Origin of the sequence: Bowmanella yangjiangensis, assembly GCF_017255015.1 — a bacterium.
In the GTDB taxonomy this organism is placed as follows: domain Bacteria; phylum Pseudomonadota; class Gammaproteobacteria; order Enterobacterales; family Alteromonadaceae; genus Bowmanella; species Bowmanella yangjiangensis.
Genome location: NZ_JAFKCS010000012.1, coordinates 1 through 99,645 on the forward strand (window position 1 = coordinate 1; position 99,645 = coordinate 99,645).

107 protein-coding genes and 1 pseudogene are annotated in these 99,645 nt (G+C 49.7%); 55 read left to right on the forward strand and 53 right to left on the reverse strand.

The features are described 5' to 3' along the window. Positions 1 to 152: 152 nt before the first annotated feature. The 5 genes from J0A65_RS12740 (at position 153) to ilvN (ending at position 5,065) form a co-directional block, all read left to right on the forward strand. Positions 153 to 647: a DUF4442 domain-containing protein gene (locus tag J0A65_RS12740; RefSeq protein WP_206594573.1), complete on the forward strand. Its 495-nt coding sequence runs from the start codon at positions 153 to 155 to the stop codon at positions 645 to 647. A 105-nt stretch (positions 648 to 752) separates the two neighbouring features. Continuing rightward, the gene (nhaD, locus tag J0A65_RS12745; protein WP_206594574.1) at positions 753 to 2,009 is read left to right on the forward strand and encodes a sodium:proton antiporter NhaD; all 1,257 of its coding nucleotides are present in this window, start codon (positions 753 to 755) and stop codon (positions 2,007 to 2,009) included. A 157-nt stretch (positions 2,010 to 2,166) separates the two neighbouring features. Next, positions 2,167 to 2,535 (forward strand): MaoP family protein, encoded by a 369-nt coding sequence (locus tag J0A65_RS12750; RefSeq protein ID WP_206594575.1) that lies wholly within the window; start codon positions 2,167 to 2,169, stop codon positions 2,533 to 2,535. A 314-nt stretch (positions 2,536 to 2,849) separates the two neighbouring features. Further along, the gene (locus tag J0A65_RS12755; protein ID WP_206594576.1) at positions 2,850 to 4,568 is read left to right on the forward strand and encodes an acetolactate synthase 3 large subunit; all 1,719 of its coding nucleotides are present in this window, start codon (positions 2,850 to 2,852) and stop codon (positions 4,566 to 4,568) included. Next, positions 4,568 to 5,065, forward strand: a complete 498-nt coding sequence (gene ilvN / locus J0A65_RS12760; RefSeq protein WP_206594577.1) for an acetolactate synthase small subunit — start codon at positions 4,568 to 4,570, stop codon at positions 5,063 to 5,065. Before J0A65_RS12755 ends, ilvN begins: the two co-directional genes overlap by 1 nt. A 53-nt stretch (positions 5,066 to 5,118) precedes the next feature. On the opposite strand, the gene J0A65_RS12765 is transcribed toward ilvN, so the two are convergent. Beyond that, complete coding sequence (locus tag J0A65_RS12765; protein WP_206594578.1) at positions 5,119 to 7,293, reverse strand: methyl-accepting chemotaxis protein; 2,175 nt, start codon at positions 7,291 to 7,293, stop codon at positions 5,119 to 5,121. 366 nt (positions 7,294 to 7,659) lie between these two features. On the opposite strand from J0A65_RS12765, the gene J0A65_RS12770 reads away from it, so the two are divergent. Continuing rightward, a complete protein-coding gene (locus tag J0A65_RS12770; protein ID WP_232849939.1) occupies positions 7,660 to 9,558 on the forward strand; it encodes an alkaline phosphatase D family protein in 1,899 nt (632 codons plus the stop codon). A gap of 123 nt (positions 9,559 to 9,681) precedes the next feature. On the opposite strand, the pseudogene J0A65_RS12775 reads toward J0A65_RS12770, so the two are convergent. Continuing rightward, positions 9,682 to 10,666, reverse strand: a pseudogene (locus J0A65_RS12775) (methionine synthase). Between the two features lie 31 nt (positions 10,667 to 10,697). Further along, positions 10,698 to 11,672, reverse strand: a complete 975-nt coding sequence (locus tag J0A65_RS12780; RefSeq protein ID WP_206594579.1) for a DUF1852 domain-containing protein — start codon at positions 11,670 to 11,672, stop codon at positions 10,698 to 10,700. A 273-nt stretch (positions 11,673 to 11,945) separates the two neighbouring features. On the opposite strand from J0A65_RS12780, the gene J0A65_RS12785 reads away from it, so the two are divergent. After that, positions 11,946 to 12,836: a LysR family transcriptional regulator gene (locus tag J0A65_RS12785; protein ID WP_206594580.1), complete on the forward strand. Its 891-nt coding sequence runs from the start codon at positions 11,946 to 11,948 to the stop codon at positions 12,834 to 12,836. A gap of 85 nt (positions 12,837 to 12,921) precedes the next feature. On the opposite strand, the gene J0A65_RS12790 is transcribed toward J0A65_RS12785, so the two are convergent. The 8 genes from J0A65_RS12790 to J0A65_RS12825 form a co-directional block, all read right to left on the reverse strand. Beyond that, on the reverse strand, positions 12,922 to 13,704 hold the full coding sequence (locus tag J0A65_RS12790) for a motility protein A (protein WP_206594581.1): 783 nt from the start codon (positions 13,702 to 13,704) through the stop codon (positions 12,922 to 12,924). Between the two features lie 10 nt (positions 13,705 to 13,714). Next, a complete protein-coding gene (locus J0A65_RS12795) occupies positions 13,715 to 14,560 on the reverse strand; it encodes a MotB family protein (RefSeq protein ID WP_206594582.1) in 846 nt (281 codons plus the stop codon). Continuing rightward, positions 14,553 to 15,263, reverse strand: a complete 711-nt coding sequence (locus tag J0A65_RS12800) for a hypothetical protein (protein WP_206594583.1) — start codon at positions 15,261 to 15,263, stop codon at positions 14,553 to 14,555. Before J0A65_RS12800 ends, J0A65_RS12795 begins: the two co-directional genes overlap by 8 nt. Further along, complete coding sequence (locus J0A65_RS12805; protein WP_206594584.1) at positions 15,256 to 15,603, reverse strand: PadR family transcriptional regulator; 348 nt, start codon at positions 15,601 to 15,603, stop codon at positions 15,256 to 15,258. Before J0A65_RS12805 ends, J0A65_RS12800 begins: the two co-directional genes overlap by 8 nt. Positions 15,604 to 15,711: 108 nt before the next feature. Further along, positions 15,712 to 16,290: a GNAT family N-acetyltransferase gene (locus J0A65_RS12810; protein WP_206594585.1), complete on the reverse strand. Its 579-nt coding sequence runs from the start codon at positions 16,288 to 16,290 to the stop codon at positions 15,712 to 15,714. Between the two features lie 45 nt (positions 16,291 to 16,335). Then, on the reverse strand, positions 16,336 to 16,515 hold the full coding sequence (locus J0A65_RS12815) for a PEP-CTERM sorting domain-containing protein (RefSeq protein WP_206594586.1): 180 nt from the start codon (positions 16,513 to 16,515) through the stop codon (positions 16,336 to 16,338). Between the two features lie 88 nt (positions 16,516 to 16,603). Continuing rightward, positions 16,604 to 17,314, reverse strand: coding sequence for an SIMPL domain-containing protein (locus J0A65_RS12820; protein WP_206594587.1), 711 nt, complete (start codon positions 17,312 to 17,314; stop codon positions 16,604 to 16,606). A 95-nt stretch (positions 17,315 to 17,409) separates the two neighbouring features. After that, complete coding sequence (locus J0A65_RS12825; protein WP_206594588.1) at positions 17,410 to 18,096, reverse strand: MOSC domain-containing protein; 687 nt, start codon at positions 18,094 to 18,096, stop codon at positions 17,410 to 17,412. 332 nt (positions 18,097 to 18,428) lie between these two features. Between J0A65_RS12825 and J0A65_RS12830 the strand changes: the two genes are divergently transcribed. The 3 genes from J0A65_RS12830 to J0A65_RS12840 are packed head-to-tail and all read left to right on the forward strand — an operon-like array spanning position 18,429 to position 20,087. Further along, positions 18,429 to 19,061 (forward strand): CsgG/HfaB family protein, encoded by a 633-nt coding sequence (locus tag J0A65_RS12830; protein ID WP_416135310.1) that lies wholly within the window; start codon positions 18,429 to 18,431, stop codon positions 19,059 to 19,061. 4 nt (positions 19,062 to 19,065) lie between these two features. After that, entirely contained in the window at positions 19,066 to 19,416 is a 351-nt protein-coding gene (locus tag J0A65_RS12835) for a DUF4810 domain-containing protein (protein ID WP_206594590.1), read from the forward strand. After that, entirely contained in the window at positions 19,413 to 20,087 is a 675-nt protein-coding gene (locus J0A65_RS12840) for a DUF799 domain-containing protein (RefSeq protein ID WP_206594591.1), read from the forward strand. The genes J0A65_RS12835 and J0A65_RS12840 overlap by 4 nt, the downstream gene beginning before the upstream one ends. Before the next feature lie 61 nt (positions 20,088 to 20,148). Here the strand turns inward: J0A65_RS12840 and gorA are convergent, their stop codons facing one another. Then, entirely contained in the window at positions 20,149 to 21,498 is a 1,350-nt protein-coding gene (gene gorA, locus J0A65_RS12845; RefSeq protein WP_206594592.1) for a glutathione-disulfide reductase, read from the reverse strand. A 220-nt stretch (positions 21,499 to 21,718) separates the two neighbouring features. Between gorA and J0A65_RS12850 the strand changes: the two genes are divergently transcribed. From J0A65_RS12850 to ubiB, 6 genes are all read left to right on the forward strand, one after another. Next, positions 21,719 to 22,177, forward strand: coding sequence for an Hsp20/alpha crystallin family protein (locus J0A65_RS12850; RefSeq protein ID WP_206594593.1), 459 nt, complete (start codon positions 21,719 to 21,721; stop codon positions 22,175 to 22,177). Between the two features lie 111 nt (positions 22,178 to 22,288). Continuing rightward, the gene (gene prlC, locus J0A65_RS12855; RefSeq protein ID WP_206594594.1) at positions 22,289 to 24,313 is read left to right on the forward strand and encodes an oligopeptidase A; all 2,025 of its coding nucleotides are present in this window, start codon (positions 22,289 to 22,291) and stop codon (positions 24,311 to 24,313) included. A 99-nt stretch (positions 24,314 to 24,412) separates the two neighbouring features. After that, a complete protein-coding gene (locus J0A65_RS12860; RefSeq protein WP_206594595.1) occupies positions 24,413 to 25,108 on the forward strand; it encodes a DNA-3-methyladenine glycosylase I in 696 nt (231 codons plus the stop codon). Positions 25,109 to 25,283: 175 nt separating this feature from the next. Continuing rightward, positions 25,284 to 26,042, forward strand: coding sequence for a bifunctional demethylmenaquinone methyltransferase/2-methoxy-6-polyprenyl-1,4-benzoquinol methylase UbiE (gene ubiE / locus J0A65_RS12865; protein ID WP_206594596.1), 759 nt, complete (start codon positions 25,284 to 25,286; stop codon positions 26,040 to 26,042). Further along, positions 26,042 to 26,653, forward strand: coding sequence for a ubiquinone biosynthesis accessory factor UbiJ (locus tag J0A65_RS12870; protein WP_206594597.1), 612 nt, complete (start codon positions 26,042 to 26,044; stop codon positions 26,651 to 26,653). Before ubiE ends, J0A65_RS12870 begins: the two co-directional genes overlap by 1 nt. Further along, a complete protein-coding gene (gene ubiB / locus J0A65_RS12875) occupies positions 26,653 to 28,278 on the forward strand; it encodes a ubiquinone biosynthesis regulatory protein kinase UbiB (RefSeq protein ID WP_206594598.1) in 1,626 nt (541 codons plus the stop codon). Before J0A65_RS12870 ends, ubiB begins: the two co-directional genes overlap by 1 nt. Positions 28,279 to 28,329: 51 nt before the next feature. On the opposite strand, the gene J0A65_RS12880 is transcribed toward ubiB, so the two are convergent. Continuing rightward, positions 28,330 to 28,974, reverse strand: a complete 645-nt coding sequence (locus J0A65_RS12880) for a hypothetical protein (protein WP_232849940.1) — start codon at positions 28,972 to 28,974, stop codon at positions 28,330 to 28,332. A gap of 33 nt (positions 28,975 to 29,007) precedes the next feature. Continuing rightward, positions 29,008 to 29,265: a hypothetical protein gene (locus J0A65_RS27365; RefSeq protein WP_232849941.1), complete on the reverse strand. Its 258-nt coding sequence runs from the start codon at positions 29,263 to 29,265 to the stop codon at positions 29,008 to 29,010. A gap of 122 nt (positions 29,266 to 29,387) precedes the next feature. On the opposite strand from J0A65_RS27365, the gene tatA reads away from it, so the two are divergent. The 6 genes from tatA to hemB all read left to right on the forward strand — a co-directional run bounded on the left by tatA (position 29,388) and on the right by hemB (position 34,465). Beyond that, positions 29,388 to 29,636: a Sec-independent protein translocase subunit TatA gene (gene tatA, locus J0A65_RS12885; RefSeq protein ID WP_206594599.1), complete on the forward strand. Its 249-nt coding sequence runs from the start codon at positions 29,388 to 29,390 to the stop codon at positions 29,634 to 29,636. A gap of 2 nt (positions 29,637 to 29,638) precedes the next feature. Beyond that, entirely contained in the window at positions 29,639 to 29,938 is a 300-nt protein-coding gene (tatB, locus tag J0A65_RS12890) for a Sec-independent protein translocase protein TatB (RefSeq protein ID WP_206594600.1), read from the forward strand. Continuing rightward, a complete protein-coding gene (gene tatC, locus J0A65_RS12895; RefSeq protein WP_206594601.1) occupies positions 29,939 to 30,682 on the forward strand; it encodes a twin-arginine translocase subunit TatC in 744 nt (247 codons plus the stop codon). It abuts the gene before it with no gap. A gap of 136 nt (positions 30,683 to 30,818) precedes the next feature. Further along, on the forward strand, positions 30,819 to 31,613 hold the full coding sequence (locus tag J0A65_RS12900; protein WP_206594602.1) for a TatD family hydrolase: 795 nt from the start codon (positions 30,819 to 30,821) through the stop codon (positions 31,611 to 31,613). Then, a complete protein-coding gene (locus tag J0A65_RS12905; RefSeq protein ID WP_206594603.1) occupies positions 31,600 to 33,480 on the forward strand; it encodes a sensor domain-containing diguanylate cyclase in 1,881 nt (626 codons plus the stop codon). Before J0A65_RS12900 ends, J0A65_RS12905 begins: the two co-directional genes overlap by 14 nt. Further along, positions 33,473 to 34,465 (forward strand): porphobilinogen synthase, encoded by a 993-nt coding sequence (gene hemB / locus J0A65_RS12910; protein WP_206594604.1) that lies wholly within the window; start codon positions 33,473 to 33,475, stop codon positions 34,463 to 34,465. Before J0A65_RS12905 ends, hemB begins: the two co-directional genes overlap by 8 nt. Positions 34,466 to 34,652: 187 nt before the next feature. Here hemB and J0A65_RS12915 read toward each other — a convergent pair whose 3' ends face one another. After that, positions 34,653 to 34,982, reverse strand: coding sequence for a hypothetical protein (locus tag J0A65_RS12915; RefSeq protein ID WP_206594696.1), 330 nt, complete (start codon positions 34,980 to 34,982; stop codon positions 34,653 to 34,655). Position 34,983: 1 nt separating this feature from the next. Beyond that, positions 34,984 to 35,754, reverse strand: a complete 771-nt coding sequence (locus J0A65_RS12920; RefSeq protein WP_206594605.1) for an alpha/beta hydrolase — start codon at positions 35,752 to 35,754, stop codon at positions 34,984 to 34,986. Between the two features lie 61 nt (positions 35,755 to 35,815). Here J0A65_RS12920 and J0A65_RS12925 point away from each other — a divergent pair, with 61 nt between their 5' ends. After that, a complete protein-coding gene (locus tag J0A65_RS12925; protein WP_206594606.1) occupies positions 35,816 to 37,996 on the forward strand; it encodes a winged helix-turn-helix domain-containing protein in 2,181 nt (726 codons plus the stop codon). Positions 37,997 to 38,076: 80 nt separating this feature from the next. On the opposite strand, the gene J0A65_RS12930 is transcribed toward J0A65_RS12925, so the two are convergent. The 3 genes from J0A65_RS12930 to rpmE all read right to left on the reverse strand — a co-directional run bounded on the left by J0A65_RS12930 (position 38,077) and on the right by rpmE (position 40,823). Beyond that, positions 38,077 to 38,595, reverse strand: coding sequence for a hypothetical protein (locus J0A65_RS12930; RefSeq protein WP_206594607.1), 519 nt, complete (start codon positions 38,593 to 38,595; stop codon positions 38,077 to 38,079). A gap of 238 nt (positions 38,596 to 38,833) precedes the next feature. Next, positions 38,834 to 40,078, reverse strand: a complete 1,245-nt coding sequence (locus J0A65_RS12935) for a malic enzyme-like NAD(P)-binding protein (RefSeq protein WP_206594608.1) — start codon at positions 40,076 to 40,078, stop codon at positions 38,834 to 38,836. A gap of 532 nt (positions 40,079 to 40,610) precedes the next feature. Next, positions 40,611 to 40,823, reverse strand: coding sequence for a 50S ribosomal protein L31 (rpmE, locus tag J0A65_RS12940; protein WP_206594609.1), 213 nt, complete (start codon positions 40,821 to 40,823; stop codon positions 40,611 to 40,613). Positions 40,824 to 41,010: 187 nt separating this feature from the next. On the opposite strand from rpmE, the gene priA reads away from it, so the two are divergent. From priA to J0A65_RS12965, 5 genes are all read left to right on the forward strand, one after another. Continuing rightward, on the forward strand, positions 41,011 to 43,197 hold the full coding sequence (gene priA / locus J0A65_RS12945; protein WP_206594610.1) for a primosomal protein N': 2,187 nt from the start codon (positions 41,011 to 41,013) through the stop codon (positions 43,195 to 43,197). A gap of 115 nt (positions 43,198 to 43,312) precedes the next feature. After that, complete coding sequence (locus J0A65_RS12950) at positions 43,313 to 43,846, forward strand: SPOR domain-containing protein (RefSeq protein WP_206594611.1); 534 nt, start codon at positions 43,313 to 43,315, stop codon at positions 43,844 to 43,846. Positions 43,847 to 43,871: 25 nt separating this feature from the next. Then, on the forward strand, positions 43,872 to 44,846 hold the full coding sequence (locus J0A65_RS12955) for a quinone oxidoreductase family protein (RefSeq protein ID WP_206594612.1): 975 nt from the start codon (positions 43,872 to 43,874) through the stop codon (positions 44,844 to 44,846). A 199-nt stretch (positions 44,847 to 45,045) separates the two neighbouring features. Then, positions 45,046 to 45,546 carry a hypothetical protein gene (locus J0A65_RS12960; RefSeq protein ID WP_206594613.1) on the forward strand — a complete coding sequence of 167 codons (501 nt, stop codon included), beginning with the start codon at positions 45,046 to 45,048 and terminating at the stop codon, positions 45,544 to 45,546. A gap of 68 nt (positions 45,547 to 45,614) precedes the next feature. Continuing rightward, the gene (locus tag J0A65_RS12965) at positions 45,615 to 46,631 is read left to right on the forward strand and encodes a hypothetical protein (protein WP_206594614.1); all 1,017 of its coding nucleotides are present in this window, start codon (positions 45,615 to 45,617) and stop codon (positions 46,629 to 46,631) included. A gap of 306 nt (positions 46,632 to 46,937) precedes the next feature. Here J0A65_RS12965 and J0A65_RS12970 read toward each other — a convergent pair whose 3' ends face one another. The 6 genes from J0A65_RS12970 to chrA all read right to left on the reverse strand — a co-directional run bounded on the left by J0A65_RS12970 (position 46,938) and on the right by chrA (position 53,428). After that, a complete protein-coding gene (locus J0A65_RS12970) occupies positions 46,938 to 48,566 on the reverse strand; it encodes a methyl-accepting chemotaxis protein (protein ID WP_206594615.1) in 1,629 nt (542 codons plus the stop codon). 123 nt (positions 48,567 to 48,689) lie between these two features. Beyond that, a complete protein-coding gene (locus tag J0A65_RS12975; protein ID WP_206594616.1) occupies positions 48,690 to 49,565 on the reverse strand; it encodes a glycerophosphodiester phosphodiesterase in 876 nt (291 codons plus the stop codon). Positions 49,566 to 49,646: 81 nt separating this feature from the next. Next, positions 49,647 to 50,393 (reverse strand): sulfite exporter TauE/SafE family protein, encoded by a 747-nt coding sequence (locus J0A65_RS12980; protein WP_206594617.1) that lies wholly within the window; start codon positions 50,391 to 50,393, stop codon positions 49,647 to 49,649. A gap of 2 nt (positions 50,394 to 50,395) precedes the next feature. Further along, the gene (locus tag J0A65_RS12985) at positions 50,396 to 51,094 is read right to left on the reverse strand and encodes a pirin family protein (protein WP_206594618.1); all 699 of its coding nucleotides are present in this window, start codon (positions 51,092 to 51,094) and stop codon (positions 50,396 to 50,398) included. A gap of 89 nt (positions 51,095 to 51,183) precedes the next feature. Beyond that, entirely contained in the window at positions 51,184 to 52,098 is a 915-nt protein-coding gene (locus J0A65_RS12990; RefSeq protein ID WP_206594619.1) for a LysR family transcriptional regulator, read from the reverse strand. Between the two features lie 112 nt (positions 52,099 to 52,210). Continuing rightward, the gene (gene chrA, locus J0A65_RS12995) at positions 52,211 to 53,428 is read right to left on the reverse strand and encodes a chromate efflux transporter (RefSeq protein ID WP_332874341.1); all 1,218 of its coding nucleotides are present in this window, start codon (positions 53,426 to 53,428) and stop codon (positions 52,211 to 52,213) included. A gap of 132 nt (positions 53,429 to 53,560) precedes the next feature. Here chrA and J0A65_RS13000 point away from each other — a divergent pair, with 132 nt between their 5' ends. After that, positions 53,561 to 54,586, forward strand: a complete 1,026-nt coding sequence (locus tag J0A65_RS13000) for a zinc-binding dehydrogenase (protein ID WP_206594620.1) — start codon at positions 53,561 to 53,563, stop codon at positions 54,584 to 54,586. Between the two features lie 33 nt (positions 54,587 to 54,619). On the opposite strand, the gene J0A65_RS13005 is transcribed toward J0A65_RS13000, so the two are convergent. From J0A65_RS13005 to J0A65_RS13070, 14 genes are all read right to left on the reverse strand, one after another. Next, positions 54,620 to 55,012, reverse strand: a complete 393-nt coding sequence (locus tag J0A65_RS13005; protein WP_206594621.1) for a hypothetical protein — start codon at positions 55,010 to 55,012, stop codon at positions 54,620 to 54,622. A 1-nt stretch (position 55,013) separates the two neighbouring features. Continuing rightward, positions 55,014 to 55,466 carry a RidA family protein gene (locus tag J0A65_RS13010; protein WP_206594622.1) on the reverse strand — a complete coding sequence of 151 codons (453 nt, stop codon included), beginning with the start codon at positions 55,464 to 55,466 and terminating at the stop codon, positions 55,014 to 55,016. A gap of 73 nt (positions 55,467 to 55,539) precedes the next feature. Next, entirely contained in the window at positions 55,540 to 56,421 is an 882-nt protein-coding gene (locus tag J0A65_RS13015) for an AraC family transcriptional regulator (RefSeq protein WP_206594623.1), read from the reverse strand. Between the two features lie 72 nt (positions 56,422 to 56,493). Next, positions 56,494 to 57,324 carry a 3-mercaptopyruvate sulfurtransferase gene (sseA, locus tag J0A65_RS13020; RefSeq protein ID WP_206594624.1) on the reverse strand — a complete coding sequence of 277 codons (831 nt, stop codon included), beginning with the start codon at positions 57,322 to 57,324 and terminating at the stop codon, positions 56,494 to 56,496. A 15-nt stretch (positions 57,325 to 57,339) separates the two neighbouring features. After that, complete coding sequence (locus J0A65_RS13025; protein ID WP_206594625.1) at positions 57,340 to 58,080, reverse strand: MliC family protein; 741 nt, start codon at positions 58,078 to 58,080, stop codon at positions 57,340 to 57,342. 35 nt (positions 58,081 to 58,115) lie between these two features. Continuing rightward, positions 58,116 to 58,514 (reverse strand): fosfomycin resistance glutathione transferase, encoded by a 399-nt coding sequence (gene fos / locus J0A65_RS13030; protein ID WP_206594626.1) that lies wholly within the window; start codon positions 58,512 to 58,514, stop codon positions 58,116 to 58,118. A gap of 62 nt (positions 58,515 to 58,576) precedes the next feature. Next, a complete protein-coding gene (locus J0A65_RS13035) occupies positions 58,577 to 59,155 on the reverse strand; it encodes an NAD(P)H-dependent oxidoreductase (RefSeq protein WP_206594627.1) in 579 nt (192 codons plus the stop codon). A gap of 44 nt (positions 59,156 to 59,199) precedes the next feature. After that, positions 59,200 to 59,556, reverse strand: a complete 357-nt coding sequence (locus J0A65_RS13040; RefSeq protein ID WP_206594628.1) for a MerR family transcriptional regulator — start codon at positions 59,554 to 59,556, stop codon at positions 59,200 to 59,202. A gap of 96 nt (positions 59,557 to 59,652) precedes the next feature. Further along, positions 59,653 to 60,393 carry a class I SAM-dependent methyltransferase gene (locus tag J0A65_RS13045; protein ID WP_206594629.1) on the reverse strand — a complete coding sequence of 247 codons (741 nt, stop codon included), beginning with the start codon at positions 60,391 to 60,393 and terminating at the stop codon, positions 59,653 to 59,655. Between the two features lie 71 nt (positions 60,394 to 60,464). After that, complete coding sequence (locus J0A65_RS13050; protein WP_206594630.1) at positions 60,465 to 60,881, reverse strand: VOC family protein; 417 nt, start codon at positions 60,879 to 60,881, stop codon at positions 60,465 to 60,467. A gap of 7 nt (positions 60,882 to 60,888) precedes the next feature. After that, positions 60,889 to 62,784 carry a propionyl-CoA synthetase gene (locus J0A65_RS13055; protein WP_206594631.1) on the reverse strand — a complete coding sequence of 632 codons (1,896 nt, stop codon included), beginning with the start codon at positions 62,782 to 62,784 and terminating at the stop codon, positions 60,889 to 60,891. Between the two features lie 172 nt (positions 62,785 to 62,956). Next, a complete protein-coding gene (locus tag J0A65_RS13060) occupies positions 62,957 to 63,151 on the reverse strand; it encodes an SRPBCC domain-containing protein (protein WP_332874346.1) in 195 nt (64 codons plus the stop codon). Positions 63,152 to 63,385: 234 nt separating this feature from the next. Next, positions 63,386 to 64,492 (reverse strand): serine hydrolase domain-containing protein, encoded by a 1,107-nt coding sequence (locus tag J0A65_RS13065; protein WP_206594633.1) that lies wholly within the window; start codon positions 64,490 to 64,492, stop codon positions 63,386 to 63,388. A gap of 144 nt (positions 64,493 to 64,636) precedes the next feature. Continuing rightward, positions 64,637 to 65,110 carry a thioesterase family protein gene (locus J0A65_RS13070; protein WP_332874192.1) on the reverse strand — a complete coding sequence of 158 codons (474 nt, stop codon included), beginning with the start codon at positions 65,108 to 65,110 and terminating at the stop codon, positions 64,637 to 64,639. A gap of 130 nt (positions 65,111 to 65,240) precedes the next feature. On the opposite strand from J0A65_RS13070, the gene recQ reads away from it, so the two are divergent. Further along, entirely contained in the window at positions 65,241 to 67,055 is a 1,815-nt protein-coding gene (gene recQ / locus J0A65_RS13075) for a DNA helicase RecQ (protein ID WP_206594634.1), read from the forward strand. Here recQ and J0A65_RS13080 read toward each other — a convergent pair. Beyond that, a complete protein-coding gene (locus tag J0A65_RS13080; RefSeq protein WP_206594635.1) occupies positions 67,052 to 67,366 on the reverse strand; it encodes a hypothetical protein in 315 nt (104 codons plus the stop codon). The genes recQ and J0A65_RS13080 overlap by 4 nt on opposite strands. Next, the gene (locus J0A65_RS13085; protein WP_206594636.1) at positions 67,366 to 67,671 is read right to left on the reverse strand and encodes a c-type cytochrome; all 306 of its coding nucleotides are present in this window, start codon (positions 67,669 to 67,671) and stop codon (positions 67,366 to 67,368) included. Before J0A65_RS13085 ends, J0A65_RS13080 begins: the two co-directional genes overlap by 1 nt. A gap of 77 nt (positions 67,672 to 67,748) precedes the next feature. Here J0A65_RS13085 and J0A65_RS13090 point away from each other — a divergent pair, with 77 nt between their 5' ends. The 5 genes from J0A65_RS13090 to J0A65_RS13110 all read left to right on the forward strand — a co-directional run bounded on the left by J0A65_RS13090 (position 67,749) and on the right by J0A65_RS13110 (position 73,982). Further along, positions 67,749 to 69,188: a protein adenylyltransferase SelO gene (locus J0A65_RS13090; RefSeq protein WP_206594637.1), complete on the forward strand. Its 1,440-nt coding sequence runs from the start codon at positions 67,749 to 67,751 to the stop codon at positions 69,186 to 69,188. After that, complete coding sequence (locus J0A65_RS13095) at positions 69,176 to 69,502, forward strand: DUF3630 family protein (protein WP_206594638.1); 327 nt, start codon at positions 69,176 to 69,178, stop codon at positions 69,500 to 69,502. The genes J0A65_RS13090 and J0A65_RS13095 overlap by 13 nt, the downstream gene beginning before the upstream one ends. A gap of 98 nt (positions 69,503 to 69,600) precedes the next feature. Beyond that, entirely contained in the window at positions 69,601 to 72,456 is a 2,856-nt protein-coding gene (locus tag J0A65_RS13100; protein ID WP_232849942.1) for an EAL domain-containing protein, read from the forward strand. Between the two features lie 286 nt (positions 72,457 to 72,742). Then, a complete protein-coding gene (gene ribA, locus J0A65_RS13105) occupies positions 72,743 to 73,360 on the forward strand; it encodes a GTP cyclohydrolase II (RefSeq protein ID WP_206594639.1) in 618 nt (205 codons plus the stop codon). A 97-nt stretch (positions 73,361 to 73,457) separates the two neighbouring features. Further along, complete coding sequence (locus J0A65_RS13110; RefSeq protein WP_206594640.1) at positions 73,458 to 73,982, forward strand: GAF domain-containing protein; 525 nt, start codon at positions 73,458 to 73,460, stop codon at positions 73,980 to 73,982. Here the strand turns inward: J0A65_RS13110 and J0A65_RS13115 are convergent. Continuing rightward, entirely contained in the window at positions 73,979 to 74,155 is a 177-nt protein-coding gene (locus tag J0A65_RS13115; RefSeq protein ID WP_206594641.1) for a hypothetical protein, read from the reverse strand. The genes J0A65_RS13110 and J0A65_RS13115 overlap by 4 nt on opposite strands. Continuing rightward, on the reverse strand, positions 74,136 to 74,417 hold the full coding sequence (locus J0A65_RS13120) for an ATP-grasp domain-containing protein (protein ID WP_206594642.1): 282 nt from the start codon (positions 74,415 to 74,417) through the stop codon (positions 74,136 to 74,138). Before J0A65_RS13120 ends, J0A65_RS13115 begins: the two co-directional genes overlap by 20 nt. A gap of 133 nt (positions 74,418 to 74,550) precedes the next feature. On the opposite strand from J0A65_RS13120, the gene J0A65_RS13125 reads away from it, so the two are divergent. From J0A65_RS13125 to J0A65_RS13135, 3 genes are all read left to right on the forward strand, one after another. Continuing rightward, a complete protein-coding gene (locus J0A65_RS13125; RefSeq protein WP_206594643.1) occupies positions 74,551 to 76,062 on the forward strand; it encodes a thymidine phosphorylase family protein in 1,512 nt (503 codons plus the stop codon). Next, a complete protein-coding gene (locus J0A65_RS13130) occupies positions 76,059 to 76,967 on the forward strand; it encodes a ribose-phosphate diphosphokinase (RefSeq protein ID WP_206594644.1) in 909 nt (302 codons plus the stop codon). The genes J0A65_RS13125 and J0A65_RS13130 overlap by 4 nt, the downstream gene beginning before the upstream one ends. Positions 76,968 to 77,045: 78 nt before the next feature. Further along, positions 77,046 to 77,810, forward strand: a complete 765-nt coding sequence (locus J0A65_RS13135) for a substrate-binding periplasmic protein (RefSeq protein WP_206594645.1) — start codon at positions 77,046 to 77,048, stop codon at positions 77,808 to 77,810. A gap of 3 nt (positions 77,811 to 77,813) precedes the next feature. Here the strand turns inward: J0A65_RS13135 and J0A65_RS13140 are convergent, their stop codons facing one another. From J0A65_RS13140 to J0A65_RS13150, 3 genes are all read right to left on the reverse strand, one after another. Beyond that, positions 77,814 to 78,095 (reverse strand): Rho-binding antiterminator, encoded by a 282-nt coding sequence (locus J0A65_RS13140; RefSeq protein ID WP_206594646.1) that lies wholly within the window; start codon positions 78,093 to 78,095, stop codon positions 77,814 to 77,816. A gap of 149 nt (positions 78,096 to 78,244) precedes the next feature. Beyond that, positions 78,245 to 78,511 carry a DUF2024 family protein gene (locus tag J0A65_RS13145; RefSeq protein ID WP_206594647.1) on the reverse strand — a complete coding sequence of 89 codons (267 nt, stop codon included), beginning with the start codon at positions 78,509 to 78,511 and terminating at the stop codon, positions 78,245 to 78,247. Positions 78,512 to 78,562: 51 nt separating this feature from the next. Then, positions 78,563 to 78,799: a thioredoxin family protein gene (locus tag J0A65_RS13150; RefSeq protein ID WP_188691014.1), complete on the reverse strand. Its 237-nt coding sequence runs from the start codon at positions 78,797 to 78,799 to the stop codon at positions 78,563 to 78,565. Positions 78,800 to 78,949: 150 nt separating this feature from the next. Between J0A65_RS13150 and J0A65_RS13155 the strand changes: the two genes are divergently transcribed. After that, a complete protein-coding gene (locus J0A65_RS13155) occupies positions 78,950 to 79,231 on the forward strand; it encodes a winged helix-turn-helix transcriptional regulator (RefSeq protein ID WP_206594693.1) in 282 nt (93 codons plus the stop codon). 32 nt (positions 79,232 to 79,263) lie between these two features. On the opposite strand, the gene J0A65_RS13160 is transcribed toward J0A65_RS13155, so the two are convergent. Beyond that, a complete protein-coding gene (locus J0A65_RS13160; protein WP_206594648.1) occupies positions 79,264 to 80,589 on the reverse strand; it encodes an ATP-binding protein in 1,326 nt (441 codons plus the stop codon). Between the two features lie 276 nt (positions 80,590 to 80,865). Between J0A65_RS13160 and J0A65_RS13165 the strand changes: the two genes are divergently transcribed. Both J0A65_RS13165 and J0A65_RS13170 read left to right on the forward strand, forming a co-directional pair. Next, the gene (locus tag J0A65_RS13165; protein ID WP_206594649.1) at positions 80,866 to 81,282 is read left to right on the forward strand and encodes a VOC family protein; all 417 of its coding nucleotides are present in this window, start codon (positions 80,866 to 80,868) and stop codon (positions 81,280 to 81,282) included. An 11-nt stretch (positions 81,283 to 81,293) separates the two neighbouring features. Continuing rightward, positions 81,294 to 81,677 carry a VOC family protein gene (locus J0A65_RS13170; RefSeq protein ID WP_206594650.1) on the forward strand — a complete coding sequence of 128 codons (384 nt, stop codon included), beginning with the start codon at positions 81,294 to 81,296 and terminating at the stop codon, positions 81,675 to 81,677. A gap of 16 nt (positions 81,678 to 81,693) precedes the next feature. Here the strand turns inward: J0A65_RS13170 and J0A65_RS13175 are convergent, their stop codons facing one another. Then, a complete protein-coding gene (locus tag J0A65_RS13175; protein WP_206594651.1) occupies positions 81,694 to 82,353 on the reverse strand; it encodes a peroxiredoxin-like family protein in 660 nt (219 codons plus the stop codon). Positions 82,354 to 82,732: 379 nt separating this feature from the next. Between J0A65_RS13175 and J0A65_RS13180 the strand changes: the two genes are divergently transcribed. Together J0A65_RS13180 and J0A65_RS13185 are read left to right on the forward strand one after the other, a co-directional pair. Further along, a complete protein-coding gene (locus tag J0A65_RS13180) occupies positions 82,733 to 83,332 on the forward strand; it encodes a hypothetical protein (RefSeq protein ID WP_206594652.1) in 600 nt (199 codons plus the stop codon). A gap of 2 nt (positions 83,333 to 83,334) precedes the next feature. After that, positions 83,335 to 83,688, forward strand: a complete 354-nt coding sequence (locus J0A65_RS13185; RefSeq protein ID WP_206594653.1) for a hypothetical protein — start codon at positions 83,335 to 83,337, stop codon at positions 83,686 to 83,688. A gap of 315 nt (positions 83,689 to 84,003) precedes the next feature. Here J0A65_RS13185 and J0A65_RS13190 read toward each other — a convergent pair whose 3' ends face one another. Further along, positions 84,004 to 85,533, reverse strand: a complete 1,530-nt coding sequence (locus tag J0A65_RS13190) for a S24 family peptidase (RefSeq protein ID WP_206594654.1) — start codon at positions 85,531 to 85,533, stop codon at positions 84,004 to 84,006. 4 nt (positions 85,534 to 85,537) lie between these two features. Beyond that, positions 85,538 to 86,119, reverse strand: coding sequence for a class I SAM-dependent methyltransferase (locus J0A65_RS13195; protein WP_206594655.1), 582 nt, complete (start codon positions 86,117 to 86,119; stop codon positions 85,538 to 85,540). A 99-nt stretch (positions 86,120 to 86,218) separates the two neighbouring features. Between J0A65_RS13195 and J0A65_RS13200 the strand changes: the two genes are divergently transcribed. Further along, positions 86,219 to 87,904: a DUF262 domain-containing protein gene (locus tag J0A65_RS13200; protein ID WP_206594656.1), complete on the forward strand. Its 1,686-nt coding sequence runs from the start codon at positions 86,219 to 86,221 to the stop codon at positions 87,902 to 87,904. 16 nt (positions 87,905 to 87,920) lie between these two features. Here J0A65_RS13200 and J0A65_RS13205 read toward each other — a convergent pair whose 3' ends face one another. Continuing rightward, positions 87,921 to 88,775 carry a protein NO VEIN domain-containing protein gene (locus tag J0A65_RS13205; protein ID WP_206594657.1) on the reverse strand — a complete coding sequence of 285 codons (855 nt, stop codon included), beginning with the start codon at positions 88,773 to 88,775 and terminating at the stop codon, positions 87,921 to 87,923. 559 nt (positions 88,776 to 89,334) lie between these two features. Here J0A65_RS13205 and J0A65_RS13210 point away from each other — a divergent pair. The 5 genes from J0A65_RS13210 (at position 89,335) to J0A65_RS13230 (ending at position 91,744) form a co-directional block, all read left to right on the forward strand. Continuing rightward, positions 89,335 to 89,568 (forward strand): hypothetical protein, encoded by a 234-nt coding sequence (locus tag J0A65_RS13210; RefSeq protein ID WP_206594658.1) that lies wholly within the window; start codon positions 89,335 to 89,337, stop codon positions 89,566 to 89,568. Continuing rightward, on the forward strand, positions 89,562 to 89,939 hold the full coding sequence (locus J0A65_RS13215) for a hypothetical protein (protein ID WP_232849943.1): 378 nt from the start codon (positions 89,562 to 89,564) through the stop codon (positions 89,937 to 89,939). The genes J0A65_RS13210 and J0A65_RS13215 overlap by 7 nt, the downstream gene beginning before the upstream one ends. A 381-nt stretch (positions 89,940 to 90,320) precedes the next feature. Then, positions 90,321 to 90,578 (forward strand): type II toxin-antitoxin system Phd/YefM family antitoxin, encoded by a 258-nt coding sequence (locus tag J0A65_RS13220; RefSeq protein WP_206594659.1) that lies wholly within the window; start codon positions 90,321 to 90,323, stop codon positions 90,576 to 90,578. Further along, positions 90,566 to 90,868 (forward strand): type II toxin-antitoxin system RelE/ParE family toxin, encoded by a 303-nt coding sequence (locus J0A65_RS13225; RefSeq protein WP_206594660.1) that lies wholly within the window; start codon positions 90,566 to 90,568, stop codon positions 90,866 to 90,868. The genes J0A65_RS13220 and J0A65_RS13225 overlap by 13 nt, the downstream gene beginning before the upstream one ends. A 177-nt stretch (positions 90,869 to 91,045) precedes the next feature. Next, on the forward strand, positions 91,046 to 91,744 hold the full coding sequence (locus tag J0A65_RS13230) for a tellurite resistance TerB family protein (protein ID WP_206594661.1): 699 nt from the start codon (positions 91,046 to 91,048) through the stop codon (positions 91,742 to 91,744). 48 nt (positions 91,745 to 91,792) lie between these two features. On the opposite strand, the gene J0A65_RS13235 is transcribed toward J0A65_RS13230, so the two are convergent. Beyond that, positions 91,793 to 91,978, reverse strand: a complete 186-nt coding sequence (locus J0A65_RS13235) for a hypothetical protein (RefSeq protein ID WP_206594662.1) — start codon at positions 91,976 to 91,978, stop codon at positions 91,793 to 91,795. Positions 91,979 to 92,212: 234 nt separating this feature from the next. On the opposite strand from J0A65_RS13235, the gene J0A65_RS13240 reads away from it, so the two are divergent. Next, on the forward strand, positions 92,213 to 93,550 hold the full coding sequence (locus tag J0A65_RS13240; RefSeq protein ID WP_206594663.1) for a type II toxin-antitoxin system HipA family toxin: 1,338 nt from the start codon (positions 92,213 to 92,215) through the stop codon (positions 93,548 to 93,550). Beyond that, positions 93,547 to 94,002 (forward strand): helix-turn-helix transcriptional regulator, encoded by a 456-nt coding sequence (locus tag J0A65_RS13245; protein WP_206594664.1) that lies wholly within the window; start codon positions 93,547 to 93,549, stop codon positions 94,000 to 94,002. The genes J0A65_RS13240 and J0A65_RS13245 overlap by 4 nt, the downstream gene beginning before the upstream one ends. Before the next feature lie 68 nt (positions 94,003 to 94,070). On the opposite strand, the gene J0A65_RS13250 is transcribed toward J0A65_RS13245, so the two are convergent. Continuing rightward, on the reverse strand, positions 94,071 to 94,940 hold the full coding sequence (locus J0A65_RS13250; protein ID WP_206594665.1) for a TetR/AcrR family transcriptional regulator: 870 nt from the start codon (positions 94,938 to 94,940) through the stop codon (positions 94,071 to 94,073). 111 nt (positions 94,941 to 95,051) lie between these two features. Between J0A65_RS13250 and J0A65_RS13255 the strand changes: the two genes are divergently transcribed. The 4 genes from J0A65_RS13255 to J0A65_RS13270 all read left to right on the forward strand — a co-directional run. Continuing rightward, a complete protein-coding gene (locus J0A65_RS13255; protein ID WP_206594666.1) occupies positions 95,052 to 96,722 on the forward strand; it encodes an ABC transporter ATP-binding protein in 1,671 nt (556 codons plus the stop codon). A gap of 84 nt (positions 96,723 to 96,806) precedes the next feature. Next, the gene (locus J0A65_RS13260) at positions 96,807 to 97,550 is read left to right on the forward strand and encodes an HNH endonuclease family protein (protein ID WP_206594667.1); all 744 of its coding nucleotides are present in this window, start codon (positions 96,807 to 96,809) and stop codon (positions 97,548 to 97,550) included. A 92-nt stretch (positions 97,551 to 97,642) separates the two neighbouring features. Further along, on the forward strand, positions 97,643 to 98,401 hold the full coding sequence (locus J0A65_RS13265; RefSeq protein WP_206594668.1) for an isocitrate lyase/PEP mutase family protein: 759 nt from the start codon (positions 97,643 to 97,645) through the stop codon (positions 98,399 to 98,401). A gap of 114 nt (positions 98,402 to 98,515) precedes the next feature. Next, positions 98,516 to 99,645, forward strand: a 1,130-nt coding sequence (locus J0A65_RS13270) for a TIGR03862 family flavoprotein (RefSeq protein WP_332874343.1), incomplete at its 3' end; no start/stop codon positions are given.

Consider the following 99,645-nt stretch of genomic DNA (forward strand, 5'->3'; position numbering starts at 1 on the left):
GTTCGAGTCTCGTTTCCCGCTCCAAATTTTTTCCTAATTCTTTTTACACTCTTCAAACTCACTAATTATCTTTGTCGATTCCAGCAATCCGTCATTGTTTCCGTTGTGTAAATCTGGCAACGTAATAACTGGTCTTACCAGGAGATTCGCACATGCCAGCAAGTAATCCTTTGCGCCGCTTAGTAGACAAAGCCAATGGTTATCCGAGGTGGCTGAGTAAACGTATTCTTACCTGGGCGTTTTGCCACAAAGTTAAGCTGGCCGGTACTGCCGGGTTGGAGATCCTGGAGACTGACGGGCGCACCGTAACTATGCGCCAGCGTAATCTAAAAAAAGCCCAGAATCATATTGGCAGTGTGCATGCCGCCGCCATGGCGCTGCTGGCTGAGTCCGCCAGCGGTTTTATTTTCGGCGTCAATCTGCCGGGCGACAAACTACCGCTAATAAAATCCATGCAAATCCGCTACTTGACCCGCGCCCAGGGGGACATGCAGGCGGTGGCCAGCATTACCGATGAACAAATTCAGGCAATGCAAACCCAGGAGCGCGGCGACACGCTAATTGCAGTAGCCGTTACTGACAGTACTGGTGCACAAACCATTGAGTGCGAGATGCGCTGGGCCTGGGTGACAAAGAAGCCACACTAACGTTGCTTTCTTGCCATAAGTTGTCATTACCCAAATGGATAATAGGCATAAATGGTCTGATGGTTTAGAATCCGCCGCCATCGCAAAGATACAAGGCAAATTCACATGAGCGGTGTGGAGATTTTGTTAATTGGGCTGGCAATCCTGGCCTTACTCGGCGTGGTTTTCGAAGAAGTCACGCATATCAGCAAGGCAAAAATCACCCTGTTTACCGGTACCCTGTCCTGGGTAATTCTGTATCTGACAGCCATGACTGACAGCGCCACTGAGCTGGTCAATCATCATCTTGAGGAAAACATCGCCGAAATTGCCAGTTTGTGGCTATTTCTGGTGGCGGCCATGACCTTTGTCGCCTACCTGAATAAAAAGCGCATGATTGAAAGCCTTATCAACAGGATGTTGCCGAGCAAAATAAGCGAGCGCAGACTCTTGTTTATGACCGGCTTGTTTGCCTTCTTCTTCTCTTCACTGGCGGACAACATCACTGCCACACTAGTCTCAGTGGCCATGATACTGCCCTTAGGTTTACCCAAGGAAAAGGTCATTAAGTTTGCCGTGCTGGCCGTTTTCGCCGTGAACTCTGGCGGTGTCGCACTGATTACCGGTGACGTAACCACTCTGATGATTTTCCTGGAAGGTAAAACCGAAATCCAGAATCTGCTGTGGCTAAGTTTGCCGGCCTTGTGCTCGGTCATATTACTGGCAGCCATGCTGAGCTTTGGCATGAAAGGACAAATAACCCTGAGCCGCAACCGTATTCCGGTCAATCGCGTAGATATGCTGATCGCTGCGATCTTCCTGACCACCATATTGCTAACTATTCTGGGTAATATTGCCTTTAAGATCCCGCCGGTACTCAGTTTCCTCTGTGGTCTGTCAGTGATGTTCCTGGTGGCGCATTTCCTGCGTAAAGATAACGACGAAGACCCCATTCTTGACTATATCCGTCGCATCGAATTTGACACCTTGTTGTTCTTCCTCGGTATCCTTTTGTTAGTAGGTATGCTCAAACAAATCCATGTGCTGGATGTACTGATTAAGATTTACGATGTGATGCCCTTGTACGCCGCCAACTATGTGCTGGGTGTCATGTCATCCTTTATCGATAACGTGCCCTTGACTGCTGCCCTGCTTAAAGCTGATATCCATATGGATCCTGGCGCGTGGCTAAGCCTGACCTATGCGGTTGGCGTGGGTGGTTCATTGCTGGTTATAGGTTCAGCGGCAGGTATCGTGGCCATGAGTAAGGTTCCCGGACTGACTTTTGGCCGTTTCGCCAAATTCAGTTTGCCGCTGGTTATTGCGTACAGCTTTGGCTACCTTTTGGTGCATTATCTGGGACAATTTCTGTTCGGTCAGTAAAAAAAATGCCGAGGCTGACACTTTTTTGTTGACAGCCTCGCGTTTTGAAACTATCTAGTCCTTGGCAAAGGCCCATGTCCTATGAGCTGCGCTGCCAATACCAATTCTATTGGTATCATTCCTGATGTTGATGACTTTTTAGTTGGGGATGCCCATCATGGCCAAACAAACGAAAGAACAGCTGTTAAAACGCCAATTTCTTGATCCGAAGAACTATCCGTATGGATTTTCTCGTTCCGGGGATTTTTCCATATCCGAAAGCCAGGCGCTGAGCCGCTATGGTTGCCTGATTGCCGCACTGGTTGATGGTTTTTTAGAACCTGAAAACGATGAGGATGAAGGCTTTCTGGCATCTGCCCGAGGCGATCGTGAGCCACAGACCGTTGCAGAGCGCGCCTGGTGCAAATACCAAAAGCGTATCAACCGCCCCAAGATGGGCAGCATCTATGGTTCCAAGTCTCGCGGTATGTCAGAAAGTGACGATATGGGCGAAGAATCAGACGTAGAGATCGAACTGGACGATTAATCTCGTTACGGATGTGTTAATCAAAAGTTAACACATCCTATTTCTTGCTTATTTTATTATGCCAAGTGAAATTTTTGTCCTATTTTTTCCGTATAACGGGATAGATATCTCACTTTTCCTGCATTTACTGTTTTAACTCTTCTCCTCCTTGAGTATAGTTTTCATTCCCTCCTCTAATCGCTGACCTGATTTAAGGTTTTTCCATTTCTGGAGATCGAATTAGAGAGCACATTGGGGAACCCCTTAATTAGAAAACCATATGCACCCCGGACCCCAAACCCCGTGGAAATGCCAGTAGCAATGGGAGAATAGCAGTGGAGATGATGTCAGGCGCCGCCATGGTGGTCAGAGCGCTTAAAGATGTAGGCGTAAAGCACGTATTCGGTTACCCGGGTGGTGCAGTACTGGACATCTACGACGCCCTATACGCGCAAGAAGATGTTCAACATGTGTTAGTCCGTCATGAGCAGGCCGCCGCCCATATGGCCGATGGTTATGCCAGGGCCACAGGCCAGACTGGTACTGTACTGGTCACCTCAGGCCCAGGCGCAACAAACACCCTTACCGGTATAGCAACCGCCTATATGGATAGCATCCCAATGGTGATTCTGTCCGGCCAGGTGCCTTCTGTGCATATAGGTGAAGACGCCTTTCAGGAAACCGACATGGTCGGATGCTCTCGTCCTATCGTCAAACACAGCTTCCTGGTCAAGCGCGCAATCGACATTCCTGATGCCATTGCCAAGGCCTATTACATTGCCAATACAGGTCGTCCCGGTCCGGTGGTCGTGGATTTACCTAAAGATATTGTCAATATCCAGGAATCTCACCCTTACCAGTTCCCTGATAAAGTGCAAATGCGCTCCTATAACCCCACCATTAAGGGGCATATGGGACAAATTAAAAAGGCACTAAAAGCGCTGTTGGATGCCAAGCGCCCTGTTCTGTATGTCGGCGGCGGTGCCATTGCCTGTGACGCCAGCAGCCTGGTGACTGAATTGGCCGAAAAGCTACATTTACCGGTAACCAATACCCTGATGGGTCTGGGCGCCTTTCCTGGCGACCATCAACAATGTATTGGTATGTTAGGCATGCACGGCACGCTGGAAGCCAACAAAACCATGCACAATGCCGATTGTATTCTGGCTCTGGGTGCACGTTTTGATGACAGGGTGACCAATAACGTCGATAAATTCTGTCCTCATGCCACCATTATTCATGTGGATATTGACCCAGCATCGATTTCCAAAACAGTCAATGCGCATATTCCCGTGGTTGGCTCGGTGAAAAGTGTACTCACACAATTCTTCGAGCAAATGCATGAAATCAACGACACCGAGCGTAAAGAGCAACTGGCCGATTGGTGGGAACAGATTGCATCATGGCGAACCCGTAAATGTCTGAACTATGCAAGCAGCAATGAGCTGATTAAGCCGCAGCAGGTTATCGAGTCTTTGTACCGCCACACCCAGGGCGACGCCTATGTCAGCTCTGATGTTGGCCAGCACCAGATGTTTGCCGCCTTGTATTATCCCTTTGCCAAGCCTCGTCGCTGGATTAACTCCGGTGGTCTGGGCACTATGGGCTTTGGCCTGCCTGCCGCTATGGGCGTGCAGTTTGCTCATCCCGATGCGGTGGTTTGCTGCGTAACGGGTGACGGCAGTATTCAGATGAACATTCAAGAGCTGTCCACCTGTATGCAGTACGGATTGCCAGTGAAGATTATCTCCCTGAACAACCGTGCACTGGGCATGGTGCGTCAATGGCAGGATATGATCTACAAAGGCCGCCATTCTCATTCGTACATGGACTCGCTACCTGACTTTGTCAAACTGGCTGAAGCCTATGGTCACGTGGGGATCAAGGTCGACAAGCCGGAAGAGCTGGAAGACGCCATGGCGCGCTGCTTTGCACTGAAAGACAAACTGGTGTTTATGGATATCGCCGTTGATCAGAACGAGCACGTCTATCCCATGCAGATCAAATATGGCGCGATGGACGACATGAGACTGAGCAAGACGGAGCGCACCTGATGAGACGAATTATATCTGTATTAATGGAAAACGAACCTGGCGCACTGTCTCGTATTATCGGTTTGTTTTCACAGCGTGGTTACAACGTAGATTCACTTTGCGTTGCCCCGATTGAAGATTCCAGCTTATCCAGGCTGACCATCACCACAGCAGGCGATGACAAAGTGATTGAACAGATCACCAAGCAGGTCAACAAGCTGATTGATGTATTGAAGATCTCTGATCTGACCGACGGCAGCCATGTTGAACGCGAGCTGATGTTGATCAAAGTGGCTACCCGCAGCGATGCGGTGCGCGATGAAGTTAAACGTACCGTCGACATATTCAGAGGCCAGGTGGTGGATATTACACCGCGTAACTACACCATTGAAATAACCGGCACCAGCGACAAGCTGGACGCTTTTATCCAAACCATGAGTCAAACGGCAGAAATCGTCGAACTGTCACGCACCGGCGTGTGTGGCTTGGCCCGTGGCGAAAAGGCCATGCGCCAATAACCTCGATGCTCAAGAAAAACCCCGCACAATAGCGGGGTTTTGTTTTTTCACACCTACTCAGTTTTAAGCCTGTCGAGCTGCGCCTGTAAGCGCTGAACGTTATCAGCGATATCGCCAGCGCTTTGCATTGACGAACCGGCCAAATCAGCCACTTGTCTGGTAGCGTCACCAATGGACACCATATTTTTATTGATTTCCTCGCTGACGGCACTTTGCTCTTCAGCAGCCGTGGCCATTTGCATCACGCGGTCGGAAATGTGCGTGATCTCGGCAACGATATTACTCAAATCGGCGAAAGCTTCTTTTGATTTAGCTGCGGCCGAGGTTGCCCTTGTGCTGTTTTCATCAATCACACCAACTGTAGTTTTCACTTCCTGTTGCAAGCCGGCTATCACGTCGCTGATCTCTTTCACCGACTCGGCGGTTTTAGATGCCAGTGCGCGAACTTCATCGGCCACCACGCTAAAACCACGGCCATGGTCGCCGGCTCGCGCCGCTTCGATAGCGGCATTCAATGCCAACAGATTGGTTTGATCGGCGATGGCACCAATCACATCCAGAATTTTACGGATATCATTGCTGCGAGAGGCCACCGCAGAGACAGCCTGAGCAGCTTGGCCCATGTCATCGGCTAGCTTGCTAACCTCGTCTACGGCAAAGGACAAGGTCTTCTCTGTGGTATTTGCAGAGCCTCTGGCAGACTGTGCGCTGTCGGCAGCATCAATAGCATGCTTTGCCACATCACTGGCCGTTGCCGACATCTCTGTGATGGCCGTCACCACACTATCAATTTCCTGGTGTTGACGGTTTATCTGGGTACTGGTGTCTTTCGCATAGCCACTGGTCTGTTTGGCACTGTCTGAAACTTCACGGCTGGACGACTTCACCGATTGCAGCAAACCACGAATTTTCTCCTGGAACTGATTAAAGCCATCTGCCAGCTCAATAAGCTCCTTATGCGTGCTGACATGTAAGCTGTTAGTCAGATCTCCGCCCTGGCCGGCCAGTTCGGTCATACGCCGTGCCACTAAACGCAGGGGGCTGACAATAGTGCGGGTGAACACCCATACAATCACCAGTGCAGAGCCCACCAGAATAATGGCAATTAACAGCAGTTGCCCGAGCAAGGCTGAAACTTCATCCTGAATGGCCCCGGATACCTTACCCACGGCAGCCATGGCCGACTGATAATCCACACCAATAATCAGCTGCCACTGGGTCTGGGCGGTCTGAATATTTACCGGACTGGCAACATACAGGTAGTTGTCGAGCTTGAGCGTATCGCCAGAGGCGGCCAGGGCAACTAAACGTTTGGCCTGTTCAGCGCTCACCACTTCAGAGAAGGGTCTGGCCAGCTTATCGGCATTGCTGCTGGCCGCGACCAGGAAGCCGTCCTGACTGACCAGAAACACTTTGGCCTTTCCGGCAAACAATGACGCCGCAAGTTTAGTAGCACGCTCCTGAATAATAGGCAGGTTCATATCTGCACCTACCACTCCCCGAAAACGCCCTTGCGCAATCACAGGCACGGTCAGGCTGGTCATCAGCTCTTCATAGCCAGGACGAATCTCATAGTTGTAGGGGTTGGTCAGGCAAGGACGCATTTTTTCCTGATTGCATAAGTACCACTCTGCGGCCCGAAGTCCAAACTCATCCAGGGTGGCATCATGTTTTTCTTCAGCATCCGTAATAGGTTCCTGGTCAATCTTGCCGTTGGGTTCACGAACAAAGTAGACCTCTAAGGTCCCAACCCCCGGCACTGAGTGGCTGGCTCCTGCGCTGTAATCAGCGTCATTGTCATAGAATCCTCCCGCTTCAAACTGCGCATACATTGATGAAGAACCACTGATCTCTAAGGTATATTTCACCAGGTTTTGCACTTGTGCCCTGCTAATCGGCTGTTGATTGGCATTTTCAATGGTTTTGCTTATTTGTGTCGCAACCGCTTTAGGGTACTGATAGATATTCTCTATGCTGGCGGCAACCTGGCTGGCGTGCATACCGGCCTGGGCTCTCAGGCTGTCAGCAACACTGCTCTCTAGCTCAGAGGAGACCTGGGTCACTATTACCTCTTCGGTATCAGACAATGACCAGTGGCTGTACATCAGAAAGGCCAGGGTTACCACGACCAGCAGGAAGCCGACAGTAAGAAGCAGCTTGATGGCCAGTGACGCTTGTTTTAAAGAGGAGGGACGAAAATTTGAAGGCTGGTTAGTGTTTTTATTCATAACAGGCCGCAACTCAATTTGGTCAAACCTAAGTGTGGCAGACTTTAACAACTGCGCAACTGCCGCCACACAACTTGATTTCCCTGGGTTTCCCCCGTCCATTCACGAATGACATCGAACATCAACCGGAATAGGTTTGCATCCCTGACTAAGGTTATCGTCCGAATAAACCAAGAGCGCAACAAATTTCCATCAACAAATAATGCCATTGGTCGGATAACTCCCCCGTTTATGGGCAAACCAGGCAAATTATCACGCCCATCATCGCCCCCAAAACCCTGACCTCGGCATACCAACAAAGTGACTTTGCTAGCGCGATACTTTGCATAAATGTGTAAGCAGTTATGCCCAAGTACAGGTGAATTATTGCAACCTGTTGAAATCCCTGATAGAAACCAAGGCGTGAATGAATCCCTACCTTTAATTTTGGCCGGCCCGGTGCTGCGCCACTGTGAACCGACCCAGCTGACCTTCTGGCTGGCAACCACGCGTGCCTGTTCATTTGAACTAACACTGCAGGATGCTAAAGGCCTGCAAGTTGCCTCTGAGCAGCTCAGATATGAACAAATCCGGGTTGGTGAGCATTGTTATATTCAGTTACTGCATTTTGCCCTGGACACACCGCTGACCACTGACACTTATGTACATTACGACCTGTTGGACGAAGCAGGCCAAGGGCTCTGTACGCATATCCCTGAACTTTGCTACGAAGGCGACACCCTGCCGGGCTTTATGCTGAAGTCCAGGGTGGATAATCTTTTACATGGCTCTTGCCGTAAACCTCATCATCCCAGCAGTGATGGCCTGCTTGAAGTAGACAAACTGCTGGCAGACAAACGTCATGATGCACAGCATCGTCCAGCACTGATGCTGTTTTCCGGTGACCAGGTCTATGTAGATGACGTGGCAGGTCCGACGTTGTGGGCGATTCATCAGGTCATCCAAAAACTCGGGCTATACACAGAGGAATTTGCCGGAGCGACCGTCAGCACCAGCGAGGAATTGTATAGTAGCCCTCACTGCTACTATATTCGCGAGCAATTGTTACCCAAAAACAAGGCCAATGAAAAACTGGTGGAACGCTTTTTTGGCGGGGCCAGAAAGCCGATATTTACCTCTGTCGGTGCCCATAATCACCTTATCTGCCTGGCAGAAGTGATTGCCATGTATCTGCTGGTTTGGTCCGACACTTGCTGGAAATGGGTGGATTTAGACGCAGGCCGCGCACGCATTCCTGATAAATTTAAACCCCGTTACGACAAAGAAAACCTGACGGTAAAAGAATTCGTCCTCGGGCTGAGTAAAGTCCGTCGCACCTTGGCCCATATCCCCACTTATATGATCTTTGATGATCATGACATCACCGATGACTGGAACCTGACCCGTGGCTGGGAAGAGTCAGCGTATGGGCATCCGTTTTCACGCCGTATTATCGGTAATGCCCTGATTGGCTATTTGCTTTGTCAGGGCTGGGGCAACAAACCGCAGTGCTTCGATCCCCTGCTGGAAGCGTTACATGCTAGTGTTAAAGCCGGTGAATTGGAGCAACAGGACAATCTCATCAACACTTTGCTGGACTGGCAAGAGTGGCATTATTGTCTGGCTACCTCACCTAAAATTATTGTACTGGATACCCGTACGCACAGATGGCGCTCGGAAAGCAGCCCGGCCAAACCTTCCGGCCTGATGGACTGGGAATCGCTGTCAGATTTGCAGCAAGAACTGATTGGTGAACCCGCCGTGATCCTGGTCTCTCCCGCGCCCATTTTCGGCGTCAAACTGATTGAAGCCGTACAGCGTATTTTTACCTTTTTTGGTAAAGCCTTGATGGTGGACGCCGAAAACTGGATGGCCCATCCCGGTGCCGCCAATGTGATACTGAATATTTTCCGCCATCACAAAACCCCACCGCATTTTGTAATTCTATCCGGCGACGTACACTACAGCTTTGTGTATGACATCACCCTGCGTTTTCGCAAACACAGCCCGAAGATATTGCAGGTGACCGCCAGCGGCATTAAAAATTGCTTCCCTGCAGGTTTGCTACGCTGGTTTGACCGTATCAACCTGTGGCTCTACGGCAGTCGCTCACCCCTCAACTTTCTAACCAAGCGCCGCCGTATGCTGATTAAACGCCGCCAGCCTCAGGGGCAACGTGGCGTACTCTACAACAACAGTGGTATCGGCCAGGTAATACTGTCAGACGAATATGAACATATTCAGGCACGGGTGATCAGTAAAGATAAGACGGTAGAGTTTAAGTAAGGGTTCTGAAGCCCTTAGCGACTAGCAGAGGTTATGTGGCAATCGCTAAACTGAGATGGGATGTTGCACCGGTGCAACATCCACACTGATAACCCATTAAAGGCAAATCCATGTCGCTGTTTGTTAGCCCAGAAGTTCGTTTCGCACTATCTCAGCACCAGCAGTTAATGCATGCAGCTTGCCTCTTGCCACACTGCGCGACAAAGGTGCCATACCGCAGTTAGTACAAGGATAGAGCTTGTCTGCATCCACAAACTGAAGGGCTTTTCGCAGGGTGGCTGCAACTTCCTCGGGCGTCTCAATGCTGTTGGTAGCCACATCAATGGCCCCCACCATCACTTTTTTGCCACGAATAAGCTCAAGCAGGTCTATTGGTACGCGCGAATTGTGACATTCCAGCGAGACAATATCGATTTTAGATTTTTGCAGCTTGGGAAAGGCTTCTTCATATTGGCGCCAATCAGAACCTAAGGTCTTCTTCCAATCCGTTTTGGCTTTGATACCGTAGCATTAGAAAATATGCACGTCCGTTTCACTTTTAAGACCTTCAATAGCGCGTTCCAGCGTGGCAATGCCCCAATCATTTACTTCATCAAAGAACACATTAAATGCCGGTTCATCAAATTGAATAATATCGACACCCGCCGCTTCCAGCTCCCTGGCTTCCTGATTAAGAATTTTGGCAAATTCCCAGGCCAGTTTTACCCGGCTTTTGTAGTGATCATTTAATCGGTTGCTTGGTTTGCTGGCGCAAGAACCTGGCATCCTCAACAAAAACCGGTTGTTGACGGGATACCGCGCCGACCACAGTAGGCACGCTGGCATCATAGCGGTCACGGATTTTTACCGTCTTGCGCTTCTCAAAATCAACGCCGCTTAGATGTTCAATAAAGGTGGTGACGAAATGCTGGCGCGTTTGCTCGCCGTCACTGACGACATCAATACCGGCCTGTTGCTGTTCTTGTAAAGACACCCGCAAAGCATCTTGCTTGCCGTCAATCAGCTCCTGACCTTGCAACTTCCAAGGTGACCAAAGCACCTCAGGCTGAGCAAGCCAGGAGGGCTTGGGTAAACTGCCTGCGGTAGAAGTAGGTAGTAATTTCTTCATAATAAATACTGCTGTCTTTTCAGGTTGGTGATTAAGCGAAATTCGCAGACCATTGCTCAAGAATGTTTTGATATGGCTTGATAAAGTGCTCCTCAGCAAATTTACCCTGTTTGATCGCCAACTTGCTGCGCTCTTCCCGGTCATAAACAATCTGAGTGAGAGAATGATCGGAATTTTTCAGATTCGGCTGGTAACACCTGCCGGCAACCGCATTGGCATTGTAGATTTCAGGGCGGTATATCTTCTGAAAGGTTTCCATCGTACTGATGGTGCTGATTAGCTCGAGATTGCTGTAATCATTGAGTAAGTCACCAAAGAAGTAGAAGGCCAAAGGCGCAACACTATTGGGTGGCATAAAATAGCGCACCTGTAAGCCCATCTTTTGGAAGTACTGTTCCGTCAACGAGGACTCATTTGGCTGGTATTCAAAGCCCAATACGGGATGCTGATTATCGGTGCGGTGATAGGTCTTGTTGTCTGACACACTCAAGCAAATAACCGGCGGCTTTTTAAAATTCTCTTTATAAACATTTGAATTCACAAAGTACTGGAACAGCTTGCCATGCAGATCGCCAAAACCCTTGGGAATGCTGAACTTGGCTTGATCCTTATTATGTTCTAGCAGCAACACACTAAAATCATAGTCACGCACATAGGACGAGAAATTATTGCCGACAATGCCTTCAATCCGTTCATTGGTTTTATGGTCAAGGATATAGGTCTTCAGCACTTCAATAGAGGGGAAGGTCCGGCCGCTACCCTCAATGTCCATATCCACAGAAATGATTTCAAGTTCCACCGAATAGCGGTCGCCCTTTGGGTTATCCCAATGCGCCAACGCATTGAAACTATTGTCAATCATCTTTAACGCATTACGCAGGTTCTGCTGGCGGCTCTCACCTCTGGCCAGGTTGGCAAAGTTGGTAGTAATACGCGTACTGTCTGACGGATGATAATTCTCATCGAGACAAATGCTTTTAATAGTGAATTTAAAGTCTTTATTCATGCTGATCTGACCTCCAATTTTCAGGGATAAAACCCGAATTCATTCCTTGCTCTTGGTGGAAATTTAATTTGCTTCCCTGAGCGAGCCTGTAGCTAACCATCACCGTTTAATCTGATTTCCGCGCAAATGGTGCGACGAAATAATCAACTGCAACTTTGTATAGAGTTAAGCGCTATGGGTACTTTATACTTGGCCATTCACATGAATAAAAATGATCTTATTTCATAAATTCATGAACACCACTCATGAATTTATATTCTGCGGGAGCGCATCATGTTGGAACGCATTCACCTGGCCATCCTGTCAGCCATTGAGGAACAAGGTACGCTAACGCAAGCGGCCGAAGCGCTTAACCTAACGCAGTCAGCCCTAAGCCATAGCATTAAAAAGCTGGAAGGGCAGATTGGCACAACAATCTGGGAGAAGCAGGGCCGCAATTTACGGCTGACCGCAGCAGGGAAGCGCATCCATGCGTTGTCCCGAAGGCTGCTGCCGCAGTTTGAACATACAGAGCTTTTACTTCAGCAAATTGCCAAGGGCGAAATGGGCTCGCTGCGAATTGGCATGGAATGCCATCCTTGCTATCAGTGGTTGCTTAGAGTGGTAGCCCCCTTTCTGGAGCAATGGCCAGCGGTAGATATTGATGTCCGGCAGGAATTCCAGTTTGGCGGCTTGCGGGCCCTGTATGACTATGAAATAGATATGCTGGTCACGCCCGACCCTTTATTCAAACCCGAGTTGGAGTATTTCCCTGTGTTTGGCTATGAGCACCGTTTAGTGGTGGCCAAGTCTCATCCACTCGCCGGCCAGCAATGGGTGACCCCAGAACAATTGAGCAACGAGGTACTGTTCACTTACCCCGTAGAACCGCAGCGCCTGGATATTTTCAGCCAGTTTCTGAACCCCGCCCAATGTACCGTTCGTCAGCATAAAGTCATAGAAACCACCGAAATCATGCTGCAAATGGTGGCCAGCGGTCGCGGCATCTGCGCGTTACCCGGTTGGTTAGTGCAGGAATATGAATCAAGCTTACCTATAACCAGCCTGAGGATTGGTAAACAAGGCATTATGAAAAGCATTTTCCTGGGCATACGCAAAGGTGACGAGCGAATCCCCTATGTGACTGATTTCATTAATCTGGCTGAACGCACATCACAAAAATAACAGGTCGGTGAACTCTGATTCACCAGGCCACAGCCTCTTCACATTCAACTGGATAGTGAGGCACCTTGCGAGCAGGCTGCCGCCACTAGCCCGCCATTAGCTGTTTCATTTCTTCTTGTGACTTACGCTTATGGTTGTCCACATAGGTTTGCAGGAAATCAAATGTCGCCTTGGGATGCTCCCCCTGAACGATCTTGATCGCGGCATCTTTAATCAGGCTTTGATAGAGCAGAATTTCGTTACTGCGGGCGCTGAGTTTTTTGGCCAGCGGCGTAGTAATGCCATTAGCAATAAGCGCACCATACAAGGTCGTCAGCAGCGCCACCGCCATTTTCGGCCCGATGCTGGCAGGATCCTGCATATTTTGCAGCATGGCCACCAGCCCCACTAAAGTTCCTATCATGCCCATGGCCGGAGCAAATTCCGAAAACGCCATCAGTACTTTAACCGACTGCTGGTTACGTTCCCGGGTCAGGTAGATTTCTTTATTTAACAGGGCTTCGACCGTGGCAACGTCATAGCCATCCACCAGCATATCCATGGCTTTTTTGACAAAGGGGTCGGACAGGCTTTCCTGCTCCAGTGCCAGCAAGCCACCGCGTCGCGATTTATCTGCCAGCCGCACACAGGTCTCAATGGCCTGCGCCATATCCAACTTATTACGCCGAAACGCATGCACAATATTGCCGATGGCCTTAAAAAACACCTCAGGTCGTACACTTAGAATCACCGCCCCAAAAGTACCTATAATGACAATCGCAATGGACGGCGCATTAATATAGCTAAGCAACGATTCACCGCCGCTAACAATCCCCAACACAAGCGCGGCAATGACCAGCAGTATGCCGATGACTGACCCTTTATCCATACAACTTTCCTCATTCGAGCTTAGAGAGTGACAAGTCACCGCTTACGGCCTTGCCTTGGGTTAAGATAATTTCGACCCGACGGTTACGGGCTCGGTTGGCTGCGTTACTGTTGGGTAGCAGAGGTTGCGTGTCCGCCAATCCTTCAACCTTCAAGCGCCAACGGATATCTGGATTGCGTAATACCCGGGCGATGGCAATGGCTCTGGCAGCAGATAATTCCAGATTGTCCTCAAACAGCTCATTACGTTGGGGAAGATTATCAGTATGGCCGCTGACAATAATCTCGCCTGGCACGTCACTGATGATCTCAGCAATCTGTTTAACCAGAGGAATAAATTGCGGCTGCAAAAACGCGCTGCCAGTGGCAAAAGCACCTTTTTCCTGAATACGAATAATCAATTGCTGACCGAGATTATCCAGCTCAAAGCTTCCCCGGCGCAGATGTTCCTGCATGTCATTTTGTATGCGGGTCTGAGCCTGTTTAAGCGACTGATTGAGTGCATCCTGAGCAACCTCTTGCGGCCCTGCGGACCTTGGAACAAAAGGCTGCGAATCACTGCTGGTGTGCTGACGCACTTGGTTGATTGGGCTGGGCTCGGGCCGACCGGGACTAAACTCCTGGGCAATAACACTGGTGCCCTTTGGAATATCCTCCGCAGGAATTTGCTGCTGCACACCAAAGGCATGCTTCATTGAACCCGCCAGTTGCTTGAATTTGATCACATCAATTTCAGAGAAAGACAGCAACAATACGAAAAAGCACATCAGCAGCGACATCAGATCTGCGAAGGTGGCTAACCAGCCTTGCTCACCTTCGCTTCGCTCAGTTTCATGCAGTAGTTCACGGCTATCCATGACGATATCTGGCTGAATGCCTCAAGCGTTTAACCGCCATATAGGCCAGAGGCGGAACGCTGTAGCAAATATGTAGCAGCATGAAAGCCAATAACGGCCCAACCTGCTTAGCTGGCGGCGCATGCCAGAAAATATACAGCTTACCTACCACATAAGGCATAAAGACCAACATCAGTGCCATTAAAGCAAATCCCACGGTGCTGCTAGCTTTACGGCGATAGTAAAGGTATGCCGCGGCAACACTTAGCAGGCTCCAGATGAGTGCTGGGGGATGCATTAAGAACCACAAGTCCTCTGTCCGCCGCAGCGCCTCAGGAAACTGTCCCCAAATGGCGGATTCGGTTAGCAGGCCTGCAATCTGCCCGGATACCAGGCGCTGCATGCCCTGCTCCACACCAGCAGGAAAGACATCAAAGTTGGATAACCAGGCGACAAATGCGATCAACACTGGCACCAAAATCAGACAAGCACAGACCACTAAGCATGACAATCTTGCCAGCAGAATTGAGTGCTCTACCGCATAGGGCAAGCTGCGTAGCACCTGCTGCCAGTACCAATAGTGTGCCGCTCTGGGGTCTTTTGCTGCTCGCCACAGAAATTCTTCAGATAAATCCCCGAGCATCTCATCAGACCGTCCTATCAAAAGCGCAAGCAGCCCCTCAGCTAGGCGGGGTGGTTTGCAGTTATGCGAAAGCTCAGCCATAACGATGCTCCTGATGAGTACCTAGCACTATTCCTTGCCACATAGTGTCCAACGCCGTTTTACACTGCTGCAAAGCGAGTTTTCCCTTAGCGCTGACTTCAAAGTAACGCTTGGCACGCCCCCCTCTTTCCGGAGTCGCATCCCCCAACCAGGACCTGACCATGCCTTTCTTTTCAAGCCGCTCCAAAGTGGCGTACAAGGCGCCAATCGCAACATCACGGCCGATCTTGTCATGCAATAATTGACGAATAACCGCGCCATAACCGCAATTATCTAATTGCAATAATGCCAATAGGGTTATCTGTTCAAACTCACCGAGAATTTTGCCGGGTTCAGCCACAGATTCATCTCATTTATCTACTTTGTAGTAGAAATAAACCAAGGTGAAAATAATTTCTACTATTTTGTAGTTTTTATAGGTATAGAATTAAATGCATCCGGCAGCGAATTAATACCCAGCCGTGCGCTGAAAGAGAATCAGGTTATCGCTAGAGCCTTCGAGCTGATAGGGACCTAGTGATAAAAAACCGGCTTTATCCAACTGACGAATAGATGCGCTATTGTCCGCCTGGCAATAGGCCATTAAGGTATTCAATCCTTTAGCAGTGGCATGTTCAAGCACGGCTTGGATGGCTTCACTCGCGTAACCCGCTCCCCGCCCCTTGGGCAGAAATGCATACCCGAGATCGGGATGGTCCAGATAATCTCGCTTTAACAGACCACATAGGCCAATCGCATCATCACTCTCTTTTAAGCCCACTCGCAGCAGACAAAATCCTTTGTCCTGATACATAGCTAACGGCCCTTCCTGAATATGTCGACGGGCGTCGTCCAGACTTCGTACGTTTTTATCACCTATATACTGCAAAAACCCTGGATCATTCAGCAGTTCAAGGATAAAGCCTGCATCTTCGTCGGTCAGCAGGCGTAAAGACAATCTTGGCGTGGTTAACTGCATGGGTGGCGTAAAAAGTGAAATGGCGTTGCCATCATAGCGCGGCAATAGGTCACTGCCAATTGCCGCCATGGGTTATCCGTGAATCAGGTCGAGCACAGGATGGGAAAAGACCCACTAACCACGTTGTTGGCGATATACCAACCCAGCCAGTGCCAGCAGAAACAACACCAGAAGCGAAGGCTCGGGTACCCTAGCGACACTGGGCCCGTAGTCTATGCTGTCAAAACCCGGTCCGAAATCATTACCGCCCAGTGCCAGGGTATAAGAACCTGCGGCCAGGTTTATGCCAAACACTCAAGCCCATAATCCCTCCGCCACTTGCCTAGTCAGCCTTACTATGTAAAAGGATTATGTCGACTGGATGACGAAATTATGAACGGTTTTAGTCGGCCAGATAGTACTCGATAGTCGACACCACCCGGATAGTCTTAATATGCGGGTTGTTTTTATCCCTGTCTTCAATACTGAACTGGCCCTGCGAGGCGCGGCGAATTTTGCCCACCTGACTTTGCGAATCCTTGGCAAACTTTTCTGCCACGGCTCTGGCGTTGGTGGTAGCTTCCTGCACCATTTCCGGTTTCAGTGCATTCAGGCCGGTGAATTGATATTCGGTCATATGCTCATAGTTGTTGGCGCTAAACACCAATCCTTGTTTACCCAGCTCAACAATATCCTGCATGGCATCACGAACCAGGTCTATCTGCGGCGAATAGACAGTCACCACTTGCGTGGCCAGAAAACGAAATTCGGCTTTTTCGCCGCCACCCCATTGCTGAGCGGATTTGTCAGTAACAGACGGCGCATTGATACTCACCGCACTTTCATCAATTCCCTTGAGAGTGAGGTAAGCACGGATCTTCTCGACATTCTTTTCCATATCCAGATACAGCTGTTCCAGATCGTTACCGGCCTCGGTAAAAGCAACAGGCCATATCACTACGTCTGCCTGTACTTCCCGTTCAGACAGGCCTTTAACCGTCACGGTGCGCTCGTATTCTTTAACCTCAATGGCAGCATTACCGAGCAGATAACCTAATAGCACCAGGCCCAAAAAGACGCCCAATGCCAGCAGGTTGTTCTGTTGTTTTTCCATGTTATTTCTCTCTTATGTTTAAGCTTTTAGCCAAGCCTAACGGCAAATCCTGGCAATACTATGGCAGCAAAAAGATGAATAGGGGATGACGCGACTTAAGAACGAGGCAAAAAGCCGAATAAGCGTTTACTCCAATCCTCAACATGACCTTGTTCAAGTCGTTGCCTGGCTTTGCTTTTCCAGCTCTCCGACAGCGCCTCACAAGCCAGAAGTTGTTGTAAGAATAATGGATTAAGGGGATGATTGAAAAACTGCCAGGCCACCATACGTACAGTTAACTCCGGCCAAGCGCGCGTAAGCAGACTAATTTTATCTCCGGGCGACACCCAACCAGGCTCCAACACACGCAGCAAATAGCCAGCCTTACCGGTAAGCTGTAGCTGCAAGGCTAAATCCGGTACCCCAAAGCGCAGATTAAGTTTAAAGCAGGGAGAGCGTGGCTGACTAATCTGAACTTTTGCCTGACCAAGCTGAAAAACATCGCCAATACAGACTTGCTCCTCAGCCATGCCGGTCAGACTGATATTTTCGCCAAAGGCCCCGGGAGCAAAGTCCGGATGCTCGGGATACTGCAGTTGCCAGTAAGCATAATGCTCTACCGGGTAGAGATGTACGGCCCGATCCGGGCCACCGTGGTGCTTAGGATCGGCCTGTTCATCACCGGCAAAACCGCTCTCGCTGAGCAGTAAAGGTTCTTCTTGCTGTTGCTTGCAGATAGCGCTGTGAACATTCTTGCTCAACTTGCCTGATTTACCCACAAACAGCTCTACTGTTCCGTTCATTGTTCCCCCTAGCCTCATACTTCCTTACCCAACTGACAACGCGAGTACCAAGGCTGCAGAGTATTCTACACATTCCCGCTTAACTGATAAAAGCCGTGCACCGAGCCAATCAAAAATACAACTTTTAACTTCTTGCGGGTTTGCAATCTAATACACTATGACCTTATTAGCTTAGTTGCAGAGCCTGTATGTATCGCCTGGGGAGAAGCTAATCTAGAGCGCATCCTAAGCAATCCATTCACTACTAGTGAAAACTCGCTAGAGATTAAATTATTGAGGTCCACATTATGACAGCGAATTTAGCCATTAAACGGGCTGCCTTGCTCCTTTCCATGGGCATTGCCGTCTTATTATCTGGTTGCGCCAGCGAATCATCGCGGGTTGTAGAAGCCCCCAAAGTGAATAGCTACAACACCGCCTACCAAGGTGAAAAAAGTAAGATATCGGTGGGAAAATTTGCCAACAGGTCCAGCTTTCAGAATGGGCTATTTGCCAATGGCATCGACAGATTGGGTTCTCAGGCAAAGACAACCCTTATCACCCATCTTCAGCAAACCAATAGATTCCGGGTCCTTGACCGGGAAAACCTCGACGAACTAGCTCAGGAAGCTGACTTATCGGGCAAGGAAAAATCCTTTTTAGGTGCCAACTTTGTGCTGACTGGCGATGTAACTGAGTTTGGGCGCAAAGAGGTGGGTGACAAACAGCTTTTTGGACTACTGGGGAAAGGCAAGTCACAAATTGCCTATGCCAAGGTCAACTTAAATGTCGTTGATGTACAAACCTCTGAGGTTGTGTATTCCGTGCAAGGGGCAGGAGAATACAGCTTATCCAATCGTGAAGTGGTTGGCTTTGGCAGCACAGCCAGTTATGACGCAACACTGAATGGCAAGGTGCTGGATTTGGCCATCCGCGAAGCGGTCAACAATTTGATCCTTGGTATTGAGAGTGGCACCTGGAAGTAAGGCTATGCGGCTGAAGTTACTGATATTAGCGCCAAGCTTGCTGTTAGGGGCGTGCAAAACCACCGAGCCGCTTTATTACTATGGCAGTTATCCGCAAGCGGTGTATCAGTACATTAGCGGAGAATCTTCCGTTAATGAGCAAATTTTAAGTTTGCAGCAAACCCTGAGCACCGCAAAAAGTGAAGGTCTGCCCGTGGCACCCGGCATACACGCCCATTTGGGTATGCTGTATATGCAGATTGGTGATGAAGCCGCAGGCTATGAAAGCCTGATAACAGAAAAAACGCTCTTCCCAGAGTCAGCTCAGTATATCGATTTGCTGCTGCAAAATAACAAGAATGGGACGGCAAGATGAAAAAACTGATATTCGGCCTCTTAGCCAGTGCAGGTATGTTGGCAGGCTGTGCATCACCGTCTAACAGCGTCGACTATGCGGCATTTGAAAATGCAGCGCCCACCTCCATTTTGGTGCTGCCACCAATTAACAACAGCCCGGAAGTCATGGCACCTTATGGCCTGCTGGCACAGATTGCCACGCCCATTGCCGAATCAGGCTACTACGTGTTCCCTGTGGCTCTGGTGTACAACACATTTAAAGAAAACGGACTTACCGTAGCCCAGGATATTCACGCCGTTGACTATGCAACACTAAAGCGTGTTTTTGGTGCTGATACTGCTCTTTACGTCACCATAGAAGAGTACGGCACCTCTTACGTGGTGCTGTCCAGTGATACCGTTGTCAGCGCTTCGGCAATATTGGTGGACTTATCAACCGGAGAGAGGTTATGGGCCGGCTCGGCCAGGGCCTCCAGTGCCGAGCAGCGTAGCAGCGATGAGCAAAGTTTGGCCGGCATGCTAATTGAGGCGGCGGTAAACCAGATAGTGGAAACCCTAACAGATAAAGGCTTCGAAATTGCCGGTATCGCGGCGAACCGAATGCTGTCATCCGAGAGCTACAATGGCTTGCTATATGGCCCACGTTCTCCCAAATACGGTCAGCCGGTAATAAGTCAGCGCAAGCAATGATAGGGCATCGCTAAACCTGGACGGAGCGCTTCTCCGCCCAGGTTTAATCGGCTTTGTATGCTTAGCGCATGGTAACAAACTCTTCCGCACTAGTAGGGTGAATAGCCACACAGGCGTCAAAATCGGCCTTGGTGGCGCCCATTTTGATCGCCACCGCAAAACCCTGCAGAATTTCATCCATACCCAAGCCAATTCCATGTAGTCCCACAACTTTCTCCTCCGGCCCCGCGCAAATCAGTTTCATGCGGGTGATCTGACGGTGGCGGGTAACGGCAGTATACATAGCACCAAAACCCGAGGTGTAAACCTTGATATTGTCACGGCCAAATTGCGCTTCGGCCTCAGGTTCGGTCAAACCAATGGTACCGATAGTGGGATGGCTGAATACCACGGTAGGCACCAAATCGTAATCCATATGGGCCTGTGTCTGACCATTGAACAATCGCTCAGACAACAAACGTCCGGCCTTAACCGCAACAGGGGTGAGCTCGATACGACCGGTATTATCACCTACCGCATAAATACCCGCGGCACTGGTGTTTTGGAACTTATCCACTTGAATATAGCCCTGTTGGTTAACCTCAACACCGGCCTTTTCCAAGTTCAACTTATCTGTTGCAGGCTCTCTGCCAATGGCCCAAATCAAACAATCGACCTGCAGACTCTGACCATTTTTAAATGTTACGTCCAAAGCGCCATCAGCACGCTTGTCCACCCGTTGTATTTCGCTGTGTGTATGCAAAGTCGGGCCGTGCTCGGCCATGAGCTCAACCAGTGTGTCGCTGAGCATAGGGTCAAAACCACGCAGTGGCTTTTCTTTGCGCACCGCCAAGTGCGTCTGGGTACCCAAGCCATGTAATACGCCAGCTAATTCAACAGCAATATAACCGGCACCGACCACCAAAGCCCGCTTGGGTTGTTGCTGTAAGGCAAAAAAGCCGTTTGAGTCGATACCGTATTGAGCACCTGGTACATCCGGCCAACTTGGCCTGCCGCCTGTGGCAATCAGGATATGCTTGCCGCGGTAGTGCTCACCGTTCACCTCGACGGTATTGGCATCAACAAAACTTCCAAAGCCTTCAATACGGGTGATGCCGTTATTACCCAGCACTCTGTCATAAGAACCATGGATACGTTCAATGTAAGCCTCACGGCTATCTACCAAGGTCTTCCAACTAAACTCATTCAAGGTCAGATCAAAACCATAATCTGGCGCATAAAGCTTAATAGCCTCGGCGACTTGGGCACCAAACCACATGGCTTTTTTCGGCACACAACCTACGTTCACGCAGGTACCACCTATTTTATTGGCTTCAATTAGCGCCACCTTAGCGCCATGACTGGCCGCGCGATTGGCAGAGGCGATACCACCACTGCCACCGCCTATACAGATATAGTCAAATTCTTGCATACGCTTTGCTCTTCTCCCAGATTCAGCAATTCTGCCAAATTGCCATGCAATTGTCAGAAATGAATAGACAGGCTAAACCGCTATTTGCTTGCAAAGCAGGCTAGGATTGAGTGATAAGCGAGCAATTTGATCTTGCGCAAAAATCATGCATTTTTAGCTTGATGACCCCCTCTGGTGACACTATTTTTTATCTGCAATCACAAACAAACTGGAGGTGTATATGAGCTTTTTCCCAAGTCTTTTCGGCCACCAGAAACCTGAGGCAGTAACCTCGCTACGCAGCCGTTTAGATAATGTATTTGACGACTTTTTTAAGGACTGGCCACAAGCCGCTGATGCTAAGTGGCTAAGGCCTGCCGTCGATGTTGCTGAGACCAAAGAAGCACTGGAAGTCAAAGTTGATTTACCTGATATGAATCGGGAAGACATTCAGCTTGAATTACATGGTGACCAACTCCTGATTCAAGGTGAAAAGCAGTTCAAAAAAGAAGATAAGGATGACAAAGGCTATCACCTGATGGAACGCGCTTACGGTTCCTTCCGAAGAGTCATTCCATTGCCGTTTACCCTGAGTGACAGCAGTGAGGTGAAAGCCAGCTATGACAAAGGCGTGCTGACCGTGTTGTTACCAAAACCGGCAGGTGAACAAATTAACAGCAAGCGCATCGACATTAAGTAAATGTGAAAAGCGAAAAGCAGGCGCTCCTCGCGCCTGTTTTTTTATCTGGGGGCTTGAGTTCTGGTCAGCCAACCTTATCTTGTCAATATTCAATGCAAACAGGACCCTTCCATGAGCGACACGCTTCTACCGGTATTTTCAGCCATCAAACCCAGCGACATTCAGCCACGGGTCGAACAAGCCATTGCCCATTGTAAGGCCGAGATCGAACGCTTAGTTACCCAGCCTCATTTTACTTGGGACAACCTGGTCGCGCCGCTGGATGAGGCGGACGATAAGCTGAGCCGTTACTGGTCACCGGTGTCCCATATGAATTCGGTGGTAAGCAATGATGAACTGCGCGAAGCTCATGACGCCTGTTTGCCACTTTTGTCTGATTACGGCACTTGGGTAGGTCAGCATGAAGGCCTATACCGCGCTTATAAGGCCATTCGTGAGGGCGAGGAGTATCCACAGCTAACGGATGCCCAACGCAAAGTGATTGATAACGCGCTGCGCGACTTCGAGTTATCAGGTATCGCGTTGCCCAAGGAAAAACAACAACGTTTTGCCGAAATTCAAAGCCGTTTGTCTGATTTATCCAGCAAATTCAGCAATAACCTGATGGATGCAACCCTAGGTTGGACCAAACATATTCAAAACCAGGACGAGCTCGCTGGCCTACCGGAGTCTGCCTTGGAAGCGGCAGCGCAGGCTGCCAAGCAAAAAGATTTGCAGGGCTGGTTATTTACCCTGGATATTCCCAGCTACCTGCCTGTGATGATGTATGCAGATAACCGCCAACTGCGCGAAGAAATGTATTTGGCCTACAGCACCCGCGCGTCAGATCAAGGCCCCAATGCAGGTAAATGGGACAACAGCGCCATTATGGAAGAAACCCTGACCCTGCGTCAGGAACTCGCACAGTTGCTGGGTTTTGATACCTATGCCCAGCGCTCGCTGGCGACCAAAATGGCTGAGTCCACCGAGCAGGTTATCGGCTTTTTAGACGACCTGGCCATACGCTCCAAGCCCCAGGCGCAGGCCGACTTGGCCGAATTGCGCGAATTCGCTCAAGAGGCTTATGGTATCCATCATCTGGAAGCCTGGGATCTGGCCTATTACAGCGAAAAGCTAAAAGAAGACAGATACGCCATATCCGATGAACAATTGCGCCCTTATTTCCCCGAACACAAAGTGGTCAGCGGCTTATTTGAAGTGGTCAAACGTTTGTACGGTCTGCATATTGCCCAGCGCGATGGGGTGGATGTCTGGCATAAAGACGTGCGCTTCTTTGATATCTTCGACAAGAACAACGAACTGCGCGGCAGTTTTTATCTGGATCTGTATGCGCGGGCGCACAAGCGTGGCGGTGCCTGGATGGATGTCTGTTTAGACAGACGCTTGCTGGACGGCGGCGAAGTGCAAAACCCGGTAGCTTACCTGACTTGCAACTTCAATGGTCCGGTGGGGGATAAACCGGCGCTATTTACCCATGATGAAGTAGTTACCTTATTCCATGAGTTCGGTCATGGTATTCACCATATGCTGACTAAAGTGGCAGCCAGTGGCGTTGCCGGAATCAACGGTGTGCCCTGGGACGCGGTAGAGCTGCCCAGCCAGTTTCTGGAAAACTGGTGTTGGGAAGAAGAAGCGCTGAGCTTTATCTCCGGTCACTATCAAAGCGGTGAGCCGCTGCCCAAGGAATTGCTGGAGAAAATGCTGGCAGCCCGTAACTTCCAGTCTGCCATGCAGATGGTCAGGCAGTTGGAGTTCAGTCTGTTTGACTTCCATTTACATCAGGATTATCAGCCAGGGCAAAGCGGTCAGGTGCAGCAAGTGCTGGACAGAGTACGTCAGCAGGTATCTGTGGTGATCCCGCCCAGCTTTAACCGCTTCCAGCATAGTTTCGGGCATATCTTTGCCGGAGGCTACGCGGCAGGCTATTACAGCTACAAGTGGGCAGAAGTGCTGTCAGCCGATGCCTTCTCGCGTTTTGAAGAAGAAGGGATTTTTAACCCCCGCACCGGCGAAGACTTCCTCACCCATATTCTGGAAATGGGCGGCAGCAAAGAGCCAATGGAGCTGTTTGTGGCATTCCGTGGCCGTGAGCCACAAGTAGATGCCTTGCTGCGCCATAGCGGTATCGGCGGTTAATCAGTCAAATCTGGTTGGCAGCATGCTGGTCATCCGGCTTGGCTGCCAACTGCATGCAACTTATTAGTTCAACGCCTATTCCTAATACTAGAGGCCCTTATGGAATTTCAAGGTGAAACTTTCGAGGCGCTCTATCAGCGCGCCAGCGAGCGTAAAGGTGGAGAGCAAGCCCTTGAGGCTATGTTGGGCAAGCCTAAGTCTGCTGATGAACTTAGAGCAGTCGGCGATGATCGTTTCTTAGCTGAATTCAGCAAAAAGATCTTTCAATCCGGCTTTGTCTGGCGCGTGGTGGAGCAAAAGTGGCCGGCCTTTGAGGATTGCTTCTTCGGTTTTGATATCGACAAAGTACTGCTGATGCCGGATGAAATGCTGGAGCGTAAAGCAGCCAATCCCGAGATCATCCGTAACTTCAACAAAGTGAAAACCATTCGCGACAACGCCCTGATGATAGATGCGGTGCGTAAGCAACATGGCAGTTTTGGCAATTTTGTCGCTGATTGGCCGGGCGAAGATATTACTGGCCTGTGGGAATATCTGAAAAAGCACGGTGCTCGTTTGGGCGGCAATACCGGCCCATACGCCCTGCGTTTTATCGGTAAAGACACCTTCCTATTAAGCCAGGATGTGGAAAGCTACCTGCGAGCACACAAGTTTATCGACGGCGGTCTCACCAGTAAACGCAACCTGGCGATCATTCAGAACTATTTTAACCAGTTGGTAAAGCAAAGCGGCCGTTCGTTGCAGGAGCTTAGCCGGATTATTGCCTTTGGTGTGGGAGATAACCTGATCAGCTAGTATCCCCCTGCTAGCTACTGAGTTAGGAGAGCATCTCTATCATCCGGCGTAGCCCTGGTGAAGAGCAACTTAACTTAGGCAGCGCAAATGCCATGCGCTGCCGCGGCAGAATCTGGTATTCTTGGCCCATTCGAGTACACTGACGCGGCAATTTGCCCAGCCCACAGGACAGCGCATGAACCAGCAATCCGATACCAACCAAACGCACTTTGGCTACAAGACGGTCGACAAGGACAGCAAGGCTTCAATGGTCGCCGGTGTGTTCCACTCTGTCGCCGCCAAGTACGATTTGATGAATGATCTACTGTCCATGGGTATTCATCGCATCTGGAAACGCTTTACCATAGATTGCAGCGGCGTTCGTGCAGGTCACAGGGTGCTGGATTTAGCCGGTGGCACCGGTGATTTAGCGGCCAAGTTTTCCCGTCTGGTGGGTGAAAAAGGCCAGGTGATACTGGCTGATATCAACGATTCGATGCTGAAAGTCGGCCGCGATAAATTGCGGGACAAAGGCATAGTCGGCAATGTCGACTATGTTCAAGCTAATGCCGAATGTCTGCCCTTTCCCGACAATCATTTTGACCTGATAACTATCGCCTTTGGTCTGCGTAATGTGACCGATAAAGACAAAGCCTTGGCGTCTATGTTCAGGGTACTGAAACCCGGCGGTCGTTTACTGGTGCTGGAGTTTTCCAAACCGGAAATCGAGGCACTGAGCAAAGCCTATGATCTGTATTCATTTCACGTACTGCCTAAAGTAGGCCAATTGGTGGTAGGCGATGCCGAAAGCTATCAGTATCTGGCCGAGTCCATTCGTATGCACCCTGATCAGGACACTCTGAAAGGTATGATGGAAGATGTTGGCTTTGAACAAGTCACCTACCACAACCTGACTGGTGGCATTGTCGCCTTGCATCGCGGATTCAAATTCTAATGCCTATGCCGCAACTACTGGCCGGTGCGCTGGAACTGGCGCTAAATAAGGTGCTGGCATTGGATCCCAATAGCCAGAAACGTTTAGCTGAACTTGACGGCAAGCGCATGCGTATCAAATTACAGGAAATGCCCTGGCCGCTGACCTTTGTGTTTTCATCACGTATTGATGTACTGATGGATCAGGAGCAGCCGGTTGACTGTGCCATGGCGTTATCACTTTCGCATTTAAATGAAATGCAGGATCCCGCAAATATCAGCGCCCTGATTCAGGATAAAAAACTCAGTCTGAACGGCGATATGCACACAGCTCAGAGCTTTGCTGCCCTGATGAAAGAACTGGATATCGATTGGGAAGAGCATATTTCCCGCTATACCGGCGATGTGATTGCCCACGAATCGGTTCGTTTGGTGAAGAATATTCATCAACGGGCTAAGAGTCATTTTTTGCAATTGGGGCAGATTATTAAAGATGGGGCCTTGCAGGAGAAGCAACTTGTCCCGCATCCACTAGCCATTGAAGATTTCAGCCAGGAAGTGAACCGACTACGTGCCGACACTGCCCGCTTTGAAGCGCGGCTTAACCAGCTAGAACAAAGGGCAAAGAGATAGTGCGCCTGACTCGTCTGTATACGATTCAAAAAACCTTATTACAACATGGCCTGGACGAACTGATTCCAGCCAAATGGCTGCCCTGGTATGCAAGATTAGCCAGAAGCAGTGCTTTTTGGTTAACCAACCAATACCCAGACAAAAACCGCGGCGAACGTATTCGTCTGGCATTGCAATCCCTCGGTCCGGTGTTTATCAAGTTTGGTCAGATGCTCTCGACCCGGCGCGATTTGCTGCCGCCGGATATCGCCAACGAGCTGACATTATTGCAGGATAAGGTTCCACCTTTCGATAGTGAACGCGCCCAGGATACTATTCGCAAGGCGCTTGGCTTAAGCAGCCTGGAAGAGCTGTTTGAACAGTTTGACCCTAAACCACTGGCCTCAGCTTCTATTGCCCAGGTACATACCGCCCTGTTAAAGCCAGACGGGCAACGCGTGGTTGTCAAAGTCATCCGCCCGGATATCGAAAATACTATTCATGCAGATATCGAGCTGATGCAAACCCTGGCCCTAGCGGTTCAAAAGTGGCTGCCAGATGGCAAGCGTTTGCGACCGGTGGAAGTGGTCAGGGAATACGAACGCACTATTCTCGACGAGCTGGATCTGTTGCTGGAAGCTTCAAACGGTATACAGCTAAGACGTAATTTTGAAGAGTCTGACTCTCTTTATATTCCGCACATCTACAGTGATTACTGCCGCAAAAATGTGATGGTGATGGAGCGCATTCACGGCATACCCGTGGCGGATGTGGATGCCCTGATGGCCCAGGGCACCAACATGCAAAAGCTGGCTGAACGCGGTGTTGAGGTGTTTTTTACCCAAGTGTTTCGCGACAGTTTTTTTCACGCGGATATGCACCCCGGTAACATTTTTGTCAGCACTGAAAATCCGCAGAATCCAAAGTACATTGGCATAGATTTCGGCATAGTCGGTACCCTCAACCGAGAGGATAAACGTTATCTGGCCGAAAACTTTGTGGCCTTCTTTAACCGTGACTATCGCAAGGTAGCGGAATTACATGTGGATTCAGGCTGGGTACCGGCCGATACCAATATCGATGAATTTGAAGTGGCGGTGCGCACGGTGTGTGAGCCAATCTTCCAAAAGCCCTTAGCAGAAATCAGTTTCGGCATTGTATTGCTGCAGCTGTTTAACACCGCGCGGCGCTTTAATATGCAGGTACAACCGCAGCTTGTACTACTGCAAAAGACCCTGCTTTATATCGAAGGATTGGGCCGTCAACTCTATCCGCAATTGGATTTGTGGAAAACCGCCAAGCCGTTTTTGGAGAACTGGATGAAGGAGCAGATAGGGCTGAAGGCCATGCTCAGCAAGGTCAAAGCCAACTTGCCCTACTGGTCGGAAAAAATGCCGGAAGTACCGGATCTGCTGTTCGATACACTCAAGCAGGTTCGTCAGTTGCCTCAGCAACAGCAGCAGTGGCTGGAAGCCCTGCAACAGCAGCAACACAAGCAACATCGCAGCCGTCGTTATCAATTGCTGGGTGCCACCTTGGTAATTGTGGCAGTACTGTTGCCTCTATATCCTATCAGTCATGCCTACGCAGCAGGAGCAGGTATTGCTGGTGCACTCTGCTGGCTGCGCTCCTGGCTGATTCGCTAATATTATTTAATTTGCCAAGCCAGTGGGCATGAACATGCCCACTGGCTTAACTTAACTAGAATGTCCAAAGTAACCTTCAACTCGCAGCGCCAGACCATAAGAGACTTTAAAGTCTTCATCGCGGCGCCAGAGTAAAAAAGGTTCCACTTCGAAGAACAGCCATTTTCTCAGGGCATTTTTGCGCCAGCGGGTACTGACCAGATACTCTTCGATACGATAGTTGGGGCGGGTACCACCTTCCAGATACAACCCATAAATCATGGCGGTTTTTTCATCCCATTGACTGTATTTGTACCAGCCATGCTGCCAGATCCAATCGTTCTCTTCGTCTCGAAAATAAAAGTGGTTGTCAAAGCGAAACAAGTCGTTGCCAGCTAGCTGATGCTCATATTGCGCCATCAAATGACTGCCGAATCTGTCTTGTGTGTAGTAGTAAACCGACGCCTCCAGATTGACGTTATTGATATCTGATAGTCCAAAGGTTTTGCGGATCTGCGATTTCACATAGGGCTGCAACTTACGCCCAACCCCAATGCGATGGGAAATATTCATGTCGCCACTTTTTTTGGCGGTCCAGCGTAGCGCCATAGAAAAACGATTACGGTTATCTATGGCATCATTGCGGGCCGCTTTCACACTAGAGGCATCTTCGTCTTCATCATAATCGGAAAAGATAAGATCGGTTTGATGCTTCATATTCGGTAGCTTGACCCGCACCCGAAAACGGGTTTAGAATTCGTTAACCGCCCGGCTACGTGGTTCCCAACCGAGTCGAATACGAGCTTCGCCGTAGGCTTTTTCATCTAACTGCACTGTTTCATCAGCAAAGAACGCATCAAACCACATGGCGGTGGCATCAATGGAATCAGACACATTAACCTGCAATTCATCCAGCCAGGGGTTATCTACTGGCGGATCTTGCTGCTCTTCAGACACCCCGGGCAACGCCACAAAGGCCAATATCATGAAAATCCATGGACCCTTCAAAGCTGCTCCTTTTTTCAAGCTGATACCACAAGCATGACCACTATCTTACGATGGATCAAATGCAGTGACCTTTTGTTCAACCTACGTATAATAGCGGCAAAAGTGTTAAACGGGAGTAAAGCATGGGTGGCATTAGTATCTGGCAATTGCTGATTGTTTTCGCAATCATTGTCTTGCTGTTCGGCACCAAGAAGTTGCGCACCCTTGGCAGCGATCTGGGTTCAGCAGTCAAAGGGTTTAAGAAAGCAGTCACTGATGAAAAAGCTGACGAGCAATCAGCAGAGCAGGATGCCGATTTTCCTCAGCAAAAGATGGAAAATAAGGCTGAAAGCCAAGCAGCGCAGCAAGCTGATAAACAGCAGCAAAAATAATCATGTTCGATATCGGCTTCTGGGAATTATTGGTCATTGGCGTGGTAGCCCTGCTGGTGTTGGGTCCTGAGCGATTGCCTGGTGCGATTCGCTCGGCCAGTCGTACCATTTCAGGTGTTCGCTCTATGGCCAGCAACTTCAAACAGGAAGTAGAGCAACAGCTCAAAATCCAGGAATTGCATGATAACCTGAAGAAAGCCGAGCAACAGAACCTGAAGGATCTTTCACCCGAATTACAGGAATCGGTAGACACACTGCGAGAAGCGGCCGATTCGGTGCAAAAACCTTATCAAAAAGAATAGATGTCAGACTCGCAAACCCTTTTCAGCCATTTAGTAGAGCTGCGCAGTCGGCTGTTGAAAGCCCTGCTGGCGGTGCTGTTGGTATTTATCAGTCTGGCGTATTTTGCCCAAGACCTATACCACTTGTTAGCCACCCCCTTGTTGGAAGTGATGCCGACCGGCGCACAAATGATCGCTACCGACGTCGCATCACCTTTCTTTGCCCCCTTTAAACTGACGATGGTGCTGTCGTTTTTCGTCGCTATACCTGTCGTACTTTATCAGGCATGGGGATTTATCGCCCCTGGATTGTACCGCAACGAAAAACGCCTGATTGCGCCCTTACTGGTATGCAGTACCTTGCTGTTTTATGGCGGTATTGCCTTCGCTTATTATGTGGTTTTCCCCCTGGCTTTTGCCTTTTTCACCAGCGTGGCGCCCGAAGGAGTCACCATAAGCACGGATATCAACAGCTATCTGGATTTTGTGCTTAAGCTGTTTTTTGCCTTTGGCATGTCATTCCAGATTCCCGTTGCCATCATTTTGATGTGTTGGACTGGAGTGACAACCCCAAAGGCGCTAAGAGAGAAACGTCCTTATGTAATAGTTGGTGTGTTTGTCATTGGCATGCTGTTAACACCACCGGATGTCATCTCGCAAACCTTACTGGCAGTACCTATGTGGTTGTTGTTTGAACTCGGTGTGTTGGCAGGTTCTCTGTACTATCGACCCGAGCAAGAAACGGAACATCAGGATCCGCCATGAAAATAGACACACTAATCATTGCGCTACCACTATGTTTAACTGTCATGATTGCGCCAGCGCAAACCCTGACAGCAGCGATTCAATCCTGTACCGCTAGTGTTAACCGTAAAATCAAGGTTAAACGTATCAAATAAACATGGCCTGGTTTGATATTGGCGTCAATCTAACCAACAGCAGGTTTAGTGCAGATCTGGATCTGGTGATAGAGCGTGCCAGACAAAAGCAAGTCAACCAATTGCTGATAACCGGCACGGATGTCCAAGAAAGCCGTGCGGCTTTGCAATTAGCTGAACAATATCAACTAGTTAGCACAGCAGGAGTACACCCTCACTACGCGGGCGCAGTCGAGCAAGACTACCTTCTTATACTGCGTGAGCTTGCCAGCGCCGACAGGGTACGCGCCGTCGGCGAATGCGGACTGGATTTCAATCGAAATTTTTCCTCAAAGGAAGACCAGTTACGTGTATTTGAACAGCAATTGGAATTGGCTGCAGACTTGCAAAAACCCGTGTTTCTGCATGAAAGAGACGCGTTTCCCGAGCAAATCAGTTTATTGAAGCGATACAGAGACAAACTGTCAGGTGGTGTTGCCCACTGCTTTACCGGTGACAGAATGCAGATGGAAGCCTATCTGGAATTGGACTTACATATCGGCATTACCGGCTGGCTGTGTGACGAGCGCCGAGCCCAGCCTCTGCGCGAAGCGGTAACCGCACTGCCCTTGTCGCGGGTATTACTGGAGACTGACGCTCCCTATCTGGCACCACGACATATTCGCCCAAGAATTGAACGCTGCGAGCCCTGCCACTTGCCTATAGTGGCAGAAGAGTTGGCGTCACTAATGAGCATCCCGGTGGAGGAATTAGCCAAGCATAGTTTTGCCAACAGCCTGGCTCTTTTCGAGCCGGAGAAAAGTCATGACAACCCTTAGCGGTATTCAACTCCGTCGTCGTTGGCTTTTCTTGTATGGGCTTATTGGCCTGCTTGTCACTTTTATCACGGCACTGAAAGTTCTGGAAGTCGTCGCTACAACTCAGCCGAGCCAAAGCATAGGAAGAGGAACAGAGTACCTGCTTGACTCCCAACATAGCCTGAACATTGAAAGTATTCTTCTGGACAACAAGCTAGCCTGGGAAACCGAACAGAGCAATCAACTATCATTTGGCATGCCAGATGCGACACTATGGTTAAGGGCGCAATTACCCAATCTCGACAATAGAGATAAGTGGTTACTGGAAGTTGACTATGCGCTGCTGGATGAGCTGGAAGTGTGGTTTTTTGCAGGGGATAAACTGCTGAGCGATTATGTAACCGGCGATCTCCTGCCGTTCCGCAGTCGTGATGTCAGTACTGAAAAATTTTTGTTTCCAGTCCCTGCAAGTCAGTCTCCTCTGAATGTCGTTATTCGGACCAGAACCAGCGGTTCGTTAAAGCTACCTCTAAACCTGTGGAATGCCGACCAGTATCTTGTTCATGCAGGTGAACATAACCTGTTGATGGGCAGTTTTTTTGGCCTGCTGGCTGCCATGGCGTTGAGTAACTTTTTCTTCTTTGTCACCACCAGGCACTCCAACTTTCTGGTGTATTGTGGCTATGTCCTGTTCCTCAGTCTGACGCTACTGACACTGCACGGTATCGGCTACAAGTATTTCTGGCCAAATAACATATGGCTGCAAGGCCACAGTGTGGTGTTGTTTGCCAACGCCACCATGCTATTTGCGGTATTTTTCACGCGAGAATTACTGCAGGTCAAATCCCACAGCCAGATGATGGACAGAGGGCTACTCATCTGCGGAGCCTTGTACCTAACAGGTTTGCTGCTTAGCCTGATGCTGCCCTACTGGTTGATGATTCAAATCTTTTTAGTCTTGCTTATTGGCACTGTCGTGTTTGTCTGCGGTCTGGCGCTGTGGTTAGCCAGCAAAGGCATAGCCATAGCCAAGCTCTATGCGCTCGCTTGGTTTACCCTGTTGTTGAGCGCACTGATTGCCAGTTTGGAAAACCTTGATGTTATCGACTTGAATATCAGTTCCCACTACCTGTTGATGGTAGGTGCCCTTATCGAGAGTATTTTGCTGGCACTGGTATTGGCCATTACCTACAACGAGCAGCGGGAAGCGACCTACATTGCGCAGGGCAGAGCATTAGAACAAGAGATCCGCTCCAGGGAACTGCAGGAAAAAGCCCAGGAAGAGCTGGAGTACAATGTTCAGGAACGTACCTTAGAGCTGGAAATAGCCCTGCGTGAGCTGTCTGAAAAGAATCAGGAGCTGGAAGAGCGTAACACCCAGGACGCACTGACAGGGATCCGTAATCGCCGCTACTTCGACAAAAAATATATTGCTGAGCTGCGCCGTAGTCGCCGCGAGCAAACCATACTGAGCGTGGCCATGCTGGACATCGATCATTTTAAAAGTGTAAACGATAAATATGGTCATCTGGTGGGCGATGAATGCATCAAGGCCGTCGCTAAACTGATTCAGGATCACCTGCGCCGCCCAGCAGACGATGTCTGCCGTTACGGCGGAGAAGAATTTGCCCTGCTGCTGCCTAATACCGACACAGAAGGCGCGGTACTGTTACTGGAGCAAATTCGTCAGATGGTTGAAAATACCCCGGTTAGCAGCCAGGCCGGTACCATTTCCCTGACCATTAGTGGCGGCGTTGCCAGCGAGATTATTGCATCGGATAGCGATGAGATGTCTCTGCTTGGCAAGGCTGACCAGGCGCTTTATCAGGCCAAACAAGCTGGCCGTAATCAAATTTGTCATCATTCCCAGGAGTCTTCCCATGTCTGATTTTCCGTTGGTTCGTCCTCGTCGAATTCGTAAAAACGACTTCACCCGCCAACTGGTTGCCGAGTCACGCCTGGCTGTGCAGGATCTGATTTACCCCATGTTTGTTCTGGAAGGTAAAAACCGCACCGAAGACATCACTTCCATGCCAGGTATCGCCAGACTATCTATTGATTTGTTACTTAAAGAAGCCGAAGAGCTGGTTAAGTTAGGTATCCCTGCCATTGCACTGTTTCCGGTCACCCCCTCAGAGCTGAAATCTGAATGTGCCAGTGAGGCATTTAACCCGGACGGACTAGCGCAAAAAGCGATTCGGGCACTGAAAGAATTCGTACCCGAGCTTGGCGTTATCTCTGATGTCGCCCTTGACCCCTTCACCTCCCATGGTCAGGACGGGCTGATGGATGAAAACGGCTACATAGTGAATGACGAAACCTGTGAGGTATTGGTCAAACAGGCACTGTCACATGCAGAAGCCGGCGCTGATATTGTTGCCCCTTCAGATATGATGGACGGACGCATTGGCCTGATCCGCAAGGCCTTGGAGCGCCAGGGTCATATAAATACTTGCATCATGGCTTATTCAGCGAAATATGCCTCTAACTACTATGGTCCATTCCGCGACGCTGTCGGCTCTGCAGGCAACATTAAAGGTGGCAACAAGAAGAGCTACCAAATGGATCCAGCTAACAGCAATGAGGCCTTGCGTGAAATTGCCCTGGATATTGCCGAAGGTGCCGATATGGTCATGGTAAAACCCGGCATGCCTTATCTGGACATTGTGCAGCGCTGCAAGCAGGAATTTGCCGTGCCGACTTTTGCTTATCAGGTCAGTGGCGAATATGCCATGCATAAAGCGGCTTTTGCCAATGGCTGGTTAAATGAAGAGGCGGTGATTATGGAATCACTGTTGGCCTTTAAACGTGCCGGCGCCGATGGCATTCTGACCTACTTTGCCAAGCAGGCTGCTCAACTGCTGCAAAGATAAACCAGAGCTATTGTTCTGATTCCTTAAAGGGCTGAGCTAATCAGCCCTCTTTAATTGCAGATGGTGCTGTACTCAGGCTCGCTGAACATCAGCCCTTCAAGCTCCGCCAAGCTACTTTGTTGTACCTTAAAGAATCCTTGGGTTGATTCACCCGATCTATGCTCTGTGTGCTGCTGCCTGACCAGGGTTAGCAATTTCTCATTGCCCGCCTTAAACAAGGTAATTTGGCAACCTTGCGCCAAACATTTTGTTGTTGGCGAAAACCAATCACAGTTGGGCGGGTTCGTTTCCCACCTCTGGTGGTAAAATAAAACTCCTGCATACTAGGGGCGAATACGCCTTCCAGCTCCCAGCCTTGCCTGGAGATAATGCCGGGCGCAAAAGGTTCTGCCATCATACCCGGTGGAGTCTGGCCCATATAAGGGCCCTCAAGAACAGGGAATTCTTCCTGGCTGTAGGCCGGACAGATCATGGCCAAGCCGGAAAATAGCGGCAAAAGAATACTAAGACGATACATGTTATTTTCCTTTTTTCTGCAGTTTGGCCAACCAGTTTATGGCCATCACGGCAGTCATCGGCGAGGCGGTCTGGTGGCTACCATCCGGGATCTTGTGGGTTAAGGACAAGCTTGCATCCTTCTTGTTATGCAGAAACTGGATAAGGCTGTCCACATGCGGACTGAGCTTTTGCTCTTCGCTGCCATAAGTCACAAAGACGTTGGCGTTAAAAGGTTTTGCATTGTTGGGCAGGGCTTCAATTTTTGCCATGCGCCAAACCGAAGGGCTGCCAAGCATATAGTTCTTAAAGGTATCGGGTTGTGATAGCAGTATGTAAGCGCCGAATAAGCCGCCCATTGAGTAGCCAAAGTAACTGCGATTGGCAGGCTCAGTGCGGTAGTGACTCTCCACAAAGGGAATCACGTCATGGCGAATAAAATCCAGATATTTGGCTGCCTGACCAAACTGGTATTTAGCCTGGTTTTCGGGATTGCTGGATGGGGCAAAGGAGTAATCCCGGAAGCGGCTGACATACGCCCCTTCCGCTTCGATTAACCTTGCATCTATGTCTTTTTGCCAGGAAAGGCCTACTAAAATACTGTCTTCCATCTGAAAGAAGGTTGAGGCCGACAACAGCTCCACGTGCCATAAGGCATCGGTGAAGTAGATTACCGGATAGGCCTTGTCAGGATTTTGTGCATAGTTATCGGGTAGTTTTATCAGCAGCTCGTACTGACGCTCTGTGGCGCTGGCTTTTTGCTGACGTCGGCCCCTGATACTACCTAAACGCACTTGCTATGGTAGGATGGCACATCCATTTGTTTCTATTAATGTTTTTCAGGCAATTTCGGCAATGACCAAAGCGTATTGGGTAGGCAAGTTTCTGGTGGATCTGTCCAGAAACCAGATCAGTCACAACCAAGATGTTCAGACCTTACCGCCCAAAGCATTACAGGTACTCACTTACCTGGCGCAGAACAGTGGCCGGGTGGTGAGTCACGACGAGCTGCTAAACCAGGTGTGGGCCAATACTGTCGTCACACCCAATACCTTGCAGCGCAGTATCGCCCAGTTAAGGAAAGCCTTTGGTGAAACCAGCCACGCCTCTGCGCTGATAAAAACCCATGCCAAACAAGGTTATAGCCTGGAAGTCGAAGTGCGCTGGTCAGCCGAGGTGGATACCGGCACCGTTGAACCTGCAGCTGATAGCCAGGGGCAGTTACCTGAAGTCCTCCCTGTTTTGCCCCCCGAGCATACTGTCAACGCCATCCCCCAGCCCGAGATAACGCCGCCAAAATCTAAAACGGCAAAGCCAAAGCATAACAAGTTGTGGTGGTATTCTGCGCTGGCAGCGTTATTGGTCCTTGCCGTTGGAGTATTGCCCTTTGTACAACATGAGGCTGATTTTCAGCTTGAAGACCTGCGTTATCTGACCGCCACCGATGATAAAGAATACGGCGCCAGGTATTCCCCGGACGGCCAATATATTCTCTTTCACCGTTATTATGAGAAGGTTTGCACTAACCATATCTGGGCGAAAAATGCCGACACCTTGCAGGAAGTGCAGCTTACCGCAAAGCGCGGGACTTACTCGGGTTATAACCTGTCTGCCGATGGCAAAAACCTGCTATTTGTTCAGGAACAGGATTGCATTGCCCCGGTTAATCAGCCCAGCTGTTTTAAGCTGATGAGCCTGGATTTTCAGGCAGCGTTGAGAGAACCTCAACAGGCCAAAGAATTACTGGACTGCCAACATTCGGCGATTAGAAATCCGATCTGGATGGACGAGCAGCATATCGCCCTGATGCAACGCGAGGATCGCAACTGGCGGCTGGTGCGTTACTCCCTTGCCGATCAGAGCAGTTCTACGCTGTATGAGGCCAAAGATGGCATTACGCTTGGCCTGGCCTGGTCAGCCGACCGTCAATTGTTTGCTGTCACCTCATTAAAAAGTAGCGGCGGGCAAAGACTCGACTTGCTGTTTGCCGATGGCACAGTGAAATCAAGCCACAACATTGTCTTTCCGCCAGGGGCACCACGTTACCCCAAGCTGCTTCCCGAGTTTATGCCAGGCAGCAAGGGACTGCTCCTTACCTATCGGGGACAACTTTCTACCTTGTCTGAACAAGGCCAAATACAGGAGCTGAATATAGGCCTGGACGCCAATATTGGCAGCCCGGCATTTCACCCTGACGGTAATCGTCTGCTGGTTGTTTCCGGCCGTTATGACAGTGATGCCGCCAGACTGTCGATTCCAGACGAAGTCCACATTGATGACCCAACACAGGACCTAGAAGCCCAGGTGTTTGAGCGCTCAATCAACCTCGAAGATAAGGCGAAGTTTCGACCCAACGGCCAGGGCATTGCGTTTGTTTCAAAGCGCACCGGCAGCGAGCAAGTCTGGTTGCTGGGGAATAACAATGCCGCGCTGATAAGCAGTTTTACCAAAGGTACCATGGTCAGCAACCTACTATGGAGCAAAGACGGTCAGAGCCTGTTAGTGCAGGCGGACATGAGTCTATATCTCTTATCTGTGGATAAGCAGCAGCGTCAGCTTGATTTTCCTCACCCCGTAGTGGGTTTGTATGACTGGGACGAAGATGCCCAACAAGTCATTGCCAGGGTTTTGCTTAACGATACCAGTCGCTTAGTAAGCATTGATATCAGTAGTATGGAATTCCAGCAACTTAACAATAAAAGGGTATTTTGGGCCGCCCAAAACCCTGGCGGTACACTGGTTTTTATGGATCATCTGCGCCAGTTTTGGCAACGCGGCAGCATTGAAGACAAAAGGATTAATGCCCTGAATGATCAGGGTTCAAGCAAAGGCTTTGTACTGACCAACGAACAGCTCTACGGCATCAACAAAAACAACCAGCTATGGTCATATCATCTGCAATCCGGTGCCTTTAAAGTGCTGGGCAATATTTCCCCGGATATCGAATTCCTCACCGATATTCAAGGCAATGAGATACTGGCAACGCTGCTCGTTGGGGAACGGCAGGAGATTCTGGAGCTGACGTTGGCTGACTAGATAAACATTGAAGCCAGAGCAATCAGGCTCGGCAAGGAGTCGGTGACTTCAGTTGGTCACCGACCAGTGAATGGAAAAGTTCAGCTACCCCACTGTAATCGCACTTTTTGGCGAATCTCTTGAAAGTCGCTGAGACTATCTATCGTGGCATACCGAACAACCAGCTCAATGCCCCGAATTTTTCTAATCCCCTGGTGCGTGATTTCATTGATATTAATCAGCCAATCACAACTGCTAACCGGGACAAGCATGATCGGAAACTGTGCCGGGGTATCAATATTACTGCTAAAACCAATTTCCCTGATGGGATTGTGAGCCATAACAACGAAATCCTCTTCGTGGATATCGACAATATCTACCCCTGCAATACTAATCCCATGCATATAAGCATTGGCAACCCGACACCGGATTACATGACAGCCATCTTCAAAGTGACTGCCGATAAGTTGCACGAACAGCTTCTCCTTAGCCTTAAAACGGGTATAAAGATCCTTTCCCACGTCATACACCAGTTTAGTGCCACCGACTAACGCAGCGCCGGTAAAGAAAATTGCTTCGCCTTTTAATTCGTCATGCTTAAGGTCATCGGGACTGTTCACCTTTACCACTCCTTTGCACTAGTTAAATATCAATGGTTGTCGGTATGCCACTCAGTTCAAGCCAACTAGCCGCTGCATCAGCAGATGCAAACAAACCATAGGGTAAAATACGAATTGATTAGTGTAGTTCTGAAGCTTGAACTTTTCTGTCCACTGTTAAATTTGGCTCGAAGTGGTAAAAGGCCCTCAAAAAAAACGCCGCAAATGCGGCGTTGTTACATTCAGTCGAATGCTGATTTTATTCCATGTAGCCGTCAGGCAGCGCTTCGAAAGGCGATACGCCGGTCTCAATAGCCGCCTGAGCAACAGCCTTGGCCACGCGCTGACATAAACGCGGATCCATCGGCTTGGGAATAATATACTGGCGACCGAAGTTCAGCTCTTTCACATCCGCCGCTTTTAGCACCGACTCAGGCACAGGCTCACGGGCGATGCTACGGATAGCTTCCACCGCCGCCACCTTCATCTCATCATTAATGGTAGAAGCGCGCACATCTAGTGCACCACGGAAGATAAAGGGGAAGCACAGCACGTTGTTTACCTGATTTGGGTAATCCGAACGACCGGTAGCCATGATCAGATCATCACGGGCACCATGCGCCAGTTCAGGCTTGATTTCCGGATCAGGGTTTGAACAAGCAAATACCACCGGATTAGGCGCCATTAGTTTTAACGCTTCAGGCGGCAGCACATCAGGACCAGATACACCAACAAATACGTCGGCATCCTGCATCACATCTTCCAGAGTGCGCTTGTCGGTGTTATTGGCAAACAACTGCTTGTGCGTGGTCAGATCGTCACGGCGGGTATGAATTACGCCTTTTCTGTCCAGCATATAAATGCGTTCACGCTGCGCGCCACATTTAATCAGCAGTTCCATACAGGCCACAGCGGCAGCACCGGCGCCCATACAAACTATAGTGACATCGTGAATATGCTTACCCTGGATTTCCAGGGCATTAAGCATGCCAGCGGCAGTCACAATAGCGGTTCCGTGCTGATCATCATGGAATACCGGCACACGACAGCGCTTAATCAGCTCCTGCTCAATCTCAAAACACTCAGGTGCCTTGATATCTTCCAGGTTAATACCGCCAAAGGTGTCGGCAATATTGGCTACCGTATTGATAAATTCATCCGTAGTGCGATGCTTCACTTCAATGTCGATCGCATCCAGGCCAGCAAAACGTTTAAACAATAAGGCCTTACCTTCCATCACCGGTTTTGATGCCAGAGGACCTAAGTTACCCAGACCAAGAATCGCGGTGCCGTTGGAAATAACCGCCACCAGATTACCTTTGGCAGTGTATTTATAAGCATTATCCGGGTCGGCGGCGATTTCCTTGACCGGCTCAGCCACACCAGGGCTGTAAGCCAGGGCCAAATCGCCGACGCTTTCGGCGGGCTTGGTCAGTTCAATACTGATTTTTCCGGGGACGGGGCTGGCATGATAATCCAGTGCTCTTTGACGAAAGTCAGACATAGTTGCCTCTGAGTGAATCTGTATGGATACGAGTAAGGAATATTATTGTTATCAATCCCTGAACGCTGGCAGGAACGGGTGTGGAATCTATCACAACACTGGTATACAACATATCAGATCAGACCGCTATTCGGCATAACCAAATCTATCTAGGGCATGTCTATCTTTTATATGCAACCCGACTTTCGTCTGTGTTATTAGAGCGTGTTGACCTTTTGAGTATAGATTTTGTTCAAATCCAGTCCCTTCTGGTCACGACGCCGGGCTGCAGGCCTAGTGGGCCTAAGTCAAAGCCCGGCAACACCGAGCAGGAGGGGCTGGGTTGAACCCTTTGGGCAGCGCTTGTGGGTCCTTTCTACGGCGTTATCACTCACTCATGTAGAATAACTACACCACGTTCGCTCTGCCTTGTATAAAGGACCCACAAATTGCTGCAAAATCATACTCAAAAGGTCAACACGCTCTAGGAGAGACTGGATGATGAGCAACAAAAAAGGCGCCATCTGGCGCCTTCTCTTACAATCTGCTGGGCTTATTTCTTAGCCAATGCACCGAAACGCTTGTTGAAGCGATCTACACGGCCACCGGTGTCAACGTTACGCTGCTTACCAGTGTAGAAAGGGTGACACTCTGAACATACGTCCAGATTGATGTCTTTCTTCAGAGTAGAACGGATCACAATTTTGTTTCCGCAAGAGCAGTTTGCAGTGATTTCCTGATATTCAGGATGGATACCTTGTTTCATGGGATTACCTCATCAACAGGCCGTATCGCCACCCGATCCAAGATTTCTGTTCTTGATCGGAACCATACGCTATTTACAAAAATGGCGGCTTGCCGCCGGGAGGCGCGCATATTAATGTATCCCCCCTGACGGTTCAAGCTTTTGTTCATTTTGTCGCCACGGTAGCCGTCCCAACACCGAAACGGATATGACCCTAGGATTTGCTGAAATAGCCCTGCCCGTCCCGATGCGAGGCCACTTTGATTACCTGTTACCCGAAGGCATGGTGCCCTGTATCGGCGCCCGGGTACTGGTGCCGTTTGGGCGTCGAAAGTTGGTGGGGATTGTTATGCGTTGTAAATCAGCCAGTGACATGCCAACCGACAAACTGCGTGCAGTAGAAACCTTGCTGGACGAAGAAGCCGTGCTCAGCCAGTTGTTCTTGGACTGGCTGAACTGGGCCAGCCAATATTATCAGCATCCTCTTGGTGATATTTTGTTTACTGCCTTACCGGTTAACCTGCGCAAAGGTTTGACTCAGGATGCTCTGCAAAAAGCCTGGCAACTGACCGACAAGGGTCAACAATGCGACCCACAGGATTTAAAACGGGCAGCAAAACAACAAGCCTTACTTATCGCCTTAAAACCGGGCCCACAGCTTCACCAGACACTATCGGAGCATTATTCCGCCGCCATATTTCGTGCCCTGGAGGAAAAGGACTTGATCGAAGCCGCCAACCTGGCGGTAGCAGCCAAGCTGGATTGGCCCGAACATATCTCTCTGGCAGAGCAGCCCAGACCGAATCTGGAACAATCTCTGGCTATCAGCGCCATCGCCCATCAAAACGAAACATTCCGCTGTTTTCTGCTGGAAGGCGTGACGGGTTCAGGCAAGACCGAAGTTTACCTGCAAGCCATTGAGCCATTGCTCAGACAAGGCAAACAGGTACTGATTTTGGTGCCAGAAATAGGCCTCACTCCACAAACCGTACGCCGTTTTCAACTGCGATTCGGGTTGGATGTGGGCATTTTGCATTCCGGGCTGACCGACAATGAGCGCATGCAGGTATGGCGACAAGCCCGCAGTGGTGAGCTCGGCATTGTGATTGGTACCCGCTCGGCAATTTTTACGCCTATGAAAAGCCCTGGCATGATCATAGTTGATGAAGAGCACGATGGCTCCTACAAACAACAGGATGGCTGGCGCTACCATGCCCGAGACATGGCTGTGGTCAGGGCCAGGCTGGAAAATATTCCACTTTTACTTGGTAGCGCCACCCCGTCGCTGGAAAGTCTGAACAATGCACTGACCGGTAAATACCAGCATCTGCTACTACGCCAGCGTGCCGGACAAGCCAAGCCGGTGCAGCATAAGCTATTGGACCTCAAGGGCCAGCAGCTTGAGTTCGGCCTGACCAGGGGCATGCGCCAGCGTATCCAGGCCCATTTACAGCAAGGCAATCAGGTTATGCTGTTTATCAACCGGCGCGGTTATGCACCGGCCCTGATTTGCCATCAATGTGGCTTTGTGGAGGAATGCCATAGCTGTGATCGCAGTTATACCCTGCACCGCAGCCTGAACAAGCTGCAGTGCCATCATTGTTCAGATGCCAAGCCTATTCCCCATGCTTGTGCCCAATGTGGTGCGTCACCCATGCAGCCGGTGGGCATGGGTACCGAGCAACTGGAACAGGGGATTGCCAGTTTATTCCCCGGTTATCAGGCCGCTCGTATCGACAGCGATTCAGCGCGCGGCAAGCAGAAACTGCATCAGTTGTTAGAAGACATTAACCAGGGTAAACATCAGTTGCTGATTGGCACACAAATCCTGGCCAAGGGACACCACTTCCCCAATGTATCCCTGGTCGTAATTCTGGATGTTGATGGCGCGCTCTTTAGTGCCGATTATCGCGCCGCAGAAAAGCTCGCACAGTTGATTACTCAGGTAGCCGGCCGTGCCGGCAGAGCACATATTCAGGGCGAATTGTGGTTACAGACACACCATCCATCCCATCCCTTGTTGCAGGATTTACTTAATAACGGCTACCAACATTTTGCGCGCCTGGCGCTGAAGGAAAGACGCTTCGCTGCATTGCCGCCCTTTAGCTATCAGGCCCTGTTCAGGGCCGAGTCCAACCATGCTGCCCAGGCCCATGATTTTCTCTTGCAGGTCCGTCAGCTACTCAGCCCCGGACCAGAAATGGCTGCCATAGGGCCTATCCCCGCACTAATGGAAAAGCGCCAGGGGCGCTATCGTATGCAACTATTGTTACAATCGCAGCAACGCACTGGGATTCAACAGCAGCTTAATCGCCTGATGGGACAGATCGAAAAACTGCCGCTGGCCAATAAAGTACGCTGGTCGCTGGATATGGATCCGCAGGACTTCACCTGATTTGCTTGTAGGGTGACAACAGGTAGAATCATCGCCTCGGGGTAGCAGTTTTTCTTCTTCTTTTTCAAAACAGCAGTAAGCTACTCCGCTGCATTTTTAGGGTTAAAGCTGATTTATGGCACATAAAGACTACGTTTCCCGCGGCAGAGCGAACAAAGCGCCGCCTCCCAAGCCACCCTTACCCTGGCTGCGCATTGTGATTACGCTGGCCTTATTTGCAGGTTTTGCTTATTTTTTGTGGAATATTAATGGCAGTGCCAAGAAGACTGAAAACAGTCAGCCCGCCCCGGTTAAGGTAAAAGAACCAGCCGATGCTTTGCCTAAGCCGCCCGAGGAAAAGTGGGAGTTTATTGAAGTACTGCCAAATCAGACAGTGGAAGTGGATGTGCCGGAACAAGAAGACGATGGGATTCGCTGGTTGATGCAGTGTGGCTCCTTCCGCCAGTCGCAGCAAGCCGAGGAAATGCGTGCCAAGATTGCCTTTGCCGGTCTGGAGTCTCAGGTCAGGCCCAGCGATGGTGCCAATGGCCGTTGGTACAGAGTGATTCTTGGCCCATTTGAGCGCAAACGTGAAGCGGAAAAGAATCGACATGCTATCCGTCGTACCGGCATTACCACATGCCAGATTTGGCAGTGGAATCTGGATTAAGCCCCAGTCAACCAAGGAACTGCAGATGACACAACAGATTCGCATCAGTCAAACCGGTGGCCCACAAGTAATGGAACTGGTCACCCTGGATCCTGGTCAACCTGGGCCTGGCGAAGTCCGCCTGCGCCAACACGCTATCGGCCTGAATTATATTGATGTGTATTTTCGTACCGGTCTGTATCCACAGCCACTGCCTGGTGGTTTAGGTTTGGAAGGCGCAGGTATAGTGGAGTCGGTCGGAGCAGGCGTGGATATTGTTCAGCCTGGTGATCGCGTCGCCTACGCAGGTGGCCCCACAGGGGCCTATGCTCAAGTGCGGGTTATGCCAGCGGCAAACCTGGTAAAGTTGCCCGATGACATCAGTTATGAAACAGCCGCCGCCATTATGCTCAAAGGCCTGACAGTGCAATACTTGCTGCGGCGTACGTATCAAGTGCAAGCAGGCCAAACCATTTTGTTTCATGCTGCCGCTGGCGGGGTAGGACTGCTGGCCTGCCAATGGGCCAAAGCCCTGGGCGTGCGCATGATAGGAACAGTCGGTGACGCACAAAAGGCACAACTGGCCAAAGCCAACGGCTGTGCCGAAGTGATTAATTATAATCAGGAGTCCTTCGTTGCGCGGGTCAGAGAACTGACCCATGGCGAAGGTGTACCTGTGGTATACGATAGTGTGGGTAAAAGCACATTTCAGGATTCCCTGGATTGTTTGTCCCCGCTTGGCATGATGGTGTCGTTCGGCAATGCCTCCGGCGCTGTACCAGAGTTTGCACTTAGTGAGCTGACACGCAGAGGTTCCTTATTCATTACCCGGCCACGGCTGTTTGACTATGTTGCTAAGCGACAGGATCTGGAAACTATGTGTCAGGAGCTGTTTACTATGGTGCAACAAAATAACCTACACCCCCTGATCGGCCAGCGTTACGCATTAGCTGATGTGGCCCAGGCACATAAAGATCTGGAAGCCCGAAAACTGACCGGCTCGGCAATACTGCTACCTTAATGTTTTGTTGCTGTTAAAGTGTAGACATATCAATAGAAATCTGATTAATTTGTTGCGCACACTTTATTCTAGTGCATTGTTTGCATGGAAGATTTATAGAACAAATGGTTAAGGAAGACCTTTACTAGATTATTTTGTAGTCCCTCGTCAGCGTTCTTTTTGGGTAAAGCTATCGTCTTAGTAGCCAAAGCCGTCTTACATGCGATTCGTTGAAAATATTATCAGCATCAAGGAATCTGCATATGAAAACAAAAATATTCCCTTTTATTACATTACTTCTTATATCTCATATAGCCTGGGGGTTCAGCATGCTCCTGACACGGCAAAGACTGAAGGTGGAGGAGGAAATGTAGAGCATATTCCAGTTACCGGGTCCCCTGTACCAGGCAATTCATCACCAATTGGCTCGCTTCCTGGGGCGCAAGGTGGTGGCAGTAACGGTGGCTATAGTGGTAGTGGTAATGGTAGTGGAACTGGAAGTATTGACGCACAAGAACAATGTGAATTGAAAGCTCTTGATAGCAAACGTGTATGCCTAAATACAGCGAACGGAATTTATGCATCATCCGCTTTGCTATGTTTGGGGTTTACAAATCCAGTTGCGATAGCTGGCTGTGAAGGAGCTTCTTGGTTTGCATATGAAGATGCGAAGTCGGCTTGTGAACAAAGTTTTGCTCAAGCAACTGCTATGTGTGATTGAAGTGATATTAGCGACGATAGTTGAAATATGGCGACAATGTATGTCGCCACAAAGAAATTGGAATGCGCATGTTTAAAATCAAAAACTTTGCAGCGGTTACGGCTTATTTGCTTACGCTACAACTGGTGGCCTCTCATTTGTCTAATTCTTCAATTAATTTTGGCCCCTTCAATGTGTTGTTGGCAGCAGGTGTAGGAGCTTTTTGTGGCAAGATTGATAAGGAAGTTACAATGAAGAGTTTTTTTAGCTTAGTAATTCTAACAATAGTTGCAATGTTTTTTGCTCACGAATTTGGATTTTTTAATAATCCTGAATCCAATTATAAAGACAACCTGACTTCTAAATTTGAAGCACTTAGTGTTATCGATTCTGGAAAAAGTAGTCATGATGATGAACATGCGAATAATGAAGGGGTTAATTCTGGCTCTATTCTAAAAGAATTGCATACTAATAATCAGCCAGGGATTGAAAATGGTGTTTATAGTGATATCTCCCTCTCAGAAAAGGAAACTTATGAGGCGAAAATAATCATGGATGATCTGGTGAATATGAGCGAGAAAGCAAAAATAAAAGATTGGCAAGGATTTACTGATGTGATTGAAGAAGCCAGCATAATCGAGCCTGAGAGCCTAAATTATGCCTTATTTCAGGCGCTTGTTTTTGAGGCTCCTCTGGAGTTAATAAAAGAACTGTTAAATAAAGGAGCATTTTTTACTCCAGAGTCTTTATCAGTCTTAGCTATAAAAGACAATGTATCACTTCTGAAGTCTCTAATTCCATTAGGTTTGGATATTCATATGGTCAGTAAAGATTTTAATAATTCCATTTCCTATTCTTTAAAGGTCAATGCATCAAGAAGTGTGTTTGATTTCTTAATTGACAGTGGTGTTGATGTTCAAGTTAATGGTAGTTATACAGACTCTTTGATGTATGCATTGAAATTGTGTAGTCAAACAGTGGAATGCGAGTACTATGTGAAATCTTTACGAAAGAAAGGTGCGGTTTTTAAAAGCCAACATTTAGAGTTGCTAAATGATATTAGGCTCACCGATAGCAAGTTGTATAGTAACCTTATAGAAGGATGATCTTGTGAACAACAGCACCCTAATCAAATATTCTACCAGAGACAAAATTGAAAGTTTCATATTCGGTGCTGTGATAGTTTACCTTATCGCTTTTGTTGAAGCGTCGGTTACAAATCTAATTCTTGCCTTATTGATTGGTTACTTATTCGACAAAGTAACGAAGCTAAAGATACGAGTTGATAATATCGATTCAAAATGCGAAAAAGATAATGTATGTAAATACTAATATTACCTTGAATATCGCCTCTCAGACCCAGAAAACTGACCGGCTCGGCAATGCTGTTGCCCTAGTGCCGGTCACACCATCTATACCCGGAATTGGCTAACCAGTCTGGAGAGCCCCTGACTCAGGTTAGTGAGCGCCTGGGCGGCTTGGTCGCATTCCTCAATACCTCTGGCAGTTTGCTGAACCAAACTATTGATATTATGTACATTTTTATCAACTTCCAAGGCCACAGCACTTTGTTCTTCAGCGGCGGTGGCGATTTGTGAGTTCATTTCAGATATCAAGCCTATCGCATGATTTATCTGATCCAGCGCATCCTTCACCTCATCCGACAGGCTCACCGTATTATTGGCCTGTTCCAGGCTTTGCTGTACCGAGCTGGTCATTTTATTAGTGTCTTGCTGAAGATTATTGATAATCACCGCAATTTCACGGGTGGAATCCTGTGTCTGCTGGGCCAGGGTACGCACCTCATCGGCGACTACCGAAAATCCGCGTCCTTGTTCACCTGCTCGCGCTGCTTCAATGGCCGCATTCAAAGCCAATAGATTGGTCTGGTCGGCAATATTGTTGATGATCCCCAAGGCTTTACTGATATCCACCACTGCCGCCGACAGGGTCTTTGCTACTTCAGCACTTTGCTGCACATTCTTGCTTAGTTGCTGGATGCTGCCACGCGAACGCTCTACCACCTGGTTACCCTGGTTGGTTAGCTGTTCAGCCTGCATGGCAGAATGATTGGCCTGTTCGGCATTGCCGGCCACTTGCGATACCGCCGCACTCATTTCGGTAATGGCTGTGGCTACCTGATCGGTCTCCATTAACTGTTGTTGGCTCTCGGCCCGGATCTCTTCCGTGGCCCCCGTTAATTGCCGGGCAGAGTCAGCCAACGAGGTGGCTGAGTCCGCTACTTCCTTAACTAAGTCGCGGATCTTGACAACAAACTGATTGAAGTAGTCAGACAGCCTGGAAAGCTCATCCTGCCCTTCCACACTCAAATTGACAGTCAAGTCGCCTTTGCCCTGGGCGATATCCTTCATGGCCCCAACAACATGATGCAAAGGTGTCAGCACACTGCGGGATACCAGATAAATTAACCCCGCCAGTATCACCACAATCACCAGGGCAATTTTCAACATACTGAAAGCCGCGGCCCAGAAGGTATCCGCAACATCATCAATATAAATACCGGTGCCAACGATCCAACCCCAGGGCTGATAGAGTTTTACAAAGGTAATCTTAGGCACGGGCTCTGACTGCCCTGGTTTGGGCCAGTTGTACTGCACAGTATGTACGCCATCATCTCGCACGCCAACCACCATATCGTGGAACAGACGGTTACCTTCCTTATCCTGGAAAGCATCAACGCTGGTGCCATCTAAATCCGGACGGAAAGGGTGCATCAACATGGTTGCTTCACCATCGATGACAAAATAGTAGTCGTCATCCTTGTAACGCATCGTCTTCAGGGCCCCTAAAGCCAAGCGCTGCGCTTCCTCCATAGTGATTTCACCGCTTTGCGCCCTGGAGCGGTAATTGTCCAGCAGACCTTCTATAGATTCGGCCAGAAACCGGGTGGTCAGACGCTTCTCTTCAAGAATGGTGCTGTTAAGTCCGTTTAATATCAGCAAACACAAAGCCAACTGTCCTGCAATGGCAACAACCAAGATACTCCAGAGACGCTGGCGAATGCTCAAACGATTTAACATGCAGTAACCCTCGTTTGGCCCGTGCCGACAGCATAAAGACTATCGACATGTGCTTTTCGTTATTAGAAACAAGAGAATAGCTGCTTTTTTTCAAGTATGCGCAGCACTACTACCAAAGGCTGATTATTTTTTATGCGTAGCTGATAAAGCTAACACCCTATCCGGAAAATCACTTATCAAGCCATCTACCTCATAGGTCTTAAATCTTGCCATCTTGTCAGGATCATTGATGGTCCAGACCTGAATCCTGACACCCCGTTGATGTAAAGCCTTCACCAGAGAGGGAGAAACAACCCTGATTCCCGCCCAATACTCGGGTACTTGCACAGCCTGTCCACGCACAGGGAACAGATGTGACAGACCAATCTTCTCCAACAACACATACCAGGTTATTTCGCTTTTGGTCATCGCGGTCGCCACAGTAGGGCAGCCACGCCGAAATGCCAGCAAGGCGCTGGTATGAAAAGACGTTACCAGCACCTTGTCCTGCATTTGATAGTTTTGAATAAGATGACACAGCAATTGACTAACCTGGAGATTGTCGGGTTTGATTTCCAACATATAGCGGGCATCAGGCAAGGCGTTGAAGACATCTTTTAACGCAGGGATCTGCACTTGCTGATCACGATAAGGAAATTGCCCTTCCTGCCGATGATGATAGCCCGCATTCAATGCCTGCAATTGGCTCCAGGTCATATCCTGAATGCGCCCCTGGCCATTGGTGGTTGAATCTACGGTATCGTCGTGGCGGGCCACCAATTGTTTGTCCCAACTGGCATGAATATCCATCTCAATAACATCGGCCCCCAATTGCCAGGCATGCAGCGCGGCTTCAAGGGTATTCTTGGGTTTCAGGCCCTGCCCCGCACCATGGGCAATCACTTCAAACCCCTGGCTCTGATAATAGGGGTGTGGCGCTATCTGATTAACCATAGGGGCCATAGAGAGTCCTGCCCATACCAGTACAACACCGAATACCCATTGCAGCAAATTGAACATCAGAATCAATTGGTTAAGTAATGAACACCTATCTTACGTCCGGAAAGGATGACTGTGAACCCGGCCAGCCAGTCAAAAGGATCAAATTACCTGCCAGATCAATTTTACCCCCATTAGCAGTAGCAACCCATGCAAGATCCCCATAAAAACCCTGTTATTCAACCGGGTACGCAACCACAGTCCCAGGCGATTACCCAGCCAGGTCAGCGGAAAGAAAACCAGCGCCAAGCCAGCCAGATGCCAGTCAAGCACGCCGTAATAAACAAAGGGGAATAATTTTGCGACATTCATACCCGCATATACCACCGCGCTTGTCGCCACTAAGGTCGCAGGAGGCAGGGTTAGCGACAACAAATGCATCATCAGAGGAGGGCCCCCGGCATGCAGCAAGGTGCTGCTTAATCCAGATGCAGAAGCCAGCACAATCCCGGCAGGCCGGCTTGCCAACCAGGCACAATGCAGATGTCGGCCCAACAGATAGCGTAGTGCAAACAAACAACTCAGTGCACCAATCAGCCCTTGTAACCAGAGCGTGGGAAGATGGCCAAGCAGCAAACTGCCCAGTAATAAACCTATTGCCACGCCGGGTAATAAAAGTCGTAGTCTTACGCCGTCCCATTGGCGCCAATAGCTTTTTAAACTGAACATATCGGCCAGCAGCAACAGCGGTAACATCAGCCCCAAAGCCTGCTGAGGCGACAACACCAACAGTAGAAGGGGCACAGAGAATATCCCCAGTGCCCCGGCGAATCCGGATTTGGAAATCCCGGTCAACACCACAACCAGTGAAATCAGACCTAGACCGAAGGGATCCAAATCCATCAGCATAGTCAGCTTGCCTGCTCCGGCAAATCAAACCACAGCGCCTGCATGTCTGTATCAGCCTGTAAAACCAACGCATCGCTTCGCACCAGACCGACCCCATCACCTCCTTGCAAGCGTTGCTGGCCACTGTGCGCCTGGCCACTGAGTATGTGCAAATAGCCGCTGCGGCTACCAACCTGCAGCTCGATGCTCTCCCCGGCCTTAAGCTCAAGGCGCGACAAAGTGGCATCCTGACGGATAGACAAGCTGCCATCTCTGCCATCTGGCGTCACTAGTGCCGTGAGTTTGCCATGCTGCTTGATGGTCGCCTGTTGGTAGCCGGGTTTGACCCCACGCATATTGGGCTGAATCCAGATCTGCAAAAAATGCACAGGGTCGTTTGCGGACGCATTGTATTCCGAATGCATAATACCGCTGCCAGCACTCATCAGCTGCACATCACCAGCAGGGATGACAAACTCGTTACCGGTACTGTCTTTATGTTGCAAAGCACCATCCAGCACATAGGAGATAATCTCCATATCGCGGTGACCGTGCGTATCAAACCCAGCACCACCGCGCACCCTGTCGTCATTGATAACACGCAGTGCGGAAATACCCATATGCTTGGCATCATAGTAGTGGCCAAATGAAAAAGTGTGACGGCTGTCCAACCAACCAAAGTTAGCCCGACCGCGATCATCAGCAAGTCTGATGTAATCCATGATTTGTCCTCAATTTGAAGTTTACATGGACGTACTATAGAAACGAATTTAAAGAACTTAAATTAGATAATTATCCAAGATAAATTCGTTTAATTCGAATTACCAAGTTGTTCAGCGGTCAACAGGCTTTCCGATTGATATCGCAGTTCTCCGATGAAAGTGCGCGCTGCCGGTCCCAAGCGATCCCCATCCGCAAAGCACAAATACAATTGGGCTGTTCGTTTTACTCCCTGTGCCAAAGGCAACGGCTTAAGCAGTCCAGACTGCAACTCTTGCTCAATGGCAGGCACAGGTAACCAGGCATAGCCAAATCCCTGGCTGATCATATCTATTGATGTGCGCACATGGCTCACGGTCCAGCGCTGGTCAGCCCCCAGCCAGCCCACATCTTTACCTGAACTACTGGCAGAGTCCCTGACCACAATTTGCCTATGCGATTTCAAATCTTCAAAACTCAATGCCTGTTCTTGCTGATGCAATGCATGGCTAGGATTCGCCACGGCCAGAAACTCAATCTGACAAAACTCCTCATTAAAGCCGTTTGTCAGCGCCACGGGTGAGATTGCAATGTCCACTTTGGCTTTTTCCAACAGCTCCTGTGCACCACTGAGCACGGTTTCCATCAGCTCTATACGTAATAATGGAAATTGTGCAGATACTGTGTCCAGCACCCGGTACAGCAAATTCTGCGGGAACACCTCATCAACAGCGATTTTTAATTGGGTTTCAGTACCTGACCCTAATCCGGTTGCCACCGCCTCCAACTTTGCCGCTTCATCAAGTAAGTAGTTTGCCCGGCGCAACATTAACTCCCCTGCCTGGGTCAGGCCTACTTTTCGCCCCTGAACTTTAAGTAGCTTAATACCTAGCGAGTCTTCCAGCTTCTGCACCGCATGGTGAATGGTTGACTGGCTCTTGTGGATAGCATCGCCAGCCTGGCTAAACCCACCATGTTCCACCACCGCGCGGAACATCCGCCATTGCCCCAATGTCGTTTTCAGCATTCACAAATCCTTATCGCAATCAGGCAGATGCCGCCCATTAATTCGCTTTAGCTATAAATACTAAGGGATTTTTTAAAAATTGGTTCAAAAATATCGAACAAACATAATGAATTTACCCCGCCAGCCAACCTAAACCCGCTAGCACCGCACAAGGTAGCACCAACCAGGCCGCAGACAGTCTGACAAACTGCAACAAAGCAAAAGCCAGCAGAGCTAATAAGGCGTCTTGCATGGATTGAATGGTCGCGCCAAACAAAGGGTTGATCAGCACCGCTAACAGCAGCCCTACCACGGCAGCATTAGCACCCAGCAGCCCCTGACGGGCCAGATGATGTTTTCGCAGCGTCGACCAGAATGGCAGGGCTCCTATGACCAGCAGACAGCCGGGCATAAAGATCCCCACCAGAGCAATCAAGGCTGCCAGCCAACCAGATGATGTCGCCGACGATGAAGCACCAACAAAAGCAGCAAAAGTAAACAGCGGACCTGGCACAGCCTGCGCAGCACCATAACCGGCCAGGAAGGTATCCGGGCTTATTTGTTGTGGCACTAATTCGGCCTGCAGGAGCGGTAACACCACATGTCCACCGCCAAAAACCAGCGCCCCAGCCCGATAAACGCTGTCAAACAATGATAATAGCGGAACCTTGAACTGCTCTGCCATAAGCGGCAGTGTCAGCAACAATGCCATACAGAGCAGCAGCATCACCCCTCCTAAGGTTTTACTTAGGGGTACATTCAATTCGGTATTCTGCGCCCCGCCCACCACAGGTTTACCCCACCAAAAAGCTGACGCCGCAGCAACTACAATTACCAACAGTTGCATTTTACTGCCAGGCCAGAGCAGCAGTAAAAAACAGGCAGCCAGTGCAACAACACGACGAATAACGTCAGGACATAACGACCGCCCCATAGACAACACCGCATGGGCCACCACAGCCACTGCCAGCACTTTAAGTCCATGCAGCCAGTCCCATCCTAACACCAGCCCCAGGTCTTCCAAATGTAAAGCAAAAAAGGTCAGCAGCAACGCCGAGGGTAAGGTAAAGCCTAGCCAGGCCAGCAAGGCACCCCGCATTCCTCCCTTTAGTAAGCCAATAGCCATACCCACCTGACTGCTGGCCGGTCCGGGTAAGAACTGGCAAAGGGCGATAAGCTCCGCATAAGCCGACTCAGACAGCCATTTGCGTTTGTCGACAAACTCTGTGCGAAAAAATCCCAGATGGGCAACAGGGCCACCGAAGGATGTCAGGCCCAGGCGTAAAAACACCCAGAACAATGTCCACATTGAAATACCAGCAAGCGATTGCTGAGAGGATGATGAATTCACAGTTGGTAGTCCAGAGCAGTATGACGCCTACTATAGATTGTGCCGCACTGGCGAACAACAGGCGTTCAACCTTTGACCTGTGGCGGGCTTAGCCGTTAATCTGCCAGCATAAAAACAACAACAGGAACCTTTATGTCCGACACTAATCTCGGCTTCGCCCTTAAGTTGCTGGATGATACCCAGGCCCCTTTCCACCAGCGCTTATCTCTGCACGAGAAGCCCGTCCCCACGCCACAAAAAGGCCAAGTGTTGGTCAAGATACTGGCATCGCCGGTGAATCCGTCAGATTTAGTTTATTTGCGAGGCCAATATGGATTGCCGCCGCAAGCGAATGCCTATGCAGGCTTTGAAGGCTGCGGACTGGTTATCAAAGCCAATGCCGGCTTGTATGGAAAATGGTTGGTCGGCAAACGTGTGGCACTCTCGGCCCAACCCGGTCAGGACGGTTTATGGGCCAAATATGCCTGTACACTGGCTAGTTACTGTTTGCCACTACGCGACAGCATCAGCAACGCACAAGGGGCGACCCTTATTGTGAATCCCTTAACCTCTATCTGCTTAGTGGAACGTGCCCGGCAACTCGACGCCCGCGCTATCGTCATCAATGCGGCGGCCAGCCAGGTAGGAAAAGGACTCATTCGTTACGCCCAAACGCAGGGTATGAAAACCATTGCCACCGTGCGCAGTCAACCCAATCTGGAGGTGTTACGTAAGTTGGGTGCTGATTATGCCTTGTTAACCACTGAGCCCGATTTTAATCAGCAACTTAAAGACGCCGTGGAAGCTTGTGGCGCTTCGGTTTTAATGGATGCGGTTGCTGACCAGGATACCGCGCTTTTACTTAGGCAGATGCCAAGCGGCAGCACGGCCATTGTATACGGCAGGCTGGAAGAGAGTCAGGATCCTCTGGGTGGTAAGTTCAGTGTAGCTGATGTGATTTTTCGCGACGTGCGTATTGAAGGCTTCTGGCTGGCTCGTACCCTGAAAAAAGCCCCGATTTGGCAGGTGATAAAATTAAACAGAAAAGTGCAGCAACTCTTCAGTGACGGCACCTTTAACACGGATATCTACGCGCAAACTGGTTTCGATGGCTTCGTCACAGCACTGGAACACTACGCGGCGCACAAAAGTGACGGCAAGGTCATTCTCTGCCCCTAAACCATGCCGTCTTTGCGAGGTAAACGGCTGGCGTCAGGGCAGACGCTGCCATACTTCATGTTCAACCAACTGACCATCCTGCCAGCGATTTTTCTGCCAGAGATCACCTTCCAGTTGGTAATCAAACTGGTACTTCCCGTCAGCAGGAACTGGGTATGAGGTGTGCACTGGGCGCTCGGTGTAAGTTTTATCATTGGCTTCGAAGTTGCCGGCACCCGCTGCCCAGAATTTCCCATCGGACATGGTGATAAAGCTGAAGTGATTGTCTGACACGACTTTGATAGCAGTTAACTTCAAGCCTTCATAGTCAATTTTTTGCCCCTGCTCATTCACATAAAACCCAGACTTGAGCTGCCAGCTGCCCTTTAGCGGATGCGCCATCACACTGCTTGCCATTAATGCGCAGAATAAAATCAGATACTTCATTTTAGTTGTCTCCTTGTACGGGAAGTAAAACCTGCACTTCTACTTCAATCAAAAACTCTTGCAGATAAAGCCGCTCCACCTGCACCCAGGTTGCACTGGGATAATTGCCTTGGGTAAAGAATGCCTTTCTCTCATCCTGTAATGTCTTCAGCTTGTCGATATCCCGGGTGTAGATGGTTTCCCGGACAATAGCCCGAGTGTCTGTGCCGTAGTCGGCGAGAATATTGCTGATACTCTGGTAACAACTTTTCAGTTGCGCCGACATATCCTCCCCCGATCCGACGATACCCGACAGATACAATTGATTACCGACTCTGCTAACCGCACTTATACCTAAGTCCCGCTCAAAAGGGGCGTAGTGCTTGCGTTCAATCTCCTGCGAGGTCGGCAGGCTCTGACACCCCCCTACACACAAGGCGGCACACAGCCAGCTAAAAATGAACCATTTAGACATTCCAATCCTCCCAGCAAAAAGAGGATGGATACACAAGATGTTCCAACCGAACAACTAAATCAATCTTATTTTGTTATGAACTAACATGAAGAATTTCTGATTGGACAGATGGGTCAGAGCCATTGGACTTCAGCAACAGGTAAATATCGGTCTGCGCCTGACTGACAGGTACATCAGGATAAAAGCTTAGGCGCTGCAAAAACAACGGATAGTTTCCCGCCTGACGGGCTTGTTCTGGCAACCAGTGGCCATACAGATAACGAATAGCCTCTTCCAGTTGCTGGTCTCCCCCTTTGACACTCAGCCTGGCATAAGTACCAGCAGGTAGTTCAGTGACATCTATTTCGTCACTTGCCGGCCCCCGATATTCGCAGGCCAATCCAAAGCGGTAATCCTCTGGAGGGGTTTCTGACGGATCATCGTAAAGTAAGTTGAAGGTAGCGCTTTTAGCCGGTGGCAGTTGGTTGGCCTTACGCCAGGCAATAAAGCGCTGGATACTTTGTCCCAGTAAATGGGGAGCCCCTTGATGGACCAGTAATGCAACAGGGGTAGTTGTGCGCTGCACGAGTTGAACCTGAAAGTCCGATGTGGATGTCATGATGGTTTCCTTCTGTGGATAGTGGTGCCACCAATGCCAGTCCGGATTTTGACGAAAAGCAGAGGGACTCAGCCCACTGACCAGTCTAAAAGCCCTGGAGAAGCCTTCCAGACTCTGGTAACCGTTATCCAGCGCAATACAGGTAATACTCATTTGCGGACGAAAGGCTAACTGCCAAGTAGCGCGTTTCAGGCGGGCTTGGCGAATATAGGCACTAAGCCCTAACCCCATTTGCGCAGAGAACAAGCGGTGAAAGTGAAAAGGCGACTGATAGGCCAGACGGCATAATTCCTCGAGTCTGAGTTCTTGGCTCAAATGACAGTCGATATATTCACAGACGACTTGCAGATTCGGCATAGGCGGCACTCATTAGATTTGTATAGAGCTTACCCATGCCCGGTAAACGTCGCTTGACCATTCTTGCGCAATTCAAGCAACGGGCAAATCAGCTCGTGCACCCCATTCCGTCCAGGAGCCGTCATAAAGTGTCAGGTTGCGGTGCCCGCAAGCATAGGCTGCCATCAATAGCACACAAGCCGTCACACCAGAGCCACAGCTGCACACCAGTTGTTTTTCCTGGGTAAGCCCTTGTGCTGCAAACTGTTCCTGCAGTTGCGCAGGTGGCAGCAGACAGCCCTGTTCCTGCAACAGGGTAAAAGGTAAATTCGCAGAACCGGGAATATGACCTGAGCGCAGACCTGCCCGTGGCTCCGGCTGCGTGCCTTCGAAGCGACCTGCACTACGGGCATCCAGTACCAGATAATCACCGCGCCCACTAGCAGTCAGCAGCTGCTCTGCGGTAATAAGTGCGTTCTCCTGCATCTGCGCCTGATATAGCTTGCCTTGGCCGGGCAGTGCGTATTCATTCGCCAGAGCCCCGCTTTCAGCCTGCCACTTAGGCAAACCACCATCCAAAACATAGACTTTGTCGTGCCCCATGCATTTGAACATCCACCAGGCACGGGGGGCCGAATAAAGGCCTATATTGTCATACACCACGATCAGGCTGTTATTGTCGATCCCAAGCTCGCCCACCAATTGGGCAAACAGCGAAGCATCCGGCATGGTATGCGGCAGGGGCGAGTGAGGCTGACAAACCACCTTATCAATATCAAAGCGCAGGGCCCCTGCAATACAACACAGGTCGGGGCTCGCGGCCTGGCCAGGTAACGGCATACTGGCATCCAGCAACACCAGATTGGTATCTTTGCGGTGTGCAGCAAGCCATTCGGTACTCACCGTTACCTGATTGTTCAACATCATCTACTCCAACACTTAGCTACTGGGCTCACCCCGGTTATCTACCGGGTTAACCACAAATTCAACCTGCAGAGGGCCGCCCTGAGTCAGCACCTTACACAGGTTGTCCGGGCTATGTTGACAGATGCCCATATGGGTGCGACGTTGTCCGTCCAGCACAAACAACGTCAGGTAATACCCTTGCTCCGGATCCAGTTTGATATTCTGGCCCAGCACAAAATCCTGCTGGGTCACAAACTCCTGTACGTGACTGAAGTTGTCAATAACCAGACTGTCGACCCGTTCGGCGGCTTTGTCTGCGATACGCGGGTCATACTTGAAGAGAGTGAGTTCCAGGCGCAGCCCGTCAAATGAACCTACGCGCTTTGGAATAATGAATTCACCGACTACCTGCGCTGCGACAGGGTTGACCACCATAGACACTTCTTTACAGCGCTCCAGGCTTTGACCTTTTTGGTCCAACAGCATGGCTTCACTGCCCGCCCCACTGCCTTTAGTCCACCAGATCAGGCTGGCGCCCTGATATTTCGCACCGCTGGCACTAGCGGTGATTTGCATAGCATGAATATGCTGTTTGTATCTGATACTGGCTTGCTGCTCAGAGGTATAAGCAGCCTCAACCATTTCACCGCTGTCGCAGAGGTATGAAACCGAAGGCAGGAAGTCCTTTACCGCAGCTTCGGACGGCGTCTTATCGGCCTGGCTACAAGCGAATAATAATGGGGTAATGGCCAACCAAATTAATCTGTTGCGCATGGAATGCTCCTTGTCTCAGACAGAGACCCAATCTATCACAACCAGTGTAAACCGTCATAGGGATGCTGACGCAGGCTATGCAGACGGCTGGCTAGGTCGCCCACATGCGCCTCCAGTTTATGGCCGTCAGGATCCAGAAAATACAGTGATTCCCCCTCACTACTATTGTCTTTCCACAAGCTTGTACCCGCTTGCTGCAAACGCTGGCAAAACGGTTCGAAGTCAACTCTATCCAAACTAAAGGCCAGATGCGTGTAATCTTGCGCTGGCTCCGGCTTGTCCAATGACAAACACAGCCACAATTCTCCCAGGCTCAGATAGGCCCCTCGTTGCCAGCGCGCATGCCCCTTAAAACCAAGCAATAAGGTATAAAAATCTACCGAGCGCTGCACATCGGCAACGGCCAAGGTGATATGGTTTAGTCCTTTAAGCATTATCAGACAGATGATCTCTAGGTGGCACCAAGCTAACCTGCACGCCATCTCCAGGCAAGGATTTACTTACCTTGCAATCCCTGCTGTTTGGCTTGTGTCAGCCAATTGGTTTTCTGCTTATCCGTGGCACTGATCATAGGGCCAAGCAAGTGCTGGCTGGTACAGCGGATGCCACAAAATTCCAAGGTGGTAATTTTAAGCTGTTTAACCGCCGGAGCACCTTGCCACCAGCGAAAATACCAGGGTGGGGTATCCATAGTCAGCACCAGACTGGCGGTTTTACCTGTGAGTAATTTTTTCTGCACGCTCATACCCTTTTCAAAACGAAACGCAAAACCGGGTAACAAGGTGCGGTCAAATAAACCTTTAAACTTGGCGGGCAGCCCGCCCCACCATACCGGGCTATACACTACCAGGTGCTCCGCCCACCTCAGCTGCTGTTGGAAACGCTCAAGACAATCTTCCAGCGGTTGTACCTGCGCATAACCTTGGCTTAAGTCCGGGTTAAACTCCATGGCAGACAGCAAGCACAGCTGCACCTCATGGTCTTCAGCTGCCCCAGCCTGATAAGACAAAGCTAAAGATTCACTGAAACTACCGGCTTTGGGGCTACCGCTAATAACCAGAATTCGCTTTTTCACACTAACTCCTTTGGTAAACAAAGGGGCAGTCTAGCGTCTCCCCTTTAGGGCAGAGTCAAGGGACAGTGGCCGATCTCCTCACAACAGGCGTCCAGTCGTTGAATACGTATCTGAGTTTGCCGAATCTGTGCTTCCATCTCACCGCGAATATCTAGCAAAAATTGCCGTATACCCTGCCAGTCGGGGGCTCCACTGCGAGTTTGCATCACAGGCTGCAAACGACTCAAACTGATACCTAGCCGCCGGGCCTCCCGAATCAAATGCAAGGCATCAATATGGGATGATTCATATACCCGGTATTTACCCTGCCGTTTAGGTGGCGCAATCAGGCCTTTCTCTTCGTATAGCCTTATGGCCTTGATGGACAGACCGGTCAGACTGGCCACTTTTCCTATATACATAGCGATTCCTTAGTCGGGTCGGTATTATGCGTAATCAATAGGGCGGTGAAAAACAGATTCTTCGCCAGCATTCGAGCGGCCTATACCCAAGTTCAGTTAAACAGCGCGAAGGCATTGAAAGCACACCACGGGTTTGTATTGAATAAAGGCATTCCAATAGTCAGACAGGTAATCAGCCTGGGCCGCGGGGGACACCTGAGGATTCAGCCATTGCAAATCTTCAAGTCCCGCCTGGTTAAACGCTTGTTCATGAGTTGCGCGACTAAGATGGTAGTTAGTCACGGTAATCATCTGATCGCCGGGCAGAAAGAAATGGTAGCGCAGCGGCATACCTTCCTCACAAGGCGCGGGGTCGCGGGTAAATCCATAAGGCCGCATACTTAGCAGCTCACCACTGTAGTCCGGGTTGCTGTTAATACCGATAAAACGCCCGCCCGGTCTCAGATGCCTGGCAACCGTCTGGCACATCTGTTGAAGGTCTTGCGCGGATTGCGCATAGTTGAGCAGGTAACTGGCAAACACCAGATCGAATTGTTGAGACAACTGCAAATCCCGCACATCACAACGGATAAAATCAAGACCTAGTGGGCGTTTCATCTCTTGTTGCTGAGCCAGGCTGATCATGGCCGACGAGATATCTACCCCCACCACTTTCTTCGCCCCACGATAGCGCAACATTCGGGTATGAAACCCTTCACCACAAGCAAGATCCAATGCGCTTTGGCCGCTTAAATCACCCACCAGCTCGGATAACATAAACATTTCAATATGCTGTCGCCAGGGTTGCAATTTAGCCCTGCGATACTCATCGGCGATACCGTCATAGTCTGTGGTCATAATGGGAGCGGCCGGCACATCCTTGTCAACGACTAGCTCAGAGTATGTTGGGCGAAATGCGGATACGCAAATTACCCAGCAAGAATTGTCGGGCCTTTAAGTTCTATCAGGTTGTTGTCTGGATCTCTAAAGTACAAGGACAAGCCATTGCCTTCAGCGCCAAAGTTTATGCTGGCAGGGCCCAGCGGGCTAATCCCAAAACCCGCCAAATGCGCCACCAGCCCGGCTTCATCAAAAGGGTCAATGCGCAAACAGAAATGATCAACATTGTGCCCTTCCTGACCGGGGCCCACTCCCCCTTGCTGTCCTAATTTGCCGTCCAGGCTAATCAGATCAATCAGACAAGTGCCGGCACGCAGATGCACTAAGCCCAAGTGTGCTTGCCGCTTGACCACGTCACAGCCGAGCACCAACTGGTAAAAACGGATACTGCGGTCTAAATCCACCACCCGCAGTACCACGTGATCTATACCCCGAATACTAAACATCATCACCTCAGGATGAGCGCGCTACGCCCTGCGACTGCATCACCGACTCAATCTCAGACAAGCTGGCCGGGTCATCAATAGTGGATGGCACCACGTACTCCTGACCATCGGCTATCTGACGCAACAACTTACGCAGAATCTTACCGGAACGGGTTTTTGGCAGGCGTTGCACCACAACTGCACGCTGGAAACAGGCAATAGGGCCTATTTCGCTGCGCACCATGGCCACTAACTCTTCCTGTAATCTGGCTTCATCTATCACTACGCCATCTTTCAACAGCACCAAACCAATAGGCACCTGACCTTTCAATTCATCCTGAATACCTATCACGCTGCATTCAGCGACGGCCGAGTGGGCCGCCAGAATCTCTTCCATCTCACCAGTGGACAGTCGGTGGCCCGCGACATTAATCACATCGTCGGTACGTCCCATAATAAACACGTAGCCATCCTGGTCTTTGTAACCACCATCGCCGGAACAATAATAACCAGGATAATCACGCAGGTAACCCGCGCAGAAGCGTTCGTGATTTCCCCAAATGGTTGGCAGACAGCCAGGCGGTAAAGGTAACTTAATGGCAATGGCGCCTTGCTGACCGGCGGCCATGGGTTGGCCGTTGCCGTCCAGCACCTTCACATCAAATCCTGGCACCGGCAAGGTTGAAGAACCAGGTTTGGGCGGCATATCTTCAATACCGGTAGGATTGGCGCAAATGGCCCAGCCGGTTTCGGTTTGCCACCAATGGTCGATCACCGGCTTGCCGGTATGCTTCACGACCCAATCGTAAGTAGGCGGATCAAGGCGCTCACCGGCCATAAAGATAGCCCGCAGTTTGCCAATGTTATAACGAGTCAGTTTGGTCGCTTCCGGATCTTCTTTTTTTATCGCCCTGAATGCCGTCGGGGCGGCAAACAGAACCTTAACGCCATATTCCTGCACCAGCCGCCAGAATGCCCCGGCATCCGGTGTGCGAACCGGCTTACCTTCGTACAATACTGTGGTACAACCGGCCAATAGCGGCCCGTAGACAATATAGGAATGGCCTACCACCCAACCCACATCAGAAGCAGCCCAGAACACTTCACCTGGCTGCATATTGTAAATGGCCTGCATTGAATAATGGAGCGCCACCGCATGGCCGCCGTTATCCCTGACGACTCCTTTGGGTTTCCCTGTGGTACCCGAGGTATAGAGAATATAAAGCGGGTCAGTTCCGGCTACCGGTACACAATCGGCCGGTGTGGCTTTTGCCATCGCTTCGTGCCAATCCAAATCCCAAGTTTTGGTCAGTTGCACTGGCGCTTGTTCGCGCTCCAGGATAATGCAACGCTCAGGTTTGTGGCTGGAACGCTCAATAGCAACATCCAACATCGGCTTATATTCAATGACCTTATTCACTTCTATGCCACAAGACGCCGACACCACCACTTTGGGCTGTGCATCTTCAATTCTCAGCGCCAACTCATGGGGCGCAAAACCACCAAACACCACAGAATGAATCGCCCCAAGCCTAGCAACTGCCAGCATAGCTACCACTGCTTCGGGTATCATCGGCATATAGATAACCACCCGGTCGCCTTTTTCCACGCCCTGCGCTTTAAGCACACCAGCAAACAAGGCAACTTGTTTGAGCAGGCTGGCATAGCTGATTTTAATCTTCTGGTTAGTCACAGGTGAGTCGTAAATAACCGCCGTTTGCTCGCCACGGCCTTGTTCAACATGCCAGTCGAGGGCCATATAGGCGGTATTCATTTGCCCATCCGCAAACCAGCGCTGCATACCCTGCGCGTCCGTGCTGAGAATGTTTTGGGGCTGGCGATACCAGGGTAACTTGGCCGCTTTTTCTTGCCAGAACTGCTCGGGCTCCTGGATTGCGCGTTGGTACTCGCTTTGATATGACATGTTCGCTTCACCTTGTTGCAGGGTTAACCCTTGTTATTTTACGCAGGGCTGAATATTTATTATGCAACTGTAGACAAAACACGCGGATTTTGGCATTAGACTTAAGGATAATCGCCAAGATTGTCGACAATCGTCCACCAACAATCTGTCAACTGGCTGGACAGCGGCAGAACTATTGGTCGGGAATATCTGCTTCGACCAGCAACGCAAGTAATGCCAGGGACTCCTGCCAGCCCGCATAGCAAAACTCGGCAGGGATAGCGTCCGGCACACCTTCCTGCACTATGGTCAATTCAGTGCCACATAACACCGCCTTGAATTGAATAGTGACCTGCATCTGGTCTGGTAATTCAGGATTATCTGGGATTTATTTATTCTGGCAAAGCAAGGCTTGCACCGAATGTTGGTAAATTCGGGTACTGGCACCGAAAAGCCAGAAGCCATCGGCAAGGCATTGCCAGCCTGATTTTTCGTATAAGCCATCATGATCTGTAGTCAGGGTAGCGACGGGCCGCTAAGGCCACTCCCACCACCATCCATATTTCAGCCAGCAGGCCCGAGAATTACAGTATGTCCATATACCAACTCCGTTAAGCTATCGTCAGATTAGCAGGGGTAAGAGTACGTTGCGGCTAATTCTGTGGTGCGTGGCATTGGCGTATTTTTTCGAGTAAGCGTTAAACATCAGTACCACAAGCAAGTCCCGTTCTGGCACGTACTGCACCAGCGCCGTGTAGCCATAATCATTACTGCCGCCCATTTGCCAGATAGACATGCCGTTGCTGCCGCTGATCGCCCAGTTTCCCAAAGTCCATTTCTTATTCACCGGCTGAAACAACAAGCTGGTCAATTCAGCAGGAAGCTGGCCACCGCCTTGCAGTGCGTCAAACCAACGCTGCAAATCAGCCACGCTGGACACCATGCCGCCAGCGCCTATCAAAGCCCAGGTTAAGGGCTTGGCAAAAGTGGATTGACCGCTGTCCTGACCACCATAACCTTTGGCCAGCCGCTCAACATCCAGATTCTTATCGCCGTAAAAACCCGTACTGTTCAGTTTCAGTGGAGCAAGTAACTGCTGATGCACATAGTCACGAAATGCGATACCGGACACCCGCTCAACAATAGCAGCCAACAATGTATAAGCGGCATTTGAGTAGGTGATGTCGCCACCAGGCGCACTCAGCAGTGGCATGCTAAGAATAAGTTTCTCCGCTTCGTCCCTGTTCATGGGATCAAAATCAGACTGATTGTGAAAGTTGTCCAAACCGCTTTGATGGGCCAGCAACTGTTCAATGCTGATATCACGCTTATCGACTGGCGCTTCTGGATAAAACTCGGAAAGACGGGCAGTCAGGGGCAACCGGCCCTCAATATGCAGTTGCAAAACAGCAGCAGCAGTGAAGGTTTTAGCAATGGAGCCCATGTCGCTCAGACTGTCCACATCATTGTGTTTATGCAGAGCACGGTCTGCATCACCGTAACCACACTCAAACACCAGTTGCTGATGCTGAACGATACGCACTGTGCCGTCGAAGGTACCTTGGCTGTGTTCACTGGTCAGCGCCTGATCTAACAGCTCAGCCTGCTCTGTGGGTGTGGGACAAAAAGGTCGGGGAGTTCGCGCTAAAGACTCCTGTGATGGCGGACTGCTACAGGCGGCCAGTGTTAACAACAAAACCAGGCTAACACTGCCAAGCACCCACTTCATCAGACTCTCCTTCGTAACTTATGGTGTTCCATTCAATCTGCTTGAACGGTCATAGCTGTACAGTATCCTCGTGTTCGCACAGCGATGCAATTTGAACGAGGTAAGCGCAAGGACTGGCACGACCACAAGCTTCCAACATGGTGTCTATCCCACCATATAAGTACCAGTGCCAAAAGCGATATGCTCGCCCAGTTCGTTATGCAGCTCCATCCGGCAAACCGCCACACGGCTACCCTTACGTATCACACTGGCTGTGGCAACAAATTCGCTGCCCTTACCTGGGCGCAGGTAATCTACCCGCATATCAATAGTGCCGATACGCGCCAGTCTCTGCTGAAACTGCTCAAGAGTTAGTTCCGGCATGTCCTTTACCACATGCAAAATGGCCATCAAGCCACCGACAGTATCCAGTACCGCGGCAGTCACTCCGCCATGCAGAATTTTCTGAATAGGATTACCCATCAAACCGTCATGCCAGGGCAGACGAACCTCTACACCATCGCCGTCAAACTGGCTGATTTGCAGCCCAAGCAATTGATTAAACGGCATATGTTCACGGAACACCGCGGCCACATACTCGCCTAATTGCTTGCTATCCAGTAACCCTTGCGTTTGCACATCAGCACCCTCTGGTTTGACCTGTTGGCATCATAGCAGGCTTTTTACCCGGTATTGCAAGCCATTGTCGTCATGAATTCTGAGTAACTTTGGGGTAGACTAGCGGCCCTGTTTTCCAGCTCCTTTGCCCATGTCCGACGTTTTGGCCACCAATCCAGTACAGTCCAGCCCACAAAGTGTGTTGCGGGATGTTTTCGGCTATGACAGTTTCAGACCCGGCCAGGAGCAAGTCATTCAGGCCTGCCTGGATGGCCGGGACAGCTTAGTGCTAATGCCCACAGGTGGCGGAAAATCCCTGTGTTATCAGGTGCCAGCGCTGCTGTTACCTGGGTTAACGCTGGTGGTCTCGCCGCTGATCTCACTGATGAAAGATCAGGTCGATGCGCTGCATGCCTCGGGTGTCAGTGCCGCTTACCTAACCTCCGCCTTGTCTCGTCCGGAACAGCTAGAAGTGCTGGCAGGGGTTCAGGACGGTAAGTACAAACTCTTGTATGTAGCACCGGAGCGATTAGTGCGGCCTGAGTTTATTCAGCGCCTGCAGCATATTCAGATTAGCCTGTTTGCTATAGACGAAGCCCACTGTGTATCGCACTGGGGCCATGATTTTCGTCAGGACTATATGGCTTTAGGGCAACTTAAGCATTTCTTCCCCCATGTGCCCATGATGGGACTGACCGCCACCGCCGACCCGGCCACCCGCCTGGATATCTTGCAGCAGTTGCGCTTGCAACAGCCAATGGTTCACCAGGGCAGCTTCGACAGGCCCAACATCCGCTATACCCAGCTGCAGAAATACAAGCCGCTGGAGCAACTGGAAAGCTACATTAAGGGCCAGGAAGGTAGCGGCATTATTTACTGCAACAGCAGAAAAAAAGTGGAAGATGTGGCTTTTAAACTGGCTAATCGCGGTATCAATTGCGCGGGTTATCACGCCGGTATGGAAGCGGAAATTCGCGACATCACCCAGCGAAACTTCCTAAAAGACAATATTGATGTGATTGTCGCCACTGTGGCCTTCGGCATGGGTATTAACAAGCCGAACGTACGCTATGTGGTGCATCATGATCTGCCCCGCACTATTGAATCCTACTATCAGGAAACCGGCCGCGCCGGGCGTGACGGCAGCCCCGCCGAGGCGCTACTGCTGTTTGATGAAAAAGACGTGGCCCGCATCCGCGAGTGGATTAGCCTGACCGACAATCCCCATCGTCAGGAAGTGGAATTACAACGTTTTGCCGCCATGGAAGCCTTTGCCGAAGCCCAAACCTGCCGACGCCAGGTACTATTGAATTATTTCGGTGAATACAACGCCTCGGCCTGCGGCAACTGCGATATTTGCCTCGACCCTCCCAAAGCCTTTGATGGCACAGTAGCCGCCCAGAAAGTGCTGTCCTGTATCTACCGGCTCAATCAGTCCGCCGCCAGTCAGTATTTGATTGACGTGCTACGTGGCAAAAAACTCAAGCGCATTATCGACAGCGGTCATGACCAGCTCAGTACCTACGGCATAGGTAAAGACGAAAGCGATGCCTGGTGGCATAACCTGATTAATCAGTTGATTCATCAAGGGCTGATTCGGGTGGATATCACTCAGCATGCGGTACTGAAGCTAAATGAAGCGGCGCGCGCCGTGCTTAAGGGGGAGTTACCCGTGAGCCTGGCCGTTCCCAGAATGAACCTGAATCTGGGTAAAAAAGCCAAGCTGGATAATCGCAACTACGACAGAGCCTTGTTTGCCAAACTAAAGAAGCTGCGTAAATCCATTGCTGAGGAAGACGAAGTACCGCCTTTTGTGGTGTTCTCGGATATGACCTTGTCCCATATGGCTGAGATTCTGCCCACCAGTGCACGAGAGATGCTAAACGTCAGCGGGGTTGGCCAAACTAAACTGGCTCGCTATGGCGAGGCCTTCCTTAATTTAATCCGCGAACATCTGGCCGGTTAACCCTCCAGCAACAAACGCACCCGTTCGGCAAATCCTGGCAGAGGCTGCCAGTGCTCAATCCAGCCAAGACAATGTTCCGGAGGCGGGGATCTATAGGTACCGTAGCCAATTTTCAGCATACTGGCAGGCATGTTACTCAGTGCGGGCTGCTTACCCAGTAACACCGCAAAAGGTCGGGAAATCAATAAAGGAGTGGCCTGTTGTGGACTGTCGAGTGTTTCGACCTCATAGCCCCCGGTGCTTTGCAGCACCAGGGCAAGATCCTTCTTCAGGGTTGCATCCGGCTCAATCAGCAGGATACGCAAAGGCATTATTTGCCTGCCGGATCCAAGCTGGCGTAGTAAGCGGACAGATTGGCGATATCTTCGTCAGACAAGGGTTTGGCCATTGGTGCCATTACCATGTTCTTGCGCTCACCATCTCGAAAAGCTTTCATTTGCAGTGCTAAGTACTGCTCTTTCTGACCGGCCAGATTTGGATACATTGGGATTTGTGAAATTCCGTTCGCGCCATGACATGCCGCGCAAGTCGCAGATTTCGCTTTCCCGGCAGCAATATCGCCGGCGACAGCCGGCATAGCCATACACATAGCAATCAATACAGCGAGTTTTTTCATCTTTACTCCAGATTGTGATTAAGGTTAGTTACAAGGTTACAATAGCCTAAGTTTTTTATTTTCTATACGGCGCGCCTGTGTATTTGGCTCACACTTATGCTCAAACATTAGCCGATCTGGGTAGCCAGGTCAGCGTCCAGCCACCGCAAAATCCAAGATTGGTGCATGTTAACCAGTCTTTATTGGCGGACCTTGATCTGGATCCACAACTATTTGTTGAACAGCAGTTATTTCACGAGTTGTTTAACGAAACCGGGCGTTTGAATCGTTTGGCCATGGCGCAAAAGTACGGTGGCCACCAATTCGGCCAGTGGAATCCGCAACTGGGTGACGGGCGCGGCCTGCTGCTTGGTGAAACACGCGATAAACAAGGTAAGCCGGTGGATTTGCATTTAAAAGGCGCGGGGCAAACCCCTTACTCACGCTTTGGTGATGGGCGCGCGGTATTGCGCTCCACCCTTCGCGAGTATCTGGTGGGTGAGGCCATGTATCATTTGGGCATTCCCAGCTCCCGGTCTCTGTGTCTGATCAGCAGTAGCGAACCTGTGATGCGTGAGCGTCAGGAAACTGCCGCCATGATGATTCGCACCTGTCAGAGCCATGTACGCTTCGGTCACTTTGAATATTTCTTTCACAGCGGCCAGAGCGATAAGCTGCAGCGCTTATTTGATTATTGCTTTACCCAGCATTTTCCGCATCTTAACGACAGCGAAGACCGTTATTACCGTCTGCTTGAGCAGATAGTAGTGGATACTGCCGAGCTGATTGCCAAATGGCAGGCCTTTGGTTTTGCACACGGCGTCATGAATACCGACAATATGTCTATTCACGGCATTAGTTTTGACTTTGGCCCATACGCCTTTTTGGATGATTTTCAGCAGGACTATATCTGCAATCATTCCGACCATCAGGGCCGCTACGCCTTTGACCGCCAGCCAGGCATCGCCTTGTGGAACCTCAATGCCTTGGCGCATGCCTTTAGCGGCCATTTGAGCCTAGAGGAAATAAAACAGGCACTGGGCCAGTACGAGCCCAGACTACTTAGCCATTACTTCGCGCTGATGGCAGATAAATTGGGCTTGCAAGCAGCCAGCGAACAGGACGAACCGCTGATCAGTGACTGGCTGAATCTGCTGGCCAGAGAGCGGCGGGACTACCACCAAAGTTTCCGGCTGCTGAGTCATTTCCAGCCAGAGCAGGCCAAGCTGTTGCTGGATCACTTCGTCGACCGCAATCAGGCCAAGGCCTGGTTGGACAGGTACATTCAACGCCTTAATCAGCAAAGCGGCTCACACCAGCTTCGCCACCAGCAGATGCAGGCAGCCAACCCCAAATATGTGCTGCGTAATTACCTCGCTCAACAAGCCATTGAACAGGCGGAGCAAGGTGATTTCAGTGAATTTGAAAGGCTATTTACGGTATTGAGCGCACCATTTGATGAACAACCAACCCATGCCCATTATGCCAAGCCACCACCGGATTGGGGCAAGAGTATGGAAATATCATGCAGCAGCTAAACGGAATTCACTTTGTATTGACACCTGACTGCGTGAATCTGCTTGGCGTCACAGATTTTTCCGGGTCTGGCATACAGGCATTATCAGCTCAGTTGGCCAACATCCTGGGTGCGGATGTGCTAGCACTGGAATGGGGCGCAGACCGCTGGCAGCAGCGTTTTGAGCTGGATGGCAGGCTCTACTTGTTATACATGGAATCTGTGTGCGAAGCCGTCTGGATAGAACCCTGTAAAGAAAGTGATTTCTCCTATCTTATCAGTCAGTTAAAACTGGTCGGTGCAGAGCTGACCGAAGGCAATGAAACAGCATTCTAAGCCAAATAATATACACCCAATAAAAAATCAGGGCTTTTATGCGCAGCCAAAGACTTTATACTGACATCAAGTCGTCATAACTATAATCAAAACTGACGTTGAAATCTGCGCCTTTACTACTGCTGCTTGGGTACCTGCTATTAGGCCTGACATTGCCCTCTCAGGCCAAGCCGCTGCTTTTGGATTCGACCTTCACACACCAGGAATTGCAAGGTCAGGTAGAGTATTTGCGTGCCGAAAAATACGCGCAGCTTTCCGACGTGCAATCCGATCCTGGCTGGCATACCAATCTGGACATCAGCCCGCTGCAGCCAAACCAAAGCCTGTGGGGACGTTTCAGTGTAGTGCAACAGGCCGGTAACCATGCCCGTTTTGCCTTTGTTATCGCCAACCCCACGCTCGACGAAGTTGATCTGTACTTGCTGGATGACAGAGGCCGCATTCGCCGCTCGTTGATGATGGGAGCGATGCGACCGTTCAGTGCCCGGGAAATCAATCACAGAAACTTTTTAATCCGCCTTGAAATGACCGCGGGCGAGAAGCTGGATATCTATTTTAGGGTGGCCGACAAAGGGCCATTGGTGTTCCCCATTGACCTGTGGCGGGATGAGGCGCTGATCGCTGAGGAACAAGGCAATCTGGCCAAGATTGGCATGATTGGCGGCGCACTGGCCATACTGGCATTTTACTATCTGATTACCTATGTGCTGCTGAGAAGCCCGGTGCGCTTCTGGTTTTCCATGGCCAGTTTTAGCTTCCTGCTGCTGTTCCTCAATGTGGAAGGACTGCTGGTGCAGATCGTCCCACCGCTTTCCAACTACATTTCCATACTGACCTTGAGTTTGGTGGCCTTAGCTCTGTTTAATGCCTCCAAGGTCTCGCATTTAATGCTGCGCGGCGTACCCTTGTATTGGCGCTACGTCTCTTACAGTGCATCCTATTTACTGCTGCTCAGCGCCTTTATTCTGAATGATTACTGGCAAATCATTACGGCCATCGGCCTGGCTGGTTCCACCCTGGTCGTGCAGCTTGGTTTGTCCTGGCGCTACAGCGACCGCAAAGACGGGCGTCCAAACCGGCTTTACGCCATCGGCTGGTCCACCATCTGTGTGATTGCACTAGTGCAATCCGCGTTTTATGTCAGCGGCATACTGCTTGGTAATACCTTCAGCCTGTATCTGACCCTGCTGATGCTGTTGGGGATATTGCTGATTGCCTTAGCGGTGGAAACTCATCAACAAGCCCAGGTGTTGTCCCGCTATGAGCGGCAAAGCAATACCATTAACGACCTGCGCCGCTTTTACGAGCTGTTCCGTAACTCTGCAGAAGGTCTGTATACCTCAACCTTAAGCGGCAAGCTGATTACTACCAACCCGGCAATGTGTAAGCTATTCGGCTATGACAATGAGCAGCAAATGCTCAAGGAATGCAGCAATACTTCGCAGTTTTACGCCAATCAAACCGACCGCCTGACCCTGGTTGAAGAATTGGTTAAACAAGGGGTAGTGATGGGCCGCGAGATCCGCGGTGTACGCCGTGACGGCAGTCCATTCTGGTTCTCTATCTCGGTACAGCTTCGTCACGAACATAATGAAGATTATCTGTTCGGTACCATTTTCGACATTACCGAGCGCAAAGAATCCAGCATGAGCCTGGAATATATGGCTACCCATGACCCGCTCACCGGCGTCTACAATCGCCGTGAGTTCGAACAGCGCCTGCGTAACGGCCTGAATCAGGCCAGGGATGTCGACCAGGAACTTACCTTGCTATATATGGATCTTGACCAGTTTAAGGTGGTTAACGATACCTGCGGACACAAGGCTGGTGACATTCTCATTAAGCAATTGTCCCAGCAGCTAAACCAAGTCGTCGAGGGACGAGGTATTCTGGCCCGCTTGGGCGGTGACGAATTTGGTGTGTTACTGGAAAGCGAGCAAGCCAGCGACGAAAATGCCTATCTGCTGGCCAACAAACTGCTGAATGTGGTGCAGCAATTCCGTTTTGTTTGGGACAACCGCATCTTTACCTTAGGTATCAGTATTGGCCTGGTGCCTTACCATAAGGCCATTCATTCACCCGAGCAGTTGCTGAGTATGGCCGACTCGGCCTGTTATATGGCCAAAGAGCAGGGCCGAAACCAGGTGCATGTTTACTCCAAGCAGGACGACAAAATTCAACGCTACGAGACCGAACTCCACTGGGTGTCGTTGATCAATAAGGCGCTGCAGGAAGACAGATTTGTGCTGTATTACCAGCACTATCACCCCTTAAATAAGATATCCCGTGGTCATCACTATGAAATTCTGCTGCGCATGCAAGGCGATGATGAGCAACAGATAGTCTCCCCGGTGGCCTTCCTGCCCGCTGCCGAGCATTACAATCTGACCGCCCAGATAGACCGTTGGGTGGTGGAACATTATTTCCGCTGGCTGGCCGACAACCCTCAGCACAAAAAAGAGTTGGTGCGGGCCAACATTAACCTCAGCGGCCACTCGCTGGGCGATAAGGAATTACGCCTGTTTGTGCTAAATGCCTTTGAAAAATACGGTATCCCTTACAACAAGATCTGCTTTGAAATCACCGAAAGCATGGCGATTATCAAGATGGATGAAACGCTACAGTTTATTAAAACCTTCCACCAATTGGGTTGTACCTTTGCGCTGGATGATTTTGGCAGTGGTTTCTCCTCCTATGGCTATCTCAAAAGCCTGCCGGTCAACTACGTAAAAATTGACGGCGGCTTTGTGAAGGACCTGCTGGTTGACCCTGTTGATATGGCCATGGTCAGCTCCATTAAAGACGTGGCCAAGGCCATGGGCATGAAAACCGTGGCGGAATTTGTCGAGAGCAAAGAGATTATGGTGGAGCTGGGCAAAATGGGCGTCGATTATGCACAGGGTTATGGCGTTGCCAGACCGGCGCCCCTGCGTGACTTCAGCCCTCTGGCTTAACTGGATTTTCATGCTCGCCGCGAAGCACATCGAGAACACCAAGAAGATCAATACAGCAGTGGTGTGAGCAGCCTCACGTCGTGTGTTTCGTATTTTAATTGCACGCTGCCCCACTAATCTCCCGGCGAGACGTATTTCACACAGTTCAACTTATTAGATTAACCAATTCACTTTTTTGATTTTCCATTCAGCGCCAATGCCGTTATATTGTGCGTCCCTTGACGGCCCCACCTGCCAGGCAGAGCCGATCCTGTACTAAACTCGAGAAAACAACCTGAATCAGACCATGACCAACGCGGATTCGCCTTTTGAATACATCAGCAGCGCCAAACTACCCACCCGTTTTGGCCAGTTCACTATCCATGGCTTTGTAGAAGTCGCCACGGATCAGGAGCATGTTGCCCTGTCTTACGGCGAATGGCAGGACGACGAGGTCGTGCCGATCCGCATTCATTCTGAATGTCTGACCGGTGATGCACTATTCAGTACCCGTTGCGACTGTGGTTTCCAGTTGGAGAAAGCGCTGCAGAATATTGTTGAACATGGCAAAGGGGTGATCCTTTACTTACGTCAGGAAGGTCGCGGTATCGGCCTGTTGAATAAGATCCGGGCTTATCATCTGCAAGATAATGGCATGGATACGGTTGAAGCCAACGAGCACCTTGGTTTTGACGCTGACCTGCGCGATTACCGTATTTGTCGTTTTATGCTGGATCACCTGCATATCCGTAAGGTTCAGTTGATGACGAATAACCCGCGCAAAATAAAGGCACTGACAGACTTAGGTATTGAAGTGATAGGGCGGACCCCTATTGATCACGGTATTACGGCCGACAACAAAGGTTATATTCGCACCAAGACCCAGAAACTGGGCCATGAGTTCGATCCGCACCTACTGAAATAGCCCCCAGAAAATGTTGTTTTAGAGGGACAGATTAGTCTTTCCAGTATAGGCTTTAGGCATTATGCTTAGGCTATTCTCTTTGATTGGTTGTTAAAACATGCCGAAGCTGTCAACAGAGTGTGCTTCTCTGGTGACTAAGGATCAGTTACTTTCTATTATCCAGGCTCAGTCCGATATTATTGGCGGCTGCTTAAACCTTACCGAAATCATGCAGAAAATGGCCACACTGGCCGAGCATCTCACATTCGCTTCAGGCGCAGTGGTGGAGATGCTGGACGGCGATGAAATGGTCTATCGTGCCGCTACCGGCAAAGCCAAAGACCGGCTCGGCATGCGCCTGCACAAAGACAAAAGCCTCTCTGGCTTGTGTATCAAAGAAAATCGTCTACTCAATTGCAAGAATGCCATGCAGGATCCCAGGGTAGACAAAGAAGCCTGCCAAAAAGTCGGCCTCCGTTCCATGTTAGTGGTACCGCTGATCTACCAGCAAGATGTTGTTGGTGTAATCAAAGTGTTCTCAACCACTACAGATGCCTTCGACGATGTGGACGGGCAAATCCTGATGTTGACGGCGCAAATCATCAGTGCGGCCATTCATGCTTCAATCAAACCGCAGCGCTAAGTTCCCAGACCAAACTTGCGCACAAAAGCTTGGATAAAGCGGTTTGGTGATGCCGCATCCATATTGAAGTACAGCGACGGCTCAATCAATTCCAGCCCCATCACGGCAAACCCCTGAGGTGTGCGGATAAAGTCCAGTCGGGCATACAGAGGTTCATCCGGCAAAACGCCCACCGTGCTCCTCCTGCACTCTGAAATCACCACTGGCCGGGCGCTTAAGTATGCAACGACTGTAGTCCTGAGCGAAAAAGAACAGTGAATACTCACCTTCGCTCAACTTACTTTGTATAAAAGGCTGAAACATATGCGGGCGCTGTTTGAATTTGGCTGCTAGCAGCTCCGCTATATCTTCCAGTCCGTTCGCTAGGGCTTTACTGATTAAAGTGACAGCGGCACTATAGCCGCCAATCACGTCAAAGAACAAGACGCCTGTCATTCCACAGATCGGCATTGAAAAGGATGCTGTGATTCCACCTTGATTGGGATCAACCAGCTTCTATGCTGACTGTAATACTCTGCCAGCAGAACTAAGGCCTGATTTGTTCTAGCGACAGCGAAAGGGAAACATAATGGAAACGGTACATACCCTCAATGCGGTGAAGATGGGCATAGACACCCATCAGGAACCTGTGGTGTATATGCGGGAAGACTGCCACGTATGTAAGGCCGAAGGCTTTACCGCCAGCAGCCGGGTGTTAGTCACCCACGGCAGCTATATGATGGTAGCCACCCTCAACGTAGTGGAACAGCGGGTACTGGAGCCCGGCACTGTGGGCTTGTCGAAGATTGCGGTGCAACGTTTGCGCGCTAACGACGGTGACAAGCTGTGTATTGGCCATGCGCCACTTTTGCATTCTATGAGTGCCGTGCGTAAAAAGGTGTTCGGACATGCTCTCAGCGCAGAAGAAATGCAGGATATCGTCGAGGATATCGCCGCCCACAGATACAGCGACATCGAGATAGCCAGTTTTCTCAGTGTCTGTGCCGGCAGTCGCTTAAACCTCGATGAAATCGTTAGCCTGACCCAGGCCATGGTCAAATGTGGCAAGCGCTTAACCTGGCCCGGTGAATCACAGATCTTTGACAAACACTGTATTGGCGGCATTCCCGGCAATCGCACCACGCCGATTGTGGTGTCCATCGCCAGTGCTGCGGGTCTGACCATTCCCAAAACCTCATCCAGAGCCATTACCTCACCAGCCGGTACGGCAGATACCATGGAAGTATTAACCAAGGTTGATCTGCAACTGGCTGATATACAGCGCGTAGTCGCCCAAACTGGCGCCTGCCTGGCCTGGGGCGGCGCGGTCAATCTCAGCCCATCGGATGACCTACTGATCCGTATAGAACGGGCACTGGATTTGGACGGCGAAGGGCAGTTGATTGCCTCTGTACTGTCAAAAAAGATCGCTGCCGGCTCCACCCATGTGGTGATCGATATACCGGTCGGCGATACCGCCAAGGTACGTACCCGTCAGCAGGCAGACCGCTTGTCAGCCCTGTTCACCCAAGTTGGGGAAGCCTGCGGTATTTATGTGCGCTGCGTGATCACCGACGGTAGTCGGCCAATTGGCCGTGGCATCGGCCCGGTAGAAGAGGCTCGTGACTTACTGGCGGTTTTACAATGTGAGACGGATGCACCGCGCGATTTGCGCCATCGCTCGTTGTTACTGGCCTCCCATATGCTGGATTTAGCACAAAACTGCGGGCCGGAAGCGGCTTTGCTGCAAGCCACGGATATTCTCGAATCCGGCCGTGCCTGGGCGCAGTTTAAGCTGATAGTGGAAGCGCAAGGTGGCCTGTTTTCATTGCCTGACGCACCTTATCAACACCTGCAAATCAGCCAGCAAACCGGTGTATTAACCCGCATTGATAATCGCCGTCTGTCACGACTGGCCAAACTCGCGGGCGCGCCGTTCGACAAAGCCGCGGGGCTGCGTTTACACGCCGAGGTTGGCGACCGCCTGACATTGCATCAACCGCTGTTTACCCTATATTCTGACAGCCTTGGCGAACAGGAATACGCCATGGAGTATTATCACAATAATCAGGATATGTTCTGTATTGAGGAACCCGTATGAGTTTGAGCCGTCCATTGGTGTTATTCAGCCCCGCGCCTCACCCCTTACAACTTCCACTGTGCAAACAGTTGGCTGCTGAGCAGGGCCAACTGGAAAGCAGATTGTTCCCCGACGGCGAGTCTTATCTGCGTATTCTCAGCGAGGTAAAAGACAAAGACGTACTGGTACTGATTGACCTGGTTCACCCCAATGACAAATACCTGCCACTGATATTCCTGCTCGATACCCTAAGAGAATTTGGCGCCGCCTCAGTGGGCTTACTCGCCCCTTATTTGAGCTACATGCGCCAGGACATTCGTTTCCACGACGGAGAAGCAATTACCTCCAAGATCTTTGCTGCCGCTTTGTCAAAACATATGGACTACCTGGTCACGGTCGACCCGCACTTGCACCGCTATCACAGCCTGGATCAAATCTATAGCGTGCCCAGTGAAGTGGTACAAGGCGCGCCAGCTTTAGCTAACTGGCTGAAAGGTCGGGACAATTTGTTGCTGGTAGGCCCGGATGCGGAAAGCGAGCAGTGGGTAGCGGGTATCGCCGAACGTTGCGGACACCCCTTTGTGATTGGTGAAAAACGGCGCCACGGCGACCGCGATGTGGAAATTACCCTGCCGGATCTGGCTGCTCATCAGCATCGCAGCGCCGTGATTATTGATGATGTGATTTCCAGCGGCCAGACCATATTGCAATGTATGCAGGCCCTGAACCTGGCTGGCATTACCCAGCAGGAATGTGCCGCCGTGCATGGCATTTTTGCCGAGGGCGCTGCGCCAATGCTACTTGAAGCAGGTTTGCAGGCCCTGGCCACCAGCAACAGCATTGCGCATTTCTCCAATGCCATAGATTTAAGCCCCTTGTTAATTGAGCCGATTCATCAATGCATAAATAAAGTGCACAGCGGCTAACTGAGTTAAAAAGGCCTATCATCATCCACTGCCAGATATGCTAGGCTTGGCAAACGAAAATAATCAGGAGCTCGTCAGGTGCGCATAGGGGTTTTACTCTTACTATCCGCTATGGCTTTTGCCAGTTCTGGGCGTGAGCAATTGCTGGCCTGTCTGGACGAGTTTCCGCCTTACCAGATCCTTACCGAACCGCCCATTGGCGAGCATGTGTCGGCCCTTACTCAGTTAGGTGAAGAACTGCAATTAGAAGTGCAGTTTGTCACCGAGCCTAACTTCGATCATTGTCTGAAACGAATCAAACAGGGCACAGCCGATGTTATTGCCGGTGTGCTGGATCGCGAAGAACGTCGTGAGTTTCTGCATCTGTTACCCATGCGCCACGACACCGCCTACATCTTTGCCACGCGCCCAGATGCGCCCCCTATTGAAAGTTATAACGATCTGAACGGTCGCTTGATAGGCGTGACCGAAAATGTGTATTACTTTGAACAGTTTGATCAGGATGCATCGTTGCAAAAAGTCGCCCTGAACGATGTACACCTGACCTACAAACTCTTGTTGGCAGGCAGGGTGGATACAGTGATAAGCAGTCTGGAAAACCTCACCGCCATTTTTGCCAGCGACCCTGATTTAAAAGACAAAATTCTTATTCAGCCTTTTACCCATGAGTTAAACCGTCTGGTCTATTTCGGTTTTTCCAAACACTCCATCCATGCTGCCCGGTTGGAAGAAATTCGCCCAAAAGTGGAAGCCGCCTTTGCAGCTGGCAGGTTTGAGACCGCGATACATCAGTTTGCTGCTGACCACCCACAGTATTATCAGGTTAAGCCGCACAAAAAGTAGCGGCTAATCCTGCGAACAGGCGCCGCCAATTTCAAGCTCACTGAAATAGCGGTTTACCGTCAGCGCTTTTATGCTGCGCACTTGGTTCAGTTCCACCTCAAATTGTCCTTGCCCACTTTGCAGCACCAACCACTCACGGCCAGCCTGTGTGCGGGTAGTCATGGCCTTTCCCTGGTTTTGCTGGCCGTCCAGCATCCGTAGCTCCAGCTCGTAAGCATATAGGCAGGCCACTTCGATATAGTCATGCACGGCGCAGGCTATGATCTTGCTAGTCGGGGTTTTCATCAGTTTTTCCAACCTTCTTGTTTGAGATTTTATTTCTCACCACTAAGCACACAGAGAACACCAAGAGCATCACGACCTTCAGTAGCTTGAGGTTTTATCTTGGTGTTTGATAACGCCCTGCCCAGATAGGCCTTCGCAAGAACAGCCATTTAATCGCCTGACGGGCAGCCTTGCATTGGAATAATCGCAAAGCCTTGTTGTTCAATACTGGACCGCACCGCGGCATTGGCCATTTCAGCATGGCAAAAATCGCAGCGCTGCTGACTTATCTCAGCCTCACTCACACCGATATCGCGTAAATAAGTGTCGGCAAATTGTGGCGCTTGGTGGCGCTTATCTTCGGTAACCAGCACATCAAAATGATAGTACTCACCGTTTTTTGTATTTACATGGGTATCGTAAACCAGAACTTGCATGTCTATTCCTTAATCAAATTAAGGCGGCAACCTGAGTCGCCGCCATGGCCACTAACGCAAATCGCTCAGTGCCGCACCAAAATTGATGTGAAACACCTGACCGTCTACAACCAAAGCAGGTACAGACTTAACACCCAGCTTATCGGCTTCAGCCACGCGTTGTGGCTGGTCACCAAAGTGCACAATCTCTACATTAAAACGGCTGGGATCCAAAGCGGCTGCCAGACTCTGTTCGGCATCAACACATACTGGACAACCGGCGTGATAGAAAACTGCATTGCTTTTCATGATATTCTCCTGTGGGTTAAAAGCATGGCTATTACACCCCCACAGCATCCGGAGAAATAGCAGGCACAAACTGGTAAGTCAGGTACTAAGTGGAGCATCTTTTTGATTAATAAAGAGAAAAAAACTCAAACAAATATGACGGTGCATGCCATGGTGGAAAGCATTGTGGGCTGTAAATGGTCGTTAACCGTGATCCGTTTGATTCGTCAGGGTATTAATCGCCCCGGTGCCATGCAGCGTGAAGTGGAAGGCCTGACCACCAAAGTGCTGAACGAGCGTCTGGTTAAGCTCACCCGCTTTGGAATATTACATAAACAGATTTACCCCGAGAGCCCGCCCAGAGTGGAGTATCAGTTCACCGAGTTTGGCCAGCACTTTCTGCAGATTATCGACAGCATTGAAAAGGTGCAGGCCGAGCTGACATCCCAATAAGCTAAGTGAATACCGCTGACAACCTAGCCCTGTTAACCGTTGCGCAGATGGCGGCGAATAACATGCTCGGTATAATACAGCGGCATAACAATATTTTGTTGTTCCAATGGCGATGAGCCCCTGGTACCGGTTAGTTTGATGCTTTTCAGTGGCTGGCATTTTTCAATATACGAATTAAGCGATCTGGCTTGTGTTCGTTTACCACTTTTTACCTCAATGGGAATAATGTGACCGTCATGGTCCGCCACAATAAATTCTATTTCCGCCCTGGCGTCCTGCCAGGAAAATGAGGGTTCGATACCATAGGCGGCTAACTCTTGTTGCACGAAATTTTCTGCAATATATCCCTTGTATTCGTACCCCTGCTGCTTAATCTCTTTGTAGCTGGTGCCCAGCATATGATTCAGCAGCCCGATATCAAACATGAATAGTTTCACTTTGTTGTCTTTAAGGAAAGCAGCGAGAGGACTGCGAGGTTTGCCATCGACGGGATAGTTCTTTAGTACCAGTCGACATTTTTCCAGCCAGGAAATGGCGCCTTCAAATTCCTGGTAGCGAGATTTACGTTGATGCACATCTTTAAAGCGAAAACGTTTAACTGACTCATCCAACACACTGGATAGCTGTGAGGGTACACTCCTGAATACTGCCTCGATAAGGCTGGCATCTGTTTTTCCAGAGTATTTGCCGAAGTCTCGCAGGTAACCAGAGACCAGATTGGCATGAATGTCCGAAACGGCTTTCACTCGCTCGAGTATGCTCTTGTCTGCCAGGGCAAACCACATAGCAACCGCCTCCGGCATTCCTCCGGTAAAGTAATAGTCGGTTAATTGGTCAAACAGCTTGGTATGTGCAGCCGTTGAGTTCAACTCTGCATCATAGGCTTTAAGTTGCGCCGGTTCATCAGCAGCAATCAGAAACTCCCGAAATGTCAGTGGGCGTAAGTTATGCTGCTCTACTTTACCTACAGGGAAAGCGTCAAGCAGACCAATATTAGAGCCACTGGCGGCCACGTACATTTGTGGGGCTTTTTCGGCGAAATATTTAAGCGCGGTAACGGCCCTGGCGCATTCACCAATTTCATCAAGGATCAGCAGATCCTTGTTCATATTGAATGTTTCACCAGTAAGCAGCTCTATGTTCGAAAGCACATCCTCTGGCGTCAGAGAACCAGAGAAGGCTTCCGCCATACTTGGCGTCTCCAGGAAATCAATTCGTAATACATGCTCAAATTGGCTGCCCAGCAGCCTTTGTAGCAAATAGGTTTTACCTGTCTGACGGGCACCATCTATTAGTAGCGGTTTTCGCTCTGTCCGTTTTTTCCAGGTTAACAAGGCAGATAGTAGTGTCCGATGCATAATTTGCCGTCTCAAATCATTTCCCACAGGCCAACTATACACTTTTATGCGCATAAAAATGTAATAAACCACACTTTTATGCGCATAAAAGTGTAGCATTTCGCACTTTTCTGCGCCTACCAACAAAAACGGTACCTACTAAACAAGGCCGCGGGCCAATATCAATCCAGAAAAACTATCAAAAGCATTTGTTTAATTGATTGAATCAAGTCTTTACCTAAACCTTACTTGAGGTTTTATGCTATCTCCGAACTGGCACAGCAGGAGGATTAAAACATGATTCACTTGGAACATTTAAACCTGGTGGTAAGCAATATGGACAGGGCACTGGCCTTCTATCAGGCCGCCTTTCCCCACTGGCGGGTGCGCGGCGGTGGCCGCCAGAACTGGTATGGCACCGAGCGTAACTGGCTGCACTTTGGTGATGACTATCAGTACCTGACCCTCAACGACAGCGGAGAAGGTGAAAACCGCGAGCTGAGCAGTAATCAAGTCGGTCTGGCACATTTCGCTTATGTCACCGACAACCTCGATGCCCTGATTGGCCGCATGCGAGCCGCTGGCTTTGCCCCCAGTAAAGGTGGCAAAAGCCTCTATCGCAGTAATGCCTACTTTATCGATGCCGACGGCTTCGAAGTGGAGTTTGTGCAATACCACAGCGATCTGCCCAGCCAGCGCAATTACTACGAATAAGGACAAGCGCCATGAACTTGAACCAAATTACCTTACCTGTCACCGATATGCAGGCCGCCGTCAACTTCTATCTACAACTGGGTATGACACAAATAGTTGATACCCCACACTACGCCCGCTTTAGCTGCCCGCAGGGCGACAGCACCTTCTCGCTGGCCTTGCAGGCCGAGGCGGTGCAGAATCAGTCGGTGATCTACTTTGAATCTGACAACCTGGATAAAAAGGTAAGCGAACTGCAAAGCAAAGGCATCAGCTTTGACCAGGCACCACAGGATATGCCCTACCTATGGCGAGAAGCCATACTGCATGACCCGGCAGGCAATAAAATCAAACTCTTCCATGCCGGTGAAAATCGCCTGAATCCGCCCTGGCGGGTGACGATTCAGGCTGAGTAAGAGGGCGGCTTTGGCTCTAAACCTGTTGGGCTGAATGCCGACCCGCAATAGCCAACACCTCCGCAGGCTCTGCCCGTTGGGTGTAATCTTCTTCAATAAAGGCATACAGAATCCTGCCATCGGCACCCAGCACATAAGTCGCGGGAATTGGCAGTTCAAAGCCCTGGGTACAGTTACGCTTGGTCAGGTCAATATGCCACTTTTCCATTAACTCACGCATGTCATCGTCAATATGCCAGGTCAGGCCGAATTGATTGGCCGCCTGGTTTTTGCTGTCGACCAAAATGGGAAATTGCAGATTGTTATCACTATGGGTCTGTTTTGCATGCTCGGCAATTTCCGGGGTCACTGCAACAAAATTTACCGGCTGCGAACAAGCGGCAATGGCATCATGCCAGGCCTTAAGTTCCAAGACACAATAGGGACACCAACCGCCACGATAAAAGCTCAGAATCAACGGCCCATTGGTCAGCAAGTCACTTAACAGCACTGGCTGATTTTGCAAATCCTTAAAGCTCACCTGCGGGGCAACATCCCCCTCTTTTAGCGCCTGGCGCTTAACATCACTATGCTGCAGCAACGACAAACTGCGACTGATCGCATCCAATAGCTGGCTGGACGCCCGCATTGGGTCCTGTTGCTTGTACTCACTGATCCGAACCCGTAAATCCATCATTGCTTTGCCACTAACACCAGATATAGGAAGGGTATAGGACAGAAATCCAATCTGAACAATTTTACTGGATGCGTTTTATGCCGAACCGGCGATTAACCGCCGTCCTTGAATTAAGCTTTCGCGCTGGGAAATACGTTCACCGCAGGGCGCTGAGAAAGATCAGGTCTGAATCAAAGTTGTTAGACTCGCTGCCTACCTTTGATGAGCCGAATAGGGCTTTTGCTCCCACAGATTCAGAAAGTAGTCAGAAAGGTACCTGTTTCACCACAAAACAAGAGCTTTACTGGCTGGCTGGCTGGCTGGCTAATCAAATTTGACATTTCAATAGCCGTTGCCAAAACTTTCACCTTATGGATGAAAGTTTGAATGGAATCTTCACATGAGTACAATCCCTCCACTCCAGAAGTTAAACGATCATGACCGTAATGAGCTGAAACGTAAATGTCACAATCAACTCAATTGGTCTGACGGTGGCCACTGGGTCGGAGTTGGTCGTAAACCCAATTGTTTTATAAATGAACAAACAAGTAGTCGTTTAACACACACTGTAAAGTTTCCAACGGATCAGTCTGCGAACAGATGGAATACTGACTGGGAGACAAGCATTAGGTATGCAGGACATATAGGTACTGCTGCACTAACCACAGCTGTAGGATTAGCGACTGGGGGTGCCGCCGGAATTGCTGTAGGTACCCTTGCCGCCATTTTTAAAGACGAACTTCAGGCAAAGATTCCATACCCCAAAATGTACCGAGGTTGGTCTTATCAAGTTGAATTTGTTCAGCAGTTTAAGTGGTCGCCTCATCCGTGGGGACAAAGAGAACTAATTCAAACCATCTCATCAAAATCTATCAATCATGAGGATAAAGTTGTCGCTGAAGCAAGATCGGCTAGACGGTACAAACTTGACGAGTTGCCGGAAGATATTGCCAGACTGTTAGCGACAGCCAAATCTACAAGTTCGGTTTCGGAGTTCTGACCGTGATTGCAAAAACAGGTTACCTTTTAATCGCAGCATTGCAACTGTTCATACTTAGTGCTTGTGCTGCCACAGAAGCGGACATCATTGGTGAATGGAAACTGCAGGCGGTGACATACGCAGATGGCTCAGTCAATAACGTGGACGACGGCAACCAGGTCATTATTTTTGAGAATAAGATTATCGAGCAAATCAAAGGGCATGGCCGCCGCAGCTACCCATACACCCGCAAAGGCTTAGTACTGATACTTGAGCCAGCGGGTGAGCAAGTTGAATGGCAAATTCTTAAGGCCGAAACTAACGCAATGGAAATACTCACCCCAATCGGTACCTACAATCTGCACCGTATTCGGTAAGCTTCAATCACCATTTCCCTGCCTGGTATTAATGGCCTCTCGCAGGGGCGCTGGGGCGCTGAGAAAAGCTCGCGGAGAGGTAACAGCACCTTACCTACTCTGTGCGCTCTGTGCCTCTGTGGTTATCTATCATTTTGTTCAGATCATTTTCACCGCAGAGACGCCGAGGGCACGGAGAAGAGCAGGAGATCATAATTCCAGGACCTGAAAACTCTGCGTTCTCTGCGTCTCGGCGGTGAACAAATTAATTTCTCTCGCAGCGTGACAGTTCCTGCAATCACTATGTTCCCCTATGGTTATTTATTGCTGAGCAATCTAGCGCAATACCGCTTTTAAACGGGCGAAGGTGCGCATGCTTTCTGTGGCGGCAAGGTCGGGGTAATCCGGGTTATTGGCATGCAGCAGGTAACTGCCATCAGGGGCTTTTCGTATCACCCGCAGCAGGTATTGGCTATCACCGGTTTCATCCTGGCGTTCTATAGCCAGGGTTTGGCCGGTAATAGAGCCGGCATGTTCGGGAGTAATCCATTCCAGCAACAGTAAATCACCATCTTCAACAGCCTGCTTACCGCCGTTCATGGAATTGCCACTGGCCCTGGCCAGAAAATGACGCTCAGAGTCAAGCTGGCCGTTGTAACCTTCAACCTTTTGCATCTCAACTTCATCAGCACGACCGGTCTTAAAATGGCCACAGGCAATTTTCAGGTTGGGGAAATAGGGTAGAAAATTATCCGGTGGACTAACTTCGGATATCGATGGTCGCACAGACTGTAACTCAACCACCTCCGCCAGGGTTGGCTGCTTGTTCTCGGTTACCCCAGTACCCTGCACTTCCACAAAGGTGTCTTTAGCCAACCACAACTTGGCGCCAGTGCTGCTAGCCACACTGTATGCCCAGTTGCTGACGGCCAACGACTTTTGTACATCGCAGTAGAAGTAATTTCCTAACTCGCTGGCCAAGGTATGGGCATGCACTACCAGATTCTGTTCCTGCCAGTTGTGCCTGTGTGGTATGGCGGCCAGATGATCGCGTTTGCTGTTATTACAAGCGGCATGAGCAGCAACAAAGTTATGCCCCAGATCGGTGGAATAACGGGCAAAAGGAATAAAATGGTCAATCGCCACTTCGCTACGCATGGGCTTGCGGCAATAAAAACAGATGTTTCGCTGAATCTCTACCAGTACCGGTTTGGCCTTAATCAGAGTATTGCGGTCAACGCCGAACAGGAAATCCTGTAGCTGACTCTGGGGGCCAATTAACTGCTGATTGAACTTAATACTCTGGATTTTCTGCAACCAGGCGTTTCTGGCCAGATACACCACCAAATCATAAAAACGTCTGAAACAATGCGCGATTCCGGAATTCAGCCGGATATACTTCTTACCCTTTTGGTGCGGGTATAAAAAGCATTCATCCTGTTTGGACAAAATTTGCAACCGCCACAACGGCCCTTCTTTCAGGGTGTTCAATGTAGCCCGGTAAATCTCTGGCCACCTCTCACTGCCTTTGAGTTGACGAATATTGCGTATGCCCTGGGTCTGGCAGTCATACAACAAGCTAATAACTTTCGACTGATTGCCGGTATTTTGCCGTAGCAACGCATCTGCGCCCTGCAGTCCGGCGGAAAAAGGTACGGCATGATGCCAGTACAGCCCCAGAAACTTGTCCACCAGTTCATCCAGCATAATCACGCATTCACTGGACTCGTCTTGTAATGGGTGTTCAATACAAATGTCGGCAAGCGCATGTAACAGGGCATACTTGTACGTGGCGACAAAATCCCCCTCTACCAGCAAACGCTGAATATAGGCAATAAAGGCAAGCTGCTGTTCCATGGCTGTCATAGTGTTACTTCATCTGCTCAAGGATGGCGTTCAGCCATTTTTCCTTTTCTCTGCCCGACCTGAGATCTTGCGTTGTCCAACACTCGCGAATGCTAACCGGCGTTTGTTGCAGCACATCCGCCAGGCCCGTTTCGGTTAAGTCGGTAAAACGCCGATCACCGCGCGGCACTTCGCCTTCACCATATTTAAACGAGCAATATATCAGCCCGTTTTCAGTCAACTGTGCAGCCAAATAGCTAAAGGTGTCAGGCAAGTCGGCCAGAGGCACATGCAATAGCGACGCACAGGCCCAAACAGCATCAACAGGGGAATCCGCATGGAAATCCATAAAGCGGCAGTGCCGAACATTCAGCCCGGTATATTCCCGCGCCAATGCCACCAACTCAGCACAGGCATCAAAAGCAGACACCAAAAAACCCTGCTCAGCAAAATACCGCGCATCCCGCCCCGAACCACAGCCAGCATCTACGATATGACCACCCGGCCTAAGCAACGGCAAAACCCGCTGATACAAAGGCCGCATATCCACCGCCTGGGTATCCTGAAAAAACTGCGCAGCCTGCTCTTGGTAGTAATCTGATGGCATTTATTGTTGGAAAAATCCTGTATGGTCAGTACATTAGCAATGATAAAACAAACGTGCTGTACATCACAAAATATAGTGCTTTCGAAAAGGAGATTGATAATGTCAGCAGAAAATTTTCTCAATGCTGAAACAGATACTTTTGCTGGGATAATAAAAGGTGACAATAAGTTCTCAGTCCCACTATACCAACGTGATTACTCTTGGGAAGAAAGCAATTGGAATGATCTTTGGCTAGATATAGAAACCAATCGGCGTTCAAATTCAAAGCATTATATGGGGTCAATTGTTCTTGTTTCTAGAGATAAAAAAAAGTATGACATTATCGATGGTCAACAAAGATTAACAACTCTTACTGTACTAATACTTTCGGTTGTAGATGTAATAAAAGACTTAATCAAGAAGGATGTGGATGTAGAGAACAACTCAAAAAGAGTTGAACTTTTAATAAATGACTTTGTGGGAAAAAAGTCATTATCATCACTAAACTACGAAAACAAAATAGAATTAAATGAAACAAACAACCCATTTTTCTCCACATACCTTACTAATTTTAGAAAACCTATAAATATAAAGTCAGAAGTAAATAGCAACAAACTACTATGGAAGTGTTTTGATTATTTCAAAAAATTAATTTTGGATGAAGTTTATAGAGAAGATGATGTCTCAACACTAATTAATTTTGTGGAATACATCTCTGACAGCTTACTATTTATACAAATAACCGCGACTGATGATTTAAGTGCTTATTTAATATTCGAGACTTTAAATGACAGAGGCTTGGATCTATCAGTAACAGACTTACTAAAAAACTACCTATTTTCTATTGTTGATGACACCGACAAAGCGCATATTAAGAACATCTGGGACGTAACTATAAATCATGTATCCTACTCATTGTTTCCTAAATTTCTTCGTCACTACTGGATGATGCAAAACGGTGTGATTCAGGAAAAGGAGCTATTTAAGACAATCAAAAGAAATATTAACAATCCAAATACAGCATTTGAAGTCTTGAAAGAAATGAGTGAAGTTTCCGAGATATACTCAGCGTTAGGAAATCATAACCATCAACTATGGGATGGGCAGAGTAAAGTTAAAAAACACATTAGAGAATTGAATTTATTTAATGTAACTCAATGTTACCCTTTACTGATTAACGCAAACTTATATTTTGAAAAAGACGAGTGGATTGGTGTACTCAAGGTTTGTTCAGTAATATCTTTCAGATATATGGTTATTTCTGGGCTAAATCCGAACTCTCTTGAATCAAAATATAATGAAGCTTGCAAGGCCATTCATAGCGGTGAAGCAAAAACAGCAAGAGACATTTTTTATATATTGAAACCTCTGTACATCTCTGATGAAGATTTTGAAAGAAGTTTTGAAGTCAAGTCAATAAGAACAAAAAGATCTGCCAAGCTAGCAAGATATATAATGTACTCGATAGAGAGTCATCTGTCGTCTCGATATTGTGATTTTGAAAATGATGATGGTTCATTAGAACACATCTTACCTGAAAACCCATCTCAAGAATGGAATGAAGAATTTCCTGAAGAAATAGAAGATAGTTTCATTTATCGTCTAGGAAACTTCACAATACTTGAAAGTGATAAGAATCGATTAATTGGAAATAAAGACTACTCTCATAAAATAATAGAGTATAAAAACAGCAGGTATGAAATCAGTAAAAAAATAGGCTTTAAAGTTTGGTCTCAGGAGAACTTGTCTGAGAGACAAAGGTATTTAGCCAAACAAGCAAAAGCAATTTGGTCGTTATCGTATTAGAAATGTTTTATGACTTCTAGAATATGCAAACATAACTAACAGGGTCAAGTCGGCAGTGTAGTTTCAAGTCTCCCTGCAAAGCAAATAACTTGGGGGATTTCTTAAACTCGAAAAGGCGGTATAGGTAAAACTGCTCTGCCCTGGCTTCTGCGAAATTCACCTCGTTGCGAGAGGCAAAGAAGGGCGTTTCTTTGGCGAAGGCGGTGGTTTTAACTTCGATAAAGCGCTCTTTGCCACTTTCTTCAAATGACAAAACATCGTAGCCCAAGCCATCGCCTTGGGTACTGGAAACATGCTCTATCTTGTTTGCCAAGACTTTTTTGCCGGCTTGTCTTAGCCGGTAATCTTCATATTCCAAAATCAGTTGTTCACCTGCCAAGCCAAGTGCTGCATTCCTGGCTTCTCTTGCCACATAATCTCGCTTGGTAGCTTGGTTTGTAGCGGCAGAATACGTTTTTGTTGCTTCGTTAATTTCTGACTTTCGCGAGGTGGGTGGCGCAACTAGCAGCCGGGAAAAATCCTGCACATCTGGCAATACAGCTGGTTGAGTCACGGCAGCTAGGCTGATTTGATCAAACTCGGGATGCTGGTTAATCCAAGTTTCAATACATTGGGCCAGCGCTTGTTGATAGTTGCTGCGCGGCTTATAACCGCAAATCCAAACACAACCAAGCTCTTGCAATACCGCACTGATATTCTGATGCTTCAGTTCCACAGCAGCTTCGCTGCGATTATTCAACTTGGCCAGCAACTTTCTGCGATGTTCGGCTTTATTGTAGCTTTGCCCGGTAAGTTCCAAGGTAAGCATACGCATATAATCAGCAACAGTAGCGAAAACCTCCTGTTCACTCCAACTATCTGGCCTTGCCATAGCGCTCCTTGGTTTTACCAAAATATCAATAACACGAGTCGAGCATACTCGAATCAGATTTTCTTTTAAATACAGAGTGATAATCACTGTATGCCAATCTATGTTGAATCAATTCCCCCAAGCGGCCCAAGCCGCTTTACCCCGCTTAAAAATTCCCGGTCAGTTCAGGGTGCTGCTAAAAGGCGGGCAGTTTGCCGGGAGCAAATTGAGTGGAAGACGCGTCTGGAACGTCGTTTTCACGACCGCCTTTTAGTAGTGGCCTGGGCTGATGTTGTTGGGAATCCAGCGGCGCGTTTTGAAAGCTACGTCCTTGTAGCTTTTCCTTCGGACCAGCATAAAGCTGTCCCAAATTTTTCCTGAAAATTTGGTCTTTGCGTCTCGTTTTTTTGCCGCGCAGCAAAGACAATCTGGTCTGGAATCAGATTGAACAGCTTTAGCTGGCCTGAAAGGCAACAGGCAGGACGCTTGTTGTAAATGGGACTGGCATGCAAGGGACCGCGTGTCATAAAGAACAGGGAAGTTATTAACTTGGTGCAGCAAAAGCCACTGGGAGCGTGAATTGTTTATTGAATCCAGCAGTTTTGCAGCAAGTGCAATCACGGGAACCATTGCTGTGAAAGCGGGGTTAGGGCTATTAATGGTGGCAACTCCGGTTGGTTGGGCTGGTCTTATTATTGGAGGGCTGGCCATCGCCGGAGCGGCAGCAGCGGCCTCGATGGGCGTCAACCATATTGCGAAAGAAAATAGTGGTGGCCTGTATGACGATATTATGAAATGGATATCTGAATGGTAATTTCGGAAAGTCAGTTGTTTGCATTTCTCATGCTGGGCGTATTTATAACCTGCATTTTGTTTGTTCTATTTGGCCAGCTCACAGTAAGAAAATTGAGAAAGAAACCAGAAGTAAAAGATAAGCTAGGTATTGAGTTTGCCAGTGGCTGGGATATCTTAAATGTGGCATCGGCCCTGTGCAGACCCAAATGGATGGATAACAGATATAAAAAATCCCGCTTATCCGGTCTGGCCGCTAACGCTGAAGTGTTATATCAACACACCACATTATTTGACCGTATTCTGGCTAGGATCTTTTGGTATTCATATGTTATGTCAGGCTCTGGTCTGATTTTAATGTTGATTCTGAATTTGCTTGGTGTTTTTGATTAGAGACTTTGCATCCCTATCAAATTACCTGTTCTACAAATCTGCAGAGCTACTTGGTCTAACAGGGCAAGAGCATGAATGTTTGTTTTCCAACGCCTCACCCATACCGGTCACCAGCACCCTCTCTAAATTGTCTGTACGCACGGTCGCTCTGGGCTGTTTTCGGGAAATTTTGGCGGTGCAGTAATTCCTTCTATGCTCGTATCCCTAGTCATATTTAGTTCATTTTTTTATTTAGCTAATAGAGTTCAAACGAATGGCAAAAAACATCAAGTTGAAACCGGCAGCTAACAAATCAATCAACACACTCACTTCGTTCGCTGTGATTGCCTCATCCGTAAAGTGACACTATAGTATCACTGTCAATTTCGATCAGGGTGAGCCATGAAAGTTGAACTGGTTACAAATCTTAAACGCCAAGCCACAAAAATCTTGGCAGACCTGCACCTGTCCAAGGAGCCGGTACTGATAACAGAACATGGCCAACCGTCCGCTTATCTTGTTGATGTGCGGGATTACGAGTTCATGCAGCGCCGGCTTGAGCTGCTAGAAGGGCTCTCACGAGGAGAGCGTGCTGTACTTGAGGGAAGAACGTACAGTCAAAGTGAGGCCAGAGAGAAAATGAGTAAATGGCTGAAGTAATCTGGGCTGAGCCTGCTCTACAAGAATTAAACGCAATTGCAGAGTACATCGCGCTGGACAATCCTGCCGCAGCAAGCCGCCTGGTAGAAGAGGTTTTCGATAAAACAAACCGGTTGGAAGGCTTTCCCCAATCAGGGCGGATTCCTCCAGAACTCCCTGATTCGGTATACAGGGAGGTAGTGGTTCCACCCTGTCGCATTTTTTATCGTGAGGATGAAAGTTGGGTTCTCGTTATCTATGTCATGCGGGAGGAGCGGCAGCTTCGTGCGTACATGCTTGCAAACAGCTAACCAGTCGCGTCACTCGGATGCCTTTGTCTGTGCTTGGCGGTGAGAGTCTTTTAGCAACAAAACGCACAACCAGTTGTCTTATCCCCTGACAATTTTGCCCTGCGGCTTGGCTTTTACCCTAAGCTAAATAGCGATACCCTCAAAGTCAGGCCAGTCAGGTATTTACAAGGAGAAGCGATGAATACGTTGAAATTGTTGGATCAATTATTGAAGTCGGGTAGCTCTCAGAGCACCAGTGGACAACCGGCATCATCCAGCGGTGGCTCAGCGTTATCGGGTTTATCCCAAATGCTGTCGGGTAAAGGCGGTGCGGCGCTGGGTGGCGGTGCATTGGGGTTGTTGCTGGGCAGTAAAAAAGGCCGCAAATTAGGTGGCAAAGTGCTGACCTATGGCGGGTTAGCCGCCCTTGGCGTGGTGGCCTATAAAGCCTATGGCAACTGGCAGAAAAACCAGCAAGGGGCTGCACAGCATGAACCGCAAACCATAGATCGTTTGCCGCCCCCGCAAGCCGAGCAACATGGCCGGGCGATTCTGGCGGCAGTGATTGCCGCAGCGAAAGCCGATGGCCATATAGATGATCGAGAACGCGAACTCATCGACCAGGAAGTGGCCAAGTTCACCCGTGATCAGGCCTTTATTCAGTGGGTGGATGCGCAAATCAAAGCGCCGCTGGACCCTGCTCAAATAGCGGCGCTGGCCAGCTCGGAAGAACTGGCCGCGGAAATGTACCTGGCCAGTGTGCTGGTGATAGACGAAGAAAGCTATATGGAACGCAGTTATTTGGAAGAACTGGTGCGCCAACTGCGCCTGTCTCCCAGTTTGGTGGACGAACTTAAGCGTCAGGCCCGCGAAGCCGAGCAACTTTGCCAGTCATAGCAAAAAATCTGTAAGTGGGCTGTATTCAGCAGCCCACAAAACTTCCCTTTAAATCAATGCTACATCCAACAGTTCAGCCAGCTTGGCCCGCTCGTCAGCAAGCTCCAAATAAGGTCTGAGGTTAGCGATAAGGGCGCGCAACAAGGTGGTATTGGGTGGTTCAGCGACCATTTGCTGTTCAATTAAATCCAGCGTTTGACTGACCAGGGATTGTTCTTCGCCGTCCAGACTCACGCATTTACTGCGCTGAACTCGGGGTAAGTACAATCACACCGGCCTTATGGGAAGGGTATCGGGCATTCGCTTAATGGCGTTTATCAAATGATTTAAGCTTATTGCTGCTTGTTGCGTATAAGAGCTTTGTATATTTTCTGGGACAAAGTGTGATTTGAGTAACAAATTACTCATTAATTGCCTTTCTTGGTTTTAATGTGTACTTTATTACTCACAACGTCTTTAGGAGCGCTCATGGAACATTTAACCATTCAGGCTTTCATCAATAGCCAATGGATAGATATTGCAACGCTCTCTTTTCCAAACAGCGAACAAGGTCACTATCGGCTTACCTCGTTAGATTACGAGCAAGATTATGCCCTGGCAGAGCTCAATAAAGACGACATGCATGCAGTTTCGATAAATCACCCTGTCAGCCTGTTTTTTGACGGGCCTGGATGGCTTTACTTCCTCGATGACATCATGCCTAGCGGTGCAGGTCGCCGCTATTGGCTTAAGTATCTTGATATCGAAGATCTGAGCTTAGATGAGCAAAATTTTATCCTGTTAAAGTTTGGCACTATCGCCCCGGTAGGTAATTTACGGGTCAAGGAATCATTACCTGAGCGCTCAGCCATTGCTGACAGGCTGACATTCACCGTGGATGACGTTAAAAACCGTGCGGCTGATTTTCTGGATTACGCACAACATCGCGATGCTACGGCTGGCGGTGCAACAGGCGCTGGCGGAGAAGCGCCTAAACTCCTGTTACGTTGCAACGATGCACAAAATATATGGATTGATACCTATCAGGACGACCAACAAAACCAAGACCTGCATTATCTGGTGAAATACCCACGAGGCTCACGTTCGCCCGTGGATTGTGACATCCTTCGAGCTGAATACCACTATTACCACGAGCTGGCAGAAATGGGCTTTGAGACCATTCCAACGGCCAACATGCGACTCGAAGAAGGCCATTCCTACCCATCACTGTGGCTGCCGCGCTTTGATATTTATTTCAATGAACTCGGCCTGCAACGTTACGCAATGGAATCTGTTTACTCGATACTGGGTAAAGCTGCGGGAGTTAGCTTAGATCACGAGCAAACCATAAGAGCGCTCGTCCGCAAGATCACTCACAGCCATATGGTCTTAGAGCAAGGTTATCAATTTGATATTCAGGCTTTTGTACTTGAGTGGGTTCAGAGAGACCTACTCAATATCTTATTTGGTAACAGTGATAACCACGGACGTAACACCTCGTTTCTTAAAGGTGATGGTTGGATAAAGCTGGCCCCTATCTATGACTTTGCACCGATGAAGGCTGACCCTGAAGGGGTAGCCAGAACCACAAAGTGGCAAGCACCGCTCGAAGTCGGAGGTGAGTATGACTTTCAGGGTATTGCTGATGCTTTAGCTGATTTGGTGCCTGCTCAAGCGTTAATGGCAGCATTAAAGCTCACCGCCCAGCAATGTCTCAACTTGAAGCAACGCTTAATTGAGCGTGATGTACCGAAGCGGATTATCGACATGCCTGCTATTGGCTTTACTTATATCGAAGACAAGCTAACGAGGTGGGGATTGCTATGAGTAATAAAGCATCTACCCTTGAGTCTGCTCAAGAGGCTATTGCTCGTCTTAGAGCGAATCGTCGGCAAGCTAACGATGTTGCAATTGAAGCGTCAAACCATCACCCCTCACCAGAGGTTAAAGAGAGTCACGCAAAGCAAGCTCCCCTTCCCCAACGCGCTTCTAAACATAGTGGCAGGGTTAGTACTGTTGAGAGACGTCAGGCCATCGAAGGCGTTACACAAAGGCTATTACGCGGAGAACTTACTCAAGGGCAAGCCCTTAAAACTTTGCGCATTGAAGTTTTAGGCTTAACTCAAGACGAGTATGCAAATTTGGTTAAAGTGTCACGCAAGACCCTCTCTGACGTTGAGAATGATCGGGGCAGCTATAAGACTGATATTCTCGATCGATTGTTTAAACCCTTTGGCCTGAGAGTGGGGATTGTGCCTATCTCTAGCAGGATCAAATAGCGCCCTGTGGCTCAGAGAGCAAACCTGCCTAAAAGTGGGCTGTATTCAGCAGCCCACAAAACTTCCCTTTAAATCAATGCTACATCCAACAGTTCAGCCAGCTTGGCGCGCTCGTCAGCAAGTTCCAGATAAGGCCTGAGGTTAGCGATAAGGGCGCGCAACAAGGTGGTATTGGGTGATTCAGCGGCAATTTGTTGTTCAATTAAATCCAGCGTTTGACTGACCAGGGATTGTTCTTCGCCGTCCAGACTCACACATTTACTGCGCATTTGGGTGAGCAATCTTTTTAGCTGCGTGTCCTTGCCGCCCGGTACCCTTTCCAGCACAAAACTACTTTCATCCAACACCGGTGGCCGATTCTCTTCCAGCAGCCCAATAAGCGTCCAACGTGCCGAGCGAGCAATAAATGCTGCACAATTGACGTGCGAGTACGCCATGTTATCCAGCAAAATCAGCATGGCAAATTCCTGGATTTGGCCATTGATCATCGTCAGCAAGTCATAGCGCCAGGGGGTACATTCTTGCCCAAGTGCCCGCGCCAATATCGCCAACTGAACCTGGTAAATCTCGGTGCGGCAATCCTGAACTACTTGCAGTAAGCCGTTTTCCATGACCATTGAGTCATCAGTCATCCAGGCCTGCTGAAACGCGCGCTCTTCTTCCACCTGACAAAGCTGTTTAACAATAAAGGCTTCCAGAAGCGCTAAGCCGTTGATATCAATGTTATTCAGCAGCTGTTCTGCCTCTTGCTGGCTACGCTCGAAGGACTGAATAAACAAGGCCCGCACAATCTCAGCTTTGTTTTTGAAATAGGAATACACCGAGCCTTTTGCAATGCCAGCCGTGTCAGCAATCTGGGCAATAGTTGTGCCTTTAATTCCCTGTTCGACAAAGAGTTTGTCTGCCACTTGCAGAATCAGGGTGCGCTTATCAGTCATAGTTTGTCCTCCGAATGACAATCTAACACAATGCTATTGACCATCAAGTCATTTGACATTGACCATCCGGTCAATTAATCTTTTGACCATGAAGTCAAAAAGAGATTAACTATGCCTGATTCAATATCTAAATCAGTACTGGGCTTTTCCCGCCCTTACTTGCCAAGTAAACGAGCTTTTTCAGGCCTTATGGTACTTACACTGTTAGCCACATTGTTTGAGCTAGGCATTCCTTTGATTGCCCGCGAGCTGATTGACCGTTTAAGCATCGGCAACATTGACCGGATGGTCATGGTCATTTTGGCGGCAGCGGTCATTGTCGCCGCCATCGCAGAATATTTTGCCGCAGTGCATGCCAGCAAGATGGGGCTGAGTACAGTACAAAGGCTGCGTTTTCGCCTGATTGGCCATCTGGTCAACGTACAAACTATTAAGTTACATGACCAGCATAGTAGCGAACTGGCTGCCCAGGTGATGACCGACACAGATGAACTAAAAGATATCTTCAGCAGTGATCTGGCGGCTCTGATAGGTGGCGTTTTATCTTTCGTTGCCGTCATCGCGTTGCTGCTATGGATGGAATGGCGGCTAACCCTGGTGTTACTCGGTTGCCTGTTGATTGGGGCGCTGTTAATTACTCCTATCGCTTTGTCTATGTCGTCGCTGAACAAACAAATACTGCAACAGCATGCCGAGCTGACTCGCCAGTGCACTGAGTGGTTTCGCCATCATGAACTGGTTAAAGTCTATGGCGCAACCCCACAGGTCGAGGAACAGGCTCAGGCCGCTCTGGATCGTTATTACAAGCTTGCCCTTCGGGAAGCGCGAGCGCTGGCGTTGATCGGCCCCATCAGCAATATGATGCTAATGACCAGCATGATTGCACTGATAGCCACCTCGGCCTATTGGATTGCCGAAGGTACGCTAAGCATGGGCACTTTCACTGCCTTCTTGCTCTACTTGTTCGGCCTGACATTTCCGCTTATCGGCATGGGCATGTTCTTTGCCAACTACCAGAAGGCAAATGGCGCAGCCGAACGTTTGCATGCCCTGGCCAACTTACCCACAGAAAATCTGAAGCCTGGTTCAGCGGCTGCTCGTATTCGTACGCTACGTGTTGAGGAGGCCGGGCTGCAGTTGGGCGAGCAACAGATACTACAGAATCTGACCTTGCCGGACATGCAAAGGGGGTTGGTAATGGTTAGCGGTTCAAGCGGCAGCGGAAAAACCAGCCTGCTGCGTACCTTACTGGGTTTGTATCCTCTCACCCATGGCCAGATTTATGTTAATAACCAGCCGCTTAGCCTTACACAACTGGGTAGCTGGCGACACCGTATGGCTTGGGTTGAACAGGAACCGGCATTATTCCAGGCGACGGTACGCGATAACTTATGTTTGGGAAAAACACAGGTTGATGACGCCGAGGTGATACAGGTGTTGCATAAGGTGGGCCTGGCTGCCTGGCTGGAACGCATTGGTGGTAATTTGGATATGTTGATAACAGAGCAAAACCACCAACTGTCTGGCGGCGAAAAGCAACGATTTGCCCTGGCCAGAGCCTTAGTACGGCCATTTGACCTGTTGTTATTGGATGAACCCACCTCTGCGCTTGATACACAAAATGCTAAGCAAATGATGAGTACGCTCATTGATCTCGCCCAGAGCAAGCTGGTCTTGATGATCAGCCACGATCACTCGTTGTTTAGCCATGCAGACCAGATTGTGCAGCTTGAAAACGGCAAACTGGTGAATATTCTGCCTAAACAAGCCCACTTGGCCTGACCAATACCTTGAGCAGTCGCCTCTTGGTCGGGGCGGCAAGCTCGGGTAGTATGCGCAGAATAAATCTAATAAGTGCGCTAAAAATTGAAGCAGTTCAGTCGTTTATTACTGGGGCTCTGGTTAGTCTGTGGCCTGGTGTGGGCAAACCAACCAGTCAAGTTATCCAGCTCCGGCCTATGCCACACACCCGAAAGTCGTTTCTACCAACGTACCAAAAATTTCACCGCCTACGCCGACCTTAAGGCCTGCCTTGCTGCCGGGGGCGAGCTTCCTGCTTCGGCCAGTGTCAGCCAGACAAAAGCAAATGAAGATGATGGGCAGGATTATGATCGCAATGACTGGCCACACTGGGTGGACAGCGATGGTGATTGCCAGAATACCCGGGCCGAGGCCTTGATTGCCGCCTCACAAATCGAAGTAAATTTTGATGACGGCGAAACCTGCCGGGTACTGCTGGGTACTTGGTTAGATCCCTTTTCCGGCGAGGTACTGTCGTCGGCTGGTGATATCGATGTGGATCATATCGTGCCGCTGAAATGGGCCAACGCCCATGGCGGCGCTAGCTGGCATCGTGATATGAAACGCCAATTTGCCAATGATATGGATAATCTGTTGGTGGTCAGTAACAGCCTTAACCGCGCCAAAGGAGCACAAGGGCCGGATCAATGGCTACCGCCCAATCAGGCGTATCAGTGCGAATATATTCAGCGCTTTGACCGCATGGTGCAAAAGTACCAGTTGGTGTATCAGGCCAGTGAACAAGCATTTATCCAGGCACAACTGGCCAGCTGTTCACAGAATGCCGCCGTCAAAGCCGTAGCCCCATAGAAGGGCAATTTTATCTGTTGAGTTCCGTTTTCGTCATATCAGAGAAGCAAAATACTGCTACTTTAGCCGCAAGATTCGCAAAGGAGATAATCATGCAAGGCGAGCTATTTTCCACCTTCAAGCAACTTCATTACGCAGACACACCGCTGGTATTAGTGAATATCTGGGATGCGGGCGGTGCAGTGTTGGTGCAAGCGGCCGGTGCCAAAGCGCTCGCCACCGGCAGCGCATCGCTGGCCTGGTCGCTAGGCTATGCAGACGGTAATCAGCTACCCACCGAGGAGCTGCTTAACGCCGTTGGGCGTATTCTCAGAGTAAGCCGGGTTCCGCTAACCATAGATATTGAAGAGGGTTACAGCGAATCCCCCGAGCAGGTAGCGGATTTGGTTGCCCGTTTGCAAGCCATGGGCGTGGCTGGTATCAACCTGGAAGACGGCACTAACGCACCGACGCTACTGGCCGGGAAAATTCAAGCTATTCGCCACAAAGTTGGCGAGAGCATGTATATCAATGCCCGCACCGATGTGTATTTGCGCGGGTTGGCCGAAGGGCAAACTGCCCTGGATATGGCCATAGAGCGGCTGCGCTTGTATCAAGAAGCCGGGGCCGACGGCGGTTTTATCCCCGGCTTGCAAGACGCAGCAACGGCACGGCAGTTGGCCGCAAGCCTGTCCATTCCCCTTAACCTGATGGTGGCCTCTTCTGAGCCCATCGAGGCACTGGCTCAGGCCGGTATTCGGCGCTTTAGCATGGGCCCGGTACCCTTTGTGAAGGCCTATCAGCAACTGGTAAATTTACAGGATGCCGCATATCCGGCACTCAATTACCCCACTATTAACGGGTTGTTTTAAGCTTTTCTGCGCTTTGCCTTAAGCCAGCGCGGACATTCACCGCAAGCAATGCGATAATTCCGCGCGAATTAATGCACAGGCGGCCCAAGCCGCCTGAATCAGCGGGCGTTATCAGTGCAAAGCAAACAACAGGTGATTATTGTCGGGGCCGGGCCAGCCGGTCTGATGGCAGCCGAGCAGCTTAGCTTGGCGGGCTATCAAGTAAGGGTTTATGACGCCAAGCCCAGCGCCTGTCGCAAGTTTCTGCTGGCCGGTACCAGCGGCATGAACATCACCCATTCCGAGCCTTATAGCGAGTTTATTCAGAGTTACTACGACAAAGCCGCCTGGCTGGACAGCGCGTTGCGCCAGTTTGATGCCGATGCCCTGCGTAATTGGTGCCAGGGCCTGGGGGTCAGCACTTTTGTTGGCAGCTCCGGGCGGGTATTTACCGAACAAATGAAAGCCGCGCCTTTAGTACGTAACTGGCTTAAACGCTTACGTGGGGCCGGGGTGGAGTTTTATATGCGCCATCGTTTGGTGGCCATACAAGGTACCCGCCTTGAATTTGAGCACAATGGAGAAACCATTCGCACCCAGGCCGATGCAGTCTTGCTGGCGTTGGGCGGTGCCAGCTGGCCTAAACTGGGCTCCGACGGTTTATGGCAGCCCATGCTGGCAGAGCAACAGATTGAGCAGGCCCCGCTGCGCGCCGCCAATTGCGGCATGCTATGTGACTGGAGTCAGCATCTTAAACAACAGCATGCTGGCAGCCCGCTGAAGAATGTGCGGTTTAAGGTACAAGCTAATGGTCAACGCATAGAAAAACACGGTGAGTGCGTGATAAGCCAAACCGGCATGGAAGGCAGCCTGGTGTACGCCTTTTCCAAATACCTGCGCGAACAGTTGGAAGCGCGTGGTCAGGCACAGCTGCATATAGACCTGCTTCCCGACCAAAGCCTGCCCCAGCTTAGCCAAAAGCTCACCAAAAAACGCAGTAAAGAGTCTTTTGCCAAATACCTGAAGCGCTGCGCTGGCCTAAGCGGTGTTAAAGCAGCCTTGTTATATGAATGCCAGCCTCACCCGCAGCAGCTCGAACCCGCGCAGCTGGCGGCTTATATTAAAGCCCTGCCGGTGCAGTTTTATGCCACCAAGCCGGTGGATGAGGCGATTTCCAGCGCAGGCGGAGTGTGCCAGCACAGTGTGGATGCAAAGCTGATGCTTAAAAACCTGCCCGGGGTATTCTGCGCCGGTGAAATGCTGGA

Excerpts from the sequence above, each read along its gene's own strand:
- J0A65_RS13145 (WP_206594647.1), bottom strand. The coding sequence starts at position 78,511 with ATGCAAGTTCTGGTTTACGATACCCATGTAAATACAAAAAACGGTGAG.
- J0A65_RS13140 (WP_206594646.1), bottom strand. The coding sequence starts at position 78,095 with ATGAAAACCCCGACTAGCAAGATCATAGCCTGCGCCGTGCATGACTAT.
- J0A65_RS12975 (WP_206594616.1), bottom strand. The coding sequence starts at position 49,565 with ATGTTCAATTTGCTGCAATGGGTATTCGGTGTTGTACTGGTATGGGCA.
- J0A65_RS13010 (WP_206594622.1), bottom strand. The coding sequence starts at position 55,466 with ATGTCTAAATGGTTCATTTTTAGCTGGCTGTGTGCCGCCTTGTGTGTA.
- J0A65_RS12830 (WP_416135310.1), top strand. The coding sequence starts at position 18,429 with ATGGGCATTGCCGTCTTATTATCTGGTTGCGCCAGCGAATCATCGCGG.
- J0A65_RS13050 (WP_206594630.1), bottom strand. The coding sequence starts at position 60,881 with ATGTTTAGTATTCGGGGTATAGATCACGTGGTACTGCGGGTGGTGGAT.
- J0A65_RS13130 (WP_206594644.1), top strand. The coding sequence starts at position 76,059 with ATGAGTTTGAGCCGTCCATTGGTGTTATTCAGCCCCGCGCCTCACCCC.
- J0A65_RS12850 (WP_206594593.1), top strand. The coding sequence starts at position 21,719 with ATGAGCTTTTTCCCAAGTCTTTTCGGCCACCAGAAACCTGAGGCAGTA.
- hemB (WP_206594604.1), top strand. The coding sequence starts at position 33,473 with ATGTCTGATTTTCCGTTGGTTCGTCCTCGTCGAATTCGTAAAAACGAC.
- J0A65_RS12765 (WP_206594578.1), bottom strand. The coding sequence starts at position 7,293 with ATGAATAAAAACACTAACCAGCCTTCAAATTTTCGTCCCTCCTCTTTA.
- J0A65_RS13150 (WP_188691014.1), bottom strand. The coding sequence starts at position 78,799 with ATGAAAAGCAATGCAGTTTTCTATCACGCCGGTTGTCCAGTATGTGTT.
- tatA (WP_206594599.1), top strand. The coding sequence starts at position 29,388 with ATGGGTGGCATTAGTATCTGGCAATTGCTGATTGTTTTCGCAATCATT.
- J0A65_RS13180 (WP_206594652.1), top strand. The coding sequence starts at position 82,733 with ATGAGTACAATCCCTCCACTCCAGAAGTTAAACGATCATGACCGTAAT.
- J0A65_RS13175 (WP_206594651.1), bottom strand. The coding sequence starts at position 82,353 with ATGATGGATTTACGGGTTCGGATCAGTGAGTACAAGCAACAGGACCCA.
- J0A65_RS13250 (WP_206594665.1), bottom strand. The coding sequence starts at position 94,940 with ATGACTGATAAGCGCACCCTGATTCTGCAAGTGGCAGACAAACTCTTT.
- J0A65_RS12825 (WP_206594588.1), bottom strand. The coding sequence starts at position 18,096 with ATGAACGGAACAGTAGAGCTGTTTGTGGGTAAATCAGGCAAGTTGAGC.
- J0A65_RS12985 (WP_206594618.1), bottom strand. The coding sequence starts at position 51,094 with ATGGATTACATCAGACTTGCTGATGATCGCGGTCGGGCTAACTTTGGT.
- gorA (WP_206594592.1), bottom strand. The coding sequence starts at position 21,498 with ATGCAAGAATTTGACTATATCTGTATAGGCGGTGGCAGTGGTGGTATC.
- J0A65_RS13240 (WP_206594663.1), top strand. The coding sequence starts at position 92,213 with ATGGAACATTTAACCATTCAGGCTTTCATCAATAGCCAATGGATAGAT.
- J0A65_RS12740 (WP_206594573.1), top strand. The coding sequence starts at position 153 with ATGCCAGCAAGTAATCCTTTGCGCCGCTTAGTAGACAAAGCCAATGGT.
- J0A65_RS13265 (WP_206594668.1), top strand. The coding sequence starts at position 97,643 with ATGCAAGGCGAGCTATTTTCCACCTTCAAGCAACTTCATTACGCAGAC.
- J0A65_RS13065 (WP_206594633.1), bottom strand. The coding sequence starts at position 64,492 with ATGAAGTGGGTGCTTGGCAGTGTTAGCCTGGTTTTGTTGTTAACACTG.
- recQ (WP_206594634.1), top strand. The coding sequence starts at position 65,241 with ATGTCCGACGTTTTGGCCACCAATCCAGTACAGTCCAGCCCACAAAGT.
- tatC (WP_206594601.1), top strand. The coding sequence starts at position 29,939 with ATGTCAGACTCGCAAACCCTTTTCAGCCATTTAGTAGAGCTGCGCAGT.
- J0A65_RS12780 (WP_206594579.1), bottom strand. The coding sequence starts at position 11,672 with ATGAATAAAGACTTTAAATTCACTATTAAAAGCATTTGTCTCGATGAG.
- J0A65_RS12800 (WP_206594583.1), bottom strand. The coding sequence starts at position 15,263 with ATGGCTGAGCTTTCGCATAACTGCAAACCACCCCGCCTAGCTGAGGGG.
- J0A65_RS12835 (WP_206594590.1), top strand. The coding sequence starts at position 19,066 with ATGCGGCTGAAGTTACTGATATTAGCGCCAAGCTTGCTGTTAGGGGCG.
- J0A65_RS12960 (WP_206594613.1), top strand. The coding sequence starts at position 45,046 with ATGCGATTCGTTGAAAATATTATCAGCATCAAGGAATCTGCATATGAA.
- J0A65_RS13045 (WP_206594629.1), bottom strand. The coding sequence starts at position 60,393 with ATGACCACAGACTATGACGGTATCGCCGATGAGTATCGCAGGGCTAAA.
- J0A65_RS12790 (WP_206594581.1), bottom strand. The coding sequence starts at position 13,704 with ATGGATAAAGGGTCAGTCATCGGCATACTGCTGGTCATTGCCGCGCTT.
- J0A65_RS12860 (WP_206594595.1), top strand. The coding sequence starts at position 24,413 with ATGGAATTTCAAGGTGAAACTTTCGAGGCGCTCTATCAGCGCGCCAGC.
- J0A65_RS12965 (WP_206594614.1), top strand. The coding sequence starts at position 45,615 with ATGTTTAAAATCAAAAACTTTGCAGCGGTTACGGCTTATTTGCTTACG.
- ubiE (WP_206594596.1), top strand. The coding sequence starts at position 25,284 with ATGAACCAGCAATCCGATACCAACCAAACGCACTTTGGCTACAAGACG.
- J0A65_RS13125 (WP_206594643.1), top strand. The coding sequence starts at position 74,551 with ATGGAAACGGTACATACCCTCAATGCGGTGAAGATGGGCATAGACACC.
- J0A65_RS13215 (WP_232849943.1), top strand. The coding sequence starts at position 89,562 with ATGGTAATTTCGGAAAGTCAGTTGTTTGCATTTCTCATGCTGGGCGTA.
- J0A65_RS13225 (WP_206594660.1), top strand. The coding sequence starts at position 90,566 with ATGGCTGAAGTAATCTGGGCTGAGCCTGCTCTACAAGAATTAAACGCA.
- J0A65_RS13040 (WP_206594628.1), bottom strand. The coding sequence starts at position 59,556 with ATGTATATAGGAAAAGTGGCCAGTCTGACCGGTCTGTCCATCAAGGCC.
- tatB (WP_206594600.1), top strand. The coding sequence starts at position 29,639 with ATGTTCGATATCGGCTTCTGGGAATTATTGGTCATTGGCGTGGTAGCC.
- J0A65_RS12990 (WP_206594619.1), bottom strand. The coding sequence starts at position 52,098 with ATGCTGAAAACGACATTGGGGCAATGGCGGATGTTCCGCGCGGTGGTG.
- J0A65_RS12820 (WP_206594587.1), bottom strand. The coding sequence starts at position 17,314 with ATGGAAAAACAACAGAACAACCTGCTGGCATTGGGCGTCTTTTTGGGC.
- J0A65_RS12915 (WP_206594696.1), bottom strand. The coding sequence starts at position 34,982 with ATGTATCGTCTTAGTATTCTTTTGCCGCTATTTTCCGGCTTGGCCATG.
- J0A65_RS13120 (WP_206594642.1), bottom strand. The coding sequence starts at position 74,417 with ATGACAGGCGTCTTGTTCTTTGACGTGATTGGCGGCTATAGTGCCGCT.
- rpmE (WP_206594609.1), bottom strand. The coding sequence starts at position 40,823 with ATGAAACAAGGTATCCATCCTGAATATCAGGAAATCACTGCAAACTGC.
- J0A65_RS12950 (WP_206594611.1), top strand. The coding sequence starts at position 43,313 with ATGGCACATAAAGACTACGTTTCCCGCGGCAGAGCGAACAAAGCGCCG.
- J0A65_RS13190 (WP_206594654.1), bottom strand. The coding sequence starts at position 85,533 with ATGACAGCCATGGAACAGCAGCTTGCCTTTATTGCCTATATTCAGCGT.
- J0A65_RS13170 (WP_206594650.1), top strand. The coding sequence starts at position 81,294 with ATGAACTTGAACCAAATTACCTTACCTGTCACCGATATGCAGGCCGCC.
- J0A65_RS13155 (WP_206594693.1), top strand. The coding sequence starts at position 78,950 with ATGGTGGAAAGCATTGTGGGCTGTAAATGGTCGTTAACCGTGATCCGT.
- J0A65_RS12955 (WP_206594612.1), top strand. The coding sequence starts at position 43,872 with ATGACACAACAGATTCGCATCAGTCAAACCGGTGGCCCACAAGTAATG.
- J0A65_RS13025 (WP_206594625.1), bottom strand. The coding sequence starts at position 58,080 with ATGCGCAACAGATTAATTTGGTTGGCCATTACCCCATTATTATTCGCT.
- J0A65_RS13220 (WP_206594659.1), top strand. The coding sequence starts at position 90,321 with ATGAAAGTTGAACTGGTTACAAATCTTAAACGCCAAGCCACAAAAATC.
- J0A65_RS12880 (WP_232849940.1), bottom strand. The coding sequence starts at position 28,974 with ATGAAGCATCAAACCGATCTTATCTTTTCCGATTATGATGAAGACGAA.
- J0A65_RS12870 (WP_206594597.1), top strand. The coding sequence starts at position 26,042 with ATGCCTATGCCGCAACTACTGGCCGGTGCGCTGGAACTGGCGCTAAAT.
- J0A65_RS13230 (WP_206594661.1), top strand. The coding sequence starts at position 91,046 with ATGAATACGTTGAAATTGTTGGATCAATTATTGAAGTCGGGTAGCTCT.
- J0A65_RS13085 (WP_206594636.1), bottom strand. The coding sequence starts at position 67,671 with ATGAAAAAACTCGCTGTATTGATTGCTATGTGTATGGCTATGCCGGCT.
- J0A65_RS12935 (WP_206594608.1), bottom strand. The coding sequence starts at position 40,078 with ATGTCTGACTTTCGTCAAAGAGCACTGGATTATCATGCCAGCCCCGTC.
- J0A65_RS12900 (WP_206594602.1), top strand. The coding sequence starts at position 30,819 with ATGGCCTGGTTTGATATTGGCGTCAATCTAACCAACAGCAGGTTTAGT.
- ilvN (WP_206594577.1), top strand. The coding sequence starts at position 4,568 with ATGAGACGAATTATATCTGTATTAATGGAAAACGAACCTGGCGCACTG.
- J0A65_RS13245 (WP_206594664.1), top strand. The coding sequence starts at position 93,547 with ATGAGTAATAAAGCATCTACCCTTGAGTCTGCTCAAGAGGCTATTGCT.
- J0A65_RS12795 (WP_206594582.1), bottom strand. The coding sequence starts at position 14,560 with ATGGATAGCCGTGAACTACTGCATGAAACTGAGCGAAGCGAAGGTGAG.
- J0A65_RS12840 (WP_206594591.1), top strand. The coding sequence starts at position 19,413 with ATGAAAAAACTGATATTCGGCCTCTTAGCCAGTGCAGGTATGTTGGCA.
- prlC (WP_206594594.1), top strand. The coding sequence starts at position 22,289 with ATGAGCGACACGCTTCTACCGGTATTTTCAGCCATCAAACCCAGCGAC.
- J0A65_RS12810 (WP_206594585.1), bottom strand. The coding sequence starts at position 16,290 with ATGGCGGCAATTGGCAGTGACCTATTGCCGCGCTATGATGGCAACGCC.
- sseA (WP_206594624.1), bottom strand. The coding sequence starts at position 57,324 with ATGTTGAACAATCAGGTAACGGTGAGTACCGAATGGCTTGCTGCACAC.
- J0A65_RS13255 (WP_206594666.1), top strand. The coding sequence starts at position 95,052 with ATGCCTGATTCAATATCTAAATCAGTACTGGGCTTTTCCCGCCCTTAC.
- J0A65_RS13055 (WP_206594631.1), bottom strand. The coding sequence starts at position 62,784 with ATGTCATATCAAAGCGAGTACCAACGCGCAATCCAGGAGCCCGAGCAG.
- J0A65_RS13160 (WP_206594648.1), bottom strand. The coding sequence starts at position 80,589 with ATGCATCGGACACTACTATCTGCCTTGTTAACCTGGAAAAAACGGACA.
- J0A65_RS13005 (WP_206594621.1), bottom strand. The coding sequence starts at position 55,012 with ATGAAGTATCTGATTTTATTCTGCGCATTAATGGCAAGCAGTGTGATG.
- ribA (WP_206594639.1), top strand. The coding sequence starts at position 72,743 with ATGACCAACGCGGATTCGCCTTTTGAATACATCAGCAGCGCCAAACTA.
- J0A65_RS13080 (WP_206594635.1), bottom strand. The coding sequence starts at position 67,366 with ATGCCTTTGCGTATCCTGCTGATTGAGCCGGATGCAACCCTGAAGAAG.
- J0A65_RS13000 (WP_206594620.1), top strand. The coding sequence starts at position 53,561 with ATGTCCGACACTAATCTCGGCTTCGCCCTTAAGTTGCTGGATGATACC.
- priA (WP_206594610.1), top strand. The coding sequence starts at position 41,011 with ATGACCCTAGGATTTGCTGAAATAGCCCTGCCCGTCCCGATGCGAGGC.
- J0A65_RS12785 (WP_206594580.1), top strand. The coding sequence starts at position 11,946 with ATGTTGGAACGCATTCACCTGGCCATCCTGTCAGCCATTGAGGAACAA.
- J0A65_RS13110 (WP_206594640.1), top strand. The coding sequence starts at position 73,458 with ATGCCGAAGCTGTCAACAGAGTGTGCTTCTCTGGTGACTAAGGATCAG.
- J0A65_RS13095 (WP_206594638.1), top strand. The coding sequence starts at position 69,176 with ATGCAGCAGCTAAACGGAATTCACTTTGTATTGACACCTGACTGCGTG.
- J0A65_RS13015 (WP_206594623.1), bottom strand. The coding sequence starts at position 56,421 with ATGCCGAATCTGCAAGTCGTCTGTGAATATATCGACTGTCATTTGAGC.
- J0A65_RS13165 (WP_206594649.1), top strand. The coding sequence starts at position 80,866 with ATGATTCACTTGGAACATTTAAACCTGGTGGTAAGCAATATGGACAGG.
- J0A65_RS12750 (WP_206594575.1), top strand. The coding sequence starts at position 2,167 with ATGGCCAAACAAACGAAAGAACAGCTGTTAAAACGCCAATTTCTTGAT.
- J0A65_RS12905 (WP_206594603.1), top strand. The coding sequence starts at position 31,600 with ATGACAACCCTTAGCGGTATTCAACTCCGTCGTCGTTGGCTTTTCTTG.
- J0A65_RS13195 (WP_206594655.1), bottom strand. The coding sequence starts at position 86,119 with ATGCCATCAGATTACTACCAAGAGCAGGCTGCGCAGTTTTTTCAGGAT.
- J0A65_RS13200 (WP_206594656.1), top strand. The coding sequence starts at position 86,219 with ATGTCAGCAGAAAATTTTCTCAATGCTGAAACAGATACTTTTGCTGGG.
- J0A65_RS12970 (WP_206594615.1), bottom strand. The coding sequence starts at position 48,566 with ATGTTAAATCGTTTGAGCATTCGCCAGCGTCTCTGGAGTATCTTGGTT.
- nhaD (WP_206594574.1), top strand. The coding sequence starts at position 753 with ATGAGCGGTGTGGAGATTTTGTTAATTGGGCTGGCAATCCTGGCCTTA.
- J0A65_RS12980 (WP_206594617.1), bottom strand. The coding sequence starts at position 50,393 with ATGCTGATGGATTTGGATCCCTTCGGTCTAGGTCTGATTTCACTGGTT.
- J0A65_RS12925 (WP_206594606.1), top strand. The coding sequence starts at position 35,816 with ATGACCAAAGCGTATTGGGTAGGCAAGTTTCTGGTGGATCTGTCCAGA.
- fos (WP_206594626.1), bottom strand. The coding sequence starts at position 58,514 with ATGCTTAAAGGACTAAACCATATCACCTTGGCCGTTGCCGATGTGCAG.
- J0A65_RS13205 (WP_206594657.1), bottom strand. The coding sequence starts at position 88,775 with ATGGCAAGGCCAGATAGTTGGAGTGAACAGGAGGTTTTCGCTACTGTT.